The organism is Hephaestia sp. MAHUQ-44 (genome assembly GCF_023806085.1).
GTDB lineage: Bacteria > Pseudomonadota > Alphaproteobacteria > Sphingomonadales > Sphingomonadaceae > Sphingomonas.
Genome location: NZ_JAMSLX010000005.1, coordinates 57,672 through 169,249, shown reverse-complemented (window position 1 = coordinate 169,249; position 111,578 = coordinate 57,672). Strand labels below are relative to the sequence as shown.

Annotated in this window: 115 protein-coding genes, 3 tRNA genes and 1 pseudogene (2 of these 119 cut by a window edge); 64 read left to right on the top strand and 55 right to left on the bottom strand. The window is 66.9% G+C overall.

Annotation, left to right across the window (positions count from 1 at the left end; all coding sequences use genetic code 11):
* Positions 1-8, bottom strand: the start of a protein-coding gene (locus NFE57_RS07505) for a hypothetical protein (protein ID WP_252134954.1). The gene continues 322 nt to the left of window position 1, outside the view; 8 of the gene's 330 nt are visible here — the first part of the coding sequence; it begins with the start codon at positions 6-8; the stop codon falls past the left edge of the window.
* Positions 9-114: 106 nt separating this feature from the next.
* Here NFE57_RS07505 and NFE57_RS07500 point away from each other — a divergent pair, with 106 nt between their 5' ends.
* Entirely contained in the window at positions 115-1,893 is a 1,779-nt protein-coding gene (locus NFE57_RS07500; RefSeq protein ID WP_252134953.1) for an ABC-F family ATP-binding cassette domain-containing protein, read from the top strand.
* Between the two features lie 9 nt (positions 1,894-1,902).
* On the opposite strand, the gene NFE57_RS07495 is transcribed toward NFE57_RS07500, so the two are convergent.
* From NFE57_RS07495 to NFE57_RS07475, 5 genes are all read right to left on the bottom strand, one after another.
* Positions 1,903-2,712, bottom strand: coding sequence for an ATP-binding protein (locus tag NFE57_RS07495; RefSeq protein ID WP_252134952.1), 810 nt, complete (start codon positions 2,710-2,712; stop codon positions 1,903-1,905).
* Positions 2,713-2,866: 154 nt separating this feature from the next.
* Positions 2,867-4,912 (bottom strand): tetratricopeptide repeat protein, encoded by a 2,046-nt coding sequence (locus NFE57_RS07490; RefSeq protein ID WP_252134951.1) that lies wholly within the window; start codon positions 4,910-4,912, stop codon positions 2,867-2,869.
* Positions 4,905-6,260 (bottom strand): PEP-CTERM-box response regulator transcription factor, encoded by a 1,356-nt coding sequence (gene prsR, locus NFE57_RS07485; RefSeq protein ID WP_252134950.1) that lies wholly within the window; start codon positions 6,258-6,260, stop codon positions 4,905-4,907. Before prsR ends, NFE57_RS07490 begins: the two co-directional genes overlap by 8 nt.
* Positions 6,257-8,314 carry an XrtA/PEP-CTERM system histidine kinase PrsK gene (prsK, locus tag NFE57_RS07480; RefSeq protein WP_252134949.1) on the bottom strand — a complete coding sequence of 686 codons (2,058 nt, stop codon included), beginning with the start codon at positions 8,312-8,314 and terminating at the stop codon, positions 6,257-6,259. The genes prsR and prsK overlap by 4 nt, the downstream gene beginning before the upstream one ends.
* 11 nt (positions 8,315-8,325) lie before the next feature.
* On the bottom strand, positions 8,326-9,714 hold the full coding sequence (locus NFE57_RS07475; RefSeq protein ID WP_252134948.1) for a TIGR03013 family XrtA/PEP-CTERM system glycosyltransferase: 1,389 nt from the start codon (positions 9,712-9,714) through the stop codon (positions 8,326-8,328).
* A gap of 158 nt (positions 9,715-9,872) precedes the next feature.
* Between NFE57_RS07475 and NFE57_RS07470 the strand changes: the two genes are divergently transcribed.
* The 7 genes from NFE57_RS07470 (at position 9,873) to guaA (ending at position 17,570) form a co-directional block, all read left to right on the top strand.
* Positions 9,873-10,928 carry a mannose-1-phosphate guanylyltransferase/mannose-6-phosphate isomerase gene (locus NFE57_RS07470; RefSeq protein ID WP_286207709.1) on the top strand — a complete coding sequence of 352 codons (1,056 nt, stop codon included), beginning with the start codon at positions 9,873-9,875 and terminating at the stop codon, positions 10,926-10,928.
* Between the two features lie 237 nt (positions 10,929-11,165).
* The gene (gene rpsM, locus NFE57_RS07465; protein ID WP_252134947.1) at positions 11,166-11,534 is read left to right on the top strand and encodes a 30S ribosomal protein S13; all 369 of its coding nucleotides are present in this window, start codon (positions 11,166-11,168) and stop codon (positions 11,532-11,534) included.
* 57 nt (positions 11,535-11,591) lie between these two features.
* On the top strand, positions 11,592-11,981 hold the full coding sequence (gene rpsK / locus NFE57_RS07460) for a 30S ribosomal protein S11 (RefSeq protein WP_007405180.1): 390 nt from the start codon (positions 11,592-11,594) through the stop codon (positions 11,979-11,981).
* Positions 11,982-12,079: 98 nt separating this feature from the next.
* Positions 12,080-13,138 (top strand): DNA-directed RNA polymerase subunit alpha, encoded by a 1,059-nt coding sequence (locus NFE57_RS07455; protein ID WP_252134946.1) that lies wholly within the window; start codon positions 12,080-12,082, stop codon positions 13,136-13,138.
* A 220-nt stretch (positions 13,139-13,358) separates the two neighbouring features.
* Entirely contained in the window at positions 13,359-13,781 is a 423-nt protein-coding gene (rplQ, locus tag NFE57_RS07450; RefSeq protein WP_252134945.1) for a 50S ribosomal protein L17, read from the top strand.
* 121 nt (positions 13,782-13,902) lie between these two features.
* Complete coding sequence (locus NFE57_RS07445; RefSeq protein ID WP_252134944.1) at positions 13,903-15,966, top strand: prolyl oligopeptidase family serine peptidase; 2,064 nt, start codon at positions 13,903-13,905, stop codon at positions 15,964-15,966.
* A gap of 44 nt (positions 15,967-16,010) precedes the next feature.
* On the top strand, positions 16,011-17,570 hold the full coding sequence (gene guaA / locus NFE57_RS07440; protein WP_252134943.1) for a glutamine-hydrolyzing GMP synthase: 1,560 nt from the start codon (positions 16,011-16,013) through the stop codon (positions 17,568-17,570).
* A 135-nt stretch (positions 17,571-17,705) separates the two neighbouring features.
* Here the strand turns inward: guaA and NFE57_RS07435 are convergent, their stop codons facing one another.
* Positions 17,706-18,272, bottom strand: a complete 567-nt coding sequence (locus NFE57_RS07435) for a redoxin domain-containing protein (protein WP_252134942.1) — start codon at positions 18,270-18,272, stop codon at positions 17,706-17,708.
* A gap of 28 nt (positions 18,273-18,300) precedes the next feature.
* Here NFE57_RS07435 and NFE57_RS07430 point away from each other — a divergent pair, with 28 nt between their 5' ends.
* Positions 18,301-18,669 carry an ArsC family reductase gene (locus tag NFE57_RS07430; protein WP_252134941.1) on the top strand — a complete coding sequence of 123 codons (369 nt, stop codon included), beginning with the start codon at positions 18,301-18,303 and terminating at the stop codon, positions 18,667-18,669.
* 63 nt (positions 18,670-18,732) lie between these two features.
* A complete protein-coding gene (locus NFE57_RS07425) occupies positions 18,733-19,170 on the top strand; it encodes a hypothetical protein (RefSeq protein WP_252134940.1) in 438 nt (145 codons plus the stop codon).
* A 29-nt stretch (positions 19,171-19,199) separates the two neighbouring features.
* Here the strand turns inward: NFE57_RS07425 and NFE57_RS07420 are convergent, their stop codons facing one another.
* The 3 genes from NFE57_RS07420 to NFE57_RS07410 are packed head-to-tail and all read right to left on the bottom strand — an operon-like array spanning position 19,200 to position 20,301.
* Positions 19,200-19,415: a helix-turn-helix transcriptional regulator gene (locus NFE57_RS07420; RefSeq protein ID WP_252134939.1), complete on the bottom strand. Its 216-nt coding sequence runs from the start codon at positions 19,413-19,415 to the stop codon at positions 19,200-19,202.
* The gene (locus NFE57_RS07415) at positions 19,408-19,869 is read right to left on the bottom strand and encodes a hypothetical protein (protein ID WP_252134938.1); all 462 of its coding nucleotides are present in this window, start codon (positions 19,867-19,869) and stop codon (positions 19,408-19,410) included. Before NFE57_RS07415 ends, NFE57_RS07420 begins: the two co-directional genes overlap by 8 nt.
* Positions 19,870-19,872: 3 nt before the next feature.
* On the bottom strand, positions 19,873-20,301 hold the full coding sequence (locus tag NFE57_RS07410; RefSeq protein WP_252134937.1) for a DUF2178 domain-containing protein: 429 nt from the start codon (positions 20,299-20,301) through the stop codon (positions 19,873-19,875).
* Between the two features lie 125 nt (positions 20,302-20,426).
* Here NFE57_RS07410 and panB point away from each other — a divergent pair, with 125 nt between their 5' ends.
* The 5 genes from panB to NFE57_RS07385 all read left to right on the top strand — a co-directional run bounded on the left by panB (position 20,427) and on the right by NFE57_RS07385 (position 25,679).
* A complete protein-coding gene (gene panB, locus NFE57_RS07405) occupies positions 20,427-21,290 on the top strand; it encodes a 3-methyl-2-oxobutanoate hydroxymethyltransferase (protein ID WP_252134936.1) in 864 nt (287 codons plus the stop codon).
* Between the two features lie 66 nt (positions 21,291-21,356).
* Entirely contained in the window at positions 21,357-22,058 is a 702-nt protein-coding gene (locus tag NFE57_RS07400) for a tetratricopeptide repeat protein (protein ID WP_252134935.1), read from the top strand.
* Positions 22,055-23,377: an outer membrane protein assembly factor BamB family protein gene (locus NFE57_RS07395; protein WP_252134934.1), complete on the top strand. Its 1,323-nt coding sequence runs from the start codon at positions 22,055-22,057 to the stop codon at positions 23,375-23,377. Before NFE57_RS07400 ends, NFE57_RS07395 begins: the two co-directional genes overlap by 4 nt.
* A gap of 132 nt (positions 23,378-23,509) precedes the next feature.
* The gene (gene der, locus NFE57_RS07390) at positions 23,510-24,889 is read left to right on the top strand and encodes a ribosome biogenesis GTPase Der (protein WP_252134933.1); all 1,380 of its coding nucleotides are present in this window, start codon (positions 23,510-23,512) and stop codon (positions 24,887-24,889) included.
* Between the two features lie 364 nt (positions 24,890-25,253).
* Positions 25,254-25,679: an Hpt domain-containing protein gene (locus NFE57_RS07385; RefSeq protein WP_252134932.1), complete on the top strand. Its 426-nt coding sequence runs from the start codon at positions 25,254-25,256 to the stop codon at positions 25,677-25,679.
* 42 nt (positions 25,680-25,721) lie between these two features.
* Here NFE57_RS07385 and bfr read toward each other — a convergent pair whose 3' ends face one another.
* The 13 genes from bfr to aroQ form a co-directional block, all read right to left on the bottom strand.
* Positions 25,722-26,204 carry a bacterioferritin gene (gene bfr / locus NFE57_RS07380; RefSeq protein ID WP_252135063.1) on the bottom strand — a complete coding sequence of 161 codons (483 nt, stop codon included), beginning with the start codon at positions 26,202-26,204 and terminating at the stop codon, positions 25,722-25,724.
* Between the two features lie 97 nt (positions 26,205-26,301).
* Positions 26,302-26,496, bottom strand: coding sequence for a (2Fe-2S)-binding protein (locus tag NFE57_RS07375; RefSeq protein WP_252134931.1), 195 nt, complete (start codon positions 26,494-26,496; stop codon positions 26,302-26,304).
* A gap of 66 nt (positions 26,497-26,562) precedes the next feature.
* Positions 26,563-27,807, bottom strand: a complete 1,245-nt coding sequence (locus NFE57_RS07370; protein ID WP_252134930.1) for a DUF418 domain-containing protein — start codon at positions 27,805-27,807, stop codon at positions 26,563-26,565.
* 16 nt (positions 27,808-27,823) lie between these two features.
* On the bottom strand, positions 27,824-30,070 hold the full coding sequence (gene purL, locus NFE57_RS07365) for a phosphoribosylformylglycinamidine synthase subunit PurL (protein WP_252134929.1): 2,247 nt from the start codon (positions 30,068-30,070) through the stop codon (positions 27,824-27,826).
* 50 nt (positions 30,071-30,120) lie between these two features.
* Positions 30,121-31,677, bottom strand: a complete 1,557-nt coding sequence (locus tag NFE57_RS07360) for a phospholipase D-like domain-containing protein (RefSeq protein ID WP_252134928.1) — start codon at positions 31,675-31,677, stop codon at positions 30,121-30,123.
* 4 nt (positions 31,678-31,681) lie between these two features.
* Complete coding sequence (gene arsC / locus NFE57_RS07355; protein WP_252134927.1) at positions 31,682-32,017, bottom strand: arsenate reductase (glutaredoxin); 336 nt, start codon at positions 32,015-32,017, stop codon at positions 31,682-31,684.
* On the bottom strand, positions 32,014-32,508 hold the full coding sequence (locus tag NFE57_RS07350; RefSeq protein ID WP_252134926.1) for a hypothetical protein: 495 nt from the start codon (positions 32,506-32,508) through the stop codon (positions 32,014-32,016). The genes arsC and NFE57_RS07350 overlap by 4 nt, the downstream gene beginning before the upstream one ends.
* Before the next feature lie 26 nt (positions 32,509-32,534).
* The gene (locus NFE57_RS07345) at positions 32,535-32,963 is read right to left on the bottom strand and encodes a DUF2231 domain-containing protein (RefSeq protein ID WP_252134925.1); all 429 of its coding nucleotides are present in this window, start codon (positions 32,961-32,963) and stop codon (positions 32,535-32,537) included.
* A 7-nt stretch (positions 32,964-32,970) separates the two neighbouring features.
* Positions 32,971-33,315, bottom strand: coding sequence for a hypothetical protein (locus NFE57_RS07340; RefSeq protein WP_252134924.1), 345 nt, complete (start codon positions 33,313-33,315; stop codon positions 32,971-32,973).
* A 307-nt stretch (positions 33,316-33,622) separates the two neighbouring features.
* Positions 33,623-34,327, bottom strand: coding sequence for an RNA polymerase sigma factor (locus NFE57_RS07335; protein ID WP_252134923.1), 705 nt, complete (start codon positions 34,325-34,327; stop codon positions 33,623-33,625).
* Between the two features lie 54 nt (positions 34,328-34,381).
* Complete coding sequence (gene accC / locus NFE57_RS07330) at positions 34,382-35,740, bottom strand: acetyl-CoA carboxylase biotin carboxylase subunit (RefSeq protein ID WP_252134922.1); 1,359 nt, start codon at positions 35,738-35,740, stop codon at positions 34,382-34,384.
* Positions 35,741-35,849: 109 nt separating this feature from the next.
* The gene (gene accB / locus NFE57_RS07325) at positions 35,850-36,332 is read right to left on the bottom strand and encodes an acetyl-CoA carboxylase biotin carboxyl carrier protein (protein ID WP_252134921.1); all 483 of its coding nucleotides are present in this window, start codon (positions 36,330-36,332) and stop codon (positions 35,850-35,852) included.
* Between the two features lie 33 nt (positions 36,333-36,365).
* Positions 36,366-36,800: a type II 3-dehydroquinate dehydratase gene (aroQ, locus tag NFE57_RS07320; protein WP_252134920.1), complete on the bottom strand. Its 435-nt coding sequence runs from the start codon at positions 36,798-36,800 to the stop codon at positions 36,366-36,368.
* Between the two features lie 157 nt (positions 36,801-36,957).
* Here aroQ and thiS point away from each other — a divergent pair, with 157 nt between their 5' ends.
* From thiS to NFE57_RS07300, 3 genes are all read left to right on the top strand, one after another.
* Complete coding sequence (gene thiS, locus NFE57_RS07310; RefSeq protein ID WP_286207707.1) at positions 36,958-37,965, top strand: sulfur carrier protein ThiS; 1,008 nt, start codon at positions 36,958-36,960, stop codon at positions 37,963-37,965.
* 241 nt (positions 37,966-38,206) lie between these two features.
* Positions 38,207-38,989 carry an alpha/beta hydrolase gene (locus NFE57_RS07305; protein WP_252134919.1) on the top strand — a complete coding sequence of 261 codons (783 nt, stop codon included), beginning with the start codon at positions 38,207-38,209 and terminating at the stop codon, positions 38,987-38,989.
* A gap of 100 nt (positions 38,990-39,089) precedes the next feature.
* On the top strand, positions 39,090-39,260 hold the full coding sequence (locus NFE57_RS07300; protein ID WP_252134918.1) for a CsbD family protein: 171 nt from the start codon (positions 39,090-39,092) through the stop codon (positions 39,258-39,260).
* Positions 39,261-39,432: 172 nt separating this feature from the next.
* On the opposite strand, the gene NFE57_RS07295 is transcribed toward NFE57_RS07300, so the two are convergent.
* Positions 39,433-41,097 carry a thiamine pyrophosphate-binding protein gene (locus NFE57_RS07295; protein ID WP_252134917.1) on the bottom strand — a complete coding sequence of 555 codons (1,665 nt, stop codon included), beginning with the start codon at positions 41,095-41,097 and terminating at the stop codon, positions 39,433-39,435.
* A 99-nt stretch (positions 41,098-41,196) separates the two neighbouring features.
* Here NFE57_RS07295 and NFE57_RS07290 point away from each other — a divergent pair, with 99 nt between their 5' ends.
* Entirely contained in the window at positions 41,197-42,111 is a 915-nt protein-coding gene (locus NFE57_RS07290; protein ID WP_252134916.1) for an SMP-30/gluconolactonase/LRE family protein, read from the top strand.
* A 5-nt stretch (positions 42,112-42,116) separates the two neighbouring features.
* Here NFE57_RS07290 and NFE57_RS07285 read toward each other — a convergent pair whose 3' ends face one another.
* Positions 42,117-42,320 carry a hypothetical protein gene (locus NFE57_RS07285; RefSeq protein WP_252134915.1) on the bottom strand — a complete coding sequence of 68 codons (204 nt, stop codon included), beginning with the start codon at positions 42,318-42,320 and terminating at the stop codon, positions 42,117-42,119.
* A 121-nt stretch (positions 42,321-42,441) separates the two neighbouring features.
* Here NFE57_RS07285 and NFE57_RS07280 point away from each other — a divergent pair, with 121 nt between their 5' ends.
* From NFE57_RS07280 to NFE57_RS07270, 3 genes are read left to right on the top strand one after another with little or no spacing between them, the layout of a single operon-like run.
* The gene (locus tag NFE57_RS07280) at positions 42,442-43,149 is read left to right on the top strand and encodes a CoA transferase subunit A (protein WP_252134914.1); all 708 of its coding nucleotides are present in this window, start codon (positions 42,442-42,444) and stop codon (positions 43,147-43,149) included.
* Positions 43,146-44,189: an HAD family acid phosphatase gene (locus NFE57_RS07275; protein ID WP_252134913.1), complete on the top strand. Its 1,044-nt coding sequence runs from the start codon at positions 43,146-43,148 to the stop codon at positions 44,187-44,189. The genes NFE57_RS07280 and NFE57_RS07275 overlap by 4 nt, the downstream gene beginning before the upstream one ends.
* Entirely contained in the window at positions 44,189-44,839 is a 651-nt protein-coding gene (locus NFE57_RS07270; protein ID WP_252134912.1) for a 3-oxoacid CoA-transferase subunit B, read from the top strand. Before NFE57_RS07275 ends, NFE57_RS07270 begins: the two co-directional genes overlap by 1 nt.
* A 170-nt stretch (positions 44,840-45,009) precedes the next feature.
* Here the strand turns inward: NFE57_RS07270 and NFE57_RS07265 are convergent, their stop codons facing one another.
* The 7 genes from NFE57_RS07265 to NFE57_RS07235 form a co-directional block, all read right to left on the bottom strand.
* Positions 45,010-46,875, bottom strand: coding sequence for an ABC-F family ATP-binding cassette domain-containing protein (locus tag NFE57_RS07265; RefSeq protein ID WP_252134911.1), 1,866 nt, complete (start codon positions 46,873-46,875; stop codon positions 45,010-45,012).
* A 94-nt stretch (positions 46,876-46,969) separates the two neighbouring features.
* Entirely contained in the window at positions 46,970-48,154 is a 1,185-nt protein-coding gene (locus NFE57_RS07260) for a BaiN/RdsA family NAD(P)/FAD-dependent oxidoreductase (RefSeq protein ID WP_286207706.1), read from the bottom strand.
* Entirely contained in the window at positions 48,151-48,831 is a 681-nt protein-coding gene (gene trmB / locus NFE57_RS07255) for a tRNA (guanine(46)-N(7))-methyltransferase TrmB (RefSeq protein ID WP_252134910.1), read from the bottom strand. Before trmB ends, NFE57_RS07260 begins: the two co-directional genes overlap by 4 nt.
* A gap of 45 nt (positions 48,832-48,876) precedes the next feature.
* Entirely contained in the window at positions 48,877-49,350 is a 474-nt protein-coding gene (locus tag NFE57_RS07250) for a hypothetical protein (protein ID WP_252134909.1), read from the bottom strand.
* Between the two features lie 119 nt (positions 49,351-49,469).
* Positions 49,470-50,678: a methionine adenosyltransferase gene (metK, locus tag NFE57_RS07245; protein WP_252134908.1), complete on the bottom strand. Its 1,209-nt coding sequence runs from the start codon at positions 50,676-50,678 to the stop codon at positions 49,470-49,472.
* Between the two features lie 69 nt (positions 50,679-50,747).
* Positions 50,748-52,304 carry an apolipoprotein N-acyltransferase gene (lnt, locus tag NFE57_RS07240; protein ID WP_252134907.1) on the bottom strand — a complete coding sequence of 519 codons (1,557 nt, stop codon included), beginning with the start codon at positions 52,302-52,304 and terminating at the stop codon, positions 50,748-50,750.
* Between the two features lie 42 nt (positions 52,305-52,346).
* Positions 52,347-53,861, bottom strand: a complete 1,515-nt coding sequence (locus NFE57_RS07235) for an ABC1 kinase family protein (protein ID WP_252134906.1) — start codon at positions 53,859-53,861, stop codon at positions 52,347-52,349.
* 116 nt (positions 53,862-53,977) lie between these two features.
* Between NFE57_RS07235 and NFE57_RS07230 the strand changes: the two genes are divergently transcribed.
* From NFE57_RS07230 to NFE57_RS07215, 4 genes are all read left to right on the top strand, one after another.
* Positions 53,978-54,403 (top strand): VOC family protein, encoded by a 426-nt coding sequence (locus NFE57_RS07230; RefSeq protein WP_252134905.1) that lies wholly within the window; start codon positions 53,978-53,980, stop codon positions 54,401-54,403.
* A 7-nt stretch (positions 54,404-54,410) separates the two neighbouring features.
* On the top strand, positions 54,411-54,713 hold the full coding sequence (locus tag NFE57_RS07225) for a polyhydroxyalkanoic acid system family protein (RefSeq protein WP_252134904.1): 303 nt from the start codon (positions 54,411-54,413) through the stop codon (positions 54,711-54,713).
* A gap of 146 nt (positions 54,714-54,859) precedes the next feature.
* Positions 54,860-55,705, top strand: a complete 846-nt coding sequence (nadC, locus tag NFE57_RS07220; RefSeq protein ID WP_252134903.1) for a carboxylating nicotinate-nucleotide diphosphorylase — start codon at positions 54,860-54,862, stop codon at positions 55,703-55,705.
* Positions 55,706-55,736: 31 nt separating this feature from the next.
* Positions 55,737-56,450: a ribonuclease T2 family protein gene (locus tag NFE57_RS07215; RefSeq protein ID WP_252134902.1), complete on the top strand. Its 714-nt coding sequence runs from the start codon at positions 55,737-55,739 to the stop codon at positions 56,448-56,450.
* A 134-nt stretch (positions 56,451-56,584) separates the two neighbouring features.
* Here the strand turns inward: NFE57_RS07215 and NFE57_RS07210 are convergent, their stop codons facing one another.
* From NFE57_RS07210 to aroA, 7 genes are all read right to left on the bottom strand, one after another.
* Positions 56,585-56,986, bottom strand: coding sequence for a DUF4112 domain-containing protein (locus NFE57_RS07210; protein ID WP_252135060.1), 402 nt, complete (start codon positions 56,984-56,986; stop codon positions 56,585-56,587).
* Between the two features lie 39 nt (positions 56,987-57,025).
* Positions 57,026-58,516: an ABC transporter substrate-binding protein gene (locus tag NFE57_RS07205; protein ID WP_252134901.1), complete on the bottom strand. Its 1,491-nt coding sequence runs from the start codon at positions 58,514-58,516 to the stop codon at positions 57,026-57,028.
* A 93-nt stretch (positions 58,517-58,609) separates the two neighbouring features.
* Positions 58,610-58,696, bottom strand: a tRNA-Leu gene (locus tag NFE57_RS07200).
* 84 nt (positions 58,697-58,780) lie between these two features.
* Positions 58,781-59,059: an integration host factor subunit beta gene (locus NFE57_RS07195; protein ID WP_252134900.1), complete on the bottom strand. Its 279-nt coding sequence runs from the start codon at positions 59,057-59,059 to the stop codon at positions 58,781-58,783.
* Positions 59,060-59,295: 236 nt separating this feature from the next.
* Positions 59,296-61,008 carry a 30S ribosomal protein S1 gene (rpsA, locus tag NFE57_RS07190; RefSeq protein WP_252134899.1) on the bottom strand — a complete coding sequence of 571 codons (1,713 nt, stop codon included), beginning with the start codon at positions 61,006-61,008 and terminating at the stop codon, positions 59,296-59,298.
* Between the two features lie 800 nt (positions 61,009-61,808).
* Positions 61,809-62,438 carry a (d)CMP kinase gene (gene cmk, locus NFE57_RS07185; protein WP_252134898.1) on the bottom strand — a complete coding sequence of 210 codons (630 nt, stop codon included), beginning with the start codon at positions 62,436-62,438 and terminating at the stop codon, positions 61,809-61,811.
* Positions 62,435-63,766 carry a 3-phosphoshikimate 1-carboxyvinyltransferase gene (aroA, locus tag NFE57_RS07180; RefSeq protein ID WP_252134897.1) on the bottom strand — a complete coding sequence of 444 codons (1,332 nt, stop codon included), beginning with the start codon at positions 63,764-63,766 and terminating at the stop codon, positions 62,435-62,437. The genes cmk and aroA overlap by 4 nt, the downstream gene beginning before the upstream one ends.
* 104 nt (positions 63,767-63,870) lie before the next feature.
* Here aroA and NFE57_RS07175 point away from each other — a divergent pair, with 104 nt between their 5' ends.
* Positions 63,871-64,203: a TIGR02300 family protein gene (locus tag NFE57_RS07175; protein ID WP_252134896.1), complete on the top strand. Its 333-nt coding sequence runs from the start codon at positions 63,871-63,873 to the stop codon at positions 64,201-64,203.
* Between the two features lie 54 nt (positions 64,204-64,257).
* Positions 64,258-64,333: transfer RNA gene (locus tag NFE57_RS07170), tRNA-Ala, on the top strand.
* Between the two features lie 21 nt (positions 64,334-64,354).
* Here NFE57_RS07170 and NFE57_RS07165 read toward each other — a convergent pair.
* The 3 genes from NFE57_RS07165 to pgsA are packed head-to-tail and all read right to left on the bottom strand — an operon-like array spanning position 64,355 to position 65,618.
* Positions 64,355-64,810, bottom strand: a complete 456-nt coding sequence (locus NFE57_RS07165; RefSeq protein WP_252134895.1) for a molybdenum cofactor biosynthesis protein MoaE — start codon at positions 64,808-64,810, stop codon at positions 64,355-64,357.
* Positions 64,807-65,058 carry a molybdopterin converting factor subunit 1 gene (moaD, locus tag NFE57_RS07160; protein WP_252134894.1) on the bottom strand — a complete coding sequence of 84 codons (252 nt, stop codon included), beginning with the start codon at positions 65,056-65,058 and terminating at the stop codon, positions 64,807-64,809. Before moaD ends, NFE57_RS07165 begins: the two co-directional genes overlap by 4 nt.
* Before the next feature lie 8 nt (positions 65,059-65,066).
* Positions 65,067-65,618 (bottom strand): CDP-diacylglycerol--glycerol-3-phosphate 3-phosphatidyltransferase, encoded by a 552-nt coding sequence (gene pgsA / locus NFE57_RS07155; RefSeq protein WP_252134893.1) that lies wholly within the window; start codon positions 65,616-65,618, stop codon positions 65,067-65,069.
* Between the two features lie 148 nt (positions 65,619-65,766).
* On the opposite strand from pgsA, the gene NFE57_RS07150 reads away from it, so the two are divergent.
* Complete coding sequence (locus tag NFE57_RS07150; protein WP_252135059.1) at positions 65,767-67,056, top strand: MFS transporter; 1,290 nt, start codon at positions 65,767-65,769, stop codon at positions 67,054-67,056.
* A 150-nt stretch (positions 67,057-67,206) separates the two neighbouring features.
* Here NFE57_RS07150 and NFE57_RS07145 read toward each other — a convergent pair whose 3' ends face one another.
* The gene (locus NFE57_RS07145; RefSeq protein WP_252134892.1) at positions 67,207-67,374 is read right to left on the bottom strand and encodes a hypothetical protein; all 168 of its coding nucleotides are present in this window, start codon (positions 67,372-67,374) and stop codon (positions 67,207-67,209) included.
* A gap of 97 nt (positions 67,375-67,471) precedes the next feature.
* Here NFE57_RS07145 and NFE57_RS07140 point away from each other — a divergent pair, with 97 nt between their 5' ends.
* Both NFE57_RS07140 and NFE57_RS07135 read left to right on the top strand, forming a co-directional pair.
* On the top strand, positions 67,472-67,939 hold the full coding sequence (locus NFE57_RS07140; protein ID WP_252134891.1) for a low molecular weight protein-tyrosine-phosphatase: 468 nt from the start codon (positions 67,472-67,474) through the stop codon (positions 67,937-67,939).
* Positions 67,936-68,742: a fructosamine kinase family protein gene (locus NFE57_RS07135; RefSeq protein WP_252134890.1), complete on the top strand. Its 807-nt coding sequence runs from the start codon at positions 67,936-67,938 to the stop codon at positions 68,740-68,742. Before NFE57_RS07140 ends, NFE57_RS07135 begins: the two co-directional genes overlap by 4 nt.
* 89 nt (positions 68,743-68,831) lie before the next feature.
* On the opposite strand, the gene NFE57_RS07130 is transcribed toward NFE57_RS07135, so the two are convergent.
* Positions 68,832-69,116, bottom strand: a complete 285-nt coding sequence (locus NFE57_RS07130) for a hypothetical protein (RefSeq protein WP_252134889.1) — start codon at positions 69,114-69,116, stop codon at positions 68,832-68,834.
* Positions 69,117-69,309: 193 nt separating this feature from the next.
* On the opposite strand from NFE57_RS07130, the gene NFE57_RS07125 reads away from it, so the two are divergent.
* Together NFE57_RS07125 and NFE57_RS07120 are read left to right on the top strand one after the other, a co-directional pair.
* The gene (locus tag NFE57_RS07125; RefSeq protein ID WP_252134888.1) at positions 69,310-70,335 is read left to right on the top strand and encodes a M48 family metalloprotease; all 1,026 of its coding nucleotides are present in this window, start codon (positions 69,310-69,312) and stop codon (positions 70,333-70,335) included.
* Between the two features lie 167 nt (positions 70,336-70,502).
* A complete protein-coding gene (locus NFE57_RS07120) occupies positions 70,503-71,999 on the top strand; it encodes a DUF5597 domain-containing protein (protein WP_252134887.1) in 1,497 nt (498 codons plus the stop codon).
* Between the two features lie 83 nt (positions 72,000-72,082).
* Here NFE57_RS07120 and rplA read toward each other — a convergent pair whose 3' ends face one another.
* Both rplA and rplK read right to left on the bottom strand, forming a co-directional pair.
* Entirely contained in the window at positions 72,083-72,775 is a 693-nt protein-coding gene (gene rplA / locus NFE57_RS07115; protein WP_252134886.1) for a 50S ribosomal protein L1, read from the bottom strand.
* Positions 72,776-72,779: 4 nt separating this feature from the next.
* The gene (rplK, locus tag NFE57_RS07110) at positions 72,780-73,211 is read right to left on the bottom strand and encodes a 50S ribosomal protein L11 (protein ID WP_252134885.1); all 432 of its coding nucleotides are present in this window, start codon (positions 73,209-73,211) and stop codon (positions 72,780-72,782) included.
* A gap of 248 nt (positions 73,212-73,459) precedes the next feature.
* On the opposite strand from rplK, the gene NFE57_RS07105 reads away from it, so the two are divergent.
* Positions 73,460-74,431 (top strand): hypothetical protein, encoded by a 972-nt coding sequence (locus NFE57_RS07105; protein ID WP_252134884.1) that lies wholly within the window; start codon positions 73,460-73,462, stop codon positions 74,429-74,431.
* Between the two features lie 54 nt (positions 74,432-74,485).
* Here the strand turns inward: NFE57_RS07105 and NFE57_RS07100 are convergent, their stop codons facing one another.
* Positions 74,486-75,970, bottom strand: coding sequence for a GGDEF domain-containing protein (locus NFE57_RS07100; RefSeq protein WP_252134883.1), 1,485 nt, complete (start codon positions 75,968-75,970; stop codon positions 74,486-74,488).
* Between the two features lie 591 nt (positions 75,971-76,561).
* Between NFE57_RS07100 and NFE57_RS07095 the strand changes: the two genes are divergently transcribed.
* Positions 76,562-77,164: an outer membrane protein gene (locus tag NFE57_RS07095; RefSeq protein ID WP_252134882.1), complete on the top strand. Its 603-nt coding sequence runs from the start codon at positions 76,562-76,564 to the stop codon at positions 77,162-77,164.
* Between the two features lie 252 nt (positions 77,165-77,416).
* Here NFE57_RS07095 and nusG read toward each other — a convergent pair whose 3' ends face one another.
* From nusG to NFE57_RS07075, 4 genes are all read right to left on the bottom strand, one after another.
* The gene (nusG, locus tag NFE57_RS07090) at positions 77,417-77,953 is read right to left on the bottom strand and encodes a transcription termination/antitermination protein NusG (protein ID WP_252134881.1); all 537 of its coding nucleotides are present in this window, start codon (positions 77,951-77,953) and stop codon (positions 77,417-77,419) included.
* A gap of 31 nt (positions 77,954-77,984) precedes the next feature.
* On the bottom strand, positions 77,985-78,182 hold the full coding sequence (gene secE, locus NFE57_RS07085; RefSeq protein ID WP_252134880.1) for a preprotein translocase subunit SecE: 198 nt from the start codon (positions 78,180-78,182) through the stop codon (positions 77,985-77,987).
* Positions 78,183-78,344: 162 nt separating this feature from the next.
* A tRNA-Trp gene (locus NFE57_RS07080) sits at positions 78,345-78,421 on the bottom strand.
* 388 nt (positions 78,422-78,809) lie between these two features.
* Positions 78,810-78,953, bottom strand: a complete 144-nt coding sequence (locus tag NFE57_RS07075) for a hypothetical protein (protein WP_252134879.1) — start codon at positions 78,951-78,953, stop codon at positions 78,810-78,812.
* Positions 78,954-78,964: 11 nt separating this feature from the next.
* Here NFE57_RS07075 and NFE57_RS07070 point away from each other — a divergent pair, with 11 nt between their 5' ends.
* Positions 78,965-79,144 (top strand): hypothetical protein, encoded by a 180-nt coding sequence (locus NFE57_RS07070; RefSeq protein WP_252134878.1) that lies wholly within the window; start codon positions 78,965-78,967, stop codon positions 79,142-79,144.
* Between the two features lie 113 nt (positions 79,145-79,257).
* Here NFE57_RS07070 and NFE57_RS07065 read toward each other — a convergent pair whose 3' ends face one another.
* A complete protein-coding gene (locus NFE57_RS07065; protein ID WP_382279867.1) occupies positions 79,258-81,033 on the bottom strand; it encodes a fatty acyl-AMP ligase in 1,776 nt (591 codons plus the stop codon).
* A gap of 115 nt (positions 81,034-81,148) precedes the next feature.
* Between NFE57_RS07065 and NFE57_RS07060 the strand changes: the two genes are divergently transcribed.
* The 5 genes and pseudogenes from NFE57_RS07060 to NFE57_RS16745 form a co-directional block, all read left to right on the top strand.
* The gene (locus tag NFE57_RS07060) at positions 81,149-81,685 is read left to right on the top strand and encodes a regulatory protein RecX (protein WP_252134877.1); all 537 of its coding nucleotides are present in this window, start codon (positions 81,149-81,151) and stop codon (positions 81,683-81,685) included.
* An 84-nt stretch (positions 81,686-81,769) separates the two neighbouring features.
* Positions 81,770-82,351, top strand: coding sequence for a cold-shock protein (locus NFE57_RS07055; RefSeq protein ID WP_286207723.1), 582 nt, complete (start codon positions 81,770-81,772; stop codon positions 82,349-82,351).
* Between the two features lie 17 nt (positions 82,352-82,368).
* Positions 82,369-82,872 (top strand): DUF192 domain-containing protein, encoded by a 504-nt coding sequence (locus tag NFE57_RS07050; RefSeq protein WP_252134875.1) that lies wholly within the window; start codon positions 82,369-82,371, stop codon positions 82,870-82,872.
* 78 nt (positions 82,873-82,950) lie between these two features.
* A complete protein-coding gene (locus tag NFE57_RS07045; protein WP_252134874.1) occupies positions 82,951-83,340 on the top strand; it encodes an NADH:ubiquinone oxidoreductase subunit NDUFA12 in 390 nt (129 codons plus the stop codon).
* Positions 83,340-83,786, top strand: a pseudogene (locus NFE57_RS16745) (DUF2155 domain-containing protein); the annotation flags it as partial. The gene NFE57_RS07045 and the pseudogene NFE57_RS16745, both read left to right, overlap by 1 nt.
* A 35-nt stretch (positions 83,787-83,821) precedes the next feature.
* On the opposite strand, the gene aat reads toward NFE57_RS16745, so the two are convergent.
* The 3 genes from aat to NFE57_RS07025 form a co-directional block, all read right to left on the bottom strand.
* Positions 83,822-84,601 carry a leucyl/phenylalanyl-tRNA--protein transferase gene (gene aat, locus NFE57_RS07035; RefSeq protein ID WP_252134873.1) on the bottom strand — a complete coding sequence of 260 codons (780 nt, stop codon included), beginning with the start codon at positions 84,599-84,601 and terminating at the stop codon, positions 83,822-83,824.
* A 129-nt stretch (positions 84,602-84,730) separates the two neighbouring features.
* The gene (locus NFE57_RS07030; protein WP_252134872.1) at positions 84,731-85,108 is read right to left on the bottom strand and encodes a hypothetical protein; all 378 of its coding nucleotides are present in this window, start codon (positions 85,106-85,108) and stop codon (positions 84,731-84,733) included.
* Positions 85,109-85,209: 101 nt separating this feature from the next.
* On the bottom strand, positions 85,210-85,374 hold the full coding sequence (locus NFE57_RS07025; RefSeq protein WP_252134871.1) for a hypothetical protein: 165 nt from the start codon (positions 85,372-85,374) through the stop codon (positions 85,210-85,212).
* 129 nt (positions 85,375-85,503) lie between these two features.
* Here NFE57_RS07025 and NFE57_RS07020 point away from each other — a divergent pair, with 129 nt between their 5' ends.
* The 23 genes from NFE57_RS07020 to nagZ all read left to right on the top strand — a co-directional run.
* A complete protein-coding gene (locus NFE57_RS07020; protein ID WP_252134870.1) occupies positions 85,504-86,496 on the top strand; it encodes a cysteine synthase A in 993 nt (330 codons plus the stop codon).
* 96 nt (positions 86,497-86,592) lie between these two features.
* On the top strand, positions 86,593-86,892 hold the full coding sequence (locus NFE57_RS07015) for a superantigen-like protein SSL4 (protein ID WP_252134869.1): 300 nt from the start codon (positions 86,593-86,595) through the stop codon (positions 86,890-86,892).
* 298 nt (positions 86,893-87,190) lie between these two features.
* Entirely contained in the window at positions 87,191-87,697 is a 507-nt protein-coding gene (locus tag NFE57_RS07010) for a division/cell wall cluster transcriptional repressor MraZ (protein ID WP_252134868.1), read from the top strand.
* Entirely contained in the window at positions 87,694-88,641 is a 948-nt protein-coding gene (rsmH, locus tag NFE57_RS07005; RefSeq protein WP_252134867.1) for a 16S rRNA (cytosine(1402)-N(4))-methyltransferase RsmH, read from the top strand. The genes NFE57_RS07010 and rsmH overlap by 4 nt, the downstream gene beginning before the upstream one ends.
* Positions 88,638-89,276 (top strand): hypothetical protein, encoded by a 639-nt coding sequence (locus tag NFE57_RS07000; RefSeq protein WP_252134866.1) that lies wholly within the window; start codon positions 88,638-88,640, stop codon positions 89,274-89,276. The genes rsmH and NFE57_RS07000 overlap by 4 nt, the downstream gene beginning before the upstream one ends.
* Complete coding sequence (locus tag NFE57_RS06995; RefSeq protein WP_252134865.1) at positions 89,273-90,994, top strand: peptidoglycan D,D-transpeptidase FtsI family protein; 1,722 nt, start codon at positions 89,273-89,275, stop codon at positions 90,992-90,994. The genes NFE57_RS07000 and NFE57_RS06995 overlap by 4 nt, the downstream gene beginning before the upstream one ends.
* Positions 90,991-92,406 carry a UDP-N-acetylmuramoyl-L-alanyl-D-glutamate--2,6-diaminopimelate ligase gene (locus NFE57_RS06990; RefSeq protein ID WP_252134864.1) on the top strand — a complete coding sequence of 472 codons (1,416 nt, stop codon included), beginning with the start codon at positions 90,991-90,993 and terminating at the stop codon, positions 92,404-92,406. The genes NFE57_RS06995 and NFE57_RS06990 overlap by 4 nt, the downstream gene beginning before the upstream one ends.
* On the top strand, positions 92,403-93,794 hold the full coding sequence (locus tag NFE57_RS06985) for a UDP-N-acetylmuramoyl-tripeptide--D-alanyl-D-alanine ligase (RefSeq protein WP_252134863.1): 1,392 nt from the start codon (positions 92,403-92,405) through the stop codon (positions 93,792-93,794). Before NFE57_RS06990 ends, NFE57_RS06985 begins: the two co-directional genes overlap by 4 nt.
* Positions 93,782-94,852 carry a phospho-N-acetylmuramoyl-pentapeptide-transferase gene (gene mraY / locus NFE57_RS06980; protein WP_252134862.1) on the top strand — a complete coding sequence of 357 codons (1,071 nt, stop codon included), beginning with the start codon at positions 93,782-93,784 and terminating at the stop codon, positions 94,850-94,852. The genes NFE57_RS06985 and mraY overlap by 13 nt, the downstream gene beginning before the upstream one ends.
* Complete coding sequence (gene murD / locus NFE57_RS06975) at positions 94,849-96,138, top strand: UDP-N-acetylmuramoyl-L-alanine--D-glutamate ligase (protein WP_252134861.1); 1,290 nt, start codon at positions 94,849-94,851, stop codon at positions 96,136-96,138. The genes mraY and murD overlap by 4 nt, the downstream gene beginning before the upstream one ends.
* Positions 96,135-97,358, top strand: coding sequence for a putative lipid II flippase FtsW (gene ftsW, locus NFE57_RS06970; RefSeq protein WP_252134860.1), 1,224 nt, complete (start codon positions 96,135-96,137; stop codon positions 97,356-97,358). The genes murD and ftsW overlap by 4 nt, the downstream gene beginning before the upstream one ends.
* Positions 97,355-98,515, top strand: a complete 1,161-nt coding sequence (murG, locus tag NFE57_RS06965) for an undecaprenyldiphospho-muramoylpentapeptide beta-N-acetylglucosaminyltransferase (protein ID WP_252134859.1) — start codon at positions 97,355-97,357, stop codon at positions 98,513-98,515. The genes ftsW and murG overlap by 4 nt, the downstream gene beginning before the upstream one ends.
* Positions 98,512-99,942 carry a UDP-N-acetylmuramate--L-alanine ligase gene (murC, locus tag NFE57_RS06960; RefSeq protein ID WP_252134858.1) on the top strand — a complete coding sequence of 477 codons (1,431 nt, stop codon included), beginning with the start codon at positions 98,512-98,514 and terminating at the stop codon, positions 99,940-99,942. Before murG ends, murC begins: the two co-directional genes overlap by 4 nt.
* On the top strand, positions 99,939-100,838 hold the full coding sequence (gene murB, locus NFE57_RS06955) for a UDP-N-acetylmuramate dehydrogenase (RefSeq protein ID WP_252134857.1): 900 nt from the start codon (positions 99,939-99,941) through the stop codon (positions 100,836-100,838). Before murC ends, murB begins: the two co-directional genes overlap by 4 nt.
* Positions 100,839-100,887: 49 nt before the next feature.
* Positions 100,888-101,820: a D-alanine--D-alanine ligase gene (locus tag NFE57_RS06950; protein ID WP_353653874.1), complete on the top strand. Its 933-nt coding sequence runs from the start codon at positions 100,888-100,890 to the stop codon at positions 101,818-101,820.
* Between the two features lie 53 nt (positions 101,821-101,873).
* Positions 101,874-102,743, top strand: a complete 870-nt coding sequence (locus NFE57_RS06945; RefSeq protein WP_252134856.1) for a cell division protein FtsQ/DivIB — start codon at positions 101,874-101,876, stop codon at positions 102,741-102,743.
* 25 nt (positions 102,744-102,768) lie between these two features.
* A complete protein-coding gene (ftsA, locus tag NFE57_RS06940; protein WP_252134855.1) occupies positions 102,769-104,028 on the top strand; it encodes a cell division protein FtsA in 1,260 nt (419 codons plus the stop codon).
* 111 nt (positions 104,029-104,139) lie between these two features.
* Complete coding sequence (ftsZ, locus tag NFE57_RS06935; RefSeq protein WP_252134854.1) at positions 104,140-105,678, top strand: cell division protein FtsZ; 1,539 nt, start codon at positions 104,140-104,142, stop codon at positions 105,676-105,678.
* A 100-nt stretch (positions 105,679-105,778) separates the two neighbouring features.
* A complete protein-coding gene (locus tag NFE57_RS06930; RefSeq protein ID WP_252134853.1) occupies positions 105,779-107,641 on the top strand; it encodes an SPOR domain-containing protein in 1,863 nt (620 codons plus the stop codon).
* Between the two features lie 13 nt (positions 107,642-107,654).
* Positions 107,655-108,821: a deoxyguanosinetriphosphate triphosphohydrolase gene (locus NFE57_RS06925; RefSeq protein ID WP_252134852.1), complete on the top strand. Its 1,167-nt coding sequence runs from the start codon at positions 107,655-107,657 to the stop codon at positions 108,819-108,821.
* A 102-nt stretch (positions 108,822-108,923) separates the two neighbouring features.
* Positions 108,924-110,651: an arginine--tRNA ligase gene (gene argS / locus NFE57_RS06920; protein ID WP_252134851.1), complete on the top strand. Its 1,728-nt coding sequence runs from the start codon at positions 108,924-108,926 to the stop codon at positions 110,649-110,651.
* Complete coding sequence (locus NFE57_RS06915; RefSeq protein WP_252134850.1) at positions 110,651-111,379, top strand: SPOR domain-containing protein; 729 nt, start codon at positions 110,651-110,653, stop codon at positions 111,377-111,379. The genes argS and NFE57_RS06915 overlap by 1 nt, the downstream gene beginning before the upstream one ends.
* A 13-nt stretch (positions 111,380-111,392) precedes the next feature.
* A protein-coding gene (gene nagZ, locus NFE57_RS06910) for a beta-N-acetylhexosaminidase (protein ID WP_252134849.1) crosses the window boundary here: on the top strand, positions 111,393-111,578 show its beginning. 828 nt of this gene lie beyond the right edge of the window; 186 of the gene's 1,014 nt are visible here — the first part of the coding sequence; it begins with the start codon at positions 111,393-111,395; its stop codon lies off the right edge, out of view.

Below are 111,578 nucleotides of genomic sequence, written 5' to 3'. Positions count from 1 at the left end.
TGTGGCATAGCGGCGATGCGTTGAATAGCCTATGAATGCCCCGCTCACGTCGCGCTCATCGCCGGCATGCGGCATTTGCCGTTCCGGCCCCGGCGTCCTAGGGGACGCGGCACCATGGCTGCTCCCGTCCTCGCATATGAAAACCTCGGTCTGAACCAGGGCACCGGCTGGCTGTTCCGCGGGCTCGACGTGCATGTCGGCCCGCGCGATCGGCTCGCGCTGATCGGCCGTAACGGCGCGGGCAAGACGACCTTCTTCAAGGCGCTCGCCGGGATCATCGATTCCGACGAAGGCCGCCGCATGATCAAGCCCGGCACGCGCGTCGTGCTGCTCGAACAGGAACCCGATCTCACCGGCTCTGAAACCTTGCTCGATTATGTGCTGGGCGGCGACGACGCGCCCGAGCGCCACGAGGCCGAGGCGATCGCCGACCAGATCGGGATCGATCTGTCGCGGCTGGCGTCGACGGCCTCGGGGGGCGAACGTCGCCGCGCCGCGATCGCCCGCGCGCTGGCGCAGGACCCCGACGTGCTGCTGCTCGACGAGCCGACCAACCATCTCGATCTCGGCGCGATCGAATGGCTTGAGGATTGGCTGGCACGCTTTTCGGGCGCGTTCATCGTCATCAGCCACGATCGCGCCTTCCTCACCCGGCTGACGCGCCAGACCTTGTGGCTCGATCGCGGCAAGGTGCGCCGCAGCGAGGTCGGCTATGGCGGCTTCGAGGCCTGGACCGAGGCGGTCTATGCCGAGGAAGCGCGCGCTGCCGACAAGCTCGACGCGCGGCTGAAGCTCGAGGCGCATTGGCTCGAACGCGGGGTCACGGCCCGCCGCCGGCGCAACCAGGGCCGTCTCACCAAACTCTACGAGATGCGTGCCGAGCGCGCGGCGATGCTCGGGCCGCAGGGCGTGGCCAAGCTCGTCACCGGCGCCGACGATGTGCGCACCAAGACGGTGATCGACGCCAAGAATGTCACCAAACGCTACGGCGATCGCACGATCATCAAGGGTTTCACGCTGCGGGTGCAGCGCGGCGACCGGATCGGCGTGGTCGGCGCCAACGGCACCGGCAAGACGACCTTGCTCCGGCTGCTGACCGGCGAGATCCAGCCCGACGAGGGCAGCGTCCGGCTCGCCAAGACGCTCGACGGGGTCATCATCGATCAGCAGCGCAAGATGATGGCGCCCGAAAAACGCGTCCGCGACATCCTCGCCGATGGCGGCGACTGGATCGACGTGCTCGGCGTGCGCAAGCACATCAAGGGCTATCTCAAGGAATTCCTGTTCGACCCCGAATTGACCGACGCGCTGGTCGGCACGCTCTCGGGCGGCGAACGCTCGCGGCTGCTGCTCGCGCGCGAATTCGCCCGGCATTCGAACCTGCTCGTGCTCGACGAGCCGACCAACGATCTCGACATGGAGACGCTCGATCTGCTCCAGGAAGTGATCGCTGAATATGACGGCACCGTGCTGATCGTCAGCCACGATCGCGATTTTCTCGATCGTACCGTCACGGTGACGCTCGGGCTCGACGGTTCGGGCACGATCGATGCCGTTGCGGGCGGTTATGAGGATTGGGTACGCCAGCGCAGCCAGCGCGCCGAACCCAAAAAGGCAGCGCCGAAGCCCGCGCCTGCCGCGCCCCCGCCGCCCAGATCGGTCAAGCTCAGCTACAAGGACCAGCGCGACTACGATCTGCTCCCGGGCCGGATCGAGGCGCTCGATGCCACCATCGCCCGCGACGAGGCCGCGCTGGCCGATCCCGATCTCTATGCGAAAGACCCGAAGCGCTTCGATGCGCTGATGAAGGCGATCGAGAAGGCGCGCGCGGAGAAGGATGCCGCCGAACTGCGCTGGCTCGACCTCGCCGAACAGGTCGACGCGCTCGGTTGAGGCCGAGGGCTACAGCGCCTTCCCGTTCCGCCCCGCCAGATCGACGACATATTGCCACGCGACGCGGCCCGATCGGCTGCCGCGGCGGGTCGCCCAATTGACCGCTTCCTGCGGGTCGAACGGCAGGCCATAGGCCACAGCATAGCCGCGCACGATATCCAGATAGCCGTCCTGATCGACGACGTGGAAGCCGAGGCTGAGCCCGAACCGGTCGGCGAGCGCGAGGTGATCGTCGATCGAATCGCGCGGGTTGATCGCGCTGTCCTGCTCGGCGATGTCGCGCGGCACCAGATGGCGCCGGTTGGAGGTGACGACCAGCCGCGCATTGGCGGGGCGCGCCTCGGCACCGCCTTCGAGCATCGATCGCAGCGCGCGCGCATCGCTCGCCGCATCGAAGCCGAGATCGTCGATGAACAGGGCAAAGGCGCGCTCAACCGGCGCGATCGCGTCGAACAGCGTCGCCAGATCATCGAGTTGATGCGTCACCACCTCGATCAGCGCCAGCGCGCCGCCCGCGGCCTGAACGTGCCCGACCGCGCTCTTGACCAGCGCCGATTTGCCCGTGCCGCGCGCGCCCCACAGCAGCACGTCCTGCGCGGCATGGCCCGCGGCGAGCCGTTCGAGATTGGCCACCAGCGCGGCCTTCTGGTTCTCCACCCCGTGGAGCATATCGAGCGCTAGCGGCGCGAACTGGCGCGCGGCGGCAAGCCCGTCGCCGCGCCAGACATAGGCCTGGTGCGCCAGCGGATCGGCCGTCGGCGGCGGGGGCGGGGCCAGCCGCTCGAGCGCGGCGGCGATACGGTCGATCGGATCGGTCATGCGGATACCCCGGTTGTCCAGTGTTTTCCGGTCGCGCCGTGCATGTCGAAGCACGGTTCTTCTTTGCCGGCGCGAACCAGGAACGGCCCTTCGACAAGCTCAGGGCGAACGACGATGAAGCGGCTCTAACGAAACGATATGCCCGCGTCAGCCCTCAACGCACGGCCGTCGCCTGCGCCAGATGCGCGCGCAGGCCGGGGTGGTCGGGCGCGGTCGCCACCGCCTGGCGGAGCAGCTGGCGCGCCGCGGCCCGGCGGCCGGTCTTGAACAATGCCCAGCCATAAGCATCGGTAATCGCCGGATCGAGCGGCGCAAGGCGGTGCGCGGCCGCGGTCAGCCGGGTCGCCTCGGCCATGTCGCCACGCCCGAGATGCGCGCTGCCGAGTTCGGCGAGCAGCATCGCATCGGTGTCACCGGTCCGCGCCCGCAGTCGTTCGAGCGTGGCGATCGCGTCGTCCCAATCGCCCGCCGCCAATTGCCAGCGCGCCATCAGCCGCTGCGCGTCGCGGCTCTCCGGGTTCTGCGCAAGGTAGAGCCCCAATGTGTGCGCCGCCGCGTCGCGCCGTCCGGCTCGGTCGAGCGCGGTCACCAGCCGAAGTGCGGTCGGGGCGTCGAACCGCAGGTCGGCGGCACGCGCATAAGCAGCCGCCGCGTCCTGTTGGTGGTTGGCCGCGGCGAGCACGTCGCCCACCAGCAAATGCGCCGCCGGCGCGCCGGACGCGGCCTGCGCAAGCTGACGCGCGCGCACCAGCGCCGCGGCGGGCTGGACGGTTTCGATCAGCCCGCGCACATAATCGACCGCCGCCTGCGGATCGCCGGGTGCGTCCTCGGCGGCCGCGGCGAGCATGGCGAGGCTGTCCTCGGTCCCGAACGGTGTCGCCGCGCCGCGCTCGGGGGCGGCCGCGCGATCGAGATAAAGCCCCGCCCAGTCGCGCTCGCCGATCGCCTCGAACGCACGCGCGACCAGCGTCAGCGTGTAACGGTCGGCATCGGCGCGCAGCGCCACCGGCCGCAGCACGTCGAGCGCGCCCTTGGCATCGCCCGCGCGCAGCAGCGCGGCGCCAAGCAGCCGTCGCGCGGTCAGGTTATAGGATTGGGTGCCGGCCAGCGCGCGCCACTGGCCGATTGCCTGTTCATAGGCGCCGTCATGATAATCGAGCATCCCGCCGAGCAGCATCACGGCGGGCATCCCGCGCAGCGTGCCCCCGGTTTTCTGGAGCAGCACGCGCGCGAGATCGAACCGCCCCGCGCGCGCGGCGAGCACGGCCTGCAGATAATAAGCGCGCGGATCGGCGGGGTCGGTCGCGATCGCGCGGCGCGTCACCGCCAGCATGTCCTGCGCCCGCCCCAGATCGCCCAGCGTCGCGGCCTCCTCGACCAGCGCGTCGAGATCGGCGGGATCATGCCGGTCCGCCGCCTCGAACCATGGCAGCGCGGCGACGAGGCCGTATTGGCTGCGCACCAGCGTGCCCTTGAGCACGAGCAGGCCGGGAATCGCGGGGTTGATCGCGCCCGCGCGGGCGGTGGCGTCGATCGCGCCGCCGATATCCCCGGTATCGCGCCGGATCGTCCCGAGATCGGCCCAGGCCGCGGCATCGTCATGATCGAGCAACGGCGCGAGCAGCGCCTGCGCCGCGCCTGCCTCGCCCTGTGCGGCGGCGGCGCGCGCGCGGACCCGCGTCGCATAAGCGGCGTAACGCGGCGGCGCCTGGCGGGCTTTGGCGATCGCGCGCGCGGGATCGCCCTGGAGCAGCCACGCGTCGGCAAGCAGATGCTGCGTACGCTCGGGCGCAAAGCCGGTGCGCCGCGCACGCACGATCGCGGCTTCAGCGGCATCGCCATCGCCCTGCGCCAAATGCAGCCGCGCGGCAAAGGCGTGCGCCAGCCCCCAATTCCTGTCGGCGTTGGTCGCCTCCTGCGCTGCTGTCAGCGCCCCGCTCACATTGCCGCGCCCGAACAGCACCAGCGCGCGCGTGAGCGCCTCGGTCGCGGCGGCACGGTCGGGGGCGGGCTCGGGGCGCGGGGCGAAGGCATAAAGCGCGGCGAACAGCAGGATCGCCACCGCCAGCGTCAACACGCGTGCCATCGTTGGAGACAAGCGCACCCGCCGCCGCCGCCGCTCGCCGTTGCGCTGCGTCCATTTGCGGCGGAAGCGCGGTTCCCCGACCAGTACGATCGCGGCACCCGGCTGGTCAGGCATGCAGGCCGTAATTCTTGAGCAGATCGTACAGCGTCGGCCGGCTGATCCCGAGCAGCTTGGCGGTGTTCGAGATATTGCCCTCGGCGCGGGCCAGCGCGTGGCGGATCGCCTTGCGGTCGGCGCTCTCGCGCGCGGCCTTGAGATTGATCGGTGCGTCGTCGGCGGCGGTGTCGAGATCGAGGTCGGCGGCGGTCACGCTCTTGCCGTCGGCCATGATGACCGCGCGCTTGACGCGGTTCTCCAGTTCACGGACGTTGCCCGGCCAGCCCCAGGCGTCGATCGCGGCGCGCGCGTCGGCCGACAGCGTGGTGGCCTGGCTGCGCATCGCGTGCGCGTGCTTCTTGATGAAATGCCGCGCCAGCAGCCCGGCATCGCCCGGCCGCTCGGCGAGCGCGGGGATACGCACGACGATCTCGGCGAGCCGGTAATACAGGTCGTCGCGAAAGCGCCCCTCGGCCACCATCGTGTCGACATCCTGATGCGTCGCGCACACGATCCGCGTGTCGACCGCGATGTGCCGGCGCCCGCCGATCCGCTCGATCACGCGCTCTTGCAGGAACCGCAGCAGCTTGACCTGAAGCGCGAGCGGAATGTCGCCGACCTCGTCGAGGAACAGCGTCCCGCCCGCGGCCTGTTCGATCTTGCCGATCACGGTTTTTACCGCGCCCGTGAACGCGCCCTTTTCATGCCCGAACAATTCGCTTTCGAGCAGCGTCTCGGGGATCGCGGCGCAATTGATCGCGACGAACGCGCCCCGGCTGCGCGGGCTCGCGTCGTGCAGCCCGCGCGCGAGCAATTCCTTACCGGTCCCGCTCGCGCCGAGCAGCATCACCGAGACATCGGCGGCGGCGACGCGTTCGATCGTGCGCATCACCTTGAGCATTTCGGGCGCGGCGGTGATGATTCCGCCCAGCCCGGCGGTGGCGCCGTCGCCGCGCTCGGCCAGCCGCCGGTTCTCGACCTCGAGATCGTGGACGTGGAAGGCGCGCGCGACGATCAGCCCCAGCGTGTCGATGTCGATCGGCTTCTGGTAGAAATCCCACGCCCCCTCGGCGATCGCGCGGCGTGCACTGTCGCGCGCGCCATGGCCCGAGGCGACGATCACCTTGGTGTCGGGCTTGAGCGCGAGCATCTCGGCCAGCGTGGCAAAGCCTTCGCTCACCCCGTCGGGGTCGGGCGGCAGCCCCAGATCGAGCGTGACGACATCGGGTTCCTCGGCGCGCAGCAGGTCGATCGCGGTCGCGCGGTCGCCTGCGACGAGCACGACATAATCGTCATACGCCCAGCGCAATTGCCGCTGGAGCCCGAGATCGTCCTCGACGATCAGCAATTTGCGGGGGCCGCTCATGCGACGGCGTCCAGCGCGGCACGGCGGCGCGCGGCGGGCAGGGTGACGCGGAAGCGCGTGCCCTCGCCCTCGCGGCTGGTCACGCTCACCTCGCCGCCCATCGCGGCGGTCAACTGGCGCGCCTCGAACGCACCGATCCCGAACCCGCCGGGCTTGGAGGAGACGAACGGCCGGAACAATTGATCGCGCACGAACCCTGGCGCCATGCCGCACCCGCGGTCGATCACGTCGATCGCCACGCGCTCGCCATCGGTCGAGATGGCGAGCGTCACCGGCTCGGTCGGCGGGCTCGCCTCGATCGCATTCTGGACGAGATGGCCGAGCACCTGTTCGAGCCGCGCGGGATCGCCCTCGATGATGGCGTCGTCAGTCCCGCTGGTGACGATCGGGTGCTGCGCGCGCCGGCCGGCGGCCACGCGTTCGATCAGCGGCAGGATGTGGATCGTGGTCGGCGGCTCGGTGCGCGTGCCCCCGGCGTGATGGAGCGACAGCCGCGCGAGCAGGTCGTTCATCCGCCCGGCCGATTCCTTGAGCGTCGCGATCATGTCGGCGCGGAAATCGGGATTGTCGGCGTGGCGCTCGGCGTTGCGCGCGACGAGGCTCAACTGACTCACCAGATTCTTGATGTCGTGCAGGATGAAGGCGAAGCGCCGGTTGAACTCGTCGAAACGCTGCGCATCGGCGAGCGCCCCTTGCGCGCGGGCTTCGGCAAGGTAGCTCGCCACCTGCCGCCCGGCGATGTGCAACAGGTCGAAATCCTCCCAGTCGAGCGCGCGGTCGAGCGGGGGGCGCGCGAGCAGGATGACGCCGGTAAGCTGGCCGAAATGGACCAGCGGCACCAGCACCCAGGCCTGCGTGCAATCGAGCATCCAGATCGGTACGCTCGCCAGTTCGGCGGGGTCGCCATGCCCGGTGCGGAGACGGTCGAGTTCGACGATCCGGCTGCTCGCACCCAGAAAGGCGGCCAGCGCGGCGTCGCCGGTCTGGCTCGGCAGCGCGTCGGCGGGCCAGTTCCACGCCGCGCCGAAGCCCAGTTCGGCCTCCTCGGGCACCAGCAGCACCCCGCCGGGCGATTCGGTCAGGTCGGCGATCGCCTTGACGATACGCTCATCGAGCGGCGCGGCGTCGGCGCCCGGCTGGCCCAGCGTGTCGGTGAAGCGCACCCATTCGGCGCGATAATCATAGCGATGGCGGAACAGATGCTTGGCGAGCTTGACCCGGATCCACGCGCGCAACCACGGGCTGGAAAGAAGGGTCAGCGCGGCGGCGGTCGATCCGAACACGAACGCGGTCTGCGCGATCCGGGCATGGCCGCCGCCCCAGGCGGTGATCGCGCTCGTCGCGAGCACCATCGACAGCACATAGACCGCGATGCCGATCAGCGAGAGCGACTGGTAGGTCACCGTCCGCGACAAGCGGAGCGACCAGTCGCCGTTGCGATGGACGGCGAGCGCGAACAGCGGCGCCAGCGCGGCGACCGCGAAGCCGCGGATCGCGATCATCGGGCTCTTGTCCTCGATGCCCGCATAAGCGGCGGCGGTGAGCAGCAGATCGATCAGCCACAGCGCCGCCAGCGCCATCACTGCCAGCCGGATGCCGTCGCGTGCGCGTGGCGACACCGCGACGTGCAGGTGATGCACCAGCACCAGCGCCGACACCGCGACCATCATGGCCAGTACCATCCGCACCCCGGCGAACGCGGGGGCGCTGCCCTCGGCCGTCAGCCCCAGCGCCAGCCCGATCAATACGATCAGGCCGACGATCGTGTAGATACCGGTGATCGCGGCGCTTTCCGTTGCCCGCCGCCCGCGCCGCACCAGTGCGTACATGAAGGCGAGCCAGGCGAGGTTGCGCAGCGATTCGGTCAGGCGCGGCGCCACCTCGCGATCGTCGATCCCGGCGACGGCAAGCGCCCACAAGGCGGTCATGCCCAGCGCGATCAGGAAGGTCAGCCGCGGCAAGGCGCTGCCCGCCCCGCGCACCTGCGACACAGCAAGCACCCCGAACAGGAGTGCTGCCAGTGCATGGCCCCACAGGATAAGCGGCTGGACCATCGTTGCGCCGCCTACCGCGCGCCCTCGGGCCACAGCACGACCCGGATCGTCTGCAACAGGATCAGCAGATCGAGAAAGGGCGAATAATTCTTGGCGTAATAAAGGTCGTATTCGAGCTTCTGCCGCGAATCCTCGATCGACGCGCCATAGGGATAGTTGATCTGCGCCCAGCCGGTGATCCCCGGCTTCACCATATGGCGTTCGGCATAATAAGGCAGCCGCGTCTCGAGATCCTCGACGAACTGGGGGCGTTCGGGACGCGGGCCGACGAAGCTCATCTCGCCCTTGAGCACACTCCACACTTGCGGCAGCTCGTCGATCCGCAGCTTGCGGATGATGCGGCCGACGCGGGTGATGCGCGGATCGTCCTTCTCCGCCCATACCGCCTGGCCGCCGACCTCGGCGTCCTGCCGCATCGAGCGCAGCTTCACGATGTCGAAGCCCTGATTGTACAGCCCCACGCGGCGCTGGCGGTAGAATGCCGGCCCGCGGCTCTCGAGCTTGATGATGATCCCGACCAGCACGATCAACGGCAGCGCGATGATGAGCAGCACCAGGCTCGCGGCGATGTCGAACAGCCGCTTGAACAGGCTTGAGAGTACGCGGCTCGACGAAAAGCCGTCGGAAAAGATCAGCCACGACGGATTGACGCTGTCGAGATCGACGCGTCCCGTCTCGCGTTCGAGAAAGGTCGAGATCTCGTTGACGTGAACCCCGGTGGTCTTGATCCGCAGCAGGTCCTTGAGCGGCAGCGCGTTGCGCCGTTCCTCGAGCGCCAGCACCACCTCGCTCGCGTTCAACAACACCACATGGTCGGCAAGGTTGTAGATCGCGTCGCGCGCGATCGCCTCGGGGATGATGCGGTTGGCCTCGTTCATCGCGACATAGCCGACGACGACGAACGCCGCGCCCGGCGTCGCCGCCAGCGCCTTCAGCCGCACCGCGCGCGCGCCCGCACCCAGCACCACGATCCGCCGCTTGAACACCTGGCTGCCCAGCGTCTTGCCGAGCAGGATGCGCAAGGCGATCATCGCCACCGCCGCGATCGCCATCGCGTAGAGCAGGTTCGATCGCCAGAAGGTCAGCGTCGGCACGAGGAAGAAGATCAGGCTCAGGAAGATCGTGCCGAGCGATACCGCGACCAGCAGCCGCGCGGTCGCGAAACGCAGCGATTGGAGCGCGTCGGCACCGTAAACACCCACCGCCACCATCGCGAGTTCGAGGCTGAGCGCGAAGCTGGCGAGCTGTGGCAGCCGCGTCAGTACCGGTTCGACCGCCATGTCGATCTGGTGTGCGCGGATCACCCAGCCCAGTTCGGCCGCCGCCAGCAACAGGATGATATCGAGCAACCCGAGCAGCAGCACGGCGTTGGGGACGTAATGTTTGAACAGCCTGATCATCGCGAACGCGGTCCTAGCCGGCAAAGTGTAAACAAATCCGACACGGCCTCTGTCGCAGAAATTGACAAAGAAAGGTTGAACACGCTGCACCCCGGTCGGTGGCTCGGGTGTTTGCCTCGCGGCGTCCACACCCTACATTGAACCGTCAGGAGTATTGCATGTCAGAATCGCCACGCGTCGTCCCCGTCATCCTGTCCGGCGGTTCGGGGACGCGCTTGTGGCCGATGTCGCGGCCCGAATGCCCCAAGCAATTGCTCGCGCTCACCGGCGACGAGACGATGCTCCAATTGACCGCGCGCCGGACGCAGGATGCGGCGCGCTTCGATGCGCCGATCGTCGTCGCCAACGCGCACCATGCCGATCAGGTCGAGGCGCAACTGGGCGCGGTCGGGGCCTCGGCGCAGGCGCTGGTGCTCGAACCCGCCGGGCGCAACACCGCGCCCGCGATCGCGCTCGCCGCGCTGGCGGCGGGTGGGGGGGCAGCGCCGCTGCTCGTCATGCCCTCGGATCATGTCATCACCGATGTGGCGGCGTTCCACCGCGCGATCGCGGCCGCGCTGCCGCTGGTCAACGATGGCTGGCTCGTCACCTTCGGCATCGCCCCCGACGCGCCGGAAACCGGATATGGCTGGATCGCGCAAGGGCAGCCCATCGTCCCCGGCGTCTATCGCGTCGACCGGTTCGTCGAAAAGCCGCCGCGCGACCGCGCCGAGGCGATGCTGGCGGCGGGCGGCCATGTTTGGAACGGCGGCATCTTCCTGTTCCGCGCGGACAGCTTTCTTGGCGCACTGGCGACCCATGCTCCCGAGATGCTTGCCGCCTGCCGCGCCGCGATGGACGCCGCGACGCGGATCGGCAGCCGCATCCTGCCCGATCCCGAGGCTTTTGCCGCGTCACCCGCCGATTCGATCGATTATGCGGTGATGGAAAAGGCCGATCGGGTCGCGGTGGTGCCGGTCAGCATGGGGTGGAGCGATGTCGGCAGTTGGGATGCGCTCCATCTGCTCAGCGATTGCGACGGTCACGGCAACACGCATCGCGGCACCGTGCTCTCGATCGACAGCAGCAATTGCCTCGTGCGCTCCGATGGCCCCCGGATCGCGCTCGTCGGGGTCGAGGATCTGATCGTCGTCGCCAGCGGCAACGATGTCCTGGTCGTGCCGCGCGGCCGCAGCCAGGAGGTCAGGAAGCTGATCGCGGCGATGAAGGAATAAGCGGCGGACAGCCGGCACGATCTCGCCCCTGCGCGCAGGTGTTTCACGTCTCGCAATGTGGGAGCCCCCGCTTGACTCAGGCCGCCCCCGCGCCTATCTCCCACACACTTTCCGAATACACCGGTTCTCCGGCGGCGCTTGTCTGCGCACGCCGGTGTCTTGCGTTTCGGGAGTAAACGCGATGAGATGGGGCGTGTGCGGCCATGCCAGCCCTGTGGAGCTAGGAGAAAAACATCCATGGCACGTATTGCGGGCGTCAACATCCCGACCAACAAGCGCGTGGTGATCGCGCTCACCTATATCCACGGCATTGGGTCGACCAAGGCCCAGGAAATCACCCGGAAGCTGGGCATTGCGCCCGAGCGTCGCGTGCAGGACCTGACCGATCAGGAAGTGCTCCAGATCCGTGAGGCGATCGACGCCGATCACACCGTCGAAGGCGATCTTCGTCGCGAAACCGCGATGAACATCAAGCGGCTGATGGACCTCGCGTCCTATCGCGGCCTGCGCCATCGCAAGGGTCTGCCGGTTCGCGGTCAGCGGACGCACACCAATGCGCGCACCCGCAAGGGCAAGGCCAAGCCCATCGCGGGCAAGAAGAAGTAAGCGGCGCGCCTAACGGCACCGTTTCTTCCAGCTTCAGATCAGGTCAGGAATTCAACTATGGCACGCGAACCTCAGCGCATTCGTCGGCGCGAGCGCAAGAACATCACCGCGGGCGTCGCACACGTGAACGCCAGCTTCAACAACACCATGATCACGATCACCGATGCCCAGGGCAACGCGATTTCGTGGTCGTCGGCCGGCATGATGGGCTTCAAGGGCTCACGCAAGTCGACCCCCTATGCGGCGCAGGTCGCCGCCGAGGATGCCGGCAAGAAGGCCGCCGAGCACGGCGTCCGCACGCTTGAAGTCGAAGTCAAAGGCCCCGGCTCGGGTCGCGAATCGGCGCTCCGTGCGCTCCAGGCGGTGGGCTTCCAGATCACGTCGATCCGTGACGTGACGTCGATCCCGCACAACGGCGTGCGCCCGTCCAAGCGTCGTCGCGTCTGAATTCGCCCGGTCCGCGCGCGGTTGATCGCGCAGCGCGGACCATCTTTCTCCCACGGCCGGAGTAGCCCTCGCTCCCGCCCAAAACCAAGGGGAAGCCCGTGTCCGTCAACGCAAAGAACTGGCAGGAACTCAAGAAGCCCGTCGGTCTCGACAAGAAGACCGCCGGCGACGGCAAGCGCAAGGCGACCTTCGTCGCCGAGCCGCTCGAGCGGGGCTTCGGCCTGACGCTCGGCAACGCGCTGCGCCGTGTGCTGCTCTCGTCGCTTCAGGGTGCGGCCGTCACCTCGATCAAGGTCGAGAACGTGCTGCACGAATTCTCGTCGCTCGCCGGCGTGCGCGAGGACGTCACCGATATCGTCCTCAACGTGAAGCAGATCGCGCTCAAGATGGAAGGCGAGGGCCCCAAGCGGCTCCAGCTTTCCGCCACCGGCCCCGGCCCGGTCAAGGCCGGCGACATCGCGGTGTCGGGCGATATCGCGGTGCTCAACCCCGATCTCATCATCTGCCATCTCGATGAAGGCGCGACGCTCAACATGGAGCTGACCGCCGATACCGGGAAGGGTTATGTGCCCGCGACCGCCAACCGCCCGGCCGATGCGCCGATCGGGCTGATCCCGGTCGACGCGCTCTACTCGCCGGTGCGTCAGGTCAGCTACAAGGTCGATCCGACCCGCGTCGGGCAGGATCTCGATTACGACAAGCTCGCGCTGACGATCGAGACCGACGGCACCGTGGCCCCCGAAGACGCGCTCGCTTATGCCGCGCGCATCCTTCAGGATCAGCTCGCCTTGTTCGTCCATTTCGACGATTCGGCGATCGCGCGCAGCCAGGCGATCGGCCAGGCCGCGCCTGCCGCCGAGGCCGAGGGCGATACCCAGCAGATCAATCGTTACCTGCTCAAGAAGGTCGACGAGCTCGAACTGTCGGTACGGTCGGCCAATTGCCTCAAGAACGACAACATCATCTACATCGGCGATCTGGTCCAGAAGACCGAAGCCGAGATGCTGCGTACCCCCAATTTCGGTCGCAAATCCTTGAACGAGATCAAGGAAGTGCTGTCGTCGATGGGGCTGCGTCTGGGGATGGAAATCCCCGGCTGGCCGCCGGAGAATATCGAGGAAATGGCCAAGAAGCTCGAACAGGAAATCCTGGGCTGAGCCCGGCGTCCGGGATCAAGGCACTTGATCCCGGGCTGATCGCCGGACACGGCCGGCGGGCGTAGCCCGTCCGACGACGCGGGATTTATTCCCGCGTCGGGCCGCGAAGCAGAATGAAGGGGCCCCGGCGCAAGGCCGGGGTGACATGAACAGGGTGGCCCGTTGTCCCACCTGGTCTGGGGTACCTCGCACGGCCCCTTAACGAACGAAGGAAAATACCATGCGTCATCGCGTAGGCGGTCGGAAGCTCCAGCGGACCTCGGCCCATCGGATCGCCATGTTCCGCAACATGGCGGCCGCGCTCATCAAGCACGAGCAGATTACGACCACGCTTCCCAAGGCCAAGGAGCTTCGGCCCTATGTCGAGAAGCTGATCACGCTCGCGAAGAAGGGCGGCCTCTCGAACCGCCGCCTGGCGCACGCCCGTCTGCTCGACGATGCGCAACTCGCCAAGCTGTTCGACGTGCTCGGCGCGCGCTACGCCGATCGCAAGGGCGGCTATACCCGCATCATCAAGGCCGGCATCCGCGCGTCGGATGCGGCGTCGATGGCGGTGATCGAGTTCGTCGATCGCGATACCTCGGCCAAGGGCCAGGATTCGGGCCCGGTGCTGGGCGACGATGATCTGGATGCCGCCGCCTGAGGCGCGCCAGTAAAGCGAACCGCTTTGAAAGGGGGGCGCGCCGGTCAATCGGCGCGCCCCTTTTCGTTCGCGGTCGCCGACCCCAAATTCACGCTGATTGCAGCACTGCCAAAGGATTGAGATGAGCGACCCGATCGCCTATCCGCACACCGATCGCGAGGATGTTTCGGACGAGTTGTTCGGCATCGCGATCGCCGATCCCTATCGCTGGCTCGAAACCGATGTTCGCGAAAGCGATCGCGTTCGCGCCTGGGTGGAGGCGGAAAATGCGGTTACCGACGCGTATCTCGATACGCTCCCCGGCCGCGCCGCCTTCACCGCGCGGATGCGCAGCCTGTTCGATTACGAGCGCTTCGGCGTGCCCGTGAAGAAGGGCGGGCGTTATTTCTACCTGCACAATTCGGGGCTGCAGAATCAGCCGGTGCTCTATGTCCGCGATTCTGCCGAGGGCGAGGGTCGCGTGCTGATCGATCCCAACGCCTGGGCCGAGGACGGCGCGACCGCGCTCGCCGAATGGCTTCCCAGCGAAGACGGCACCCAGCTTCTTTACGCGGTGCAGGACGGCGGCACCGATTGGCGCACGGTCCGCGTGATGGACGTGGCGACCGGTGCGATCGCGGCCGATGAGGTGCGCTGGGTCAAATTCTCGGCCTTCGCCTGGGCGCGCAACGGCGCGGGCTTCTTCTATTCGCGTTTTCCTGAACCCGCCGCCAGGGCCGAATATCAGGCGGTTAACCTCAACCACGCGATCTATTTCCATACCCTCGGCAGCGATCAGGCGCAGGACCGGCTGGTCTTTGCGACCCCCGATCGCCCCCGGCTCAACAGCGTCGCCGAGATCACCGACGATGGCAATTGGCTGCTCGTCACCTCGTCCGAGGGCACCGACGATCGCTATGAACTGACCGTGATCGATCTCACCAGCGCGCGGATGACCAGGCGCATCGTCGTGCGGGGTCTCGAAAATCACTGGAGTCTGGCGGGCAATGTCGGCTCGATCTTCTATTTCGTCACCGATACGCAGGCGCCGCGCCGCCGCATCGTGACGATGGACGTCGCCTCGATGTCGCGCCAGCTCCGCGAGATCGTGCCGCAATCGGATGCCGTGCTCGAAGGCGCGGGCATTGTCGGTGGGGTGCTGTTCGCGCAATATCTGGTCGATGTGAAAACCGAGGTTCGCCGCTTCGATCTCAGCGGCGCGCCGCTCGGCAGCGTCGCGTTGCCGGGCATCGGCTCGGTCGCCGGTTTCGGCGGCGAGGCCGGCGATAACGAAACTTTCTATGCCTTCACCAGCTTCGCGACCCCGACCACGATCTACCGCTACGATGTCGCTGCCGATCAAAGCAGCGTCTGGGCAGCCCCGCAGGTCGCGTTCGATCCCGACGATTATGCCGTCGAACAGACCTTCTTCACCTCGAAGGACGGCACGCGCGTGCCGATGTTCGTGGTCGGCCGCAAGGATCTGCCCGCCGAACCCCAGCCGACGATCCTTTACGGCTATGGCGGGTTCAACATCCCCGTCGCGCCCGCTTTCTCGACCGCGCGGCTGGCGTGGATCGAGCAGGGTGGGGTGTTCGCGGTCGCCAACATTCGCGGCGGCGGCGAATATGGCAAGGAATGGCACGACGGCGGCCGGCTCGCCAACAAGCAGAACAGCTTCGACGATTTCATCGCCGCGGCCGAGCATCTGATCGCGCAAGGCATCACCTCGCGCGAAAAGCTTGCGGTCCAGGGCGGGTCGAATGGCGGGCTGCTGGTCGGCGCGGTGGTCAACCAGCGCCCCGATCTGTTCGCCGCCGCGCTGCCCGCGGTGGGTGTCATGGATATGCTGCGTTTCGATAAATGGACGGCGGGGCGCTATTGGGTCGACGATTACGGCTCGCCGGCCGAGGAAGCCGCGTTCCGCGTGCTCCACGGCTATTCGCCCTATCACAATATCCAGCCCGGCCGCGCCTATCCGGCGATCCTCGTGACGACGGCGGATACCGACGATCGCGTCGTGCCGGCGCACAGCTTCAAATATGTCGCGGCGCTCCAGCACGCCGATATCGGCGGCAAACCCCATCTCGTCCGCATCGAAACCCGCGCCGGCCACGGCTCGGGCAAGCCGACCGACAAGATCATCGAGGAAGCCGCCGACACCTGGGCCTTCGCGGCGAAATGGACCGGGCTTGATGTTGGCTAGGTGAGGGGTTTCGCCTGCTCGCGCATCTGCTATGCGGCTCGGCCATGACCGCACCCTCCCATGATAGCATCCTGATCGTCGATTTCGGCAGCCAGGTGACCCAACTCATCGCCCGCCGCGTCCGCGAGGCTGGTGTCTATAGCGAGATCGCGCCGTTCAACGCGGCGGCGGAGGCGTTCGAGCGGATGCGCCCCGGCGGCGTCATCCTGTCGGGCGGCCCCGCCTCGGTGGCCGACGAAGGCAGCCCGCGCATCCCGCAGGTGATCCTCGATTCGGGCGTGCCGCTGCTCGGCATCTGCTACGGCCAGCAGGCAATGCAGGCGCAACTTGGCGGCGCGGCGGAGCGCGGCGACAGCGGCGAATTCGGCCATGCCTTTATCGAGATCCGCGATTCGTGCGTGCTGTTTGACGGTCTCTGGGCGGAGGGCGAATCGCATCAGGTGTGGATGAGCCACGGCGACAAGGTGACCGCGCTGGCACCGGGCTTCCGCATCGTCGCGGCGAGCCCCGGCGCGCCTTACGCGGTGATCGCCGATGACGACCGCCGCTATTATGCGATGCAATTCCACCCCGAGGTCGTCCACACCCCCGATGGCGGCCGGCTGATCGCCAATTTCGCGCGCCACGTCTGCGGGCTGTCGGGCGACTGGACGATGGCCGAGTTCCGCGCGACCAAGATCGCCGAAATCCGGGCGCAGGTCGGCAAGGGGCGGGTGATCTGCGGGCTGTCGGGCGGGGTCGATTCGGCGGTCGCCGCGGTGCTGATCCATGAGGCGATCGGCGACCAGCTCACCTGCGTGTTCGTCGATCACGGGCTGATGCGCGCCGGCGAGGCCGATCAGGTCGTCAGCCTGTTTCGCGGCCATTACAACATCCCGCTCGTCCATGTGAACGCCGAGACATTGTTCCTGAACGGGCTGGCGGGGGTGTCGGACCCCGAGGCCAAGCGCAAGTTCATCGGCAAGACCTTCATCGACATCTTTGAAGACGAAGCCAAAAAGATCGGCGGCGCCGAATTTCTCGCGCAGGGCACGCTCTATCCCGACGTGATCGAAAGCGTCAGCTTCACCGGCGGGCCGTCGGTGACGATCAAGAGCCACCACAATGTCGGCGGCCTGCCCGAGCGGATGAACATGAAACTCGTCGAGCCGCTGCGCGAATTGTTCAAGGACGAGGTGCGCGAACTCGGCCGCGAACTCGGCCTGCCCGACGTTTTCGTCGGCCGTCACCCGTTCCCCGGCCCCGGTCTCGCGATCCGCATTCCGGGCGAGGTGACCAAGGAACGCTGCGACATCCTGCGCAAGGCCGACGCGATCTATCTCGAGGAAATCCGCAACGCGGGCCTTTACGACGCGATCTGGCAGGCGTTCGCGGTGCTGCTACCGGTGCGCACCGTGGGGGTGATGGGCGACAGCCGCACTTACGATTATGTCCTCGCGCTGCGTGCCGTGACCTCGACCGACGGCATGACCGCGGCGGTGTTCCACTTCTCGAGCGAATTCCTCGCGCGTGTCGCGACGCGGATCGTCAACGAAGTCCGCGGCGTGAACCGCGTGGTCTACGATTACACCTCGAAGCCGCCCGGCACGATCGAGTGGGAATGACCCGGAAACAGCGGCCGCGCGGAACTGGAGTCGACCCGGTTCTCATGGAACCGGACCGCCCCTGGATTATCTTTTGATTGCCGTGATTTCCGAGTCGCCAGATGAGTCCATCTGGCTCGAAATCACTCTAGCCGCTCACACCCGACACACCGGCCCCGTCGAATCCGATGTGGGCAGCGGTTGCGCGGCGCCTTCCGCGATCAGCGTCGCGATCGCCGCGCCCAGCCGCATGTCGTCGAGATGCCCGAAATGGTTGAGCCGCAGCCGCCCCTCCCGGTCGATCAGCAGCAGCGTCGGCGTGCCGCGCATCGCATAGGTGCGCATCGTCGCGGGCAGGGGGTCGTCATCGCGATGGGCGTCGATCGCGACCGGAAAACCGATCCGATATTCGTGGAGGAAGGCGGCCAGCGCCTCGGGCGTGCCCTGCGCCGCGTGATGCTCGAACACGGTGTGCAGCCCGATCACCGCCACATCGGCGGCAGCGAAGCTGGCGGCGGCGCGCTGCGCCTGCGGCAGCGCCTCGACGACGCAGCCGGGGCAAAGCATCTGGAACGCGACCGCGACCACGATGCGCCCCCGCAATGCCGCGAGGCTCAGCGGCCCGCCGCTGTTGAGCCAGCGATCGACCTGCCATTCCGGCGCGACCGGAAACCGCGCCGCGTCGCCGAACTTGCCCTGATCCATGCCGTCGATATAGCCCATGATGACGATTGCGCGAAGGGGCGACGCCTTGACGATTATCTACGGTATCAAGAATTGCGACACGATGAAGAAGGCGCGCACGTGGCTCGATGCGCACGGCGTCGCCTATGATTTTCACGATTACAAAACCGCCGGCATCGACGCGGCAACGCTGCGCGGCTGGGCGGAAGTGGTCGGGTGGGAAACGCTGCTCAATCGCGCCGGCACCACCTTTCGCAAGCTGCCCGATGCCGACAAGGCGGGGCTCGACGAGGAAAAGGCGATCGCGCTGATGGTCGCGCAGCCGTCGATGATCAAACGCCCCGTGCTCGCGCATGACGGCGCCTTGCTGGTCGCCTTCAAGCCCGAGCGCTACGCCGCGCTGTTCGGCGAGTCGGAGATGGTTACGCCTGCGTAAATGCGGATTGCAATCGGCGCCGAACGAGCGCAGCTTTCGATCCCGATATTCGGGAGAGCGACGATGGCGTATCTGCGACAGCGGCCCACCGGTACTTTTCGCGTGGTCGTGATTTTGCTGACCCTGTGGAACGCCTTCGGCTGTTACACCTGGTATCTCCACAAAACGCTCGGCGCGGAGGCGATGGGCCCTGCAACCGACTATGATCGCCAGCTTTTCGCCGCGCTGCCCGATTGGTACGTCTGGGTCTATGCGATCGCGGTCGGTGCCGGGCTGCTCGGCGCGATCGCGCTGCTCGCGCGGTCGGCGAGCGCGCTGTGGCTGTTCATCGTATCGCTGGTCGCGATCGTCGCGATGTTCGGTTATTTCTTCCTCGCCACCGATGTGATCGCGGTGAAGGGGGCCGGGGCGACGCTGCCGTTCCCGATCGTCATCGCGCTGGTGGCCGCCTTCGGGGTCTGGTTCACAGGCTATGCGACGCGCCGCGGCTGGGTGAGTTGAATGTGAGGCGCCGCCGCCCCGTTATCCCTTCATTCCCCTTCCCAGCGGAACACTTCCTCCAGCGGCTTGCCGAACACGCGCGCGATCCGGAACGCGGCTTCGAGCGTGGGCGAATATTTGCCTGCCTCGATCGCGGCGATCGTCTGGCGCGTCACGCCGATCCGGTCGCCCAGTTCGGCCTGCGTCATTTCGCCGGCAAGGAAGCGCAGTGTACGAATGTCGTTGGCGATCGGGGGCTTAGCCATGCCAGCCGCGCCGATAGCTCGATACGATCGTCGTCAGCCGGACGGCCTCGGCGATCACGATCCACAATAAGGCATAGTTGAGCAGGGTGGTGCGCGGCAGGTCGTCGAACGGCGCGACCACGCCGACCAGGATCATCCCGACCAGCAAAGTGTAATAGCCGCTCGTGGCGCCCCGGCGGGCGATCGCCCGGTCGCGTTCGTCGGCGACGCGCGCACGCTTGTCGGTCCGGGCCGCCAGCACGATGTTGCCGATGATGACGACCACCGCTTGCGTGATCGTCACCTGCGCGAACAACCAGAGCGTCTGAAGCAGTGACAATGCCGTCCCGCGGGGCAGCACGATCGAGAAATAGACGGTATAAGCGATCACCATCGCGATCAGCGTCAGCCAGTTGGTCTTTTCGCGATAGGCCATGTCGAGCATGTCGCCGCGCGCGCGAAGGGGAACTGCCATGGCTCAATAGCCCTTCCGGTAATGCCAGGCCTCGCCGCCATAGCGAAGGATCTCGGCGAGAACGAGGAGGCCCAGCAGCAGGTTGACGATCTTGAACAGGCTCATGCCGATCAGCACGAGCACGATCGTCACGCCGATGCCGGTGGAGAGCAGGCCATAAGCGCGCGCCGCGGCATGGCGGGCGACCGCGCGGTCGCGCTCGTCGGCGGGGGCGTAGGATTCCTTCGGCGCCGATAGCGCCGCCGCCGACGCGCCGACGATCGCAAGGATCGTCTCCCACACGATCATCCCGATCAGTGCCGGGATGATCGCGCGTACCGGCGCGTCCCAGCCGAGCGCGGTGGTGATGCCCGCGACGATGTACAGATAGACTGCATAGCCCACCGCATTGGTGGTGAGCAGCGTCCAGGCGAGCTTTTCACGAAATGCCATGATCGGACTTTCATGTCGAATAAACACGACTCTATGTAAAATAAATCTAACATCATGTCAATTGTTATGAACGCATCCGGCGGTTCGCCTTGGCGCGGCGCCATGCAGCGTCTACAGCCGGGCCGATGTCCACCACCTACACGATCGACACCTCGACCAGCCGGGCGACGCCGGTCTCCGCGCCGATGAAGCGGATGACGGTGCCGGCGATCCGCAAGCGCAAGGCGGCGGGCGCGCCGCTGGTGATGCTTACCGCCTACACCGCGCCGATGGCGCAATTGCTCGATCCGCATTGCGATATGCTGCTGGTCGGCGACAGCCTCGGCCAGGTCATCTACGGGCTGCCCTCGACGGTGCCGGTGACGCTGGAGATGATGGCGGCGCACGGGAGCGCGGTGGTGCGCGGCAGCTATCATAGCCTGATCGTCGTCGACATGCCGTTCGGCAGCTACGAGGCGTCGCCCACGCAGGCGTTCGAGCATGCGTCGTGGCTGATGAAGCAGACCGGCGCGGCGGCGGTGAAGATGGAAGGCGGCACGGCGATGGCTGATACCGTCCGCTTCCTCACCGAACGCGGCATTCCGGTGATGGGGCATGTCGGCCTCACTCCGCAGGCGGTGAACGTGCTGGGCGGCTATGGCGCGCGCGGCCGTACCCAGGAAGAAGCCTCGAAGATCATCGACGACGGCAAGGCGATCGCCGCGGCGGGGGCGTTCAGCATCGTCGTCGAAGGCGTGGTCGAACCGATCGCGGTCGCGCTGACGCGCGGCGTGGATTGTCCCACCATCGGCATCGGCGCCTCGGCGCAATGCGACGGGCAGGTGCTCGTCGCCGAGGATATGCTCGGCCTGTTCGAGCGCACCCCGCGCTTCGTGAAGCGCTTCGACGACATGGCGGGCCGCATTTCGGCGGCGGTCGAGGCCTATGCGAGCGATGTCCGGTCGCGTGCCTTTCCCGGCGCCGAACAGACCTATGCGGCGAAGGATTGAGTCGCTTCCGTTTCGCCTGTTGCGCGGTTAATGTCCGCGCCTTTCCGATGATCTAGGAGTCCCCCTTTGGCGTCCCAGCCCCCGACCAACGAGGTTTTCTTCCGCGAGGTGGATGAGGAGCTTCGCCGCGACGAAATGGCCGAATTCGCACGCCGTTTCGGCGTATGGATCATCGTCGGCATCGTCGCCGTGCTGCTGGCGCTCGGCGGGTATCTCTACTGGCGGCACCATCAGGAACAGGCCGCCGGGGTCGAAGGCGAGCAGTTCCAGCAGGCGATCGAGTCGCTCGGTGCGAACAAGGTCGGCGACGCGGCGAAACAGCTCGGCCCGCTCGCGGAGTCGAATACCCCCGGCTACCGCGCGATGGCGCGCTTCACCGAGGCCGATATCCTGCTTCAGAAGAACGATCTCAAGGGCGCGGCCGCCAAGTTCGCGAGCATCGCGCAGGACCAGAAGCTGGCCGCGGCGTTTCGCGATCTCGCGCTGATTCGCCAGACGGCGGCCGAATATGATTCGCTCAAGCCCGAAGTGGTCATCAACCGTCTGCGCGGGCTGGCGGTGAAGGGCAGCCCGTGGATCGGCAGCGCGGGCGAAATGGTCGCGCTCGCCCATCTTCGTCAGGGCCGGGCCGATCTTGCGGGTAAATTGTTCGGCGAGATCGCCGCGACCGAGCACGTCCCCGAATCGATCCGTCAACGTGCGGTTCAGATGTCGGGGACTCTAGGGGTGGATGCGGTCGATCAGAACGAGGACAAGGCAGCGCAATGATCAAGCGGATGAAGGCGCCCGCCGTGGCGATGGCGCTGCTCGCGCTCAGTGGCTGCGGGATTTTCAAGGGCGGCGGTAAAAAGACGCCGACCGTCGGCGATCGCGTGCCGATCCTCGTTACCGAAGACAATGTCTCGCCCGATGCCGCCTTGCAGGGGGTCGAGGTGCTGCTGCCGGCGCCCGCCGCCAATGCGGCGTGGAGCCAGCCGGGCGGCAACGCGGCCAAATCGATGGGGCATCTCGCGCTCGGCGGCTCGCTGGCGCGCGCCTGGACCGCGCAGATCGAGGGCGGATCGAACCGCCAGCGTCTCGCCGCGTCGCCCGCGGTGGCCGATGGCCGCGTCTACGCGATCGACGTCAACGCGGTCGTCCATGCGTTCTCGGCCGATAATGGCGCCCTGCTTTGGAAACGCCAGATCGCGACCGGCGACCAGAACGCCAGCGCGCGCTTCGGCGGCGGCGTCAGCGTCGATAACGGCACGCTCTATGCCACGGACGGGCTCGGCGATGTCGTCGCGCTCAAGGCGACCGACGGCACCGAGGTCTGGCGGGCACGTCCGGGCGGGCCGCTGCGCGGGGCGCCGTCGATCGGCAACGGCAATGTCTATGTGCTCAGCCAGGACAATCAGCTCTACGCGCTGTCGCAGGCGACCGGCAAAATCGCCTGGACCGAAAGCGCCTCGCTCGAATCGCAGGGCGTGTTCGGCGTCGCCGCGCCGGCGGTGGCGCAGGGCAGCATCGTCGCGGGCTTCTCGTCGGGCGAACTCAATGCCTATCGCTACGAGAACGGCCGCACCTTGTGGCAGGATGCGTTGTCGCGCACGACGATCTCGACCTCGGTGTCGTCGCTTGCCGATATCGATGCCGATCCGGTGATCGATCGGGGCCGTGTCTACGCGGTCGGGCAGGGTGGGCGCATGGTCGCGATCCAGCTCGATACCGGTCAGCGGCTGTGGGAACAGGATTTCGCGGGCATTGCCACGCCGTGGGTGGTGGGCGAATGGGTGTTCGTCGTCACCGACGATGCCCGGCTGATCGCGCTGTCGAGCGGCAGCGGCAAGATTCGCTGGCTCCACCAGCTCCGCCACTTCAAGAACGAGAAGAAGAGCAAGGGGCTGATCACCTGGACCGGCCCGGTGCTCGCGGGCAATCGTCTCATCCTTGGCAACAGCGAGGGTGATGTGGTGTTCGCCTCGCCGCAGACGGGCGAGGAAATCGGCCGGATGGCGGTCGGCGACGCGATCACGCTTTCCCCCGTGGTGGCGAGCAACACGCTCTACATCCTCGATCATTCGGGCCGCATCTCGGCTTTCCGCTAGGGCTGGCTGTCAGATCAGTGCTCCGGTCTAGGCAGGCGTACGGGGCACATTCGCTCACGTTCGCGATTCCGTGCTGCTGCTGTCGCAGGAGCACGGTTTCGCCTTACGCCCCACACACGCTAGAAGGCACGCATGTCCAGGCTCCCCACCGTTGCCATCATCGGCCGCCCCAATGTCGGCAAGTCGACGCTGTTCAACCGGCTCGTCGGCAAGAAGCTTGCGCTGGTCGACGACCAGCCCGGCGTCACGCGCGATCGGCGTGAGGGCGATGCGAGCCTGATCGGGCTCGATTTCCGCATCATCGACACCGCCGGTTACGAGGATGAGGATGCGGCAACGCTGCCGGGGCGGATGCGCGTGCAGACCGAGGCGGCGGTGCGCCAGGCCGATGTCGCGCTGTTCCTGGTCGATGCGCGGGCGGGAATCGTCCCGCTCGACGAGGAAATCGCCCGCTGGCTGCGCGGTGCGAAAACCCCGATCGTGCTCGTCGCCAACAAGGCCGAAGGGCGCGCCGGCGAAGCGGGGGTCTACGAAGCGATGGCGCTCGGCTTCGGCGATCCGGTGCAGCTCTCGGCCGAACACGGCGAGGGGATGGCCGATCTGTTCGAGGCGCTGCTGCCGCATCTCGACGGCAAGACGCCGATCGATGACGACGATGCCGACCCGGAAAGTCTCGACAGCCCGCTCAAGCTCGCGATCGTCGGGCGCCCCAATGCGGGAAAGTCGACCCTCATCAACCGGATGCTGGGCGAGGATCGGCTGATCACCGGCCCCGAGGCGGGAATCACCCGCGATTCGATCGCGATCGACTGGCAGTGGCACGATCCGGAGAGCGGGCCCGAGGGCGGGATGCGCGAGGTGCGGCTGATCGACACCGCGGGGATGCGCAAGCGCGCACGCGTGCAGGACAAGCTCGAAAAGCTCTCGGTGTCGGATGCGCTCCACGCGATCGATTTCGCCGAGGTCGTGGTGCTGCTGCTCGATGCGACCCGCGGGCTCGAGGTGCAGGATCTCAAGATCGCCGCGAACGTGCTCGAGGAAGGCCGCGCGCTCGTGATCGCGCTCAACAAATGGGATATCGCCGAGAATGCGTCGTCGCTGTTCAACGGCGTGCGCGGCGCGCTTGAGGAGGGGCTGGCACAGGTCAAGGGCATTCCGCTGCTCACCGTCTCGGGGGCGACCGGCAAGGGCATCGATACGCTGGTCAAGGTCGCGTTCGAGACCCGCGAATCATGGTCGCGGCGGATCGGTACCGGCGAACTCAACCGCTGGTTCGAGCGCGCGATCGAGGCCAATCCGCCGCCCGCGCCCGGCGGCAAGCGGATCAAGCTGCGCTATCTGACGCAGGCCAAGACGCGCCCGCCCGGCTTCGTGCTGTTCGGTACCCGCGTCGATCAACTCCCCGACAGCTACCAGCGCTATCTGATCAACGGCATTCGCCGCGATCTCGGCTTCGGCGCGGTCCCGATCCGGCTGACGCTGCGTGCGCCCAAGAATCCGTTCGGCGGCTAGAGTGGCGTCGAGCCCGATGGAATCATCTGGCAACCCGGAAGCCACGGCAAACAAACGATAACCCAGAGTCGCGCCGCAACGCGACATCACCGCCCACGGCCCGTTCGTGCTGAGCTTGTCGAAGCACCGTTCTTCTTGCGGCGGCGCCCAGAGCTAGCATGGTCTCTCGAAGGGCTCAGGACGAACCCGCCATCTTTGGCGCTCGCGCTTGCATGATCTGATCGCCTGGCATCGCGCCCGGATTCGGCAACGCTGAATCCCGCTCTGGCGATCTCTCACGTCAACCGCGTGTTTACCCACTTTGGCTAGATTCGGGTGCGGCGTTGCCAGGGGGCTGCGGCGCCACGCGGGGAATGATGCGAGCATGATCGAACAGGATTCGCTGGTGGATTGGGCGGTCTTTCAAGAGGCCCGCAGCGAGCTGGGCGCCAGTTTTGTGCGTATTCTCGGCTATTTCCGCGAAGATGGCGTCAAATCGGTCGCGGCGATCGAAGACGCGATGCGGCGCGGCGATTCGGCGGCGCTCATCATTCCGGCGCACACGCTGAAGGGCGAATCATATCAGTTCGGGGCTGAGCCGCTCGCCACATTGTCCGAGCGAATCGAGATGATCGCGCGCGATTGCGTCGAAACCCGCGACAATCCCAGCGAAGCGCTCGAACTCGTGGTCAAGCTTCGCCCGCTGTTCGAGCGCACGCTCGATATGCTCGAACGCGAGGCGAATCCGCTGATGCAGCGCCACGAAAGCAACGGCTTCGGCCGCCGTGCGGGCGGCTTCGGCCATTCCTGAGCGTCTCTGCGCCCTCTCGCGCTGAGAGGGCAGGGCCGCCAGTCAATCCTCGATCGCGGGGCGCGACTGAAGCTGGATGTAATTCTCGATCCCCATCCGCTCGATCATCTCGAACTGGGTCTCGAGCGTATCGACATGCTCTTCCTCGCTGGAGAGGATACGCCGGAACAGGTCGCGGCTGACGTAATCGCGCACCTGCTCGCAATATTCGATCGCGTTCTTGAGCTGGGGCACCGCATCCATTTCGAGCGCGAGATCGGCCTTGAGGATTTCCTCCACCGTCTCGCCGATCCGCAGCCGCCCGAGCAGCTGGAAATTGGGCAGCCCGTCGAGAAACAGGATGCGCTCGGCGAGCATGTCGGCATGCTTCATCTCGTCGATCGATTCTTCATATTCGAACTTGGCGAGCCGCTTGACGCCCCAATGATCGAGCATGCGGTAATGCAGGAAATACTGGTTGATCGCGGTCAGCTCGTTCTTGAGCGCCTCGTTCAGAAAATCGATGACCTTGGGGTCGCCCTTCATCATGGCCTCCTGTGCACTGGCCATGAGTCTACGCCATTGCGCCCGCGAAGGACACCTTAAAAATGGCGGAAATCAGCGGTTTTCCTTGATGCGAATGCTACGCAGCCGCGCGCATTTCGCTTTCCATCGCGGCGTGTTCGGCATCGATGATCTCGCGCGCGAAACAGGCGCACTGGCCGCATTTGGGCTGGCGATCGAACGTGCGATACGCCTGGCAGACGCTGGTCGCACCGCCGCGTGCCGCGGCGCGCACGTCATCTTCCCGCAGGGCATTACAGATACAGACGACCACGCGAATCTCCTTTCGGTCGTCGATCGTCTAGGGCTAATGCGAGTGATTCGCAAGCCTTATTGCGAGTCAGTCGCGTTTGCGGGGCGCCTTATGGCCAATGCGCATCGGTTGCAACGCGCGACGCGCCAGGCTGCGCCACAGCCATTCGATCGGGCCGTAGCGATAATGCGCGAGCCAGGGCGCCGACCACAGCAGAATCAGCCCCCACATCGCGAGCACGATCGGCACCAGCGCCGCGCGCGAAAGTGTGCCGAACAGCCCGCCGCCATAGCCGTAGAAGATCGTGGTGAGGACGATGCTGCACGCGAGATAATTGGTCAGCGCCATCCGCCCCGCCGCCGCCAGCCGCGCGCCCAGTTCGCGGCGCCGCCCGTTCGCCACCAGCAGGATCAGCGCGCTCGCATAGCCCAGCATGATCGCGGGCCGCAGCACGAGGCTCGCGACCTTCGCTCGCGCCATCGCGACCGGATCGAGATCGGCCGTGCCGATCGCCACCCACGCGGTGAGCCCCAGCGCAATTCCACCCGCGACGATCAGCGCACGATGCACCTGCACCGGCCAGCGCGTGAAATAGCCGGTGCGGTAAAGGCCGATCCCCAGCGCCGCCATGCCCAGCGATTCGATCAGCAATTGCGGTAACATCCGCTGAATCGCGAGCGCGTTGGCCATCCGCGCCGCTGCAACGCTCGCAAGATCGCCGCGATAGGCGGCCAGCTCGCGCGCGACCGCCGCCGTATCGGGGGCCGACAGCCGCACCCAGTGCGCGATCGTCTCGGGCGCGGCATCGGGCCGGGCGGCGACGGTCCGTAATGTGTCGAGCGCCCACCAGCCGTCGACGTGCATCGCGATGTCGATGCCCCAGAACACCAGCGCCATGTAGAACAGCGCCGCCGGGCGCCACCGAATCGCGAAAAACAGGATCGCGCCGGTCACCGCATATTCGACCAGAATGTCGCCGTGCCAGATCGCATAAGCGTGGATCAGCCCGATCACGAGCAACCACGCCATCCGCTGATAATGGACCGCCGCCGGGCTCGCCCCGCGCGCGACGGCGCGGTCGGCGACGATCGCCATCGACGCGCCGAACAGCATCGTGAACAGCCCGCGCATCTTGCCGTCGGCAACCACGAACCCCGCCGTCCAGGCGATCAGATCGACGCCTGCCGCGCCGCCATAAGCGCGGGGGTCGTCATAGGCCGCGCCCGGCATCGCCATCCCGACCACGTTCATGATCAGGATGCCGAGTATTGCGAACCCGCGCACGGCATCGATCGCGGCGATCCGCGCCATGGGCGGGGCGAGCGCCGTCATCGCCCCGCCTGCCGGCTCAGCCGCGCGCGGCGCCGGTCCCCATCAAATCGGGGAAAAAGCCTTCGTGCACCGCGCGCAGCTCGTCGAGCGGCACGCAGAAATCGTGGTCGGCCAGTTCGAAGATCAGCCGCTTGCCCGCGGTCCGCCCGATCCGCTCGACCTCGACCCCAGCGGCATCGGCGCCGGTCAGGAAATCGAGCAGATGCGCGTCATCGACCGTGGCGACGTACAGTCCCTGATCCTCGGCGAAGAATTGCTTGGCGATATGCCCCGGCCCGGCGGGCTGGATCAGCGCGCCGATATCGCCCGCCAGCGCCATTTCGGCGATCGTGACGGCAAGCCCGCCGTCGGACACGTCGTGCACCGCGGTCAGCGCGCCGACATTGATCTGGCCGCGCACGAAATCGCCGGTCCGGCGCTCGGCGGCGAGATCGACCGGCGGCGGCGGCCCGGCCTCGGTGCCCTCACGGCCATGGACTTCGCGCAGCCACAGCGACTGGCCCAGATGCCCGCCGCGCGTGCCGATCACCACCAGCACGTCGCCGCTGCCCTTGAAACCGATCGTCGCCGATTTGGACCAGTCCTCGAGCAACCCGACGCCGCCGATCGCGGGGGTGGGCAGGATGGCGGAGCCGCTGCCGTCCTCGTTCTTGGTCTCGTTATAGAGGCTGACGTTGCCGCTCACGATCGGGAAATCGAGCGCGGCGCACGCCTCGGCCATGCCCTCGATGCAGCCGACGAACTGCCCCATGATCTCGGGCCGCTGCGGGTTGCCGAAATTCATGCAGTCGGTGGTCGCGAGCGGCGTGGCGCCCACCGCGGTCAGGTTGCGCCAGGCCTCCGCGATCGCCTGCCGCCCGCCCTCGACGGGGTCGGCAAAGCAGTAACGCGGGGTGCAATCGGTGGTGATCGCCAGCGCCTTGTCGGTGCCGTGGACGCGCACCACTGCCGCGTCGCCGCCGGGGCGCTGCACGGTGTCGCCGCCGACCATGTGGTCATATTGCTCCCAGATCCAGCGGCGGCTGGCGATATCGGGCGATCCCATCAGCGTCTTGAGGTCGGCGGCAAGGTCGGTCACGTCGGGAATATCGTGCAGCGGGGCAGGAGGAATGGTCGCCACCCACGGCCGGTCATAGGCGGGCGCATCGTCGGCGAGTGGCGCCAGCGGGATGTCGCACACCGTCTCGCCTTCGAACTTGAGCACCATCCGCCCGGTATCGGTGACATGCCCGATCACCGCGAAATCCAATTCCCATTTGCGGAAGATCGCCTCGGCCTCGGGCTCGCGGCCGGGCTTGAGGACCATCAGCATCCGCTCCTGCGATTCGCTGAGCATCATCTCATACGGGGTCATGCCGGTTTCGCGCTGCGGCACGTCGTCCATCACCAGTTCGATCCCGACGCCGCCCTTCGACGCCATTTCGACCGATGATGAGGTGAGCCCCGCCGCGCCCATATCCTGGATCGCGACGATCGCGTCCGATGCCATCAGTTCGAGGCACGCCTCGATCAGCAATTTCTCGGTGAACGGGTCGCCGACCTGCACGGTGGGGCGCTTGTCGTCCGAATCCTCGTCGAAATCGGCCGAGGCCATCGTCGCGCCGTGGATGCCGTCGCGCCCGGTCTTCGATCCGACATAGACGATCGGATTGCCCACGCCCGAGGCGGCCGAATAGAAGATCTTGTCGGCCTGTGCGATGCCGACGGTCATCGCGTTGACCAGGATGTTGCCGTCATAGGCGCTGTGGAAATTGACCTCGCCGCCCACCGTCGGCACGCCGACGCAATTGCCGTAACCGCCGATGCCCTGGACGACGCCCGCGATCAGGTGGCGCATCTTGGGGTGGTCGGGCGAACCGAACCGCAGCGCGTTCATATTGGCCACCGGCCGCGCGCCCATCGTGAAGACGTCGCGCAGGATGCCGCCGACGCCCGTCGCCGCGCCCTGATAGGGTTCGATATACGACGGGTGGTTGTGGCTCTCCATCTTGAAGATCGCCGCCAGCTTGGTTCCGTCGGGGCCGTCGCCGATGTCGATCACGCCGGCATTCTCGCCGGGGCCGCAAATCACCTGTGGGCCGGTGGTGGGCAGCTTTTTCAAATGGATGCGCGAGCTTTTGTAGCTGCAATGCTCGGACCACATCACCGAAAAAATGCCGAGTTCGACAAGGTTCGGGGCGCGGCCGAGTGCGCGCAGCACGCGCGCATATTCTTCTTCGCTGAGCCCGTGCTGGGCGACGATTTCAGGGGTGATGTCGGTCATGACGCGGGCTTTAGCCGGGCCGCGCGCGACTCGCTAGAGCAAAGCCCGGCTTACCGCTTTCGGGTCGACCGCCAGATGGCGAGTCCGGCCAGCCCCGCGGCCCCCACCGCCGCCAGTGCGATCGGCGCTGTGCGGCGTGGCTTCCCGCTCGATCCGCCTCTCAGATGCCGGAACAGCCCGCGCGCGGTCGGCGCCTCGAACATCGCGTCGGGGCCTTCGGGGTCGAGCACCTCGTGATCGGCGAGCCAGGCCTCGACCTCGCCCAGATCGGGGATTTCATACGGCTGCACCGTCTTGCCCGCACCGCGCAGCGATTCGATCGTCGCGATCAGCGACCCCGTCTCGGCGAACCGCGCCGCGATCGTCTCGGGCGCCACCCCCAGATGCTCGGCAAGCAGTTCATGAGCGATTCGCGCGATCGCGGGCGCGGCATGGGCGTTGCCCTTGCGCGTCGCGTCGATCGTCACGTCGCATTCGGTGTCGAGCCGCATCGACCGGTTGTTGAAATTGGACGAGCCGACCCGCAAAATTTCGCCATCGACGATCATGATCTTGGCGTGGACATAGATCGGCGTGCCGCCCGCGGTCATCGGATGATACAATCGCAGCCGGCCATGCGCGTCACGCCGCCGCAGCGCCTCCATCAACCGCGCGCGCGCCGAATCCATCGCGATCGGCTCCAGCCAGCCTTCGGCGGTGACGGGGTTGAGGATCACGATCTCGGGGCCGTCGGGCTCATCGAGCCGCCTGGCGATCGCCTCGGCCACGCGGCGCGACGCGAAATACTGGCTTTCGGCATAGATCCAGCGCTCGGCGCGCGCGATCAGATCGCAATAAAGCTGCTCGATCTCGTGCGCGGGCGTCACCCCGTCCATCTCGGGCACCGTACGCGAGATCGCGAGATCGACATCGTCGAAATCGACCTCCAGCCCCTCGGGCCAGCACGCGTCGGTGGCGGGCGGCACGGGCAGCGGGGTTCCGCCCGCCCGCGCCCAGCGCGCGCGAGAGAGATCGCCCAGGGCCGCCGCCGCCGGCCCCGCGATCGCGGTGGTCGCATCGTGCCACGGATCATAAGGCTTGCCGTCGGGCTGGATGCGCTCGGGCGCGTCGTCATCATGCGCGCGCGTGTCCCAACGATCGTCGGTCATGTCGATCCCGCCGCAAAAGGCGAGGCAATCGTCGATCACCACGATCTTCTGGTGGTGTGAGGCGCCGGTCGGGTGCGCGCCGTCGAGCTTGAGCGTGATCCGGTCGTGCGCCATCCAGCGCGCGATCGTGAAGATCGTCTTGCCGCGAAAGACCGATTTGATCGCGCCCACATCCCAGCGCAGGATATTGAAATGCAGCGTTGGCGTGTGCGCCACCAGCCAGTCGATGAAATGCCCTACCGATACGGGCACCTCGTCGGCGGTGGCGTCGTCATGGACCAGCTTGATCCGCGCGTCGAAATCCCAGCCGATCAGCAGGATCTGGTGCGTCGCATCGGTCATCGCCGTGCGCGCGACGCGGAAATAATCGGCGGCATCGACGATCACGCTCGCGCGGTCGGCGCGCGCGATGCGCCAGCAATTGCGGCCGGGCTCGAGGGCGGGGGTGGGGCGTGCCATCGGCTCAGAGGATCTCGCGCACCTTCTCGGGCGGGCGGCCGAGCACCACGCCCTTGTCGGTGGCGACCAGCGGACGCTCGATCAGGATCGGATCGGCCGCCATCGCGGCGAGAATCGCGGCATCGTCGGCGTCCTTCAGCGGCTTGGCGCCGGCTTCGGCGGTGCGCAGCCCCTCGCGCGGCGTCATCCCGGCGCGTGCGTACAGCGCCTTGAGGTCGCCCGCGCCCGGCGGGTTCTTGAGGTAATCGATCACCGTCACCTCGGCGCCCGCGTCTTCGAGGATCGCCAGCGCCTGCCGTGATTTGGAACAGCGCGGGTTGTGCCAGATGGTCGCCTTCATTGTGTCTCCGTTCCGCAGGTCAGCCGGCCACGGCTGGCCTGATTGTAATCGAACCCGCTCGCATCGAGCGCTTCATTGTCGATAACGCGCACGCTCGTCGTAGGATGCGTGACGCGGTGGGTATCAAGCACGAAACAGATATAACGGGCAAACGCGGTCGCATCGGCACTGGCCATGGCGGGGGTCACGTCCCATTGGTCGGCGCGCGGCGAATAGACCAGATCGGCGACATTGGGATCGGCGCGCAACGCCGCCGATGCCGCCGCGACGCGCTGCTGACGGTCGGAGAGTAGCACGGCCGGGTCGGGGCGCGCGCGCTGCTGCTGCCACACCAGCCCCGCCGCCACCACGATCGCTGCCAGCGCGAGCGTTGCCAGCCAGAACCGGCGCGACCGCCGACGTCGGAGATGCCGCCGCGCCACGCGCATCGTCAGCCCGTCGCCGGAGCGGTAGCGTGCCCATGCGGTGCAGCGATCAGCGTCATGCGTCACCGGTTACGCCGATCGCGCCGGATACGCTACCGTTGGGGAATGGCCCCTGCGCCGTGACGATAGACCAGCTCGCCGCCTTGCCACGCACCGCCCAGCAACGCAATCATCCCGGCAAACCCACACAAGGCCGGCAACAATACCGGCCCGTCGCCGGGGGCGAACCCATGGCTGCGCCACACGAAGGCGATCGTGTAGAGCAGCCACGCGGTCGCCATCAGCGCGATGTGGCGCATCGCGGCGGGCACCAGCCGTTCGTCGAGCGCGGTGAAATCGACCAGTCCCGCCGCCATCGTCGCCAGCGCGACCGCGTCGCCCACGCCGATCGCGAGCCACGCGATCGGGCGTGCCCCGGCCAGTCCGGCCAGCGTCAGCACGTCGCCCACGCTTCCCGCCACCCAGAAGGCGATCGGGAAATGGACCAGCATCGGATGCAGCGGGTGGCCGATCAGCCGCATCGCGGCCTCACGCGATCCCGAACGCGGTGCAGGCGAGCAGCACGACACCGGTCACCGCAACGGCGGCGTGGACGATCACCACCGGCTTGGGGGCCGGGGCCTTACGCAGATGGAACGAGGCGAGGAAAAACCCGCCGAGCGCCGCGACCAGCAGGATGATGAGCGCGAGCGGCGCATGGCCGCCGGCCCCGCCGAGCACCGCCACCAAGACGAGCACCAGCCCGGTGGCGCCCAGTGCGGCATGGACGAGCGACAGCGCCCAGGGCGCGAGCTGGCCGCGCAAGACCGACGCGGCCAGTATCAGGCCGCCGACCGCCGCGACGGCAAAAGCGATGACTGCATAAACGAGCATGATGTCTTCTCCCCTGAAAGCCCGCCGATTGGATGGTGGGGGCAACCGAAAGGTTCCCGCTGGTTTCAGGGCCTGTTTGAGAATGCGCCTTCCGGCGCATTGCGGTGCCGGCCCATTCCCCCACCCGGTCACCCATAGGATAATCGCATTGGGTGGCCGGGTGGGAGAGTGGGCCGGTGCCGCTCCAGAAATCGCTGTTTCGCAATTTCTCAAACAGACTCTTAGGCGGTGAAGCGCCGACAACCGGAGGCGGCACCGGCCGTGGGGGGAGGGGGCCGGTGTCGCCTCCTCGGGCGTGGAGGCGACCCTAACGCTCCACGCCAACCTCTTGCTCGTCGAGCCGTGCCAGCACCGTGGCCGTAATCCGTGCGCAGGCCGGGCCGAGGAACGAGAAGGCCTCGGCGATCGTCGCGCGCAGGCGATCGTCGATCGCGGCGCGCATCTGCCGTCGTGCGCGATGGAGCCGCGTCTTGACGGTCGCCGCCGGGATACCGAGCGCGTCGGCGGTCTCCTCGATCGAGCGGCCGTTGACGTCGCGCAGGATGAACACCAGCCGGAACGGTTCGGACAGTTCATCGATCGCGGCCTCGATCATCCGCCGCAAATGTGCCGATTCGGCCGCCGCCTCGGGGGAGGCGAAGCCCGGCGGGGTGGGGAAGGCGATGATCGCCGCGCCCGCTTCCTGCGCGCGTTCGATCTGTTCGAGCCCCACCGTGGGGCGGCGCTTGCGCAGCCGTCCGCGCGCTTCGTTGACGACGATCCGGGTCAGCCAGGTCATGACGTCGGCGTCGCCGCGAAACCCCCCGATCGCCCGGAACGCCCGCAGATAGCTTTCCTGGAGGACGTCCTCGGCCTCGCTGTCGTTGCCCACCACGCTGCGCGCGATGCGGAACAGCCGCTGGTTGCCCCGCGTCATGATCGTGGAGAAGGCATCGCGATCGCCTGCGCGCGCGCGGCGCAGCAGGTCGTCGTCAGGGCGGGGGGTAGCCGGGGCGTGGTGTGCGATCGTCATGATCGCATTAGATGCGGGGTGCCCGCGAAAGTTCCCGGCGGCGGTTGCGTCGTGCTACCCCTTGGCCTGTTCGCGCGCGAGCCATTCCTCGAGCCATTTGATCGTATAGTCGCCGCGCTGGAAGTCGGGATCGTCGAGCAATGCCTGGTGCAAGGGGATCGTGGTCTTCATCCCCTCGATCACGAATTCCTCCAGCGCGCGCTTGAGCCGCATCAGGCAGCGCTCGCGCGTGGTGCCGTAGACGATCAGCTTGGCGATCATGCTGTCGTAATAAGGCGGCACCTTATACCCGGTATACAGCCCGCTATCGACGCGAACGTGCATCCCGCCGGGGGCGTGGAACTGCGTGACGGTGCCCGGCGACGGCGCGAAGGTGCGCGGGTCCTCGGCGTTGATCCGGCATTCGATCGCATGGCCCTCGAAACGGACCTCGTCCTGCGTGCAGGTCAGCCCTCTGCCCTCGGCGACGCGGATCTGTTCGCGCACCAGATCGAGCCCGGTGATCATCTCGGTGATCGGATGCTCGACCTGAAGCCGGGTGTTCATCTCGATGAAGTAGAATTCGCCGTCTTCCCACAGGAACTCGATCGTCCCCGCGCCGCGATAGCCCATGTTGGCCATCGCCTTGGCGACGATGCCGCCCATCCGGTCGCGCTCGGCGCGGCTCAGGATCGGCGAGGGCGCTTCCTCGAGCACCTTCTGGTGGCGGCGCTGGAGCGAGCAGTCGCGCTCGCCGAGGTGGATTGCCTTGCCCTCGCCATCGCCGAAAATCTGGAATTCGATGTGGCGCGGGTTGCCAAGATATTTCTCCATATAGACGGTGGCATCGCCGAACGCGGCCTTCGCCTCGCTCCCCGCCTGGCTCATCAGCGTTTCGAGATGGTCCTCGTCGGGCACCACCTTCATGCCGCGCCCGCCGCCGCCCGAGGCGGCCTTGATCAGCACCGGATAACCGATCTCGCGCGCGATCTGCTTGGCCTCGTCGATATCGCTGATCGCGCCGTCCGAACCCGGCACCAGCGGCAGGCCGAGCGCGCCCGCGCTGTGCTTGGCCTCCACCTTGTCGCCCATGATGCGGATATGTTCGGGCTTGGGGCCGACGAAGATCAGGTCGTGCGCCTCGACGATCTCGGCGAATTTGGCGTTTTCGCTCAGGAAACCGTAGCCGGGATGGATCGCGTCCGCGCCCGAGATTTCGGCCGCGGAAATGATGTTGGGGATGTTGAGGTACGAATCGGTCGCGCTCGGCGGGCCGATGCACACCGCTTCGTCGGCGAGCCGGACGTGCATCGCGTCGGCATCGGCGGTCGAATGCACCGCGACCGTCTTGATCCCCATTTCGTGGCACGCGCGATGGATACGCAGCGCGATCTCACCACGATTGGCGATCAGCAGTTTCTTGATTTCACGCATGGACGCATTTCCCGTGAGCACGCGCTTTCCCCCGTTCGCCCTGAGCCTGTCGAAGGGCAGGCTCCGACAGGCTCAGCCCGAACAATTGGGAAAACGCTGCCAAAATCTTTTATTCAACCACGACCAGCGGCTGATCGAACTCGACCGGCTGGCCGTTCTCGACCAGCACCGCCTTCACCACCCCGGCGGACGGCGCGACGATCGGGTTCATCACCTTCATCGCCTCGACGATCACCAGCGTGTCGCCGGCGGCGACGGTCTGGCCGACGCTCGAAAACGGCTTCGCGCCCGGCTCGCTCGCCAGATAGACGGTGCCCACCATCGGCGATCGCACGGCATTGGCGCCGACCGCCGCAGCGGCGGGCGCCTCGGCCGCGGGCGCGGCGGCGGCAGGCGCGGCAGCGGGTGCCGGCATCGCGGGCGCGGCGGCGTATTGCACCGGTGCGGCGGCAGCGGCGGTGCGCGCGATGCGTACCTTGCGGTCGCCATCCTCGACCTCGATCTCGGTCAGCCCGGTGGAGTCGAGCATCTCGGCAAGCTGGCGCACCAGATCGACGTCGATGCGCATATGATGATCTTTGTTATCGGTCATTTGGACCCTTTTCCCTGTCACGCGCGCCTCCTGTCAGAGTCGCGCCGCCGCTTCAAGCGCGAGCATGTACGACATCGCGCCGAATCCGGCCACCGTTCCTCTGGCGGCGCGGCCGACATAGCTGATGTGGCGAAACGCCTCGCGGGCGTGCGGGTTGGACAGATGCACCTCGATCACCGGCGTCGCAACCGCTTTGATCGCGTCGTGCAGCGCGACCGAGGTATGCGTATAGCCGCCGGGATTGAGGATCACCGCCCTGGCACCGATCGCCTGCGCTTCGTGGAGCCAGTCGATCAGATGCCCCTCGTGGTTCGACTGGCGCAGATCGATCGTGAGGTCGAGGGCGCGCGCGCGATCTTCCATCCGTGCCGCGATATCGTCGAGCGTCTCGTGGCCATAGATGTCGGGTTCGCGCAGCCCCAGCAGATTGAGGTTGGGGCCGTTCAGAACGAAGATCGTATCGGGCATGGGTGCCTATCGGTTGCGGCGGACAATGCGCGGTCCTTATATGAAAACCGAATCCTGGGCCACCTGTCCTCGCTCCGTTCGCCCTGCGCTTGTCGTCAGGGCGGTTCCCCGGCGGCGGGGGTGGGGCGCCGACAGGCTCGGCTCGAACGGAGTTACCATGGCGCACACCGATCAAAGCATCACGATTCACGTCAATGGCGCGCAGCAGCGCGTTGCCGCCGGGCTCACGCTCGCCGGGCTGGCGGCGCAATTGGGGCTGGCGCCGGAAAAGGTCGCGGTGGAGCGTAACCTCGAAGTGGTGCCGCGCTCGACGCTCGCCGACGTGCGTGTGGAGGAAGGCGATGCGATCGAGATCGTCCATTTCGTCGGCGGCGGCGATCATGTGCGCCCGATCGCGGACGATAGCTGGACGGTCGCGGGCAAGACCTTCCGCTCGCGGCTGATCGTCGGCACCGGCAAATATAAGGATTTCGAGCAGAACGCCGCCGCGCTCGCGGCATCGGGCGCGGAAATCGTCACCGTCGCCGTGCGCCGCGTCAACGTCAGCGATCGCAATGCGCCGATGCTGACCGACTTTATCGATCCCAAAAAGATCACCTACCTCCCCAACACCGCGGGTTGCTACACCGGCGAGGAAGCGATCCGCACGCTCCGGCTGGCGCGTGAGGTGGGGGGCTGGGATCTGGTCAAGCTCGAGGTGCTGGGCGAAGCGAAAACGCTCTACCCCGATATGGTCGAAACGCTGCGCGCGACCGAAATCCTCGCCAACGAAGGCTTCAAGCCGATGGTCTATTGCGTCGACGATCCGATCGCGGCCAAGCGGCTGGAAAATGCGGGCGCGGTCGCGATCATGCCGCTGGGCGCGCCGATCGGCTCGGGGCTCGGCATCCAGAACCGGATCACGATCCGGCTGATCGTCGAGGGCGCGGGCGTCCCCGTGCTGGTCGATGCCGGGGTCGGCACCGCGTCGGATGCGGCGGTGGCGATGGAATTGGGGTGTGACGGCGTGCTGATGAACACTGCGATCGCCGAGGCGAAAGACCCGATCATGATGGCGGCCGCGATGAAGGCGGCGATCGAGGGCGGCCGCCTCGCCTATCGCGCCGGCCGCATGGGCGTGCGCCGCTACGCCGATCCGTCGAGCCCGCTCGCGGGGCTGATCTAGGGCAAAGAGCCTTAAACCTGATCCGTTCGTGCTGAGCTTGTCGAAGCACCGTTCTTTTGCGGCGTCGAAAAGAAAGAACGGCCCTTCGACAAGCTCAGGGCGAACGGGTTGTGGGCGGTGTGCTGATACGGCGGCCGGTGGGGAGCCTTGTTTCGCCATCAAGGGTGCGGCAGGTTAGGTATCCGATAACAAACCGGACGTTCGCTGGAAAAACGCGCGCGTAAAACGGGAGAGCCGCCTTATGATCCGCCCCCTGCTCGCCGCCGGGCTGCTCGCGCTCGCCGCCGGTTGCCAGAACCAACCCACCGCCAATGATGCCGCCGCCAACGCCGCTGCCGCCGCCCCCGCGATCAAGCCCGCCGTGGTCTGGCTCCAGGCGTCGGATCAGAAATCGATCCGTGGCGATTTTTACGAAGCCCGGAACCCCAAGGCGCTGATCCTGCTGTTCCACCAGGCGGGGTCGAGCAAGGAGGAATATGCCACGATCGCGCCGAAGCTCGCCGCCGCGGGCTATTCGGCGCTCGCGATCGATCAGCGTGCGGGCGGCGATCTGTACGGGCATAACGAGACGGTCGAGCGGATGGGCGGCTCGAAACCCTATGAAGAGGCGATGGCCGATCTCGACGGCGCGGTGCGCTGGGCGCGGCCGATCGGGCTGCCGGTGGTGCTCTGGGGCAGCAGCTATTCGGCCTCGCTCGTGATCCCCGTCGCCAGCAGCTACCCCGAGGTCGTCAAGGCGGTGCTGGCGTTCTCGCCGGGCGAATATATGCAGGACAAGCATTCGGTCGGCCGCTCGGCGGAATATCTGCCGCAGCCGATCTTCATCACCGCGGCCAACGATCCCAAGGAAATCGCGGCGGCCAGGGCGATCGCCGCGCGCGTGCCGGGCGGCAAGGCGACCTTCTTCACGCCCCCCGAAGGCGCGATCCACGGCGCGTCGACGCTGATCGAGGCCAAAGACCCGCAGGGTGCCGCGCCCACCTGGCAGGCGGTGATGGATTTTCTCAAGAAAACAGTCGGTTGAGATAAAGCGCGGAACCGCCGCCGCGCTTCGATGGTTCTTTGCTGCGAGTGCATCCCCGGTCGATCGTCGCCCGGGAGCGCTGTGTAGGAGGTACCGGATCATGGGTGAGCTTACCGACAAGATCAAAGGCACGGTCAACGAAGCGATCGGCAAGGCCAAGCAGCATAGCGGCGATCCCAAGACCCGCGCAGAAGGCGCCGCGCAGGAAGGCAAGGGCAAGGCGCAAAAGGTCGTGGGCAAGGTAAAAGGCGCGCTAGGCGACGATATCTGACGCGGCCTCAGTGGCTGAACGAAAGGCCGCGCCGGGCAACCGGGGCGGCCTTTATTACCGGCTGTACATGGCCCGGAGCGTCGGGATCGAACCCGGGATTTCGAGCGCCATTCGCCGGTGGTGTTGGACCCCCGCTTGCGCAGGAGCACAGTGCAGTTGCGCTCGGGCTTGGCTATTGTCCGCGTATCTTGCTGATCGTCGTGCTGGCCGTGATCACCTCGATATCGGTCTTGAGGTGCAGCAGCCGCACGCCTGTCTCGCCCAGCGCGCGGTCGAGCGCGGGCGCGAAGTCCTCGGTGCGCGCCACGGTTTCCGCCCAACAGCCATAAGCGCGCGCCAGCGCCGCGAAATCTGGATTCTTCAGCGCGGTGCCCGATAGCCGCCCGGGATATTCGCGCTCCTGATGCATCCGGATCGTGCCATAGGCGCCATTGTCGATCACGAGCACGATCATCTCGGCGTCGTGCGCCACCGCAGTCGCCAGTTCCTGCCCGTTCATCAGGAAATCGCCGTCGCCGGCAAGCGCGACAACCTGCCGGTCGCGGTGTCTGAGCGCCGCCGCGGTCGCCGCGGGCACGCCGTACCCCATCGCCCCCGCGGTCGGCGCCAACTGGCACACCGGCCCGGCATAATGCCAGTACCGGTGCCACCAGCCCGAAAAATTGCCCGCGCCGTTGCAGATGATCGTGTCGGCGGGCAGCGCCGCGCGCATCGCCGCCACGCACGGGCCAAGATCCATCGTCACGTCGCGCGGCTGGGGCGTCGCCCAGACGCGCCATTCGGCATGCGCCTCGGCGCCCGCCGCCAGCGGCTCGCGCTCGATTGCATGCACGTCCTCGGCGAATTCGGCCATGCTCGCGCAGATCGCGAGATCGGTGCGATAGGTCATCCCCAGTTCGGCCGGATCGGGGTGGACGTGGACGAGCGCCTGCCCCGGATGCTCGGGCGTCACCAGCGTATAGCCGTCGGTGGTCGCCTCGCCGAGCCGCGCGCCGACGATGAGCAGCAGATCGGCATCGCGGATGCGCGCGGCGAGCTTGGGGTTGGGGCCATAACCCAGATTGCCGGCGTAGACCGGGCAATCGTTGGCCACCGCATCCTGTCGCCGGAATGCCGCCGCCACCGGAATCCCGGTCCTGGCGGCCCAGCCCGCGAAATCGTGTGCCGCATCGCCATTCCAGTCGGCGCCGCCGATGATCGCCACCGGCCGCTCGGCGCGGTCGAGCATGGCGGAGAGTTCGCCCATCGCGATCGGGTCGCACGCCTGCACCGGCGCCGCGACGCGCGCGCGGTCGATCGCTTCGACCTCGTCGCGCAACATGTCCTCGGGCAGCGCGAGCACCACCGGCCCCGGCCGCCCCGCCATCGCGACCATATAGGCGCGCGCGATATATTCGGGGATGCGCCGCGCGTCGTCGATCCGCGCCGCCCATTTGGCGATGGGGGTGAACAGCGCCTCGAAATCGATCTCCTGAAACGCCTCGCGGTCGCGCGTCGTGCGGTCGACATCGCCGACGAACAGAATCATCGGCCGCGAATCCTGCCGCGCGACATGCACCCCGATCGCGGCATTGGTCGCGCCCGGCCCGCGCGTGGCAAAGGCGATCCCCGGCCGGTTGGTCATCGTCGCGTCGGCGCACGCCATGAAGCCTACGCCGCCTTCCTGCCGGCACACGACCAGATCGATGGCGGGGGTGTCGTGAAGCGCATCGAGCACCGCAAGGAAGCTTTCGCCGGGGACGGTAAAGATGCGGTCGCACCCTTGCCTGACGAGGTTGTCGACCAGGATGCGTCCGCCGGTCCGTGTGCTCACTCGATATCTCCCTGCGCCATTCATAGCGCCATTCGCGCGTCGGCGGGAACCCACCTCCCGCGCTTGCCTCGCCGCGACGGTCATGATTGGGTGCGCCCAAAATGGACATAAGGGGATGATGCCATGAGCCAGCTCTCGACGATCGCCACCGGTCTGCGCTTCCCCGAGGGCCCGGTCGCGCTGCCCGACGGCAGCGTGATCGTGGTCGAGATCGCCGCCGGCCGCATCACCCGCGTCCGCCCCGATGGCCGCAAAGAGACCGTGGCCGAGCCCGGCGGCGGCCCCAACGGGCTCGCGATCGGGCCCGATGGCGCGCTCTATTGCTGCAACAACGGCGGCTTCGGCTGGATCGAGGCCGATGGCCTGCTGATCCCGCATGGCACCGCCGCCGATTATGGTGGCGGGTCGATCCAGCGGATCGACATCGCCACCGGCGCGGTGGAGACGCTCTATACCGAGGCGGCGGGCAGGCCGCTGTGCGGCCCCAACGACATCGTGTTCGATACGCATGGCGGCTTCTGGTTCACCGATCACGGCAAGACGCACCCGCGCTCGCGCGACATCACCGGGGTGTTCTACGCGCGTGCCGACGGCAGCGCCTGCCGCGAGGTGATCTTCCCGCTCGAAAACCCCAACGGCATCGGCCTCTCGCCCGATGGCACGCTGCTCTATGTGGCCGAAACCTACACCACCAAACTCTGGGCGTTCGACGTCACCGGCCCCGGTGAGGTTGCCGTGGGGCAGGGGCTGTCGGGGGCTGGTGGGACGTTCCTCTATGGCGCGGGGGGCTACACCTATTTCGATTCGTTGGGGGTGGAGGAAAGCGGCAATATCTGCGTCGCGACCATTGGTGCGAGCGGAATCAGCGTGATTGCCCCAGACGGTGCACTGGTCGATTTCGTGCCGACCGACGATCCGCTCACCACCAATATCGCGTGGGGCGGCGCCGATCGGCACACGGCGTTCATCACGCTGTCGGCAACGGGTCGGCTGGCGGCGATGCGCTGGCAGCGGCCGGGGCTGAAACTCGCCTTCTGATCCGGTCAGTTCAGCGCGTTGGCGAGAATGGCCAGATCCTGATTGCGCACCGGCTGCCCCAGCGCGTCGGCCGCGTCGGCAGCGGCGGTTGCGTTGCTCGCGGGCGGCGCCGCCTTGTTTGCCCCGGCGACATCGATCGCGGTCCAGACGATCCCCGCCGCCCACAGCAGCGCGACCCAGCGGCTTCGAAAGATCCGTCCCGAAAACATGGTGTTGGTCGTAGCCGAGTCGATCTTGCGGGCACATTTCGTGATTCGGTTAACAGCGCCGTCATTGACCCCGCGCCGTCGTGCCGCTTATGCCCCGCCCGATAATCCCGGAGGACTCGCGATGAAGAAGCTCTATCCCGACGCCAAGGCCGCGCTCGATGGCGTGCTGTTCGACGGGATGACCCTGTGTGCCGGCGGCTTCGGGCTGTGCGGCATTCCCGAACGGCTGATCGACGCGATCCAGGCCTCGGGAGTCAAGAATCTGACGATCGCCTCGAACAATGCCGGGATCGACAACGAAGGCCTCGGCAAGCTGCTGCGCAGCCGCCAGGTCAAGAAGATGATCTCGTCCTATGTCGGCGAGAACAAGGAGTTCGAGCGCCAGTATCTCGCTGGCGAGCTGGAAGTCGAATTCTGCCCCCAGGGCACGCTGGCCGAGCGCTGCCGCGCCGGCGGGGCGGGCATTCCCGGCTTCTATACCAGGACCGGCGTCGGCACGCAGGTGGCCGAGGGCAAGGAGACCAAGGTGTTCGACGGCCAGGAATATGTCCTCGAACGCGGCATCCGCGCGGACCTCGCGATCATCAAGGGCTGGAAGGCCGACGAGGCGGGCAACCTCCTGTTCCGCAAGACCGCGCGCAACTTCAACCAGCCGATGGCGACCGCGGGCAAGGTCTGCATCGCCGAGGTCGAGGAAATCGTGCCCGTGGGCAGCCTCGATCCCGATCAGATCCATCTCCCCGGCATCTACGTCAACCGGCTGATCCTCGGCGCGCCCTACGACAAACGCATCGAATTCATGACGACGCGCGAGCGGGCGACGGCGTGAACCGCGCGGCGCCCTTGCTGGCGCTGGCGGCGGGGGCGCTGCTGATCGAAGGCTGCGTCGCGGCGCTGCCGGTCGCGGCGGGGGCGGCGATCGCGCGCCAGCGCTTCATGCAGGGCGATCACGATGGCGATGCGCCGCTGCCCAAGCCGCCGCCGGGCACGCTCACCTATCTCGGCCCGGGCGATGGCACCGCCGCCGCGCGGATGGTCACGGTGCCGCCGGCGATGCAATATCTCTACGGTTCGGGCGAAGCCGCGGCCGCCAGCCTGCAAGCCTATCGCGCGCTCGATACCTATATGATCGCGCGCGCCTCCGATCGCAGCATCGGGCATGAGGTCAAATCGGTGGTGCTCGCGCCGGGCGCGACCTTCGAGGAACCCAAATTCGCCGACTGCGGTGAGAAACCGCTCGCGGTGGTGTTCGATGTCGACGAAACCGCGGTGCTCAACCTCGGCTTCGAGGCCGATCAGGCGAAGCGCGGCGGCGAGTACGATCAGCAGCGCTGGCTGCGCTGGGAACAGACCGGGCAGGCGCAGGTCGCCCCCGTCCCCGGCGTGCTCGATGCGGTCGCGATCGCGCGGCAGGCGGGCGTCACGGTGATCTTCAACTCGAACCGCTCGGTCGACAATGCCGCCGCCACCGCCGCCATGCTCAAGCAGGCGGGGTTCGGCGATGTCGCTTATGGCGATACCTTGTGGCTCGCGAGCGCGGGCGAACACGGCAAGGATCGCCGCCGCTGGGCGATCTCGCAGCAATATTGCGTGATCGCGCAGGTCGGCGATCAGCTCGGCGACTTCACCGATCTGTTCAACGCGACCACGCCCGATGTCGCCGATCGCCGCGCCTCGGTATCGGCCAAGAATGTCGAATGGCTGTGGGGGCTGGGCTGGTTCCTGCTGCCCAACCCGGTCTACGGCAGCGCCTTGAAGGGCTCGTTCAACGAAGTCTTTCCCAATCACAAGCAATGGACCGACCCGGCCGATACGGCGCCCAAGCCCGTGCCCACGCCGGCATCCACCACCAACGGGAGTGTACACTGATGGCCTGGACCCGCGACGAGATGGCCGCGCGCGCCGCGAAGGAATTGCGCGACGGATATTACGTCAACCTCGGGATCGGCATCCCGACGCTGGTTGCCAACCACATCCCCGATGGCGTCGATGTCACGCTGCAATCGGAAAACGGGATGCTCGGGATCGGCCCGTTCCCTTATGCCGACGAGGTCGATCCCGATCTGATCAACGCCGGCAAGCAGACCGTTAGCGAACTCGACCGGACGGTCTATTTCGGTTCGGAACAGAGCTTCGCGATGATCCGCGGCGGGCATATTGATCTCGCGGTGCTCGGCGCGATGGAGATTGCCGAAAACGGCGACATCGCCAATTGGATGATTCCGGGGAAGATGATCAAGGGCATGGGCGGCGCGATGGATCTGGTCGCCGGGGTCAAGAAGATCATCGTCGTGATGGAACACACGTCGAAGCACGGCGATCCCAAGTTCATCCCCGCCTGCACGCTGCCGCTGACCGGCAAGAACGTGGTCGACATGATCGTCACCGATCTCTGCGTGTTCCAGCGCCCCGATCACGCCAGCCCCTTCCGCCTAATCGAGCTCGCGCCGGGCGTGACCACCGACGAGATCGCCGCCAAGACCACGGCGAGCTACGAGGTCGCGCTGCAACCGGCGTAGACCCTACACCCGTCATTCCCGCGAGAGCGGGGACCCATCTTCCTCGCCTGCTTGCTGATCCTCCGTCACCCCGGACGTGTTCCGGGGTCCAACCCTCCACCTGCACCGCCGTCGCTTGTTGCACGATGGATGCCGGAACATGTCCGGCATGACGGTCTATAAGATCGGCCCTACGCCACCGCCTCCAGCGCGCCGCTCACCTCCAGCCAATCGGCCTCGGCGGCGTCGATCCGGTCCTGGATCGTCGCGCGCCGCTTCATCAATTCGCCCATCGATCGGGCCGCAAGATGCGCGGGTGCGCGCGCGGGGTCGGTCATCGCCTGATCGATCGTATCGCGCTCGCCGGTCAGCCGCGCGGCCTCGGTCTCCAGCGCGTGCAGCCGCTTGCGCAGCGCCTTGGCGGCCTCGCGCGCTTCGGCGGCGGCACGGCGGCTTTCCTTGCCGTTGGCTTTCTTGCCCTCGCCCTTGGCGCCGTCGCCGGCGAGGATCATCGCGATATAATCGTCGAGGCTGCCGTCGAATTCGCGCGCGGTGCCGTGATCGACCAGCACCAGCCGGTCGGCGGTCATCTCGAGCATGTGGCGATCGTGGCTGACGATCAGCACCGCGCCGGCATAATCGTTGAGCGCCTGCACCAGCGCCTCGCGCGCATCGACGTCGAGATGGTTGGTCGGTTCGTCGAGGATGAGGAGGTGCGGCGCGTCGCGCGTGATCAGCGCCAGCGCCAGCCGCGCGCGTTCGCCGCCCGATAATTTGCCGACCCTGGTGGTCGCCTTGTCGCCCGAAAAGCCGAACCGGCCGAGTTGCGCGCGCACCGCCGCCGGGCTCGCGCCCTTCATCACCCGCGTCATATGTTCGAGCGGGGTATCGCCGGTATCGAGTTCCTCGACCTGATATTGGGTGAAATAGCCGACCTTCATCTTGGCCGATGCGGTCATCCCGCCGTCCATCGGCGCCAGTTGCGCCGCCAGCAGCCGCGCGAGCGTGGTCTTGCCGTTGCCGTTGCGGCCCAAGAGCGCGATCCGGTCGTCGGGGTCGAGCCGCAGATTGAGCCGCTTGAGGATCGGCGTGTCGCCATAGCCCACGCTCGCCATGTCGAGCGTGATCAGCGGCGGGCGCAGCTCGCTCGGGCTGGGGAAGCCGAACGACAGCGAGGGATCGTCGGCCAGTTCGGCGATCGGCTGGAGCTTGGCAAGCGCCTTGGCGCGCGATTGCGCCTGCTTGGCGGTCGAGGCACGCGCCGAATTGCGCGCGATATAATCCTGCAATTTGGCGCGCTGGACCTCCTGATTGGCCTTCGCCGCCGCCAGTTGCGCCATCCGCTCGGCGCGCTGGCGCTCGAACGAATCGTACCCGCCGGGATAGAGCGTCAGCTTGCCGCCCTGCAGATGCAGGATGTGATCGACGACATGGTTCAGGAAATCGCGCTCGTGGCTGACGACCAGGATCGTCGCGCGATAGCTTTTGAGGAAATCCTCCAGCCACATCACCGCTTCGAGATCGAGATGGTTCGATGGCTCGTCGAGCAGCAGCACATCGGGCTGCGAGAACAGCAGCGCCGCCAGCGCGACGCGCATCCGCCAGCCACCCGAAAAACTGTCGAGCGGTTGCTGCTGCATCGCCTCGTCGAAGCCGAGCCCGACCAGAATCCGCGCCGCGCGGGCGGGGGCGGCATAAGCGTCGATCGCGAGCAAGCGCTCGTGGACCTCGGCGAGCCGGTGGTGGTCGTCGTGGCAGGTCTCGCTCTCGATCATCAGCCGCGCGCGCTCGGTATCGGCGGCGAGCACGGTGTCGAACGGCGTCGCGCTGCCCGCGGGGGCCTCCTGCGCGATATAGCCCAGCCGCGTGTCGCGCGGCATCTCGGTCGCGCCGTCATCGGGCTCGAGCAGCCCCGCGATCACGCGCACCAGCGTCGATTTGCCCGCGCCGTTGCGCCCGATCAGCCCGACACGGCTCCCCGGCGGCAGCGCCGCGCTGGCCTTGTCGAGAATGGTGCGCCCGCCCAGCCGGACGGTGATGGAATTGATAGTGAGCATTGCCTCACCCGCTGGCGTCGAACGCATCGGTCGTCAAGCGCGGGCGTGTCCGAACGCTGCGTTAGAGCCGGATTCCACGTCAGTGGATCAATCTTTAGTCGAGCGCCTGTCCCGCGGCCTGTGCGCTCGCCCACGCCCATTGGAAGTTGTAACCGCCCAGCCAGCCCGTCACGTCGACCGCCTCGCCGATAACATGAAGCCCCGGCACGCCTCGCGCGGCCAGCGATTGCGACGAGAGATCGGCGGTGCTCACACCGCCCGCGGTCACCTCAGCCTTGGCGAACCCTTCGGTGCCGTTGGGCATGAAGCGCCACGCGGCAAGCGCCTGTTCGGCCGCGGCCAGCTTGGCATCGGGCAGGTTGGCCAGCTCGCCGGCAAGGCCGATCCGCTCGGCGAGCACCACCGCCAGCCGCTCGGGGAGCGCGCCGGCCAGGCTTTTGGTGAGCGTCGTGCGCGGCTGCGTGCGCTTGGTCTCGCGCAGCCATCCCGCCGCGCGGTCGGGCAGAAAGTCGAGAGTCACCGACTCACCGTGGCGCCAGTAAGACGACACCTGGAGGATCGCCGGGCCCGAAAGCCCGCGATGCGTGATCAGCGCCGCTTCGCGAAACACGCCTTTGCCCGCGCGCGCGATCACCGGCGTCGCCACGCCCGACAGCGTGCGGAACAACAGGTCGTCCTGCCCCAGCGTCAGCGGCACCAGCGCCGGGCGCGGCTCGACGACCTTCAGGCGAAAGCGGCGCGCCAGTTCATAAGCGAACCCGGTGGCGCCCATCTTGGGAATCGAGGGCCCCCCCGTCGCCACGATCAGCGCGCGGGCCTGTGCGGTCCGGCCGCCCCAGCTTACCCGGAAGCGCGCATCGGCATGGTCGACCGCGGCGATCGGCTGGCCCAGCGCGATCTCGACCTGCCCGCGCGCGCATTCGTCGAGCAGCATCGCGACGATCTGCCGCGCCGATCCGTCGCAGAACAATTGCCCCAGCGTCTTTTCGTGCCACGCGATCCCGTGGCGCGCGATCAGCTCCAGAAAGTCCGCCGGCCGATACCGCGCCAGCGCCGAGCGCGCGAAATGCGGGTTGGCGGACAGGAAATGCTCAGGGCCCGCGCCGATGTTGGTGAAGTTGCAGCGCCCGCCGCCCGAAATCAGGATCTTCTTGCCCGGCTGGTCGGCATGGTCGATCAGCAGCACGCGCTTGCCGCGCTGCCCGGCCACGGCCGCGCACATCAACCCCGCCGCGCCCGCGCCGAGCACGATCGCGTCGACATCGTCGGTCTGGGTCAAAGCCGCCGGTATCGGAAATACCAGACCTCATGCCCCTTGCGCCGGGCCTTGCGCTCGTAGCGCGTCTCGGGCCAGTCGTCGGGGCGGGTCAGGAAGTCTTGGGGCTCCGTCGCCAGCCAGTCGAAATCGCGACGGCGGTTCATCACCATCATCGACCAGCGGCAATAGGTCGGGTCGTCGGTGCCGAGCCGGAATTCGGCGCCGGGCTTGAGCTTGGCTGCGATCATGTCGAGCGGGCCGTCGTTGACCATCCGCCGCTTGGCGTGGCGCGCCTTGGGCCAGGGATCGGGGTGGAGCAGATACAGCCGGTCGAGCGAGCCATCGGGCAGCCGGTCGAGCACGGTCAGCGCATCGCCCATATGCAGCCGGACATTGTCCAGCCCGCCGTCGCGGATATGCCCCAGCGCGCCGACCACGCCGTTGAGGAACGGTTCGCACCCGATAAACCCGCTCCCCGGCCGCATCGCGGCTTGCCCGGCCAGATGCTCGCCCGATCCGAACCCGATCTCGAACTCCAGCGGCCGCGCGTCGCCGAACAGCAGGGCCGCATCGAGCGCCCCGGTCTCGGGCACGGCAACCTGCGGCAACAATTCCTCGACCAGCGCCGCCTGCCCTGCGCGCAGCGCATGGCCCGAGCGGCGGCCGTAGAGGCGGCGGATGGTGGTGGGATCGTTCATTGCGCGCGCCCTATGGCAGCAGGCGCGCGCGGGTGCAAAGATGATTCAGGGCGGGGTGCAGGCTTTGCCGTCATAGGCATAGCCGACGATCGCGTAGTGCGTGCCGTTCCACCGTTCGACCGGGAAGCAGAATCCGGGGCCGCCCACCTCGATGTCGGGGAAATTTCCGGCGCCCTTGCCGGGCAGGAAGGTGGGAATGCCGCTATTCTCGTCCATCAGCGTCCAGCCGCCCGGCGTGGCGGCGAAAATCCTGAAGCCCGTGCCGGTCATGCCGTAACAGCCGGTGCCCTGATCGATCACGATCACCTCGGCGCGACCGTCGCCGTTCAGATCCTGTACCATGCTGTCGGCAAACGACACATCGGACATGCCGTCACAGCCTTTCCATGCCGTGCCCGCACCGTGAAAGCCCGCCTGCCGCAACAGCGCGTCGCGCGTGCCGGCGGGGATGTCGGCGAACGCCATCGGCAGCGTCCAGCCGTCGTTGGGATAAGGGGGGCAGCCGCGGTCTGCGCCCATGCGGCGCCGGACGAGGCCATCAACGATGCGACACAGAGTGATCGGAACATAAAATGTCCCCCAGCGCGCTTTCCACGCCGGGGGATATAGCAGAAATCAGCTCAATGCGCCACGCCGGTTCAGGCGACGGCAGCCTTCAGTCTGTCGACCAGATCGGTGCGCTCCCAGGTGAACAGGTCGCCATCGGGGGTGCGGCCGAAATGGCCGTAAGCGGCGGTTTCGGTATAAATCGGCTTGTTGAGGCCAAGGTGCTGGCGGATGCCCTTGGGGGTCAGCCGCACCAGCGTCGGCAGTACTTCCTCAAGCTTCGCTTCGGCAACCGTGCCGGTACCGTGCGTGTCGACATAGACCGACAGCGGCTCGGCGATGCCGATCGCGTAGGAAAGCTGGATCGTGCAGCGCCGCGCAAGCCCGGCGGCCACCACGTTCTTCGCCAGATAGCGCGCGACATAGGCGGCCGAGCGATCGACCTTGGTCGGGTCCTTGCCCGAAAACGCGCCGCCGCCGTGCGGGGCCGCCCCGCCGTACGTGTCGACGATGATCTTGCGCCCGGTCACGCCCGCGTCGCCATCGGGGCCGCCGATCTCGAACAGCCCGGTCGGGTTGACGTAGATCGCCTTGTCCTCGGGCAGCCAGCCGTCGGGCAGCACGTCGGCGAACACGCCCTTGACGTATTCACGCAGCTTCTTCTGGCCCTCGTCGTTGCTCAGGCTCGCGCTGTGCTGGGTCGAGACGACCAGCGCGGTCGCGCGGACCGGCTTCTCATGGGCATATTCGAGCGTCACCTGGCTCTTGGCGTCGGGCTCGAGGAACGGCGCCTTGCCCGAATGGCGGTCGGCGGCCATCCGCTCGAGGATGCGGTGCGAATAATAGAGCGTCGCGGGCAGCAGATCGGGGGTCTCGTCCGAGGCATAGCCGAACATGATGCCCTGGTCGCCCGCGCCTTCGTCCTTGTTGCCGCTCTCGTCGACGCCCTGCGCGATATGCGCCGATTGCGCGTGCAGATTGTTCTGGAATTCGGCGGTTTTCCAGTGGAATCCGGTCTGCTCATAGCCGATTCGCTTCACCGTCTCACGCGCGACCTGCTCGATCTTGTCGCGGCCGAGCGGCGTCAGCACGCCGTGCTCGTCGATCAGCGACCGATCCGACGACCGGATTTCGCCCGACAGGATGATCTTCTGCGTCGTCACCATCGTCTCGCAGGCGACGCGCGCTTCGGGATCGGTGGTCAGCAGCAGGTCGACCACCGCGTCGGAAATCTGGTCGGCAACCTTGTCGGGATGGCCCTCGGAAACTGATTCGGACGTAAAGATGTACGATGCGCGCATGAAACCCTCGGATTTTTGCGGGGAAATTGGCGGCCGAAGCCGCATATAAAGCTTTCGTTATATGCGCATCTAATGGCTGCGCCGGGCGATGGCAACGGCCAACGCGACGAGCAGCCCCGCGATCAGGCCGGCCATCCAATTGCCTGCCCGCGCGAACAATGTCGGCGGCAGCGGCTGCGGCATCGCAACCTCGATCGCGCCCGCCTGATGCGGCGGCAGCGTGCCGATCAGCCGCCCGTCGGCGCCGATCACCGCTGAGATTCCGGTCGGGGTCGAGCGCAGGATCGGCAGCCCTTCCTCGATCGCGCGCATCCGCGCCTGCGCCAGATGCTGCGGCGGCCCCCACGATCCGAACCAGGCGTCGTTCGAGGGGTTGAACAGAATCGCGGGGCGCTGCTGGCGATTGACCACCTGCCCCGAAAACACGATCTCGTAACACACCTGCCCGCCGATCGCGCCGAAGCCCGGCAGTGTCAGGTTGCGGGGGCCGGGGCCGGGGCGGAAATCGACATCGCCCGGCACCAGCCGCGCCAGCCCCAGCGGCCCCAGGATCGATCGCAGCGGCAGATATTCGCCGTACGGCACCAGATGCGCCTTGTCGTAGCGCCCGCGCAGCCGCCCGTCGCCATCGACCGCGAAGATCGAATTGGTCGCCATCGTCAATTGCCCGGCGGGATCGAAGATCAGCCCGTCGCCGCCGGTCAGCAGCACGTCGTCGGGGCCCAGCCGCGCCGCGATCCGCATCCGCGCGAAGGCGGCGGTGCTGCCCCAATAATATTGCGCCGGATAGCCGTCCTCGAGCAGGTAGCGCAGCGCGCCTTCGGGCCACAGCACCAGCCGCGGCACCGCGCCCGGCGTGCCGCTCAGCCCGAGCAGCGTGCGGAAGCTCGATTCGTCGTAATCGCTGCCCTCGCGCGCCTCGAGCCCCAGATTGGGCTGCACCACGCGCACCCGTGGCGCGTCGGCGGCGGGGGCAGGGGGGGCCGGCGCGACCAGCCCCAGCCCGGCGACGATCGCGGTCGCGCCCGCCACGACCGCGGGCATCGCCCAGCGCCGCGCCGCCAGCAGCATCAGCGCGCCCGCGAGTACGATCGTCAGCCCCGACAGCGCATAGGTGCCCACCCAGGTCGCGGCGTGCGCGATCGGCGGCACCGCCACCCAGATCACGCCGAGCGAGTCCCAGGCATAACCGGTGAACATGGTGCTGCGCAGATATTCGGTCGCGATCCATGCCGCGCCCGCGACCAGCGCAAAGCGCGCATCGGGCCGCGCGGTCGGATTGCCGACGCCGCGCGCGCTCGCGAATTTCCACGCCAGCCCCGCCGCGATCGCCGGGTACACCGCCAGATAGAGCGCCAGCGCGATCGGCGCCGCATAGCCCAGCCAGTGCGGCATCTTGTCCTGATAGGTGAAGGCGTGCTGGATCCAGTTGTTGTTGATGCTGAAATGCCCGACCCCGAACACCCAGCCGCGCCACAGCGCCTGTTTGAGGCACGTCGCGTCGTGGACCAGCCACAGCCACGCCGCGACCGCGATCAGCGTCACCGGCCACCAGTCGAGCGGCGCGAAACCGGTCGCCGCCGCCGCACCGAGCAGCAGCGCAACAAGGGAAGCGAACCGGCTCATCGAGTTGCTATCGCGTGAAACGGGCGGGCGGGCAACCGCGCTTCACCCGTGGCCAAGCAGGATCGCCCCCGCGACGAGCATGAACCCGGCCAGTAGCGCCCCCGCGATCCACCGTCCCGCCGCCCGGATCGCCGCATCACTGGTCGCGGCCTCTGCCACCGGCGGCGCCTCGAGCCGCCGCACCGCCGCGCGGATCAGCCGCGGGGCATCGTCGCCCAGCCGCAACAGTTCCCACACCAGCGCCTGCGCGGTCGCCTGCCAGCGTTCGGGCGCCAGCCGCGCGCGCGCCACGCGCAGCCCCGCGCGCGCCATCGGCCCCGACAGGTCGAAATCGGGCTCGATGCCGGTAAGCACGCCGTCGATCGTCAGCAGCGCGCGAAAGATCAGCAGCAGATCGGGCGGCAGGATCAGCCGCTCGTCGCGCAGGATCGGCAGAAAATCGCCGATCAGCGCGCTCAGCACGATCCGCCCGCCGCCGTGGCGCGCCACCAGCCGCTCGGCCGCGCGCACCACATTCTCGCGCGGCACGTCATGGCCGTCGGACCACAAGGCGAGCGTGTCGGCGAGCCCGCCCGGATCGCCCGATTGCAGCGCGGTGACGAAGCTCAGAAACTCCTCGCGCCGCTTGGGCGAGACATGGCCGATCGACCCCAGATCGAGCAGCGCGATCCGGTTGCCGGGCAGGCACAGCAGATTGCCGGGGTGCGGATCGGCGTGGAAACGCCCGTTCACCAGCACCATGTCGAGCACCATGTCGGCGCCGGTCGCCGCGATTTGCGCGGAGTCGATGCCGTGCGCGCGCAGCGTCGCGCCGCCCACCGGCGGCAGCCCCTCGATGAAATCCATCACCAGCAAGGTCTCGGACGACCATGCCCAGTGGATCTCGGGCACCAGCACACGGCCGTCGCCCGCAAAATCCGCGCGCAGCCGATCGGCGTTGCGCCCCTCGATCGTGAAATCGAGTTCGTCGCGCAGCGACTCGGCGAGTTGCCGCGCCAGCGCGCGCGGCGAAAAGCGGCGCGCCTCGGCGCTGGCGTGCTCGGCCAGCGCGGCAAGGTGCGCGACGATCCTGAGGTCGGCCTCGATCAGCGGCCGCACGCCGGGGCGGCGGATCTTGAGCACCACCGCCCGTCCGTCGTCCAGCCAGGCGCGGTGGACCTGTGCCATCGACGCGGCGGCAAGCGGTGCGGGGTCGAACCGCGCGAATGCCTGTTCGGGCGGCTGGCCCAGCGCCTCCTCCACCGCCGGGCGCAATGCTTCGAAGGGCAATTTGGGCGCCTGGCTGTGCAGCTTTTCGAGTTCGGCGATCCATTCGGGCGCCAGCAAATCGCCGCGCGTGCCCAGAATCTGCCCCAGTTTGACGAAGGTCGGCCCCAACGCCTCGATCGCCAGCCGCGTCCGGTGCGGCAGGTCGCTCGCCGACTCCTCGCCCGCGTCGCCGCCGCGCGCGATTCCGATCCGCGCCAGCAGCGTCTCGAGCCCGAAGCGCGAGGCGACCGCCAATATCTCGCCCAGCCGGGCGCGATCGCGCGCGGCGACCGCCAGCGTCTTGATCATCGCCGCCGCCGGTATGGTTTCGGATGCGTCATCATCCCGGCGATACGCCCCGCACGGCGATCGGGTTCCGCGTTCCTCTCGCCAAGCGGCGGCGGATGCGATAGCGCTGGCGGGCGATGGCCGATGCGATCCGCCCTTTCCATCTTGCCTTTCCGGTCGATGATCTCGCCGCCGCGCGCGCCTTTTACGGCGGCGTGCTTGGCTGCCGCGAGGGCCGCAGCGCGCCTGAATGGATCGATTTCGATCTCTACGGTCATCAGATCGTCGCGCATCTCGATGCGCGTCCGCGTCCGCGCGGCCATGCCAATCCGGTCGACGGCCACGACGTTCCCGTGCCGCATTTCGGCGTGGTGCTGACGATGGCCGATTGGCAGGCGCTCGCCGATCGGTTGCGGCGCGCGGGCACCGCGTTCGTCATCGAGCCGCACCTGCGCTTTGCCGGGCAGGTGGGCGAGCAGGCGACGATGTTCTTTCACGATCCCGCGGGCAACGCGCTCGAATTCAAAGCGTTTGCCGATGACGCCATGATCTTTGCAGCGTGAGGACGCCATGACCGAACCCGTCGCCGTCGATCTCCCCCACCGGCTCGGCAAGGCCGTCGCGCGCGGCCGGATCGAACGCGGTGTGGGCAAGATCGCCAGGTTCGTCCCCGGCGGCGCGATCACCGACCATCGTTGGGAAGGCGATGTGATGCACTTCACCGTCGAGGCGATGGGCCAGCGCATCGCCAGCCGCCTCGATGTGCAGGATGCCAATGTCCATGCCGAATTCGATCTGCCCGGCATCCTCGGCATGTTCGGCAACCAGCTTCGCGGCGTCCTCCAGAAAGAAGGCCCCAAGCTGCTCGAATAGGGCCTTCCCGTTCGCCGGGGAAGGCTGGCCGCGAACACCCCCGTTCGCCCTGAGCTTGTCGAAGGGCCGCATTTCCTGCTTCAACCTGAAGCGAAGCGGTGCTTCGACAAGCTCAGCACGAACGGTCACGACAGGAGCACGCAATTTTGACCTTTTCGCTCGATCGGTTCGATCTTCAGGCCTTCGTCGCGGCCACGCTCGCCGAGGATCTGGGCGATGGCGGCGACATCACGTCGGCCGCCGTCATCCCGGCCGACGCGCGTTTCTCGGGTGTGATGGATAGCCGCGACGCGATCACCGTCGCCGGGCTTCCGATCGCCGAGGCGTTCTTCCGCGCGCTCGATCCCGAGGTCAGGATCGAGCGGCTGGTCGGGGAGGGCGATCGCGTGTCCCCCGGCACCGATCTGATGCGACTCGAAGGGCGCGCGCGCGCGCTGCTCACCGCGGAGCGCTCGGCGCTCAATACCGTCCAGCACCTCTCGGGCATCGCGACGATGACGCAGGGTTATGTCGATCGCATCCTCGGCACCGGCGCGATCCTGCTCGATACGCGCAAGACCATCCCCGGCCTGCGCGCGCTCGAAAAATATGCGACGCGGATGGGCGGCGCGACCAACCACCGCATGGGGCTGTGGGATGCCGCGATGATCAAGGACAATCACGTCGCGGTTGCCGGCTCGGTCGGCGAGGCGGTGCGCCGCGCGGTCGCCGCGGGGATCGACCGGATCATCGTCGAGGTCGATTCGGTCGATCAGATCGAGCCCGCGCTCGCCGCCGGGGCCACCCATCTGCTGCTCGATAACATGCCGCCGCCGGTGCTGCGCGGCGCGGTCACGCTCATCGGCGGGCGTGTTCCCACCGAGGCGTCGGGCGGCGTCACGCTGGAAACGATCCGCGCGATCGCCGACACCGGGGTCACCTATGTCAGCGTCGGCCGCCTCACCCAATCGGCGCCGGCGGCGGACATCGGGCTCGATTTTGCCAGCGTGTAACCGGCGACAGCGACAGGGAAGGGGAGGGCCGATGAAAGCGCTTGTCACGATGGCCGCCGCGCTCGCGCTCGCGCTTCCGGTCGCCGCCAACGCGCAGGCCTATTCCTGCGCGCTGCCCCGCACCCTGCCGCAGCCCCGGCCCGATCTGCCCGATAAGGACCAGCCCAAACGCGTGCGCGCGATCGGCGGCTACACGCTCGCGATCAGCTGGAGCCCGCAAGCCTGCCGCAACCGCGCAGGGGAAACCTCGGCGCAATTTCAGTGCGCGCGCGGCAACCGCTTCGGCTTCACGCTCCACGGCCTGTGGCCCGATGGCAAGACGAAGGAATGGCCGCAATATTGCCGCGCGACCGGGCTGCTTCCCGAACGTATCCTCGCGCAGCAACTCTGCACCACCCCCGATCTCCAGCTCATCCAGCATGAATGGGCCAAGCACGGCACCTGCACGCGCGATACGCCCGCGCAATATTTCGCGCGCGCGCGCCGCCTCTATGCCCGGCTGCATTATCCCGACATGGACGCGCTCTCGCGCCGTCCGCTCACCGCAGGCGGCTTCGCTGCGGCGATGGCGCGCGCCAATCCGGGGCTGGGAGCCGATATGCTGCGTATCACCGCCAACCGCAGCGGCTGGCTCGAAGAAATCTGGGTCTGCCTCGATACGGCCTACCGCTATCGCCGCTGCTCCGCCTTCCAGCGCGGCCTCGCGGCGACCGCCCCGCTCAAGATCTGGCGCGGAACGAAGTAAGGGAAAACACCGAGACCCCACCCGTCACCCCGGACTTGTTCCGGGGTCCAACGCGCCTCAAGCGCTACCGCTCGTGAAAGGGCCGATCCCCGTCCGGCATGACGGCGCGCTTATCGCCCGCCTAGCCCGGCAACCTATCCCTCGATCACCACGGTCGACGGGTGATGCTTGTCGAGATGCTTCCTGATGATCCGCAGGTTGCGCGTGTTCGATCGGAAGAAGAAGTCGGGGATCGCGCCGATGATCGGCACCAGCCCGAGCACGAAATCAACCCCGACATTGCCCATCATCCGCGTCATCTGGAATTTGGACATGCCAAGGTTGCGCGCTTCCCACACCATCCAGCTTCCCAGCGATGCGGCCACGACATCGCCCAGGACGGGTACCATCCCGACGATCACGTCGAGCCCGATCGGGCGGTTGAGCCCCGGCACGGTGAACATCCGTTCGAGCAGATTTTCCATCGCCTCGACGCGCTTGCGCACGGCGGCGGGATCGCGCTCGAGATGCGCCATGTCGGCCAGCCGGTCGATCATTGCGGGGTCGATGCGGGTGGTGCGGTTCGCCATCTCAGCTCATTTGGTGTCGGTGCGCAGGTGATTCAACGGATGCCACGCCCGCGCATTGGGTTGCCATAGATCGAGCCGCGCGGTGACCAGCGACCATCTCAGCGGAGCGCCCAAGGGAATGAAGGCGACATCGGCCGCCAGCGCCGCGTCGGCCTCGGCGATCGCCGCGCCGCGCGCCGCCGTGCTCGTCGCGGTGCGTGCCGCGTCGATCAGCGTCGCGGCCTGCTTGCCGCACGGCGCGCACGCGCGCGCGAGATACCAGCGCGCATTGTCCGCGGGCGCGATCGCGTCGATCAGCCGCAGGTCGGCGTCGGCGTTTTCCGCCACGCGCACCGCGTCGATCCCGATCGTGGCGAGCGATTGCGCGATCCCGCCGAACAACAATGTCGCGCCCGGCCCGTCGGGCAGCGCGATCTTCAGGCTCAGCGCGCTGTCGTGCGCCAGTTCCCACTGTGCGACCACCGAGCGCCCCCGCGCGCGGCGCTCGTCGAGCGTCCCGATCGCCCAGCCGGGCAGGTTGGGCGGCGTCACCAGATCGATCGTATCGGGCAGGATACGGTCGGTGGTCGTCCAGCCCGTGCGCACCCCCGCCACGATGGCGTCGCGGTCGAGCGCGCCGGCCACCAGCGCGCGGTGATCGGCTTCTTCCAGAAATCCCGTCCGTTCGACGAAAGCGAGCCCGAACAGCCCTTGTGCGGGGTCGATCCGGATCGCGGTCGGCGCGATCTCGGCCGCCGCGACCAGCGGCCAGTCGCCGACGGTGCCGCCATCGACCAGATCGGATTGCAGCGTCTTGAACCGCATGATCGCCTTCGCCGCGCGCTCGCCGATCAGCCGCACCGTCTGTTCGGGCCGCGGCGGGGGCGGGGTGTCGTCGTCGATGGCGGGGCCGGGGACGGGTTCGAGCAGCACGCCCGGCCCGCCCCGCTGCGCGCTCAGCCGCATCGGGCCGGTGCCGCGCGGCGGACCGAGCCGGAAGATCGCGAGTTCGGGCCGCGCGAGCAGCCGCAGCAGGTCGGGTCGCGGCGTTTTCATCCGCACCTCGATCACCTCGGGTGTCATCTCGACCACTTCGTCGATCGCGGACAGATAGGGGCGCAGCGGGTTGCGCGAATCGGCCGCGAGTTCGCGGCGCAGGCGCTGCACCACGTCGCGCGCGGTCACCGCGCGGCCGTCGGGCCAGGTCACGTCGCCGATCCGGAAGATAGTGCTCATGCCGTCGTCGATCACGATCCAGCGCTCGGCAATGCCGGGCTCGACCTGTCCGCTGGCGTCGAGCCGCACCAGCCCTTGCGCGATGCTTGCCATCAGCATCTGCGACGGGCGGCCGAGGGCGCCGCGCGCGGGGTCGGCGGCCACCGGCGCGGTGCCGATCACGCTCGCCACCACCGGCCCGACATCGCTGCGCCGGTCGCACCCGCCCAGCAGGCCGAGCGGGAGCAGGCCAAGCCCCAGCATCAGCGCGATCGCCCCTGTCGTGCGCGTCGTGCGCGTCAATCCTTGCCTCCGTTCGCCGCGTGCGGCGCCACTGTGCCACCTCAACCGCCCCGGCGCCATCGAGACGCGGGGTTAATTGTGATGATGATACGGTGGTGCGGACGGCGGGACTCGAACCCGCACTGCCTTCAGGCAAGCGGATTTTAAGTCCGCTGCGTCTACCGATTTCGCCACGTCCGCGCGCCCGACGACAAGCGCATCGGTGGTGGGGTCGTCAAGTGAAAGCGAACCATGTCGGCGCGCGCGGCGGCATGGCCGTCGGCCTCAGACGTTGAGGCGCGCGCGCATTTCCTTGCCGGGCTTGAAATAGGGGACGCGCTTGGCGTTGACCTTCACGGTCTCGCCGGTGCGCGGGTTGCGCCCGGTGCGGGCATCGCGCGCGCGGGTTGAAAACGCCCCGAAACCGCGCAATTCGACGCGGCCGTTTTCCGCGAGCCGGTCGGTAATCTCGTCGAAGAAGGTCGACACGATCGCTTCCACGTCGCGCAGTGCCAGATCGGGATTTTCATCCGCAAGCATCTGAACGAGTTCAGATCGAATCATCAACGCTCTCCCAGGTGATCGCGTCGGGCGCTACGGTCTGGCACACGCGGGCGCTCCGAATGTCCCGGCACCGTGCCGGAACGCTCAATCTTGATCAGACCAATCCGTACACGCGATTCGCGCGTACGGATAGGATTGTTGCGACACACGAAACGCGTTTTACGGTAAGCGGAGTGGATTCCCGGCCGGTATCCCGGATAATGGGACGTCCACCCCGCTCGCCGTCATTGTGTGGCTTAGTCCTTGGATTCGCGCGCCTTCAGCGCTTCGCCAAGGATGTCGCCCAGCGACGCGCCCGAATCGGACGAGCCATATTGCTGAACCGCCTGCTTCTCTTCGGCGATCTGCATCGCCTTGATCGAGAAGGTCGGCTTCTTCGAGCGGTCGAAGCCCGATACCAATGCGTCGAACTTCTGGCCGACCTGGAAGCGCTCGGGGCGCTGCTCGTCGCGGTCGCGACCCAGATCGGTGCGCTTGATGAAGCCGGTGACGCCGTCTTCGCCCGCCTGCACTTCGAGGCCCGCATCGCGCACTTCGAGCACGGTGACGGTCACGATCGCGCCCTTGGCGACCTTGCTGCCCGCGGCAGCGACGCCGCCGACCGCGGGGGCGCCGCGCTCGAGCTGCTTCATGCCGAGCGAGATCCGCTCCTTCTCGGCGTCGATGTCGAGCACGACGGCTTCGACGGTCTCGCCCTTGCGGTGCAGATTGAGCGCGTCCTCGCCCGAGATGCCCCAGGCGATGTCGGACATGTGGACCATGCCGTCGACGTCGCCGTCGAGGCCGATGAACAGGCCGAATTCGGTCGCGTTCTTGACTTCGCCCTCGACGGTCGAGCCGATCGGGTGCTTCTCGGCGAAGGCCTCCCACGGATTCGCCTGCGCCTGCTTGAGGCCCAGCGAAATGCGACGCTTCTCTTCGTCGACCTCGAGGATGACGACTTCGACTTCCTGGCTGGTCGACACGATCTTGCCCGGATGGACGTTCTTCTTGGTCCAGCTCATTTCGGAGACGTGGACAAGCCCTTCGATCCCGGCTTCGAGTTCGACGAACGCACCATATTCGGTGATGTTGGTGACGCGGCCCGACAGCTTGGCGCCGACCGGGTACTTGGCCGATGCGCCTTCCCACGGATCGCTCTCGAGCTGCTTCATGCCCAGCGAGATGCGCTGCGTGTCGCGGTTGATGCGGATGATCTGCACCTTCACCGTGTCGCCGATGCCCAGCATCTCCGACGGGTGGCCGACGCGCTTGTAGCTGAGGTCGGTGACGTGGAGCAGGCCGTCGATGCCGCCCAGGTCAACGAACGCCCCGTAATCGGTGATGTTCTTGACGACGCCGTCGATCACCTGGCCCTCGGCCAGCGACAGGATCAGGCCCGAACGCTGCTCGGCGCGGGTCTCTTCGAGCACGGCGCGGCGCGACACGACGATATTGCCGCGCTTGCGGTCCATCTTCAGGATCTGGAACGGCTGCGGCATGTCCATCAGCGGGGTCACGTCGCGCACCGGGCGGATATCGACCTGGCTGCCGGGCAGGAAGGCGACGGCGCCGTTCAGGTCGACGGTGAAGCCGCCCTTGACGCGGCCGAAGATCACGCCCTCGACGCGGCTGCTTTCGGCGAATTCGGTTTCGAGCTTGTCCCAGGCGGCTTCGCGGCGGGCGCGGTCGCGGCTCAGCATCGCTTCGCCGTTCGCATTCTCGACGCGGTCGACATAGACTTCGACTTCGTCGCCAACCTTGAGATCGGCCTTCTGGCCCGGCGCGGCGAATTCGCGCAGCGGCACGCGGCCTTCGCTCTTCAGCCCGACGTCGATGACGGCGAGATCGTTCTCGATTGCGGTGACGGTGCCCTTGACGACGTGGCCTTCGAAACTGTCGGTGCCGCCGAGCGTCTGCTCGAGCATGGCCGCGAAATCATCGCGGGTTGGGGTTGCCATAGTGGCCATAAGGATGACGTTCCTGGTTCAACGGTTTCCGGCCAGCCGGTTGGTTCCGGCGGTCTTGTGGCCGAACTGCCGCGCACGCCGAATACGGGCGCGGCATCCATGAGGCGAGGCTGACGAAGGACCGCCGATAAGCGAAAAGGGCGCGATCGGAACCTCCCGTCGCGCCTTCCTCCGCGAGCACCGCCCGCCGGACGGGCGCGCACATAGCCTTTGTCGCCCCGCGAGGCAAGGTACGGCTGGATTTCGTTCTAAACAGTGTCGTTTGAATTTCGACCTGAGTCTGTCGCATCCGGCCACCACTTCCTACACTTTGCCCAAAGCATGGAGGTGCCAGTGGCTAGGTGGCTTCGGATAACAGCGTATGTCACGGCCGGCGCCCTGGGTATCGGTGGCGCTATGCGCGGTTATAGCAAATCGATGACGATGCTGGTCATGCTTGCGGTTATGTTTGCTATCGAAGGCGTCAATTACCTTATCCAGCGTGGAAAGGGCGAGGATGTCTAAGGCTTCTAATGGAGCGCCGCGCCCTGCCGAAGCGATCGGTCGCGCGGAGAAGGTTGCGCGCATGCAGCGGCTGATCGACGAGGCGCGGGCAAGCGGCATATCGGAGCGGTCGGTGGACGAAATTGCCGTCGATGCGCGCCGGCGATTCGCCGCCGGTGGACGGTCGAGCGAGGCTTAGACCCGACAAAATTGTCAGCTTCTCGTCACCCCGGACTTGTTCCGGGGTCCAACCCTCCACGAGCGCTACCGCTTGTTGCACGTTGGATGCCGGAACATGTCCGGCATGACGGTTTTCTCTAGGCGGCGCCCTGCCGCTTCGCTTCCACCAGATCCACCGCCTTCTGCACCGCCGAATCGATCGACAGGAAGCTGGTGTCGAGCAGCAGCGCGTCGGGAGCCTGCACCAGCGGCGCGGCGGCGCGCTGCGCGTCGCGCAGGTCGCGCGCGCGGATGTCGGCGAGCACGCGATCGAAGCTCTGGGTGCCGCCATGGGCCTGCAATTCGGCGTGGCGGCGGCGCGCGCGGATCGTCGGGGTCGCCTTGACGAACAATTTCACCTCGGCCTCGGGCGCGATCACGGTGCCGATGTCGCGCCCGTCGAGCACCGCGCCGCCCGGCTGGCGCGCGAAGCGGCGCTGGCGCTGGAGCAAGGCCGCGCGCACCAGCGGATGCGCCGACACGATCGAGGCGATCTGGCCGACCGCGTCGGTGCGCAATTCGGGGTCGCCCAGCAGCATGTCGTCGAAGCTGCAACTCGCCACCGCATCGGCTTCGATCGTCGGATCGAGTTCGTTGCGCAGCACCGTCACCGCGACCGCGCGATAGAGCAGCCCGGTGTCGAGGTGCGGCAATTTGTAACGGTGCGCGAGCGCGCGGGCGATCGTGCCCTTGCCCGATGCGGCGGGGCCATCGACGGCGATGATCATGGCTGGCTCGTCAATTGGTCTAGCGTCTCGAAAAAGGCCGGATAGCTTGTCGCCACCGGCGATATGTCGTCGATCGTGATCGGCGCGGTCGCCACCAGCCCGGCGACCGCCATCGCCATCGCGATGCGGTGGTCGAGGTGCGAGGCGGCCTGCGCGCCTCCGGCCAGCGGCATGCCGCCGCTGCCCTCGATCGCAAGCCCGTCGTCGAATTCCTCGATTCCCACGCCGGCGGCCCTGAGCGCGGTCGCCATCGTCGCGATCCGGTCCGATTCCTTGACGCGCAATTCCTCGGCCCCGCGCGCCACGGTGCGGCCCGTGGCGAGCGCGGCGGCGACGAACAGGATCGGATATTCGTCGATCATGCTCGGCGCCAGATCGGGTGGCACGTCGATCGCGCTCAGCGGCGCATGGCGCACGCGCAGGTCGGCCACCGGCTCGCCGCCCACCGTCCGGGGGTCGATTTCCTCGATATCGGCGCCCATGCTGCGCAACGCGGTGAACAGTCCGGCGCGCGTCGGGTTGAGCCCGACATTGGCGATCAGCACGTCGGATCCCGGCACGATCGAGGCCGCGACTGCCCAGAAAGCCGCCGACGAGGGATCGCCCGGCACCGTGATCTGCTGGGCACGAAGCTCGGCCTCGCCGCGAATCGTGATGATCCGCTCGCCGTCGGCTTCCTCGATCGTGAGGTCGGCGCCGAATCCGGCCAGCATCCGCTCGCTATGGTCGCGCGTCGGCACGGGTTCGATCACGCGGGTCAGCCCCGGCGTGTTGAGCGCGGCGAGCAGCACCGCCGATTTGACCTGCGCCGAGGCGACCGGCAGCCGGTAGTCGATCGCCACCGCGGGCGCGATCCCGCGCACCATCAGCGGCATGCGGTCGCCGGGGCTCGCGGTGAAATCGGCGCCCATCTGCGCCAGCGGTTCGATCACGCGGCCCATCGGGCGCTTGGAAAGCGAGGCGTCGCCGGTGAAGCTGGTGGTGATCGCATGCGTCGCGACCAGCCCCATCAGCAGCCGGGCCGAGGTGCCCGAATTGCCCATCTCGAGCGCCGATTCGGGCTGGAGCAGCCCGCCGACGCCGACCCCGTCGACCACCCAGGTGCCGTCGTCCTCGCGGGTGATGGTCGCGCCCATGCTGCGCATCGCGGCGGCGGTGGCAAGCACGTCCTCGCCCTCGAGCAGCCCGGTGATGCGGCTGGTGCCGATCGCGAGCGCGCCCAGCATCAGCGCGCGGTGGCTGATCGATTTGTCGCCGGGGACGGTAAGCCGACCGGTCAGGGGGCCGCGTGCGGCGATCGAAAGCGGGTGGGAAACAGGATGCGACATGGCGCGCGGCTTTTGACAGCGCGGTTCCGCTATGGCAAGGCGCGCACCGATTTGACGGGCACCACCCGTAATTCCACCATCTTTGAAAGGGATCGAGGCTTCACATGGTCAAGCCGGAATGGGGCACGAAACGTACCTGCCCGAAGTGCGCCACGCGCTTCTACGATCTCGGGAAAGACAATCCCGTAACCTGCATCGAATGCGGCACCACCTGGGAGCCGGAACCGATTCTGAAATCGAAGCAGCCGATGCCGTTCGAGCAGCCGAAGAGCGACGACGCGCGCAAGAAGGAAGACAAGGTTCTTTCGGGCGACGACGCCGATGACGATCTGGACCTCGACGATGAGGACGAAGAGCCGTCCCCCGACGACGAGGTCGATCTCGGCGGTGACGATGATCTCGGCGTCAAGGCGGCCGAGAGCGACGACGAGAACTGACGCTTGCCAAGGCGGCGTCGCCTGACTAAAGGCGACGCTCCTTCCCGGGCAGATGGGGCCGTAGCTCAGCTGGGAGAGCGCTGCAATGGCATTGCAGAGGTCAGGGGTTCGATCCCCCTCGGCTCCACCATCTTCCGAAAATCACTGAATTTTACGCGTCGGGCGCGGGGATTGCCCACCGCTCTGCGGCGGCGCGATCGGTGTCGCGCGCGTCGACCCAGCGCTTGTCCTTCCCCCGCGTCTCGCGCTTCCAGAACGGCGCGTCGGTCTTGAGCCGGTCGATCAGATAGGCACAGGCATCGAGCGCGGCCGCGCGGTGCGGCGCGGCGGTCGCCACCAGCACGATTCGCTCGCCCGGCCGCATCGGTCCCACCCGGTGGACGATGATCGCGCCCTGAAGCTGCCAGCGCGCCACCGCGTCGGCGGCCAGCGCCGCTAGCGCGGCTTCGGTCGCCCCCGGATAATGTTCGAGTTCGAGCAGCGTCACGCCGTCGTCGGCGCGCACGCTCCCCGAAAAGCTCGCCACCGCCCCCGCCGTCAGCGCCTCGATCCGCGCCAGTTCGGCCGCGAGGTCGATCGGCCCGGGCGCGACAAGCACATGGATCATCCGCCCGTCACCGGCGGAAAGATCGCCACCTCGCGCGCGCCTGCCAGCGACGCGTCGAGCCCCACGAAACGCTGGTCGATCGCGGCGCGCAGCCGCGTGCGGTCGGCGAAGGCGCTGGCGTAGCGGGCGTCGCGCGCCGCCAGCCAGTCGAGCAGCGCGGTGATCGTGGCGACATCGTCGGGAAGGTCGATCCGCTCGTGTCCGGTTCCCACCGCCTCGCGCACCCAGGCGAAGTAGAGCAGGTCCACGGCGTGCGTCAGTCCATGTGCTTCAGGCCGGCGCGCAGATAGTCCCAGCCGGTGATGAGCGTCAGCACGGCCGCGCCCCACAAGGCGGCGAGCGCGGCGATCCCGATCCACGGCGCGCCCGGAAACGCGCCCGCCAGGATCACCCCGCCCAGCGAGACGAGCTGCAACGTCGTCTTCCATTTGGCGAGCCGCGACACCGGCACCGATACCTGAAGCTGCGCCATGAATTCGCGCAGCCCCGATACCGCGATCTCGCGCAGCAGGATGATCAGCGCGGCGATGACGTGGATGCCCGCAATATCGCGCGTGCCGACCAGCATCAGCACCACGGCGGCGACCATGATCTTGTCGGCGATCGGATCGAGGAAGACGCCGAGCTTCGAGACGGCGCCCTGCGCGCGGGCGAGATAGCCGTCGAAATAATCGGTCACGCCCATCAGGCAATAGAGGATGAACGCGAGGCCGTATCCCAATGCCCATTGCGGCCACCACAGAAAGGCAACCAGCAGTGGTACCGCCAGGATGCGCGACAGCGTGAGCAGGTTGGGCAGCGTCAGCATGGCTCCAAGCTCTAGCCGCGCGCGCGCGGGCGGGGAAGGGGGGCGATTCGCAACGGCCTCCGGGAAAATCGCGCCCATGGATTTGCCGCCGCCGTCTTTCCTCGGCTATGCCCGCGCGATCCGCCAAGTGACGAAGGCCGTCGGTTTCATGCTCAGTGCGCTCGGGTTGCTCAAAGAGCGCCGTTTTCTACCGCTTTTCATCACGCAGTTTCTGGGCGCCTTCAACGACAATTTCTTCAAGACCGCGATGGTGCTGTTCGCGACCTACCAGATTTTCAACGATGCCGCGGTCGAATCGAATTTCAATGCGCTCGCCACCGGCCTGTCGCTGCTGCCCTTCTTCCTGCTCTCGGCATTGTCGGGCCAGCTCGCCGATACGGTCGACAAGGCGAAGATCATCCGGCTGGTCAAAACCGCCGAGATCCTGATCATGATCGGCGGCGCGGCGGGGCTGATGATCGCCGCGGCGGGGCATCATGCGATCGGCATGGGGATGATGCTCGGCGCGGTGCTGTGCCTCGGCATCCACTCGACCTTTTTCGGCCCGATCAAATACGCGATCCTGCCCCAGCATCTCGATCGCGATCACGTTCTCGCGGGCACCGGGCTGATCGAGGCGGGGACCTATCTCGCGATCCTGATGGGTACCGTGCTCGCCGGCTGGCTCTCGGTCGAAGGCTCGGCCATCGGCGTACTGATCGTCGCGGCGATCGGCTGGGTCGCGGGCCGCCAGGTGCCGCCGGCGCCGCGCGAAGGCCCGCCGCTCGCGCTCAATTACAACCCCTTCACCGCGTCGTGGCGGCTGATCGGGGCGACGATGCACATCCCCCGGCTGTTCCTCGCGATCTGCTCGATCAGCTTCTTCTGGACGATCGGCGCGGTGCTCATCATCATCTTTCCGCCGCTGGTGAAGAACATCCTCACCGCCGACGAACGCGTCGCCAGCCTCGTCATCGCCATCTTCTCGGTCGGGATCGCGATCGGCTCGGTGGTCATCAATACGATGCTGCGCGGGCGGATCTCGGCGCGCTTCGCGCCGGCGTCGGTGATCGCGATGGGCGGCTTCGTCGTGCTGTTCTCGCTGCTGGTGCGCACCTGGACGCCGCTCCCCGACGGGCAGTTCTACGGCGTGCTCGCGTTCATCGCCGAACCGCATGCGATCGCGATCACGCTCAGCCTCGTCGGCGTCGCGATCACCGGCGGCATGTTCGTGGTGCCGCTCTATGCCTTCCTCACCACCACGGTGACCAAGGATCAGACGGCGCGCACGGTCGCGGCCAACAATGTCGTCAATTCGGGCGCGATGGTGATCGGATCGTGCGCCGTGCTCGCGCTGACGGCGGCGGGGGTCACGCCGGAGAATATGCTGTTGCTGGTCGCGGCGATGTGCCTGGTCGCGGCATGGCTCGCGCAGAAACTCCACCTCGCCTGCGATTGAGCGGGGCGATTGTACGGAGGCGGCACCGGCCCGCTCCCCCACGGGGTCCCCACAAAGTATACTTTGTGGGGTGCACCCCACCCCGCCTCCCAACGGCAGTATCCTGAATGGGAGCCGGGGTGGGGGAGCGGGCCGGTGCGGCTTACACCCCTATGAAATGAAGCTGTAGATGCAGATGAAGAAGGCGGTGAAGCTCAACACGAACAGCTTGAGGTCGTGCTCCTCGCGCCGCTCGGCGTCGACGGCCTGGACGATGCCCAGGCTGCGGCGGAACGGATGGCGCGACGGCGTGAGCGCGGCGGCGGTCGGAGTCTGCATGGCGGACAGTTAACGGGTTATTTACGATCGGGACCAGCGGATTCGTTGGTTAACGCGGCAGTGTCTTGTCGCGGGACAATCAGGATGGGAGTCAATTTTGTCGAAACCTGTGTCGATCCTCTTCGTGTGTCTGGGCAATATCTGCCGCTCGCCGCTGGCGGAGGGGGCGCTGCGTGCCGCGGCGGCGGCGGCGGGGCGCGATCTGGTGGTCGATTCGGCGGGCACCGGCGACTGGCATGTCGGCCGCCCGCCCGATCCGCGCGCGCAGGCGGTGGCGAAGGCGCACGGGGTCGATATCGCCGGGCTGCGCGCGCGGCAGGTGACGCCGGATGATTTCCGCCGCTTCACCCATGTCTACGCGCTCGATCCGGTCAATTTCGCCGATCTCGCCGCGATTCGCCCGGCCGATGCCACCGCCGAACTCGCCTTGTTGATGGATGTGGTGCCCGGCCGCGAGGGCACGGCTGTCGTCGATCCTTATTATGGCGATGCGACGGGCTTTGAAATCACCTGGGCGGACGTCACGACGGCGGCGGCGCGGTTGATCGACCGTCTGGGCGGATGACGCCGCCGCTCGCCCGGCTGGCGGCGTTGCTCGGCACGCGTATCGCGGCCGCGACCCCGCTGGCCGGGGGCGACCTTTCCACCGTGCTGCGGCTTGAGCTTGCGCGCGGCGGCACGCTGATCGCCAAGCTGGGGCCCTGCGCGGCGACCGAGGCGACGATGCTCCGCGCGATCGCGGCCACCGGCGCGCCCGCGCCGGGCGTGGTCGCGGTCGCCGACGATCTGCTGGTGATGGAGGAATGCGATACGCAAGGCGGGCTCGCTGCGGCCTGGCCCGCGCTGGCGGATGCGCTGGCGCTGCTCCACGCCCCGCGTGACGGCGAGGCATATGGCTGGGAGGGCGACCACGCCTTCGGTCCGGTTGCGATCGTCAACGCGCGCCGGGCGGATTGGCCCGGCTTCTGGGCCGATTATCGGCTGCGCTGCCACCTGCCGTTTCTGCCGCCCGCGCTGGCCCGCCGCATCGATCGGCTCGCCGGGGCGATCGCGACGCTGCTGCCTGAACGGCCGCCGCCCGCGCTGCTCCATGGCGATCTGTGGGGCGGCAATATCCTTGCCGCGAACGGCACGATCACCGGGTTGATCGATCCCGCCTGCGCCTATGGCGATCGCGAGGTCGATGTGGCGATGCTGACGCTGTTCGATTCGCCGCCGGCGCGCTTTATCGATGCGCTCGCGCTCGATCCGGGGTGGCGGGCACGGCAGCCGGTCTACCGCTTGTGGCCGCTGCTGGTCCATTTTCGCCTGTTCGGCCATGGATATGCCGCGCGGGTTGCCGCGACGCTCGACGAGATCGGCTTTTGACGGGCGCCGCGACGGTGCACGGGCTGACACACAAAAAACCCCGCGATCCGAAGATCGCGGGGCTTTCCATATTGTCTCTGATCGAACGATCAGCCGGCGCTGTCGGCCTTGTCGTCATTGTCGGTCGCGACGACGATGCCGGCGACGACAGCGGCTGCACCGAGCAGGCCGACGCCGATCGCGGCGCCCTGGCTGAGCGCATTGCTCTTCTTCTTCAGCGGAGTCGCGGTGCGAACGCCCTGAACCGGCGCGGTCGATGCCTGCGCGGCGGGAAGCGCTGCGCTCGAACGGGTCGCGTCGGCAGCGAAAACCGCCGTCGAGCTGAGCATGCAAGCGATCGCGGCAAGGCCGGCAGCGTACTTTGTCCGGGTCATCTTCGTCTCCGAGTTGAAACAGGTTGCACTGCGGGATACCCCGTGGAGAGGCAAACGCAAGAACTTTTTGAATGTTCTCCGTGATTTTGGGATGAAGTGAGGCTTCCGCGCCACGTTTGGTTGGTTGCGATGGCGTAACTATTCCGCGGCGGCCGGATTATGATTCGCGTGGGCGAAATGGTAGCGGGGCGTGATGACGATGCTTCGGTTTCGCACGCGATCGACTCTCGCCGCCTTGCTCCTCGCCGCGGTGCCGGCCGTGCTCGGCGCCGCGCCGCCCGGTGTCGGCGCTCAGCGGGCCGCGCCCACGGAAAACAGCCAGGAAGCGGCGCTTGCCGGGCTGCGCGCGGCCGATCTGCGTCTCGCGACGATCGCCGATCGCCTGATGATCGCCAATGTGGCGCTCTGCGATCGCCGGGTGGGGGCGACCGGGCTCGTGCTTCACGCGCTCGCGGCATACGATTCGGGCATCCGCGATACCGCGCGGCGCGTTTTCGGGTTCGACGCCCCGGTGGCGATCGAAGCGGTGGTCGCGCAGAGTCCGGCGGCGCGCGCTGGTGTCGTCGCCGACGAATCGGTCACCGCGATCGGCGCGACGGCGATCCTCGGTGAGGCGGCGCTCGATCACGCCCGCGCCGCGCTGGCGGCGATCCCGCCCGGTGGCACGGTGGTGCTGGCGCTGCGCGATGCGGGCCGCGCACGCACGGTGTCGGTGCACACCGAGCCCGCCTGCGCCGGTCGCGTCGAATTGCGCGTCACCGCCGATCTCAATGCCGCCACCGACGGGCTGGTGCTCCAGGTCGATAGCGCGATGCTCAATCTGATCGGCGACGACGATCAGCTCGCCGCGCTGGTCGCGCACGAACTGGCGCATATCATCCTGCGTCACCCCGAACGGTTGACCGCGGCGCGGGTGTCGCGGGGGATGCTGAGCATCTTCGGGCGCAACGCGCGGCTGATTCGCACGACCGAGGCCGAGGCCGACCGGCTCAGCGTCGTGCTGCTCGCCAATGCCGGCTACGATCCGATGGCGGCGGCGCGTCTATGGCGCGATCACGCCAGGGCGCTCGGCGACGGCGGGTTGCTTGCGGGGACGACGCATCTCGGCCGCAAGGATCGCATCGCCTTGGTCGAGCGCGCGGCCGAGGCGATCGCGCCTGACGCCGCCCGCCCGATCGTGCCGGGCTGGATCGAGAGCCGCACCCAGCCGTTGCGGTAGCGCTCCCGCTTGACGGCGACGGCCGGGTTGCGCACTCTCGCCGAATAACAGGGAGAGTGCCGATGATCCGTATGCTGGTGGCCATGGTTGCGGTCACATTTGTTGCCGTCATGGGGGCTCCCCCTACGGCTGCCGCGTCCCCCGCGGCTTCCGTGGATACCGCCGCGGTGCAACGCCCGATGCCGCGGATCGAGGGGCGCCGGCTCATCGTCGATGACAAGCCATGGCTGCTGCTCGGCGGCGAACTCGCCAATTCGAGCGCGTCGAGCCGCGCCTATATGGCGCCGCGCTGGAAGACGCTGGCGCAGCTCAACCTCAATACCGTGCTGATGCCGGTCAGTTGGGAATTGATCGAGCCGAAGGAAGGCCAGTTCGATTTCGCGCTCGTCGATGGCCTGCTCGACGATGCCCGCGCGCAGCATCTCCGCATCGTGATCCTCTGGTTCGGCAGCTGGAAGAATTCGATGTCGAGCTACGTGCCCGCCTGGGTCAAGGATGATTCGCGCCGCTTCCCGCGCGCGCGGATCGCCGACGGCAGCGCGATCGAGATGCTCACCCCCTTCGCGCCCGCCAATGCCGAGGCCGATGCCCGTGCCTTCGCCGCGTTGATGGCGCACCTCGCCAAAACCGATCCGCAGCGCACCGTGCTGATGGTCCAGGTCGAAAACGAGATCGGGATGATCCCCGAGCCGCGCGATCGGTCGCCGCTCGCGCTGGCCGCGTGGGCGAAGCCGGTGCCTGCCGGGCTCAAAGGGGCGGGCAAGAGCTGGCAGCAGGCCTATGGCGACGACGCCGACGAGGCGTTCATGGCCTGGGCCTATGCGCGCTACGCCGATCGCGTCGCCGCCGCGGGCAAGCGCGCCTATCCGCTGCCGATGTTCGTCAACGCCGCGCTGCCGCGTCCCGGCCGGCTGCCTGGCAGCGGCTATCCCGCCGCCGGGCCGCTCCCCAAGCTCGCCGATATCTGGCGCAAGGGCGCGCCGTCGATCGACTTCCTCGCCCCCGACATCTATTTCCCCAATTTCGTCGAATGGACCAAGGCCTATGCCGCGCTCGGCGATCCGTGGTTCATCCCCGAGGCGAATCAGGCCGGCGCGATCGAAGCGCCCGCCAACGCGCTCTATGCGATCGGCGCGCTCGGGGCGTTCGGCTACAGCCCGTTCTCGATCGACGATCTGGTGCCCGGCGACGATGCCGGGCTCGCCGACAATTATGCGATGCTCGCCAGCCTCGCGCCGCTGATCCTCGAGCGGCAGGGCAGCGATCGGATCGCGGCGGTACGCGCGCCGGTCGCGTTCGACGGCACTCCCGATCTCGCCGATCAGGTGCTGACGATGGGCGCCACGCGCCTCACCGCGCGGCTCACCGATCCCTTTCCGCCGCGCGGGGACAAGCCCCAGCATCCCGAAGCGCACGGCGCGATCGTGCTCCAGCTCGGCGCCGACGACTATCTGATCGCGGGCCGCGGGGTCACCTTCACCTTCGCGCCGGCGACGGGGAAGGGGATCACCGGCATCGCCGCGATCGACGAGGGCGCCTACGAGGGCGGCCAATGGACCCCCGGTCGCCGCCTCAACGGCGATCAGAACCATCAGGGCCGCCATCTCCGCCTGCCGTCGGACAAGCTTACCGTCCAGCGCGTGCGCCTCTACCGCTACGAGTGACCCGCGCCCGCGTGCGCCCACGAAAAAGGGGCCGGGAAACCATGTCTCCCGGCCCCTTTTTTCGTGCTTGCGGCGTCAGGCGATCAGGCGCCCGTCACCTCGGCGGTATCGACCTTGATGCCGGGGCCCATCGACGAGCTGATCGCGACCTTCTGGACGTACTTGCCCTTGGCGCCCGCCGGCTTGGCCTTGACCACCGCGTCGACCAGCGCATCGAAATTCGCGCGCAGATCCTCGGCGGCAAAGCTCGCCTTGCCGATCCCCGAATGGATGATCCCGGCCTTTTCGACGCGATATTCGATCTGCCCGCCCTTGGCTGCCTTGACCGCGGTGGCGACGTCCATCGTCACCGTGCCGAGCTTGGGGTTGGGCATCAGCCCCTTGGGGCCGAGCACCTTGCCGAGCCGCCCGACGACGCCCATCATGTCCGGGGTCGCGATGCAGCGGTCGAAATCGATCGTGCCGCCCTGGATGATCTCCATCAGGTCTTCGGCCCCGACGACATCGGCGCCGGCGGCCTTGGCTTCATCGGCCTTGGCCCCCTTGGCGAACACGCCCACGCGCACCGTCTTGCCGGTGCCCTTGGGCAGCGTGACGACGCCGCGGACCATCTGGTCGGCGTGGCGCGGGTCGACGCCGAGGTTGAGCGCGACCTCGATCGTCTCGTCGAACTTCGCGGTGGCATTGTCCTTGGCGAGCTTGATCGCCTCGTCGACACCGTGGAGCTTCGCGCCGTCGATCGTCCAGCTCTTCTGCTTCTTGGTCAGCTTTGCCATGGTCTCAGCCCTCCACCACGTCGACGCCCATCGCGCGGGCGGTGCCTTCGATGATGCGGGTCGCCGCGTCGATATCGGTGGCGTTCAGGTCCTTCATCTTGGTCTCGGCGATCTGCTGGAGCGCGGAGCGCTTGATCTTGCCGGCCACGATCTTGCCCGGCTCCTTCGAGCCCGACTTGAGGCTGGCGGCCTTCTTGATGAGGAAGGTCGCGGGCGGCGACTTGGTGACGAACGAGAAGCTGCGATCGGCATAGACGGTGATGATCGTCGGGATCGGCGCGCTCTTCTCGAGGTCGCCGGTCGCGGCGTTGAACGCCTTGCAGAATTCCATGATGTTCACGCCGCGCTGGCCCAACGCCGGGCCGATCGGGGGTGACGGATTGGCGGCGCCGGCCGGCACCTGTAGCTTGATATAGCCGGTAATCTTCTTTGCCATGTCTCACTCTTTCAAGGGAGCGCCGCGCGCAACCGCGCCATCGCCCCAATTCAAGTTTAGCGGTCCGAACGACGGGCGCCAAAGCCCCCGCCTCCCGCAAGCATTTCCAAAGCTGTCGCGCTGGAAGCTGGCGCGGGTAACGCAATCGCCCTGCAAATGCAATCGCTGCGCTGCGGTCCGGCTGTTGCAATGTAGGAAATTCTGCGCTGAATAACATGTCGCCCGCGCGCCACGCGAAAGGAGCGACGATGCCCAGACCCTTCACCCGCGCCCAGCATCAGGAAAACCGCGCCTTCCTGAACGCGCTTGCCCGCACCGGCAACGCGCATGAGGCCGCCCGCGCGGTCGGCGCCCACCGCGCCAAATTCACCCGCCGCCGCAACGCGCACCCCCATTTCGCCACCCAATGGGACGCCGCTCTGGCACTCGCGCACGCAACTCTCTCCATACCTCCCCGGCACGGGGAGGGGGACCGCCGGCCACAGGCCGGTGGTGGAGGGGGCGACACCACCCTCGGCGCCACCCTCCACCGCACCCCCTCGGGCCGCCTCCAGCTCCGCCGCCCCGGTGGCCGCCGCCGCCTCACGCCGGCGCACCAACAGGCGTTCCTCGCCGCGCTCTCGGCGACCGCCAACGTCCGCCTCAGCGCCGCCGCGGCGGGCTTCACCCATGCGGCCTTCTATGCGCACCGCCGCCATAACCCCGGCTTCGCCCGCGAATGGCGGCTCGCGCTTCAGATCGGCTACGAACGGCTCGAACAGGCGCTGCTCGAAAGCTATCTGCCCGCCGCCTATGAAGACGATGCGTGGCGCCATAACGATCCCCCGCCGATCCCGCGGATGACCGCGGCCGAGGCGCTCCAGCTTCTCTACCTCCACCAGAAGGAGGCGTGGCTGTGGAGCGAGCCCGATTATATCAAGCGCCGCCGCGGCGAGAGCAGCGACGCCTGGTCGTTCCGCCTCGGTGAGATGTACGCGGCCCGCCAGCAGCGCGCCCGCGAGGCGTTCGACGTCGCCGAAGCCGCCCGTCGCGAGGGGCGGCAGCCGTCGCCGTTCGAGCCCGCCCCGCCCCCGCTGCCCGCGCTCGATCAGGTGACGGGCTGGAGCAACGCGCAGCGCCGCCCGGCGGACGGGGCCGGGGAGGCGGAGGCCGATAAGGGCATCGGCAAGCCCGCGCTGTTCGGCGGCTGGCGGTTGAAGGATTGGGAGGCGAAGGGGTGATGTCGGGCCGGTTGCTTATGGGCTTGAATGGCACCGATAACGGGCTGTTCGCTGTTATTGCGGACGATGTTCTACTCGATTGCGACCTTGGTTCTTTGCCCTGTAAAGGGCGGCGTCAGCCTTCGACACCATCAGGTCAGCCGGATCGGCTGAGGGCGTCGCTACCCAGGCGAGCCCGATGCTGACGGTGACGATTCCGCCGGGCGCGGCCGTAGGCAGGGCCCGGGCCAACACCGCCTTGCGCATCTTTTCTGCCATCGCGATGGCGGAGGTTTCGGTCGCGCCGGATAGAATCGCCACAAACTCCTCGCCGCCATAACGCGCCACGAAATCGTCGCCACGCACAAGGCAGGAGGAGAGTTCTTGCGCGACGTCGCGAAGGCGTTCGTCCCCCACCAGATGGCCGAATTTGTCGTTGAGGAGCTTGAAGTGATCGATGTCGATTATGAGTATGGCAAACGCGTTGTTCAGTCGGCGTGCGCGCGCCCATTCCCGCTGCAACGTCGTATCGAATTGCCGACGGTTGGGCAGTCCGGTCAATGCGTCCAGGTGGCTCAGCCGGTTGAGCCTGTCCTGTTCCGCGATCCCGCGCATCTGTGCCAGGACATTTCGTAGGCCATAGCCCAGGGTCCCGACGACGAACCCTGCCGCGGCGACCTGCGGGGCCCGGTATATCAGCGTGCACGCCACGATCAGGAGCGTGGCGGGAAGCATTAGGGGGCTACCCGCGCGAACGGCCAGCGAGAAGCGCGAAGCGGGCCGCCACAACGGCGTGCGTTGCTTGCGCCCGGGGCGCACCGCCCATGCCAGCCAGAGAAAGGGGAGCGCGATTGCCAGATCGGGCAGGTTGCCGAAGTCGATCTCCGAGGCCAGGTGATTGATATATGCGGCAACGATGCCGTAGAGGATCGCGAAGCCGGTCAGGATAGCAAAGAAGGATCGGCGCTGGGGATTCGAAGACGCTTGCCAGCGAACGAGAGCAAACATCGCGATGAAGCAATTTTCGACGTCGAACAGCCAGCGAATAGCGAGGACGCCCTCCGCGCTTGCCTGATCGAAAGCGGCAAAGCTGAAAGTGTGAAGCCAGAAAAGCGCGCCGAGCGTTAAGGCCAGAACGCCGTCGATGATCCGGATATGTCCTTGCTCGTGCGCGGGACTTGCCACCGCAAAGATCAAGGGAACGCCGTACAGCACGTAGAACAACATGCTGATGCCCGGCACGTCGAGCGGCCTCGCCAGCATCAGGTCGACACTCATGTTGATGGCCATGCCGGTCGCCCACAACAGGAGCGCAAGCCCTAATTCGGTCCATCCTTGATAATTTCGCTCCTGCCTGGCGCGCCCGGCACAGGCCGCTGCCGCTACGAGAGGCGCAGCGATTAGAAAAAGATAAGAGCCGGCTTTGGCATTGTCGCCGATGGTGACGATCGTGAGCGCATGCAGGGCCAGGAATGCAAAGATCGCGATCGATGCGAGCTGTGCCCACGCGACCTTTGGAAATGCGTGTGATACCGACCGTTGGCTGTATGGGGTGGGCATGGATTCACGGCTCGCAAAACTTGTCGCCCGATCCTCTTACAAGTCCGTGAATATAGGGTAACTTCGTCGGCAACGAACGTCGCGTCGATAGCGTCCGGCACGCGACGGCAGTTGTCGGAGTAAGGGGACAGGGCCTTGCCGGGCCGAGTCTGGGGGGCTGTAGCTGCCATCGAAGGCTGCCGCTTCGAAGGGCCGCTATCCGCAAGCTACCCTCTAAAACTGCCGTTATGGATCGCCCATCTTCGCTGCCATGCGTCCCCATCGCAACGAGGCTCTGGGATAATCGCTCTCGTTCGGCGCTTTGAACGACGGGAAAAGGGGGAGGCGTCGCCATCACCGATGTCGTGGCTTGTATATCGAAGCCAGCGTAAACCGTCATCCGCGGATACCAGCCTAAGCCACGGTTGACGCTACGGCACACGGGCATTTTGTGGCGTAATTACCACATCGAAACGACTTGTCGGCGATCCGCGGCATTGGCGCTTGTCAGGCCGGGCGCGCGGTTGCTAACGGTCCGCCTGCGCAAGAAAATAACGATACGGGAAATATTGCGCGAGTAATGCTTTAATTATCGTAAGAGAGTCCCATTACATGAAGAATATTGTTCTGGCTGCGGCGGCTGTCGCGGTCGCTTTTGCTGTGCCTGCTTCCGCTCAGACCTTCGCTGGCCCGTATGTCGGCGTAGAAATTGGCCACGACGGCTACGAAGTTAAGGGCGAAGACGTCCTTGGTTCCGGGATTGATTTTGACGGCATCAGCGGCAACGGCGTCGTTGGCGGTGTGTTCGCCGGCTATGACCTGCCGCTCACGTCGAGCATCTTCGTCGGCGTCGAAGCGTTCGGCAACCTCAGCGCCGCCAAGATCAGCGCCACCTATGCCGGTGACACCTATTCGGCCAAGGCTCGCGGCAGCTTCGGTGCGTCGGCCCGCGTCGGCACGATGATCAACGACAGCACGGCGGTCTACGCGCGCGGCGGCGTCATCGACACGCGCTTCAAGCTCTCGGACGGCGTCGATACCTACGCCAATTCGCAGACCGGCTTCCAATATGGCGGCGGCATCGAAACCCGCGTCGGCAGCAAGGCGTCGGTCCGCGTCGAATATATCGCGAACGATTACAACAGCGCCGGGATCGGCAATGGCGTCAAGGTCGGCAACGGCCAGGTGCGCGCGGGCGCCAGCTTCCGCTTCTGATCTTTAGATTTCCCGATCACGCAACCTGGGCCGCGCATCGCACGATGCGCGGCCTTCTTTTTGGCCGCCGCGTAACGGGCGGGCGTGCGGGGGAGGAGGGGGGGAGCGATCGGCCGCAACGCCGTCGCTAGCCCGACGCGGGAGTAAATCCCGCGTCGTCGGACGGGGTCGGCGGTGCCGACCCGCCGGCCGGGCGTTCGCGTCGCGTGCGCGCGAGCGGCGATTAGCGTGCGCTAATCGCCTCGCTCCGCCTTACTTGGACCGCTCGACCTGCTCGAAATCGAGTTCGACTGGGGTGGCGCGGCCGAAGATCGAGACCGATACCTTGACCTTGGCCTTGTCGAAATCGAGTTCCTCGACGGTGCCGTTGAAGCTCGCGAACGGGCCTTCGAGTACCTTGACCGCATCGCCGATCTCGTAATCGACCTTGATCTGCGTCTTGGGGGCGGCGGCGGCCTCTTCCTTCGAATTGAGCATCCGCGCGGCTTCCTTGTCGCTGATCGCCTGCGGCTTGCCGCTCGCGCCCAGGAAGCCCGTCACCTTCGGGGTGTTCTTGACGAGGTGGTACACGTCGTCGGTCATGATCAGCTTGGCGAGCACATAGCCCGGCATGAACTTGCGCTCGACCTGAACCTTCTTGCCGCGACGCGCCTCGGTCACGGTCTCGGTGGGCACCTCGATCTGTTCGACGAGCTGCTCGAGGCCCATGCGTTCGGCCTCGGCCATGATCGCATCGCGGACCTTGCCCTCGAAGCCGGAATAGGCGTGGATGATGTACCAACGCGACATGGATATGTCCCTTGTCCCTTGTCTTTTGAGGTCAGCCGGCGAGCGACAGCAATGCCTTGACGATCGCGTCGAAGATCGAATCGATGCCGACGAAGAACAGCGCGAGCATCGAGGTCATGACGATCACCATCACCGCGGTCATCACCGTCTGGCGCCGGCCGGGCCACACGACTTTGCGGGTCTCGGCCTGAACCTGCCGGATGAACTCGATCGGGGACGTCTTGGCCACGGGGCTGTGCTCTTCCAATAATACCGAAAAAGGGACATGGCCCGGTGCCCGGTGCTGGTCAACCGCTAGCCCTGTCCGCGATGTCGGAAAAGTGACCGCGAGATAGCGTCGGATATTCCGAAACACAAGGGCCCGCCGCGGGCAAGGGCGCGGCACGACGGATGGCAGGGGCGCTCGGATTCGAACCGAGGGCCTTCGGTTTTGGAGACCGACGCTCTAACCAACTGAGCTACGCCCCTACGCCCCCGCCCCTACCCATCCTTTCCCGCTGGGGCAATATGCTTCGGGTCGGGCGATGGCGATGGATGAATTATCGAAGGGGCCGCATGCGATCGGGCGTGCTTCGCCGACCGGCAGCGGACGGCCGAAAAATTGCCCTGGTCCTACGTCGGTCCGGTCGAAATCTGGAGGAACGGCATCCCGTTGAATGCATCTGATCGGGCCCGACGGCGTGGTAGAGCCGTAGGCTGGCACGCACGATGGGGCGTGCGGCGCCGATCTCCCACAACCAGTCGGCGCGCTGATCTGCGAAATCGCGCAGCAATAGCCGCATCGTATCATCATGTTCGACGAGCGCGATTTCGCCCGCGCGAATCACCGCCAGCGTGTGGCCGCGGCGAAGGCAGCTCAGCATGAGCAACAGCCCGCGCCCATCGCGAGCAGCGGTCCGCTGACGAGCGCGAGCGTTACGGTCACCGTACTGCCGAGGAATCCGAGGAACGCGAGCGTCGCCAGAGGCAACCCTGCCAGCGACACCGCCGATGCGGTCATCCAGCAGCGAGATGACGACCCACAGACCCAGCGCTTCGCTCGCGCTCGCCGGCGGACCGATCGCGAATGGGATCACCGACCAGATCGCGGTCAGCGCGATGCTTTCGGGCATCGTATCGCGTGCGTCGCCCACGCTCGCGGTCGTCGAGGTGCGATTACGCGAGGCGAGCCCGCGGTGCTGGTCAAACTGATGAGGCCGGCCCGTCTGGACAGAATCCAGCCCGGCACGAGCGATTCACAGCGCAATGTTATCAGGGCCGCGCTGACGACAAGGTGGATTGGCCACCGTCGCGGTCCCGTGCGCTCAGGCCGCGATCGCGTAAGGCTTGATCTCGCCGGCGAGATAGAGGTTGCGCGCCTTGGTACGGCTCAATTTGCCCGAGCTGGTGCGCGGCAGCGTGCGCGGCGGCACCAGTTCGATCACGCAATTCATGCCCGTGACCGAACGGACGCGTTCGCGGATCTCGTCGCGCAGCCGCTGGCGCTCGGCATCGTCCGAGGTGCGGCATTGGACGAGCACCGCGGGGGTCTCTTCGCCACCGGGGGTGGTGATCGCGAACGCCGCGATGTCGCCGGCTTTGAAACCGGGGAGTTGCTCGACCGCCCATTCGATGTCCTGCGGCCAATGGTTGCGGCCGTTGACGATGATCATGTCCTTGGCCCGGCCGACGATATAGACGTAGCCATTGGAGACATAGCCCATGTCGCCGGTGTCGAGCCATCCATCGGTCATGCACGCGTCGGTCGCGTCGGAATCACGGAAATAGCCGGTCATCAGCGATGGCCCCGAACACCAGATCTTGCCGATCGCGCCGTCGGGCAGCGGCGTACCGTCTTCCTCGCGGACCTCGACCGTCATGTCCTTGACCGGTCGGCCGCAATTGACGATCGCGCGGAAGCGTTGCGGCCGGTCCTGGCCTGCGGGGATACCCGAAAGCTGCGTTTCCTCGACGAGTTCGACGCGAATGCCTTCGCCCGGCGGCATGATCGACACCGCCAGCGTCGCTTCGGCGAGGCCGTAGCTCGGCAGGAAGGCCGAGGCCTGGAAACCCGCGTCGGCAAAAGCATCGACGAAGCTCTGCATCACGTCGGGCCGAATCATGTCGGCACCGTTGCCCGCGAGTCGCCAGCTCGACAGATCGAACCGTTCCGAGGCGCGGGTCTGGCTCGACATACGGCGCGCGCAGATGTCGTAGCCGAAGGTCGGCGAATAGCTGATCGTGGTGCCGCCGGCCTTGGTCGTGCGGGTGATGAGATCGAGCCACGCGAGCGGACGTCGCGCGAAATCCTCGGTCTTGAGATAATCGACCGATACCTGATTGGCGACCGGTGACAGGAAGCAGCCGACCAGCCCCATGTCGTGATACCAGGGAAGCCATGAAATGCAGCGGTCGGTGTCGATCAGCTGCATACCGTTGGCGTGGGCCGCAAGATTGTTGAGCAAGGCGTGATGCGTGATGATGACGCCGTGTGGAAAACGCGTCGAACCGCTCGAATATTGCAGATAGGCAATGTCGTCGCTCTTGGCGGGCGGCAACGGTACTTCGTGCGCCACGGCAGTCGCGAGACTGGCCCAATCCACGCCCTCGACCTGCGCAAGGCGGGCGGCGTCGAGCGCCATGTCGGCAAGCTCGGGCGGGAAGATCAGCAGGCGCGGATCACAGCTCGAAAGCTGGACGCGGAGCTGTTCGACATAGGATTCCTTGCCGCCGAACGAGGTCGGCAGCGGCAGCGGCACCGGCCAGGCACCGGCATAGACCGCGCCAAAGAACAGGGCGCCGAATTCGGGGCCGGTTTCGGCGACGAGCGCGATGCGGTCGCCGGGGACGATGCCACGGGCGATCAGGCGATAGGCGCAATCGAGTGCGTCGTCGCGGAGTTCGGCGAACGAATAGGCACGCACCAGCGCCCCGCGCGGATCGTGGAAATTGAAGCCGCGCGCACCGGTCGCCGCATAGTCGAGCGCTTCGCCAAGCGTGGCGAAATCGGCCCAGCGCCGCTGGAGGCTGTCCTCGGTCGGTGTTGCAAGCGGTGCTGCCGTATCGGCGGCATCGATCCGCTCGAGTTCGTTGGACATCATTCCTTCGCGCCCCTCGCGCAGTGTCTTAAAAAGTCGACCGCACGCCGCGGTCAAGATCGCTCTGCCCCGCGCTAGCGTTCAAATTCCGTTGTGACTGTGGCACAATGATGGCGTCATGCCCGGCCAACGACGTTCCCCAAAACCGCTAGACGCCGCGGCGCTCGATCGACTCGCGCTCCGTTACGTCGAGCGTTTCGCGACGACTCGCGCGCGACTCGCGACGTATCTGGCGCGCAAGATGCGTGAGCGAGGGTGGGAAGGCGCCCCGATTGATCCCGTCGATGTCGCGGAACGGATGGCCGCACTCGGCTATATCGATGATCGCGCTTTCGCGGAGGCGCGGGCGCGATCGATGACCCGCCGCGGGCTGGGCGGGCGCCGCGTTGCGATGGCGCTGCATGCCGCGGGGGTTGCCGAGGAGGATAGCGACACCGCGACGGCGATCGTCGAATCGGCGGTGCTGGATGCGGCGCTTGCTTTTGCCCGGCGGCGGCGAATCGGCCCGTTCGCGCCATCGGTGCCTGATCGCCCGCTGCGTGAGAGGCATCTGGCGGCGATGATTCGTGGCGGTCATGATTTCGCGATCGCGTGCCGAATCGTCGCGATGGCGCCGGGTGAGGAGCCCGCGCGCCCCGAATCGATACAATCGTAAACCGCGCCGCAGCCGTAAACGAAGGCTCAACCTTTTAGACTCGGCGCTTTCTTGTGATAGAGAAGGTGGCTGGGGGTAGTCGTGATGAGTGTGAGTCCGCAACCGGTGCCACGCGCACCGGAACAGACAGACGAAGCAATCGATCTGGGGGGGGGAGAGCGTGCCTATAGCGGCACGCTCAAATGGTTCGATGTCACGCGGGGATTCGGGTTCATCGTCGCCGATGAGCCCGGTGTGGGCGACATCCTGATCCACTTCACCGTGCTTCAGCCGCATGGCCGGCGCAGCTTGCCCGAAGGCGCGCGGGTGCATTGTATCGCGGTCCATCGCGATCGCGGCCTTCAGGCACGCGAGATTCTTTCGATCGACCTCAGCAATGCGATCGAGCCGACGCCGCGCTCGCGCAGCACGCATAATGATGTCGATGCGCTTGCCGACAATGCGGGGGATTTCGAGCCGGTCCGGGTGAAATGGTTCAACCGGCTCAAAGGCTACGGATTTTTGGTGCGTGAAGCCGGGTCTGCGGATATCTTCATCCATATCGAGACACTGCGTCGCGCCGATATTATCGACATAGAGCCGGATCAGTTGCTCCGCGCGCGCGTTGTGGACGCCGGCAAGGGACCGCTTGCGGTCGCGGTCGAAGCGATCGACGACGCGCATTGAAAAGAAGGTAGGGCAGCATGACTTCGCGAATCATCGTGGCGCTCTTTGCTGCCGCCATGGCCGTTCCCGCCGCCTGTACCGGCGGCAATGCGGCCGGTACCGCCACCAATGACGCCGTGGCCGCCAAGATGATCGCGGTCACTATCACCAGCGCCACGACCGGCACCCACCATTTCGAAGTCGAGCCCGCGAAGACCGCCGCCGAGCAGGAGCGGGGGCTGATGTTCCGTACCGACATCCCCAAGGATGGCGGCATGCTCTTCTGGCCATACCCCGCCGGTGGCGGGCCGCCGCGCGAGGCGAGCTTCTGGATGAAGAACACGCCGAGCCCGCTCGACATCATCTATATCCGTCCTGACCACACGATCGCGCGGATTGCCGAAAATACGACGCCTTATTCGACCGATCCGATCGGGTCGGGCGAGCCGGTAGGTGCGGTGCTCGAACTGCGTGGCGGGCGGACGGCAGAACTCGGGATCGGGGAAAACGATAGGGTGACTTGGCCGGGTGCGGACGGTTGATCTCGTACGCGGCGCCAACGCGACCGACTGACTGAACGAGTGTTGCCCGGGCTCGCTCCACGCGGTAAGCGCTCGGGCATGGGACTGCTCAAATCAACCTTCACCTGGTGGGAAGGCGCCACCTTCGGTACCTGGATGGGGCTGCGCGGCAAGCGTCGAGCCGGCGAGGATGCGCTGGGGAACGCTTATTACGAGGGCGGTAAAGACGTAAACGGCGTGCCGCGGCGTTGGGTGATATATAAGGGCGCCAACGATGCCAGCCGGGTACCGCCTGACTGGTTTTCATGGCTGCACCACCAGATCGATGAGGTGCCCGACCGTGCACTGCCGCAGGTCCGGCGCTGGGAAAAGCCCGCCACGCCCAACATGACGGGCACCGCGCTCGCCTATCGGCCGCCCGGTGCGCTCGAAAAGGGCGGACACCGCGCCGCCGCCACCGGTGATTACGAAGCCTGGGTTCCCGAATAATGTCACGCCTGCGGCTCCTTGGCGGAGCGGCACTTGCGGCCGCGCTTGCTGTGGGTGCGTGGCAGGGAATCGACGCGATGCGCTCGTCCGGTGCCGGATCGTCGCCATTGCCATCGACGACGGCTGCGGTCGGGCAGGGCAGTGAGGCCGCTTCGGACATCGTCACGATCGACACGCCACAAACTGCGATCAGCGAGGCGGGTACGACGCCGATGGCGCAGCGAGTCGCGGTGCTGGGGCTGCTCAACAAGCGCAACGGCGAAAGCCGCGACATCACGCTCAAGCCGGGGCAGGCAGTGCGCGTGGGCGACGTGATCGTGCGGCTGCGTGCATGCGAGGAAACGGCACCGTGGGAGCAGACGCACTATACCGGGGCGTTCGTCCAGCTCGATGTGCAGCAACTCGATCAGAAGTGGCGGCGTGTGTTTTCAGGCTGGCTGTTCAAGGAACGGCCGGGGCTGAACGTCGTCCAGCACCCGATCTATGATGTGTGGACCAAGAGCTGCACGATGGCGCGGCCCGATACCGGCCCCGAGACGGTGGCGATCGGATCGCTTGGATCGGGCGCATCGAGTGCGAAGAAATCGGGTGAGGCCAGCGATGAATCCGCAAGTGAGGCGGCTGTCGAGGCCGAGGCGCCTGCGCCAACTCCGACGCCTGCCGCGCCAGCGCCCGCCCCAGCCAATTCGTCCAGCGCTGAGCCCAACAGCTCGAGATAATCGGCGCGCGATATCTCCACGGCCCCCAGTGACGCGAGGTGATCGGTCTGGAACTGGCAATCGAGTAACGTGAAGCGTCCGTATTTGAGCCGCGCGATCAGCCAAGCGAGCGCGACTTTTGAGGCGTCGGTTTCGCGACTTACCATGCTCTCGCCGAAAAAAGCGCGGCCGAGCGCCATGCCGTAGAGCCCGCCGACGAGTCGGTCGCCTCGCCAGCATTCGATCGAATGCGCATAGCCCATCCGATGCAACTCGATGAAAACGCGCTCGATTGCGTGGTTGATCCAGGTATCGGCCCGGTTCTCCGCCCGCTCGGCGCATAACCGGAGCACTTGCGCAAAGGCGGCATCGGCGGTCACGCGGAACCGGTCCGCTGCGATCGTCTTGCGCAGCGAATGCGAGACTCGGAAACGGTTGAGCGGCAGGATCGCGCGCTGGCGTGGTTCGACCCAGAAAATGCTGTCGGCGTCACGACTGTCCGCCATCGGGAACACCCCGGACGCATAGGCGCCGAGCACCAGATGCGGATCGAGCATCGTCATGATCGGAGAGTCGCGGGCGCGGTCATGGATGGCGCGAATGTGCCACGACTGGCCGCCGCAGGGTAGCCGCAGATACAAAAAGGGGCCGGCAATACCGACCCCTTTTGCGCTCGATCACGTTGGAGCGTTTCAGTGTTTGCAGGTTTGCGTGCCGCTGGGCGTGGTGAGCGTGATGCTCTTCTGGTCGCCGGTCAGCTTGTAGCCACCCTCGTTCGTGAGCGGATCGCCCGCATTCGCGGCGGTGAGATGGATGATCTCGCCATCCTTTTTCGTCCGCAGATTGGCGAGCTTGTCACCCGAGAAGAAGTCGACAAACGCAAGGCTGTTGTCCTTGCAGCGGAACGCGACCGACGCCTTCATCGACGGTGGCAGCTCGACCGCGGGTGCGTTGGCGAGTTCGGCAGCCATCGGATCCGGCGCGGTGGTGTCGACGGTTTCGGCTTTCTGCTGGCAACCGGCGAGCAGAAGGATCGCGGCCGCCGCGGCGGTAAAGGATAGGGTGTTCATAGCGGCGCGGTGCTTCGCTTACGAGGCTCCGTTCGTCAAGAAGTTTGTACGGCGTTTTATATAAGAATATTGCCGGCCGGCATGGTTTCCTCATCTTTATGTCACCGCTGCCGCGAGCGCCTGATGACGTAGCGGGCGAGGAAATAGCCGAGGCCGAGCAGTACGGCGCCGAGCAGCGCTAGCCCGGCGAGCGAAAGACTCGCGCGCACCAACGCCCAGAGCAGGGTTTCGATAAACCGCGCGATGGCGACCGATAGATGGATCAAGCGCGGCTCTCCTTGCTTGAGGCCTTCTATCGGTGGGCGATGCCCGCGGCGAGTACCGCGTGTCCAGCTTGCATGGGGTCAAGCGATCTTTGGTTGTCGACGGGCGGATGACAAGCGTATCTGAACGCCATGCAAACAACTTCCGACACGCTCGCGCTCATCGGCAACACCCCACTCGTTCGCCTCAAGGGGCCCAGTGAAGCGAGCGGGGGCGAAATTTACGGCAAGTGTGAATTCGCCAACCCAGGGGCATCGGTGAAAGATCGGGCGGCGCTGTTCATCGTCCAGGACGCGGAGGCCAGGGGGCAACTCGCGCCAGGTGGGACGATCGTCGAGGGCACCGCGGGCAATACCGGAATCGGGCTCGCGCTGGTGGCCAATGCCAAGGGTTACAAGACGATCATCGTCATGCCCGAGACGCAGAGCCGCGAGAAAATGGACACGCTGCGTGCGCTCGGCGCAGAACTCGTGCTCGTGCCGGCCGCCCCTTATTCGAACCCTGGCCATTTTGTGCATACCTCGCGCCGGATCGCCGAAGAAACCGATAACGCGATCTGGGCTAACCAGTTCGACAATATCGCCAACCGCCGTGCGCATATCCAGGGCACCGCCGAGGAAATCTGGGCGCAGATGGACGGGCGCGTCGATGGCTTTACCTGCGCCGTGGGTACCGGTGGTACGCTGGCCGGTATTGGTCTCGGGCTCAAGGCGAAGGACGAGAAGGTCACGATCGCGCTCAGCGATCCGTACGGCGCCGCGCTCTATGAATATTATGCGCACGGCGAACTGAAATCGGAGGGCAATTCGGTTGCCGAAGGCATCGGGCAGGGGCGGATCACCGCCAATCTCGAAGGCGCGCCGATCGACACGCAATTCCGCATCTCGGATGAGGAAGGGTTGACCTGGGTTCGGCGTCTACTGGCTGAGGAAGGGCTATGCCTGGGCCTGTCGTCCGGCATCAACGTTGCTGGCGCGATCCGGCTTGCCAAGCAACTTGGCCCGGGCAAGCGGATCGCGACGATCCTGTGTGATACCGGATTCCGCTATCTTTCGACGCTCTACAATCGGGACTGGCTGGAGGCGAAGGGGCTGTCCGTTCCCGAATGGCTCGCCGCGCGCTGAGGTGATGGGCACGCGCCGGCGCCGCTTCTCTCCGAGGCCGGGTGCCCCTGCTGTGCATCGACAAGCGTGCCGGGCGCGGCTACACCTCGCTCCGGCATGAAGACCACCGACGATTCAGGCCAGACGATGCAGCGCGTGAAGGTGGCAATGACCGGGCTTGCGCTCGTGCTGCTGCTCATCGGCGTGGCGAGCATCATCTTCAGTTCGGCCAGCAGCGACACGCCGGGAGACCTCGCTGGCGCCGCCCAATCGGACGTGCTTGCCAATCTGGTGCTGGGTAATAGCGTGCAAGGCGCCGCGAGTACCCCCAGCGAACCGCTGGCCGAGCTCGGCGTTGCGCCCAGCACGACCCCGACCAATACGGTCGTTGCCACGCCCGCCGCACCGCCGCGCTGACAAGGCCTTAATGGAATCGCACTGACCTGCGCTTGGACGGGCGCGGGTGTTGGGTGCTGGCTTTCCGGAACAATTCATGAATCAATGCCTGCCACGATTGTGCGTGGGCGAAGGATGCTGCATTTGACCGCGTTTGAACCGCGAAATCCCCAATAATCCCCTTGGCACCCCGTTTGGCCCCTGATATGCATTTTCCAACAGAGGAGCGGGCCGTCTTGCAACCCGAACCGAAGCCGACGCGCGGCGACGGCTGATTTTCGGAAAAAGGGCGGGTTGCGCACCGCTTGTTGAGGTGGGCGTGTTGGATCGGGGAAATTATCAGGGCTACGGATTGGCGCAGGTGGACGACAAGGGGCGCGTCGCCATCCCGGCTGCCCTGCGCGCGACGATCGAGGCCAACACCCCGGCGGACGCCAACGGCAAGGATTTACGCCGCGTCATCATCTCCACACATCCCAAGGAAACCTGCCTGATCGGTTACGATCTGGCCTATGTCGCCGAGTTGAAGGAGCGGCTTACCGCGCGTGAGCTGGCCCATACCGACGCCGACGGTGAGGTCGATTACAACATCAAGCGGCGTGGTTCGGGTGCGGCGGAAGCGGTGCCCTTCGATGGCAGCGGTCGCTTCATCCTGCCGCCTTTCCCGCGTTTCGAGGCCGGTATCGGTGGCTTTGCCTTCTTTTGGGGGGTGATGGATTTCTTCGAGATCTGGAACCCCAAGACGCTGATCGAATGCCCGACCGCGACCGATGTGCAGAAACGCGCCGCGCGCTTCTTCATGGCCGAGAAGGGGATCGAGCTGTGACCGCGCTTGCCCCGCACACTCCCGTCTTGCTCGCCGAAGTCATCGATGCGCTCGCGATCGCCCCTGGCGAGCGGCATGTCGATGCGACCTTCGGCGCGGGCGGTTACACCCGCGCGATGCTGGCGGCGGGCGGGGCAGTGATCGCGTTCGATCGCGATCCCGATGCGATTGCCGACGGGCAGACGCTGGTGGCCCAAAGCGGCGATGGGCTGATCCTGATCGAAGCCCCTTTCTCCGCGCTCGATCGCGAGATCGAGGCGCGGGGCCTCGCGCCCGTCGACGGCGTGACGATGGATATCGGGGTCTCCTCGATGCAACTCGATCGCGCCGAGCGGGGCTTCTCGTTCCAGTCGGACGGCCCGCTCGACATGCGGATGAGTCAGGATGGCCCGACGGCGGCCGATTTCGTCAACACCGCCGACGAAGCCGAGATCGCCGACGTGCTCTATCTCTACGCCGAGGAGCGCCAGTCGCGCCGGGTGGCGCGCGCGATCGTCGCGGCGCGGCCGATCACGCGCACTGCGGCGCTCGCGGCGGTGGTGCGCAAGGCGTTGGGTCACAAACCGCACGACAAGAAAGACCCGGCGACACGCACCTTTCAGGCGATTCGTATCCATCTCAACCGCGAGCTTGACGAACTGGCCGAGGGGCTGGCGGCGGCGGAGCGCGTGCTCAAGCCCGGCGGGCGGCTCGCGGTGGTCACGTTTCACAGCCTCGAGGACCGGCTGGTCAAGCGCTTCCTGCGCATCCGCAGCGGCGCGGCGCCGGGTGGCTCGCGCCACCTGCCGCAAGTGCAGGAAACGGTGGCGCCGAGTTTCGAACACGTAGCGCGTCCGGTGCGGCCGGGCGCTGAGGAAATCGAGCGTAACCCACGCGCACGCTCTGCGACATTGCGCGTGGCGCGGCGGACCGCGAACGCCGCCTGGACGGGAGAAGCAGCATGACCGCAACCCATCGACTGAAGGGTATGGGCTGGTTCCTGGCGTGCGTGATCGGCGCACTCGGTTTCTATCTGATCTCGCTTCAGGTTGCGACCGAACGCAACAAGCTCGAGATCATGAACCGCGAGATCGCTCAGGCGCGACACGATATCCGCTCGCTACAGACCGAATTCTCGGCGCGGTCGAACCTTGCCCAGCTCGAACGCTGGAATGGCGAGGTGCTGGCGCTGTCAGCCCCGACCTCGGCGCAGTTCGTGTCGAGCGAGGCGCAGCTTGCCGCGCTCGATTTCAACGGGCCGGGCGGCACCGAAATCCAGACCGCGCAGCTTGTGATTCCCAACGCCGCGCCGCTGCGCAACGCCGTCGTGTCGCCGGTTGAGGCGATGCCGGGCCCGGTCGTGATGGCGGCGAACGCGCCGGTCGCGGTCGCGCCGCAAGCGGTGGCCCGTACCAAGGTAGCCGAGCCTGCGCCACATATTGTCAAGGCGGTGGCCGTCCATGCCGACACTTCGGGAATCAAAGCGGCGCCCGCGCGGGCCAAGGCCGAGGCGGTGGCAATGCTCGACCGCAAGCTGTTGAGCGATTCGACGCTGGGTGACATCGTGGCGGGTGCACGCGCGGAACGCAGGGCTCGTTGAGCGTCCTGGTTGCCCGGCCGTTGCCGCAACGGCGGCTGACCGGCCAGCGTCACGCGCTGGTCGTGACGTCGCATCAGCGGCTGGTGATGTTGTTGATGCTGTTTGCGGCGGCCGCGGTGCTGATCGTCGGGCGGTTATTCTATCTCGCGGCGTTCACGGAGCCCGCGACCAGTCGTGATGCGGCCGCGGCGCTGGTGCCGCTGCGCGCCGACATCGTCGATCGCAACGGTGAGCCGCTGGCGCGTACGATCGATGCCTGGTCGATCGGGGTGCATCCGAACCGCATCATCGGCGATCGCGACGAACTGGCGCGCGAACTGGCCGACCTGATTCCCGAACGCGATGCGGCCTATTTCTCGCGATTGCTCCATCGCGACGTCAATTTCACCTATATCAAGCGCCGCGCGATGCCCGATCTGGTCGAGCAGGTGAATGCGCTTGGTGAGCCGGGGATCGTGTTCGATCGCGAGCCCGAGCGGCTTTACCCGCAATCGACCATGGCGGCGCACGCGTTGGGCTTCATCGAATTTTCGGGCCACGGCGCGCGCGGCATGGAGCGCGCGCTCGACCAGCGGCTCCTCGATCCGGCACTGCGCGGCGATCCGGTGGCGCTCTCGCTCGACACGCGCGTGCAGGCGGCGATGCAAAGCGAGCTTGGCGCGGCGGTGAGCAAATTCAAGGCGCTTGCCGGCGGCGGAGTCGTGCTCGACGTCGATACCGGCGAAGTGCTGGCGATGGTGTCGTTGCCCGATTACAATCCCAACAATATCGCCGACGCGACCGAAGACGAGTTGCGCAACAATGTGACGCAGAGCGTGTACGAATTGGGATCGACCTTCAAACCGATCGCGGTTGCCGCGGCGATCGACATGGGCGTCGAAACCTCGATGTCGAAGCGTTTCGATGCGACCGCGCCGATCAAGGTGGGGCGCTTCACGATCCACGACGATCCCGGTGACGAGCAGTGGCGCTGGCTCAACATCCCGGAAACGCTGATCTATTCTTCCAATATCGCGACCGCGCGGATCGCCGACGAACTGGGCGCCGAGCGGATGCAGGAGATCTTCCGCGAGCTCGGTTTCGATACCAAGCCCGCGATCGAACTGCGTGAGAAGGGCACGCCGATCTGGCCCAAATACTGGGCGCGCACGACGGTGATGACGACCGCCTACGGGCATGGCATCGCGGTGACGCCGCTGCATCTGGCCAATGCCTATGCGACGCTCGTCAACGGCGGTATCTGGCGCCCGACGACGCTGCTCAAGGTGCCCCCCGGCCAGGCGGTGGAGGGGCGGCGCGTGCTCAAGGAATCGACCTCGTATCGGATGCGCCAGCTTCTCCGGCTGATCGTGATGAAGGGGACGGGGCGCAAGGGTGACGCTCCCGGCTTTCGGATCGGTGCGAAAACCGGTACCGCCGAGATCGCGCATGCCGGCGGTTATTCGCGCCATCACAACGTCTCGACGTTCGCGGCGGCTTTCCCGATGGACGCACCGCGCTATGTGGTGATTGCCATGCTCGACTCGCCGATCGGTTTGCCCGAGACTTACGGTCGCACCACCGCTGCGTGGAACGCCGCGCCCGTGGTGTCGCGCGTGATCCAGCGGATCGGGCCGCAACTTGGGGTGATCCCCGACATGAACAAGGATATCGACGTATCGGAACTGTTGCCGCTGCTGTGGAAGTCGCCCGCCGAAAAAGCGGCGGCAGGCCAGTGAAACTCGGCGCGCTCACCGGTGGAGGCGAGGCAGCCACCGTCACCGGCTTTGCGATCGATCACCGCAAGGTGGCGCCGGGGACGGTGTTCGGCGCATTCCAGGGCACACGCGTCAACGGCGAGGATTTCATCCCGGCCGCGATCGCGGCGGGCGCGATCGCGGTTGTCGCGCGGCCCGAGGTCGCTGTCACGGGGGCGGCGCACCTTGCCGACGCCAATCCGCGTGCGCTGTTCGCCCGGCTCGCCGCCAAGTTTTTCGCGCCGTTCCCCGAGACGACGGTCGCCGTCACCGGCACCAACGGCAAGACCTCGACGGTTGAGATGACGCGGCAATTGTGGCGGATGGCGGGGCACCACGCCGCGTCGATCGGCACGCTCGGCGTCACCACGGCCGACGACAGCGTCTCGACCGGGTTGACCACGCCCGATATCGTCACTTTCCTGTCGAATGTCGCCGGGCTGGCGCGTGAGGGGGTGACGCATCTCGCGTTCGAAGCATCGAGCCACGGGCTGTCGCAATATCGCACCGAAGGTCTGCTCGTGGGCGCGGCGGCGTTCACCAACCTCAGTCGCGATCATCTCGATTATCACAAGGACATGGCGGAATATTTCACCGCCAAGTTGCGGTTGTTCGCCGAGGTGCTCGAACCCGACGGCACCGCGGTGGTGTGGGTCGACGATCCCCATGCCGCGCGTGTTGTCGATTTGGCGCGCGAGCGCCGCAACCGCATCATCAGCATCGGCGTTCACGGCGAGACGCTGCGGCTCGTCTCGCGTGCGCCGACTCTGCTCGGCCAGGGGCTGGTGATCGAGGCCGAAGGGCGCGAGTATAAGGTGAATTTGCCGCTGATCGGTGCCTATCAGGCCGCCAACGCGCTGACCGCGGCCGGGCTGGTGATTGCCACCGGCGGCGATGTCGGGGAAACGCTGGCGCGGCTGTCACGGCTCCAGCCAGTGCGCGGGCGGCTCGAACGCGCGGTGATTACGCGCAGCGGCGCCCCCGTCTATGTCGATTACGCGCACACTGCCGATGCGATCGAGGCCGCGATCGCCGCGCTCAAACCGCACGCGAGCGGGCGCCTGATCGTCGTGTTCGGCGCGGGCGGCGATCGCGACGTCGGCAAGCGCGAGGACATGGGACGCGTGGCGGCCGCGCATGCCGATGTGGTGATCGTGACCGACGATAATCCGCGCACCGAAGCACCGGCGGCGATCCGCGCCGATATCCTGAAGGGCGCGCCCGGCGCGATCGAGATCGGTGGCCGGCGCGCGGCGATCACCGAGGCGATCCGGCTGGCCGGAGCCGACGACATCGTGCTGCTTGCGGGCAAGGGGCACGAACAGGGGCAGATCGTCGGCGATCTGGTCCTGCCGTTCGACGACGTGACGGTTGCGCGCGAGGCGGCGAGGTGACCGCGCCGCTGTGGACCGCGTCCGAGATCGCGGCCGCGACGGGCGGCACGGCGTCGGGGGATTTTGCGGCGGCCGGGGTTACCTTCGATTCGCGTGAGGTGGGCAGCGGCGATCTGTTCATCGCGCTCAAGGGCGAGACCACCGACGGGCATCGCTTTCTCGATTCGGCTTACGAGCGGGGCGCGGCGGGCGCTGTGGTCAACACCGCGGCGCGGCACCCGCATGTACTGGTCGCCGATACGACCGCCGCGCTCGACGACCTCGGCCGTGCGGCGCGCGCGCGGACCGCGGCGACGATCATCGGCGTCACCGGCTCGGTCGGCAAGACGGGCACCAAGGAAGCGCTGTTCGCCGCGCTCGATCGGCCCGCGCCGGGCGGCGCGCATCGCTCGCTCAAGAGCTACAACAATCATACCGGAGTCCCGCTCAGCCTTGCGCGGATGCCGCGCGAGACGCGGTTCGGCATCTTCGAAATGGGGATGAACCACGCCGGCGAGCTTGCCGCGCTGACCCGTCTCGTGCGGCCGCATATCGCCATCGTCACGGCGATCGCGCCGGCACATGCCGCGTTTTTTCCCGACGAATCGGCCATTGCGGATGCCAAAGGCGAGATTTTCGAGGGGCTCGAACCCGGCGGCACGGCGATCATTCCTTATGACAGCCCGCATCGCGACCGCCTGATCGGGGCGGCAACGCCTCACGCCGCGCGGATCGTGACCTTCGGGCTCGATCAGGGCGCCGATGTGGTGGCGATCGAGACGATGCGGACGCCCACCGGCGGCACCTTCGTCACCGCGCTGCTCGGTGATGAGGAACTGAGTTACACGCTGGCGCAGCCCGGCGCGCATTGGGTGTCGAATAGCCTCGCGGTGCTGGCGGCGGTGCAGGCAGCAGGTGGCGACCTTGCGATGGCGGGGCTCGCGCTGGCCGAACTCGGCGGATTGCCGGGGCGCGGCGCGCGCTTCATCGCCCGTGTCGCCGGCGGCGACGTGCTGGTGATCGATGAGAGCTACAACGCCAACCCCGCGTCGATGCGCGCGACGCTCGCCGTCCTCGCGGCCGAACCGGCGGCGCGCAAGCTCGCGGTGCTGGGCGAGATGCGCGAACTGGGCGAGGCGAGCGACGCCTATCACGCCGATCTTGCCGAGCCGCTGCTGGCCTCGGGCGCCGAGGCGGTCGTTCTTGTCGGTGAGGCGATGGCGAGTCTCGCCACGGCGCTTGAGGGGCGTATCGAATTGGTCCATGTCCCCGATGCCGCAACCGCGCGCGATCGGCTGGCGACAATGCTGGCGCCCGGTGATGTGGTGCTCGTCAAGGGATCGAACGGAGTGGGGCTCGCCAGCGTGATCGACGCGCTCGCGCGTGGGAAATTGTCATGCTGTATTTGATCGCGGAACATCTCGGCTTTCCGGGTGTCCTCAACCTCATTCGCTATCTGAGCTTCCGTTCGGGCGGGGCGGTCGCGACCGCGTTGTTCATCGGCCTTGTCATCGGCCCGAAGTTTATCGGCTGGTTGCGCGTGCGCCAGGGCAAGGGGCAACCGATCCGCAGCGACGGCCCGCAAACGCATCTCGCCAAGCGCGGTACCCCGACGATGGGCGGGCTGATGATCCTCACCAGCCTGACCTGTTCGATCCTGCTGTGGATGGATCTGAAGAATCCCTACGTCTGGGCGTGCCTATGCGTGACGCTGGGGTTCGGTGCGATCGGATTCCTCGACGATTACGACAAGGTCAGGAAGGCGAGCAGTGCGGGCGTTTCGGGCCGGATGCGGTTGCTCGGCGAATTCGCGATCGCGGGCATCGCCAGCTATCTGATCGTGCTCCAGAATGGCACGCATCTCTATCTGCCGTTTTTCACCGGCGTGTCGATCGATCTCGGCTGGTTCTACGTCGCCTTCGCGGCGTTCGTGATCGTGTCGTTCGGCAATGCGGTGAACCTGACCGACGGGCTCGACGGGCTGGCGACGATGCCGGTGATCATCGCCGCGGTGGCATTCATGATCATCGTCTACCTCGTCGGCAACGTAAAATTCGCGACCTATCTCGGCATTCCGCATGTCGCGGGGGCGGGCGAACTGGCGATCTTCTGCGGCGCGATCGTGGGGGGCGGGCTCGCCTTCCTGTGGTTCAACGCGCCCCCGGCAGCGGTGTTCATGGGCGATACCGGCAGCCTTGCGCTGGGCGGCGCGCTGGGCGCGATCGCGGTGACAGCGCATCATGAGATCGTGCTCGCGATCATCGGCGGGCTGTTCGTGGTCGAGGCGCTGAGCGTCATCATCCAGGTCTTCTTCTACAAGCGCACCGGCAAGCGCGTGTTCAAGATGGCACCGATCCACCACCATTTCGAACAGCTCGGCTGGAGCGAGCCGACCGTCGTGATCCGCTTCTGGATCATTGCGCTGGTCCTCGCGCTGGCGGGGCTCTCGACGCTCAAATTGAGATGATCGCCAGCTCCGCCTGGCGCGGCAGACGCTATGCGGTGCTCGGGCTGGCGCGGTCGGGGCAGGCGAGCGTGCGCGCGCTACTGGCGGCGGGTGCCGAGGTGGTGGCGTGGGATTCGGACGAAGCGCGGCGCGCGGCGCTTGCCGGCGAAGGGCTGGAGATCGCCGATCTCGAGGCGATCGATCTGGCGGGCTTCGATGCCCTGATCGTCTCGCCCGGCGTGCCGATCGACCGCCACCCGCTGGCCGCGACAGCGCGCGCGGCGGGGGTGCCGATTATCGGCGACATCGAATTGTTCGCCGAGGCGCGCGCCGAACTACCGCCGCACAAGGTGATCGGCATCACCGGCACCAACGGCAAGTCGACGACGACCGCGCTGATCCACCACATCTTCGAGACGGCGGGCATCCCCAGCCTGATGGGCGGCAATATCGGGCTGCCGATCCTGGGGCATGAGCCATTGCCTAAGGGCGGGGTCTATGTGCTCGAACTGTCGAGCTATCAGATCGATCTGACGCAGAACCTCGATTGCGACGTCGCGATCCTGCTCAACATCACGCCGGACCATCTCGATCGGTATGACGGGTTCGCGGGCTATGCGGCCTCGAAGGCACGGTTGTTCGCGATGCAGTCGCCCGATCACGCGGCGATCGTCGGGATCGGCGACGCGCCTTCGGCGGCGATCGCGCGGTCGCTTTCGGCGCGCGGCGAGCACCTCACCAAGATCGCGCCGGGCACGTGTCTCGATCAATCGCGTTGGCCCAGCCTGCAAGGGCCGCACAATGCGCAGAACGCGCTGGCCGCAATCGACACGTGCGCGGCACTGGGCGTGCCGGCGGCGGCGATTGATCGCGGGCTGGAAAGTTTCACCGGGCTTGCGCACCGGATGCAACGCGTTGGCGTGGTGGCGGGTGTCGCTTATGTCGACGACAGCAAGGCGACCAACCCCGAGAGCGTCGCGCCCGCGCTGGGGGCGTTCGAGCGCATCCACTGGATTTTGGGCGGTCGTGCCAAGTCCGACGATCTCGACGCCTGCGCGCCCTATTTCGATCGCATCGCGCGCGCCTATACGATCGGCGAGGCGGGGCCGCGTTTCGCCGAGATTCTGCGGCCGCATATGGCGGTGGACGAAAGCGGCACGCTCGATGTCGCGGTCGCGCGGGCGCATGAGGCGGCGAAACCGGGTGAGACGGTATTGCTGTCGCCCGCCTGTGCGTCGTTCGATCAATTCCGCGATTATGAAGCGCGCGGCGACGCGTTTCGCATTGCCGTGGAGGGGCTGGCATGACCGACGCACGCGCACCGCGTATCGGCTTTTGGACGCGGATGAAGCCGCGCGCGGGGCGGGGCGATGCCACCCCGCTGGCGATGTGGTTCTGGGACATCGATCGTGTGCTGTTGCTGATCGCCTTGTGCCTGATCGCGATCGGGTTGATCGCGGTGGCTGCCGCGTCGCCGGCCAGCGCGGCGCGCTATTCGGGCGACCACCATCATATCGCGCCGCTTTATTATTTCTGGCGCCAACTCGCGTGGGTCGCGATCTCGCTGCCGGTGATGTTCGTCGTCTCGATGCTGCCGGTGCAGACCGCCAAGCGGCTCGCGCTGGTCGGCTGTGCGGTGTGCGTCGCCTTGCTCGCGGCGGTGCCGTTCGTCGGGGCCGAGGTCAATGGCGCGCGGCGCTGGTTCTCGGTCGGATTTGGCCAGTTCCAGCCCTCCGAGTTCCTCAAGCCCTTCTTCATCGTCACGATCGCCTGGCTGCTATCGATCCGCGCGCGCGAGAAGGATCTGCCGGTGCTGCCGCTGACGCTGCTGCTGACCGCGGGGATCGGTTTCCTGCTGATGCTCGAGCCCGATTTCGGCCAGACGATCATTTTCGGCGCGGTGTGGCTGGCGCTGCTGATGGTGGCGGGGATGCCGATGCGGCTGCTGGGCGCATTGATCGGATGCGTGCCGGTAGGGCTGGTCGCGGCCTATGTGTTTTACGATACCGCGCGCACGCGGATCGACGCCTTTCTGTTCCGTGGCGCCGATCCCAACCAGATGATGGACCATTACCAGACCGACATGGCACACGCGACGCTGACCGGCGGCGGCCTGTTCGGCACCGGGCCCGGCGGGGGAATCATGAAATTCCGCCTGCCCGAGGCGCATACCGATTATATCTTCTCGGTGATCGGCGAGGAATTCGGGCTGATCAGTTGCGTGATCGTCGCCTTGCTGTTCGTCGCTTTGATCGCGCGGGTGTTCGTCAAGCTGCTCGACGAGCAAGACGAGTTCCGGTTGCTCGCGGGCGCGGGGCTTGCGATCCAGTTCGGGACGCAGGCGACGATCAACATGCTGGTCAACACCGGCATGGCGCCATCGAAGGGCATGACACTGCCGTTTGTCAGCTATGGCGGCTCGTCGATGATCGCGCTGTCGATCGGGATGGGGCTGCTGCTGGCGTTCACGCGGCGCAATCCGTTCTTGACGCGGTCGCCCTATAGCGTGCGATGGAGCGGGGCATGACACGCGAACGCCATTTCGTACTCGCCGCCGGAGGCACCGGCGGCCATATGGTTCCTGCCGCAGCGCTTGCGGCCGAGCTGGCCCGACGCGGTCACCGTGTCGCGCTGGTGAGCGACGCGCGCGGGGTGCGCTTTCCGGGGCTGTTCGAGGGGGTGCAGACGCACGTCCTGCCTGCCGGACGGTTGGCGGGCGGGCCGCTCGGCTGGTTCAGGGCAGGGCGCAACATCCTTGCCGGGCGCGCGATGGCGGTCGAACTCTATCGTACCTTCAAGCCCGAGGCGGTGATCGGCTTCGGAGGCTATCCGGCGCTTCCGGCGCTGCTCGCCGCGTTCAAGGCCGGCATTCCGACCGCGGTCCACGAACAGAATGCGGTATTGGGCCGCGTCAACCGTTTGGTCGCGCGCAGGGTCGATGCGATCGCGACCTCTTATGCCGAGGTCGCGAGACTCGACGCCAAATATGCCGCCAAGGCCCGCCTCGTCGGCAATCCGGTGCGCGAGGCGGTGCTGGCGCTGCGCGACCGCCCCTATCCGGTGCTGGAGGAGGACGGCATTTTCCGCGTGCTGGTGACCGGGGGCAGTCAGGGTGCGAGCGTGTTGAGCAAGGTCGTCCCCGATGGGCTGTCGATGCTGCCGGTCGCGTTCCGTCGCCGGTTGCAGGTCACGCATCAGGCGCGGATCGAGGATATTGACGAGGCGCGCGCCAAATATGCCGAACTGTCGATCCCTGCCGAACTGGCGACCTATCTGCCCGACATGCCCGAACAGCTTGCCTGGGCGCATCTCGTGATCGCGCGCGCGGGCGCCTCGACGATCGCGGAGTTGACCGCCGCGGGGCGGCCCGCGATCCTCGTGCCATTGCCGTCGGCAACCGATGACCACCAGACCGCGAATGCCGAGGAGATCACGCAGGCAGGCGGCGCGCGGACGATCCGGCAGGATCGGTTCACGCCGGTCGAACTCGCCAAGCAGATGCAGAAGCTGGGGCTCGATCCGGTCGCGCTGACCAATGCAGCAACCCGCGCGCGCGGTTGCGGGCGGCCCGATGCGGCGCGTGATCTCGCAGATCTGGTCGAAGGGCTGGGCCCGCCGCCGCGAGCGAGCGAAATTGGTGTGCCGCTGCCCACCGACGCCGATGGCCGGCCGGCTTACGCATGAGGGGCGTCGCAATCGATATCGGGACGATCCATTTCGTCGGCATCGGCGGGATCGGCATGTCCGGCATCGCCGAGGTGATGCACAACCTCGGCTACCATGTGCAGGGATCGGACGTTGCCGAAGGCTATGTCGTCAAGGCGCTGCGCGATCACGGCATCGCGGTCGAAATCGGCCACAGACCTGAGAATGTCGACGGCGCGGCGGTGGTCGTCGTCTCGACCGCGATCCGGCGCGGTAATCCTGAGGTCGAAGCCGCGCTCGAACGGCGCATTCCGGTGGTACGGCGCGCCGAGATGCTCGCCGAGTTGATGCGGTTGAAATCGACCGTCGCGGTGGCGGGCACGCACGGCAAGACCACGACGACGTCGATGATCGCGGCGCTGCTCGATGCGGGCGGGATCGACCCGACCGTGATCAACGGCGGGATCATCAATTCCTATGGCTCGAACGCGCGGCTTGGTGCGTCGGACTGGATGGTGGTCGAGGCCGACGAGAGCGACGGCAGCTTCCTGAAGCTCGACGGGACGATCGCGGTCGTCACCAATATCGATCCCGAGCATCTCGATCATTATGGAGACTTCGATCACGTCAAAGCGGCGTATGTCGAATTTGTCGAGAATGTGCCCTTTTATGGTGCGGCGCTGCTGTGTCTCGATCATCCCGAGGTGCAGGGGATCGTCCCACGTATCCGCGATCGGCGGATCGTGACCTATGGCTTTGCCGCGCAGGCCGATGTCCGCGGGATCAACGTGACGCCCGAAGGCGGCGCCAACCGGTTCGATGTCGCGGTGCGCGATCGCGACGGCGATGTCCGCACGATCGAGGGTGTCGAACTGCCGATGCCGGGACGCCACAACGTCCAGAACGCGCTCGCCGCGATCGGCGTCGCGCTCGAACTCGGCATCGATGATGCGAAAATCCTGCAAGGCTTTGCCAGCTTCGCCGGGGTCAAACGGCGCTTCACCAAGGTCGGTGAGATCGCGCTCGATGGCGGCAGCGTTACCGTGATCGACGATTACGGGCACCATCCGGTGGAAATCCGCGCGGTGCTGTCGGCCGCGCGTGAAGGCGCGAAGAACCGCGTCATCGCCATCGTCCAGCCGCATCGCTATTCGCGGCTCCACGATCTGATGAGCGAATTCCAGACCGCGTTCAACGATGCGGATATGGTACTGGTGGCCCCGGTCTATCCGGCGGGTGAAGCGCCGATCGAGGGGATCGACGCGCAGGCGCTGGTCGATGGGCTCAAGCGGCGCGGCCATCGCTCGGCGGCGAGCGTTGCCGATGCCGAGGCGCTTGCGGTGCGGCTCGCCGGGACGATCCAGCCGGGCGATATGGTGATCTGCCTTGGTGCGGGCGACATCACCAAATGGGCGGCCGAGCTTGCGCCGGCGATCGTCGCGGCGCGGGGCGGGGGGGCGGCATGAGCGTGTGCTATGCCTTGCCGCCGCTGCGGGGCACCGCCGAGCATCAAGGCAGCCTTGCCGATTTCATCTGGTTTCGCACCGGTGGCCCCGCCGAATGGCTGGTGCGCCCCGAAAACACCCATGATCTGGCGGTCTTCATGGCCGGGCTCGCGGCCGATACGCCGGTGCTGCCGGTGGGGGTTGGCTCGAACCTGATCGTGCGCGACGGCGGGGTGCCGGGGGTGGTGGTGCGGCTTCCCAAGGCAATGGCGAAGGTTTCGGTCGAGCCCGACAATCGCGTGCGCGCGGGCGCCGGGGCGATGGGGATCACCGTCGCCAGCGCCGCGCGCGATGCCGGCATCGCGGGGCTCGAATTCCTGCGCGGCATCCCCGGCACGGTCGGCGGCGCGGTGCGGATGAATGCGGGCGCTTATGGCCGTGACACCAGCGACATCTTGATCGAAGCAACCCTGGTGACGCGCGACGGCGCGGTCGAAACCTGGCCCGCCGAACGGCTGGGCTATACCTATCGCTATTCGGCGCTGCCCGCCGGCGCGGTCGTGGTCGAGGCGCTGTTCGCGGGCGTGCCCGGCGACAAAGCGGTGATCGCGGCCGAGATGGATCGGATCGCGGCCGAGCGCGAAGCCTCACAGCCGCTGCGCTCGCGCACCGGGGGCTCGACCTTCAAGAACCCCGAGGGCCACAAGGCCTGGGCGCTGATCGACGCCGCCGGATGCCGGGGGCTGCGGCGCGGCGATGCGCAGGTATCTGAAAAGCATTGCAATTTCCTGCTCAACCTCGGCAACGCGACCAGCGCCGATATCGAGGCGTTGGGCGAGGAGGTGCGCGCAACGGTAAAGGCGCATTCGGGTGTGATTCTCGAATGGGAAATTCAGCGCGTGGGCGTGTCGGTATGAGACTTTCCCTTGCAACCCCCGCGCGTACCTCTCCGGAAGGAACAGTGTCGTGACGTCCCTCCACATCGCCGTCCTGATGGGTGGCTGGTCCGCCGAGCGCGAGGTGTCGCTGATGTCGGGCGCGGGCATCGCCGATGCGCTCGAAAGCCTGGGCCACCGCGTCACCCGGATCGACATGGGGCGCGACGTGGCGCTGCGGCTGGCCGAGGCGACGCCCGATCTGGTGTTCAACGCGCTTCACGGCACGCCGGGCGAGGACGGATCGGTGCAGGGAATGCTCGATCTGATGGGGCTTCGCTACACCCATTCGGGGCTCGCCACCTCGGTGGTCGCGATCGACAAGCAACTCACCAAGCAGACGCTGGTGCCGCACGGCATCCCCATGCCCGGTGGGCATATCGTCAAGACCGCCGAACTGTACGACGCCGATCCGCTGGCGCGGCCCTATGTGCTCAAACCGGTCAACGAAGGCTCGTCGGTGGGTGTCGCGATCGTGACCGATGACGGCAATATGGGCAATCCGATCGCGCGTGGGGCGCACGGCCCGTGGCAGGAATTCGACGAGTTGCTCGCCGAACCGTTCATCCGGGGCCGCGAACTGACGACCGCGGTGTTGGGCGAGCGGGCGCTGGGGGTCACCGAATTACGGCCCAAGAGCGGCTTTTACGATTACGACGCCAAATATACCGATGGCCTCACCGATCATATCTTCCCCGCCGACATTCCCGACGCCATCGCCGAGGCGTGCAAGCGGATCGCGCTCGACGCCCACCGGTTGCTGGGGTGCAAGGGCTGTTCGCGCGCCGATTTCCGCTGGGATGACGAACGCGGCGAGGACGGGTTGTTCCTGCTCGAGGTCAATACCCAGCCGGGGATGACACCGCTCAGCCTCGTTCCCGAACAGGCGCGGCATCTGGGCATTTCCTATGCCGATCTGGTCCAGCGCATCGTCGACGAGGCGATGGTGCAGGTGGTGCCGTGAGCCCGGCGATCAGGCGTGGATCGTCACCGCGGCGGGGCGGTGCCAAGCGGCGCGTGCAGAAACCGGTGCGCCGCTCGATCGGCGACCGTATCCTTGAATGGCTCCAGATCAGCGAGGACACGCTACGCCGCGCGGTGACCTGGGCGATCGTGCTCGCCGCGAGCGTGGTGGTGATCGTCGCGGCGTCGTGGATCGGCGTGCCCGGCATGGTCGGCGCCGCGGTCGCCGAGGGCGTCGGCCGCGCGGGTTTCCGGGTCGAGCAGGTCGAGGTCACCGGGCTCAAGCGGATGGACAAGATGACGGTCTATGCGGTCGCGCTCGATCAGCAATCGCGCGCGATGCCGCTCGTCGATCTCGAGGACGTGCGTCAGAAGCTGCTGCGCTATGGCTGGATCGAGGATGCGCATGTCTCGCGGCGGCTGCCCGATACGCTGCTGATCCATATCGACGAGCGCACCCCCGCGGCGATCTGGCAGGATAACCGCCAGTTGACGTTGATCGATGCGCAGGGCGTGCTGCTCGAGCCGGTGTCGCCCGACGCGATGCCGCCGTTGCCGCTGCTGGTCGGTGAGGGCGCCGCAGGGCAGGCGCCTGCCTATCAGGCACTGATCGATGCCGCGCCCGCGCTGCGCCCGCGCATCCGCGCGGCGACCTGGATCGGCAACCGGCGCTGGAACCTGTTGTTCGACAGCGGCGAGACGCTGGCGCTGCCCGAGGAGGATGCGGCGCGCGCGCTCGTCAAATTCGCCGAGCTCGACGGGGCCGATCGGCTACTCGGCAAGGGATTCCTGCGGTTTGACATGCGTGATCCGACAAAATTGGTCGCGCGCAAGCCGGGAGAGGTGGTACGGCAGGATGTCATGCCGGCAGCGTCGCCGAGGCCGATCGCCTCGGGCACGCCGGTGGCCGGCGAAACCGGCTGAGCATGTTGCGTTAGGGGGACATCGAATGGCGAAGGCAGCGCCCGAAGATCTGATCACAGCACTCGACATCGGGTCGTCGAAAGTGTCCGCGATGATCGCGCAAAAGGCCGATGGCGGCGAGCTGATCGTGCTCGGCACCGGCCAGCGCGAAAGCCGTGGCGTCAAGCGTGGCTATATCGCCGACATGACCGCGACCGAGATCGCGGTGCGCGAGGCGGTCGAGCAGGCCGAGCGGATCGCGGGCATCAATATCGAGAATGTGTGGGTCAGCTTTTCGGCCGGGGGGCTGGTGTCCGACGTCGCCTCGGTCGAGGTCGAACTGGGCGGGCACCGGATCGAGCAGGCGGACATCGACGAACTGCTTCAGGCCGGGCGAGAATCGATCGATCCCGGCGGCCGCATGGTGCTCCACGCGCAGCCGACGCTCTACACGCTCGACGGCCTCACCGGCGTCAAGAAGCCGCTCGGGCTTCATGCCGATCGCCTGGGTGTCCACATTCATGTCGTTGCCGCCGATGGATCGCCGGTCCGCAACCTCGACCTGTGCGTCCGTTCGGCGCATCTCGAGGTGAAATCGATCATCGCCGCGCCGCTCGCCACCGGGCTTGCGTGTCTTTCGGACGAAGAACGCGAACTGGGCGTCGCGCTGGTCGAAATGGGGGCGGGGATCACCAATGTCTCGCTGTTCGCGGGCGGGATGCTCGTCGGGCTACAGTCGATCCCGATCGGCGCCGCCGACATTACCGACGACATCGCCTCGGCGTTCGGAACGCGGCGCACGCAGGCCGAGCGGATGAAATGCTTCTACGGCTCGGCGAATATGAGCCCGCGCGACAATCACGACATGATCGATGTCGCGCCGATCTCCGCCGAGGATGAAGGCGAGGGATCGCGGATCACCCGCGCGCAGCTGATCGCGGTCATCCGCCAGCGGCTCGAAGTGTTGACCGGCGAAATCCAGAAGGCGCTCAAGGCACTGGGCTTCGACGGGCCGGTCGGGCGGCAGGTCGTGCTGACCGGTGGCGGTGCCGAGTTGAAGGGGATCGCCGATTACGTCCAGCAGGCGCTGGGCCGCGCGGTACGCGTCGGCCGTCCCCGCGGGCTGACCGCGCTGCCTGACGCGCATTCGGGGCCGGCGTTTTCGACGCTGGCGGGGCTCGCCTTTTTTGCCGCAAGCGACCCGATCGACTTGCGGTCGGCGGTTCCGGCCGATCAGATGATCCACAAACCGCGCGGCCTGGGCGCGGTAAGGCGTTTGATGGCTGCGGTTAAAGCGAATTATTAAGCAATTGTGCCGGGGCACCGGTGTTTTCACTAGAGTAGCTCCAACGCATAGTGCAAAAGGCAACAGGTATATTGAATCCCCAGAGTATCGGGGGAAGGGCGGAGAACACCGATGAGCATCGAATTCCTCACTCCTGAGGCTGACGAGTTGTCCCCCCGCATCGCCGTGATCGGCGTGGGCGGGGCGGGCGGCAACGCGATCGCGAACATGATGCGCGCCGAGGTCCAGGGGGTGGATTTCCTGGTCGCGAATACCGACGCGCAGGCACTCAAACAGTCGAGCGCGTCGAGCAAGATCCAGTTGGGCGCCAAGATCACGCAGGGGCTCGGCGCGGGCTCGCGGCCCGAAATCGGGCGCGCGGCGGCCGAAGAGACGATCGAAGACGTCGTCAAGATGCTCGAAGGCTCGCACATGTGCTTCATCGCGGCGGGCATGGGCGGCGGCACCGGCACCGGTGCGGCGCCGGTGATCGCCAAGGCGGCGCGGGACATGGGCATCCTGACCGTCGGCGTCGTCACCAAGCCGTTTGCGTTCGAGGGCAATCGTCGCGCGAAATCGGCGGACGCGGGCATCGAGGAACTCCAGAAGTTCGTCGATACGCTGATCGTCATCCCTAACCAGAATCTGTTCCTGATCGCCAACGCGAACACGACCTTCAAGGAAGCGTTCCAGATGGCGGACGAGGTCCTCCAGCAGGGCGTTCGCGGGATCACCGATCTGATGGTCATGCCGGGGCTCATCAACCTCGATTTCGCCGACGTCCGCTCGGTGATGCAGGAGATGGGCAAGGCGATGATGGGCACCGGCGAAGCCGAAGGTGACGGTCGCGCGCTCGAAGCCGCGCAGAAGGCGATCGCCAACCCGCTGCTCGACGGCGTCAGCATGCAGGGCGCCAAGGGCGTGATCATCTCGATCACCGGTGGCGAGGACATGCGCCTGCTCGAGGTCGACGAAGCCGCGAACCATATCCGCGAACTGGTCGATCCCGATGCCAACATCATCTGGGGCTCGGCGTTCAATCCCGATCTCGACGGCAAGATCCGCGTCTCGGTCGTTGCGACCGGGATCGATGCCGACGCCGCGATCCAGCCACCCGCACAGGATAGCGCGCGCGTCTTTTCGTTCGCGACGTCCAAGAAGCCGGCGCCCGTGCCCGCGCCGGTGGCCGATACGGTCGTGGAAATGCCCGCGGCAGAAGCGATCGAGACGTCCGTCGTCGATGCGCAGCCGGCCGAAGAAGCGGCTGTCGCCGAAGCGGCGGTGCCTGTGTCGGACGTCGCGGTTGAGGCGCCGGTCGCCGACGCCGCTCCGGCGCAGGCGGACGATGACGAACTCGTGCTGGGCAGCGATACGATCGTGCCCGAACCGGCTGAAAGCATTCCCGATTCTGCGGTGCCGGCCGAACGCCCCAACCGCCGGCGCTGGCTGTCGGCCGGCTCGGCAGCAGGTGAGAGCGTGACGACGAGCGAGCATAGCCCGATCGTCGAGAAGGGCGGCGCGCCGACGCAGCCTACGCCCAAGGTCAAGCTCGGCGGCACGCTGTTCGAGCGGATGTCGAGCGTCAGCCGAGGCGCCCGCGACGACGAAGCTGCCGACGACAAGGATGCGCTCGATATTCCGCGCTTCCTTCACCGTCAGAACAACCAGTAACCGCGTCCGCGCCGGCCCATCGCCGGCGCGGCTCGCTTCGTCGCGGCGGCGGGCGGGGGTCAGTGCGTGTTCAGCATCGCCGCCGCCTAGCTGGGACCTCATGAAACTTTCGTCTTTCGTTTCCGGGATCGCCCTGCTGGCGGGAATGTCGGCAGCGATGGCCGCGCCCGCCGTCGCGCAGACGACACAGCCCGCGGACCGGACGGCGAGCGGGTTGGCGATGGTCGCGCCCCCGACTCCCGATGCCGACGAGCTTGCCGATCAGATGCGCACGCTCGCCAAGAATCCGAAAGATCTGGATGCGCTGATCCGCGCCGGAGAACTGACTCTGCTGCTAGGCGATCCGACGGCAGCGGCGGTGCTGTTTTCGCGCGCCGAGAAGATCGCACCTGGCAACCCCCGGATGAAGGCAGGCATGGCCGCGACATTGGTGCGGATGGAACGCCCCGGCGAGGCGCTGCGGTTGTTCGCCGAGGCCGAACGCGGCGGCTATGGTGTCGAGAAATTCGCGGCCGAACGCGGGCTCGCCTACGATCTGATCGGGGCACAGGCCTATGCGCAGCGCGACTATCGGGTTGCGCTGAACCAGGCCAGGGATGACGAGACCGTGCGGCGTTACGCGTTGTCGCTCGGTATTTCGGGAGACAAGGACACTGCGATCGCAGCGCTCGATCCGTTGCTGCGGCGGCAGGATCGCGCGGCGTGGCGCGACCGGGCGTTCATTCTGGCGATGAACGGCGATACCGATGAGGCGGAGAAGATCGCCAAGGTGATGATGCCGGGGCCGGCGTCCGAGGGGATGCGGCCTTTCTTCGCGCAGCTTGCCGGATTGTCGGCGGTGGATCGCGCCTTCGCGGTCCATTTCGGCGAAGTACGGTCGAGCCCGACTCGCCTGGCCGATGCGAAACTGGCGCCACCTTTGCCGCCGCTTGGAGGCGAGACGGCGCCAACACGATTGGCCGCCGCTGCACCGCCGCCCGTCCCGGTGCCACAACCGGTCCAACGTTCGGTGGCTGAAAAGCCTGAAAAATCGCAGTCCAAGCCGCTCCGGCCGGGCCGCACCGCGATGGCGGCGACCGCAACGCAGGCGCCGCCGGTTTCAACGCCCGCGGCGGCGCCCTTGAAGGCACCAGGCCCGAACGCGCTGTCGCCCGTGGCACCGCCCGTGGCTGCGTCTGTCCGCATGGCGGCGAACAGCCCGATCTCGGCCCTAACCCCGACGTCAGTCCCCGGGCCAACGTTGCCACCGTCACCGACGCCGACGCCTGTGACGCGCGCGAGCACGGCGCCCGTGACGCCGGTGATCGGCGGCGAGGATTCGATCCTGGCCCGGATCATCGCCAATATCAGCGTGCCGGCGAGCGAACTCGGTGTCGCGCCGATGCCGGGCCGGGCGCCGGCCGTATCGGCCGCCCCGGCAACGGGAGCGCCCGCCAACGACGCCGATGACGTCGCCAAGGCACAAATCGCGCTCGATGCCGCCGCCGCCAAAGCCGAGGCCGATCGTCTTGCCGCGATCAAGGTCGCTGCCGACCGCAAGGCCGAGCGCGCCGCAAAGGCGGAAGCCGACCGCAAGGCCGCAGCGAAGAAGGCGGCTGAAGACAAGATCGCGGCGGACAAGAAGGCGGCGGCGGATAAAGCCGCAGCGGCGGCGAAGCAGGCGGCCGAGGCGAAAAAGGCCAAGGCGGAGCCCGCGCGCTTCTGGGTTCAGGTCGCCGGTGGGGCCAATGTGTCGACGCTGGCACGCGCGTATGCCGGCGTGGTCGACAAGGCACCGGCTTTGCTCAAGGGCAAGCAGGGCTGGTGGACGCCGCTCAACGCCACCAACCGCGTGCTGACGGGGCCGTTCAAAACGCAGGCCGAGGCGCAGGCGTTCGTCAACAAGCTCGCGGGTGCGGGCGTCTCGGCCTTCTCGTTCACGAGCAAGGACGGGCAGAAAGTGACCAGATTGTCGGCTAAATGAACGTGCGACGCGCATGACCGGCACGCTCGCGCCCTGGGCCTCGCATCCCGATGCTAGTCGTGGTCGTCTCCATGAAGAACAAAAAGAGACCCGTGGCCCGCGCGACGCTTTCCAGCGCGATCGTGACCGGATCATCCATTCGATCAGTTTCCGTCGGTTGCGGCACAAGACGCAGGTGTTCCTTTCACCCGATGGCGATCATTTCCGCGTCCGGCTGACGCACAGCCTCGAAGTCGCGCAGATCGGGCGGACGATCTCGCGGGCGCTGGGACTCAACGAGGATCTGACCGAGGCACTGTGTCTGGCGCACGATATCGGCCATCCACCGTTCGGCCATGCCGGCGAGGATGCGTTGCAAGCGGCGATGGCGGGCGAGGGCGGGTTCGATCACAACGGGCATACGCTGCGCACGCTGATGGTGATCGAGCAGCCTTATCCGTTGTGGAACGGGCTCAATCTGACATGGGAGACGCTCGAAGGGCTCGCCAAGCACAACGGGCCGATTCGCACATCCGGCTGGGCGCTGGCCGAGGCCGATGCGTTGTTTCCGCTCGAGCTTTCGACTCATGCCTCGCTTGAGGCGCAGGTCGCTGCGATCGCCGACGACATCGCCTATGACAATCACGATATCGACGACGGGCTGCGCGCGGGGCTGCTGACGCTCGACCAATTGCTCGAGGTGCCGTTCGTCGCGCGCGGCTGGGCAAAGGTGCGTGCGCGGTATCCGCACGTCGCGGAAACGCGGTTGCTGCACGAACTGGTGCGTTCGCAGATCGGCGCGATGGTCAACGATCTGATCGAGGAGACCCGGCGACGGATCGCGGCATCGGGAGTCGAAACGGTGGCGGATGTCCGCGCGGCAGGCGCAACGCTCGCGTGCTTTTCGGATGCGATGCGCGATGAGGAGCGCGCGCTCAAGCGATTCATGTACGCCAACCTCTATCACCACCCGCGCCAACTCGCGGCTGCTGATGCCGCGCGGGTGATCGTCACCGGCCTGTTCGCGGCCTATCGCGATGATCCGTGCCGGATGGCGCCGGGCTGGCACGAGGAGATCGCGACCGACGAACCGTGGCGCAGCCGCCAGATCGCCGATTATATCGCGGGCATGACCGATCGTTATGCGATCGCGCGATATCGCGAAACATTGGGGGCGATCGCCTTACCCGACGGGTTCTGACCGCCGCCCGACGGGGTGACGGTAGCCCGCGACGATGCGGTGGGCTTTGCGCGTGGCGCGCGCATGGGGTAAGGCGCGCGCTTTCCTGACGCTGGATGGATCATGACCCTTTATACGCGCTTCGCCGCGCATCTCGATGCGGCGCTGGATTCGCTCGTCTCGCAGGGCATTTTGCCGGCGGGGCTGGAGCGCTGCGCGGTGACGGTGGAGCCGCCGCGCGATCCCGCCCACGGCGATCTCGCCACCAATGCGGCGATGGTGCTCGCCAAGCCGGCGGGCGCCAAACCGCGCGCGCTGGCCGAGCAACTTGCCGTCGAACTGGGCAAGCTCGACGAGGTCGCGGCGGTCGAGGTCGCGGGGCCGGGGTTCATCAATCTGAGGCTCACCGACGATACCTGGCGCGCCGAATTGTCGGCGATCCTCGATGCCGGCCCCGATTACGGCCGGATCACGAGCGCGGCGCCGATCACCGTCAACGTCGAATATGTCTCGGCCAACCCGACGGGGCCGATGCACATGGGGCATTGCCGCGGCGCGGTGGTGGGCGATGCGCTCGCCAATCTGCTCGCATTCGCCGGGCACAAGGTGATCCGCGAATATTATGTCAACGATGCCGGTGGGCAGGTCGATGTGCTCGCGCGCTCGGTGCACCTGCGCTATCGCGAGGCGCTGGGCGAGGATGTCGGCGCGATCCCCGAGGGCCTGTATCCGGGGGCTTATCTGATCCCTGTTGCGCAGGAACTGGCGCGCGAATTCGGCGACGCGTTCGTTGGCAAGCCCGAGGCCGAGTGGCTGCCGCTGTTCCGCACCCGCGCGGTCGCGGCGATGATGGCGATGATCCGTGCGGACCTCGCGTTGCTCGGCATCCACCATGACGTCTTCGCGTCCGAGGCCGAATTGCAGGCGGCGGGCAAGCCCGAGGCGGCCGAAGCCGATCTGCGCGCGCGCGATCTGGTCTATGACGGCAGGCTCGAAGCACCCAAGGGCGAGACGCCCGAGGATTGGGAACCCGTCGAATTGCCCCTGTTCCGGTCGACCCGTTTTGGCGACGATCAGGATCGGCCGATCAAGAAGTCGAACGGGCAATGGACCTATTTCGGCGCCGACCTCGCTTACCATTATCAGAAGGCCGAAAGCGCCGACGCGCTGATCGACATCTGGGGCGCCGACCATGCCGGCACCGTCAAGCGTATCCAGGCGGCTGTGCAGGCACTGACCGAAGGGCGGACGCGGTTCGACGTCAAACTGGTCCAGATGGTGCGGTTGCTGCGCGGCGGCGAGCCGGTGAAAATGTCCAAGCGGGCCGGTAATTTCGTGACGCTTGCTGATGTCGTGCGCGAGGTCGGCAAGGATGTCGTCCGCTTTACGATGCTGACACGCAAGGCCGATGCGCAGATGGATTTCGACTTCGCCAAGGTGGTCGAAGCGTCGAAGGACAACCCGGTTTTCTACGTCAATTATGCGCACGCCCGGATCGCATCGCTGCATCGGCGCGCGGATGAGGCCGGAATCGCGTGCCCGAGCGCCGATCTGTCCCATCTCGATACGCAGGAACTCGCGCTAGTGAAGTTTGCGGCGCAGTTTCCACGCGTTGTGGAGACCGCCGCGGTGGCGCGCGAGCCGCACAGAATAGCGTTTTATCTCTATGACTTGTCGGCGATGTTCCATGCTATGTGGAATGTCGGCAACGATGCCCCCGAACGGCGCTTTTTGATTGCCGACGATGCCGCGCTGACGTGCGCGCGTCTTTTCTTGGCCGATGCGGTTGGACAGATTATCAGGAATGGCCTCGCCATCATGGGGGTCGAGGCGGTTCGGGAGATGAGTTGATGGCCAGTAATGGCGACCTGACCGACGACGATCGGCTGCCCTGGCTGGAAACGGTCGACGAGGAATATGAAGAGGGGCCGTCGGTGCTGCGTATCGCGGCGCTGGTCATCCTCGGGCTCGCGCTGATCGCGGGCGTGGTTTACGCGGTCTATTGGGTTCAGAACCGGCCGTCGGGGGCTTCGGGCAACGGCAGCCTGATCCGCGCGCAGGAAGGCGATTACAAGGTCAAGCCCGAACAGCCCGGCGGGATGAAGATCGATGGCGAAAATTCGCAGGCGCTGGCGACCAGCGAGGGCGCCAATCCCGGCGGCGGCGCGATCGATCTCAGCGCGGTGCCCGAGGCGCCTGTGACCGCGACGGCCGGCACGCCAAGCAAGACGGTGCCCGTGGCGCGCGACGGCAAGGCGCTGGCGGTGCCCAAATCGGGCGGAACGTTGCAGGCCAAGGCACCGGTAACGGCGCCTAAGGCGGCGGCGGGCGGCGGCGGCGGAAGCGCGCTCGTCCAACTCGGCTCGTTCCCCACCGAGGGGCAGGCCAAGACCGCGTGGACGCGCGTCTCGAAGCGTTTTGCCTATGTCGCGTCGCTCGGCCAGTCGATCGAGAAGGCCAGCGTCAACGGCAACACCGTCTATCGCCTGCGCGTCAATGCCGGGAGCGCCGATCAGGCCAAATCGGTCTGCGGCAAGCTCAAGGTCGCGGGCGAGGCTTGTTTCGTTCCCAGCGAATAGTTAGCCAACGGGGATGAAACCCGTCATTTTCGGCCTTTCGGGGCCGAGCCTTACCGCCGACGAACGCGCCTTCTTTCGCGAGGCGGCGCCCGCCGGGTATATATTGTTCAAGCGCAACGTCGAGAATCGTGCCCAGTTGCGCGCGCTGACCGACGCGCTGCGCGCGCTGGCGGGACGCGACGATCTCGCGATCCTGATC

Excerpts from the sequence above, each read along its gene's own strand:
- rplQ (WP_252134945.1), top strand. The coding sequence starts at position 13,359 with ATGCGTCATCGCGTAGGCGGTCGGAAGCTCCAGCGGACCTCGGCCCAT.
- NFE57_RS07060 (WP_252134877.1), top strand. The coding sequence starts at position 81,149 with ATGCCCGGCCAACGACGTTCCCCAAAACCGCTAGACGCCGCGGCGCTC.
- metK (WP_252134908.1), bottom strand. The coding sequence starts at position 50,678 with ATGCGCGCATCGTACATCTTTACGTCCGAATCAGTTTCCGAGGGCCAT.
- NFE57_RS07435 (WP_252134942.1), bottom strand. The coding sequence starts at position 18,272 with ATGGGCTATATCGACGGCATGGATCAGGGCAAGTTCGGCGACGCGGCG.
- NFE57_RS07270 (WP_252134912.1), top strand. The coding sequence starts at position 44,189 with ATGGCCTGGACCCGCGACGAGATGGCCGCGCGCGCCGCGAAGGAATTG.
- NFE57_RS07500 (WP_252134953.1), top strand. The coding sequence starts at position 115 with ATGGCTGCTCCCGTCCTCGCATATGAAAACCTCGGTCTGAACCAGGGC.
- NFE57_RS07195 (WP_252134900.1), bottom strand. The coding sequence starts at position 59,059 with ATGATTCGATCTGAACTCGTTCAGATGCTTGCGGATGAAAATCCCGAT.
- aroQ (WP_252134920.1), bottom strand. The coding sequence starts at position 36,800 with ATGCCCGATACGATCTTCGTTCTGAACGGCCCCAACCTCAATCTGCTG.
- argS (WP_252134851.1), top strand. The coding sequence starts at position 108,924 with ATGACCCTTTATACGCGCTTCGCCGCGCATCTCGATGCGGCGCTGGAT.
- bfr (WP_252135063.1), bottom strand. The coding sequence starts at position 26,204 with ATGAAGGGCGACCCCAAGGTCATCGATTTTCTGAACGAGGCGCTCAAG.
- NFE57_RS07175 (WP_252134896.1), top strand. The coding sequence starts at position 63,871 with ATGGTCAAGCCGGAATGGGGCACGAAACGTACCTGCCCGAAGTGCGCC.
- murB (WP_252134857.1), top strand. The coding sequence starts at position 99,939 with ATGAGCGTGTGCTATGCCTTGCCGCCGCTGCGGGGCACCGCCGAGCAT.
- NFE57_RS07415 (WP_252134938.1), bottom strand. The coding sequence starts at position 19,869 with ATGGCAGTTCCCCTTCGCGCGCGCGGCGACATGCTCGACATGGCCTAT.
- NFE57_RS07340 (WP_252134924.1), bottom strand. The coding sequence starts at position 33,315 with ATGCTCGTTTATGCAGTCATCGCTTTTGCCGTCGCGGCGGTCGGCGGC.
- rpsA (WP_252134899.1), bottom strand. The coding sequence starts at position 61,008 with ATGGCCACTATGGCAACCCCAACCCGCGATGATTTCGCGGCCATGCTC.
- ftsA (WP_252134855.1), top strand. The coding sequence starts at position 102,769 with ATGGCGAAGGCAGCGCCCGAAGATCTGATCACAGCACTCGACATCGGG.
- NFE57_RS07210 (WP_252135060.1), bottom strand. The coding sequence starts at position 56,986 with ATGATCGACCGGCTGGCCGACATGGCGCATCTCGAGCGCGATCCCGCC.
- trmB (WP_252134910.1), bottom strand. The coding sequence starts at position 48,831 with ATGAACGATCCCACCACCATCCGCCGCCTCTACGGCCGCCGCTCGGGC.
- NFE57_RS07475 (WP_252134948.1), bottom strand. The coding sequence starts at position 9,714 with ATGATCAGGCTGTTCAAACATTACGTCCCCAACGCCGTGCTGCTGCTC.
- NFE57_RS07045 (WP_252134874.1), top strand. The coding sequence starts at position 82,951 with ATGGGACTGCTCAAATCAACCTTCACCTGGTGGGAAGGCGCCACCTTC.
- NFE57_RS07305 (WP_252134919.1), top strand. The coding sequence starts at position 38,207 with ATGATCCGCCCCCTGCTCGCCGCCGGGCTGCTCGCGCTCGCCGCCGGT.
- NFE57_RS06915 (WP_252134850.1), top strand. The coding sequence starts at position 110,651 with ATGGCCAGTAATGGCGACCTGACCGACGACGATCGGCTGCCCTGGCTG.
- murC (WP_252134858.1), top strand. The coding sequence starts at position 98,512 with ATGAGGGGCGTCGCAATCGATATCGGGACGATCCATTTCGTCGGCATC.
- mraY (WP_252134862.1), top strand. The coding sequence starts at position 93,782 with ATGCTGTATTTGATCGCGGAACATCTCGGCTTTCCGGGTGTCCTCAAC.
- NFE57_RS06925 (WP_252134852.1), top strand. The coding sequence starts at position 107,655 with ATGACCGGCACGCTCGCGCCCTGGGCCTCGCATCCCGATGCTAGTCGT.
- NFE57_RS07225 (WP_252134904.1), top strand. The coding sequence starts at position 54,411 with ATGACCGAACCCGTCGCCGTCGATCTCCCCCACCGGCTCGGCAAGGCC.
- NFE57_RS07360 (WP_252134928.1), bottom strand. The coding sequence starts at position 31,677 with ATGGCACGCCCCACCCCCGCCCTCGAGCCCGGCCGCAATTGCTGGCGC.
- NFE57_RS07385 (WP_252134932.1), top strand. The coding sequence starts at position 25,254 with ATGATCGAACAGGATTCGCTGGTGGATTGGGCGGTCTTTCAAGAGGCC.
- NFE57_RS07015 (WP_252134869.1), top strand. The coding sequence starts at position 86,593 with ATGAAGACCACCGACGATTCAGGCCAGACGATGCAGCGCGTGAAGGTG.
- NFE57_RS07280 (WP_252134914.1), top strand. The coding sequence starts at position 42,442 with ATGAAGAAGCTCTATCCCGACGCCAAGGCCGCGCTCGATGGCGTGCTG.
- aroA (WP_252134897.1), bottom strand. The coding sequence starts at position 63,766 with ATGTCGCATCCTGTTTCCCACCCGCTTTCGATCGCCGCACGCGGCCCC.
- NFE57_RS07445 (WP_252134944.1), top strand. The coding sequence starts at position 13,903 with ATGAGCGACCCGATCGCCTATCCGCACACCGATCGCGAGGATGTTTCG.
- aat (WP_252134873.1), bottom strand. The coding sequence starts at position 84,601 with ATGACGATGCTCGATCCGCATCTGGTGCTCGGCGCCTATGCGTCCGGG.
- accB (WP_252134921.1), bottom strand. The coding sequence starts at position 36,332 with ATGACCGATAACAAAGATCATCATATGCGCATCGACGTCGATCTGGTG.
- guaA (WP_252134943.1), top strand. The coding sequence starts at position 16,011 with ATGACCGCACCCTCCCATGATAGCATCCTGATCGTCGATTTCGGCAGC.
- NFE57_RS07100 (WP_252134883.1), bottom strand. The coding sequence starts at position 75,970 with ATGCCCACCCCATACAGCCAACGGTCGGTATCACACGCATTTCCAAAG.
- NFE57_RS07395 (WP_252134934.1), top strand. The coding sequence starts at position 22,055 with ATGATCAAGCGGATGAAGGCGCCCGCCGTGGCGATGGCGCTGCTCGCG.
- NFE57_RS07125 (WP_252134888.1), top strand. The coding sequence starts at position 69,310 with ATGACGATGCTTCGGTTTCGCACGCGATCGACTCTCGCCGCCTTGCTC.
- ftsW (WP_252134860.1), top strand. The coding sequence starts at position 96,135 with ATGACCGACGCACGCGCACCGCGTATCGGCTTTTGGACGCGGATGAAG.
- NFE57_RS07075 (WP_252134879.1), bottom strand. The coding sequence starts at position 78,953 with ATGACCGCATCGGCGGTGTCGCTGGCAGGGTTGCCTCTGGCGACGCTC.
- NFE57_RS07470 (WP_286207709.1), top strand. The coding sequence starts at position 9,873 with ATGTCAGAATCGCCACGCGTCGTCCCCGTCATCCTGTCCGGCGGTTCG.
- NFE57_RS07265 (WP_252134911.1), bottom strand. The coding sequence starts at position 46,875 with ATGCTCACTATCAATTCCATCACCGTCCGGCTGGGCGGGCGCACCATT.
- prsK (WP_252134949.1), bottom strand. The coding sequence starts at position 8,314 with ATGGTCCAGCCGCTTATCCTGTGGGGCCATGCACTGGCAGCACTCCTG.
- NFE57_RS07290 (WP_252134916.1), top strand. The coding sequence starts at position 41,197 with ATGAGCCAGCTCTCGACGATCGCCACCGGTCTGCGCTTCCCCGAGGGC.
- lnt (WP_252134907.1), bottom strand. The coding sequence starts at position 52,304 with ATGAGCCGGTTCGCTTCCCTTGTTGCGCTGCTGCTCGGTGCGGCGGCG.
- NFE57_RS07285 (WP_252134915.1), bottom strand. The coding sequence starts at position 42,320 with ATGTTTTCGGGACGGATCTTTCGAAGCCGCTGGGTCGCGCTGCTGTGG.
- NFE57_RS07130 (WP_252134889.1), bottom strand. The coding sequence starts at position 69,116 with ATGACCCGGACAAAGTACGCTGCCGGCCTTGCCGCGATCGCTTGCATG.
- NFE57_RS07230 (WP_252134905.1), top strand. The coding sequence starts at position 53,978 with ATGGCCGATGCGATCCGCCCTTTCCATCTTGCCTTTCCGGTCGATGAT.
- NFE57_RS07420 (WP_252134939.1), bottom strand. The coding sequence starts at position 19,415 with ATGGCTAAGCCCCCGATCGCCAACGACATTCGTACACTGCGCTTCCTT.
- accC (WP_252134922.1), bottom strand. The coding sequence starts at position 35,740 with ATGCGTGAAATCAAGAAACTGCTGATCGCCAATCGTGGTGAGATCGCG.
- NFE57_RS07345 (WP_252134925.1), bottom strand. The coding sequence starts at position 32,963 with ATGCGGCTGATCGGCCACCCGCTGCATCCGATGCTGGTCCATTTCCCG.
- NFE57_RS07065 (WP_382279867.1), bottom strand. The coding sequence starts at position 81,033 with ATGATGTCCAACGAACTCGAGCGGATCGATGCCGCCGATACGGCAGCA.
- pgsA (WP_252134893.1), bottom strand. The coding sequence starts at position 65,618 with ATGCTGACGCTGCCCAACCTGCTCACGCTGTCGCGCATCCTGGCGGTA.
- NFE57_RS07410 (WP_252134937.1), bottom strand. The coding sequence starts at position 20,301 with ATGGCATTTCGTGAAAAGCTCGCCTGGACGCTGCTCACCACCAATGCG.
- NFE57_RS07050 (WP_252134875.1), top strand. The coding sequence starts at position 82,369 with ATGACTTCGCGAATCATCGTGGCGCTCTTTGCTGCCGCCATGGCCGTT.
- NFE57_RS07370 (WP_252134930.1), bottom strand. The coding sequence starts at position 27,807 with ATGACGGCGCTCGCCCCGCCCATGGCGCGGATCGCCGCGATCGATGCC.
- panB (WP_252134936.1), top strand. The coding sequence starts at position 20,427 with ATGTCCACCACCTACACGATCGACACCTCGACCAGCCGGGCGACGCCG.
- NFE57_RS07490 (WP_252134951.1), bottom strand. The coding sequence starts at position 4,912 with ATGCCTGACCAGCCGGGTGCCGCGATCGTACTGGTCGGGGAACCGCGC.
- NFE57_RS07250 (WP_252134909.1), bottom strand. The coding sequence starts at position 49,350 with ATGGGCGCAGACCGCGGCTGCCCCCCTTATCCCAACGACGGCTGGACG.
- NFE57_RS07215 (WP_252134902.1), top strand. The coding sequence starts at position 55,737 with ATGAAAGCGCTTGTCACGATGGCCGCCGCGCTCGCGCTCGCGCTTCCG.
- NFE57_RS07425 (WP_252134940.1), top strand. The coding sequence starts at position 18,733 with ATGGCGTATCTGCGACAGCGGCCCACCGGTACTTTTCGCGTGGTCGTG.
- NFE57_RS07095 (WP_252134882.1), top strand. The coding sequence starts at position 76,562 with ATGAAGAATATTGTTCTGGCTGCGGCGGCTGTCGCGGTCGCTTTTGCT.
- rplA (WP_252134886.1), bottom strand. The coding sequence starts at position 72,775 with ATGGCAAAGCTGACCAAGAAGCAGAAGAGCTGGACGATCGACGGCGCG.
- NFE57_RS07105 (WP_252134884.1), top strand. The coding sequence starts at position 73,460 with ATGCCCAGACCCTTCACCCGCGCCCAGCATCAGGAAAACCGCGCCTTC.
- murD (WP_252134861.1), top strand. The coding sequence starts at position 94,849 with ATGATCGCCAGCTCCGCCTGGCGCGGCAGACGCTATGCGGTGCTCGGG.
- NFE57_RS06930 (WP_252134853.1), top strand. The coding sequence starts at position 105,779 with ATGAAACTTTCGTCTTTCGTTTCCGGGATCGCCCTGCTGGCGGGAATG.
- NFE57_RS07295 (WP_252134917.1), bottom strand. The coding sequence starts at position 41,097 with ATGAATGGCGCAGGGAGATATCGAGTGAGCACACGGACCGGCGGACGC.
- der (WP_252134933.1), top strand. The coding sequence starts at position 23,510 with ATGTCCAGGCTCCCCACCGTTGCCATCATCGGCCGCCCCAATGTCGGC.
- NFE57_RS07495 (WP_252134952.1), bottom strand. The coding sequence starts at position 2,712 with ATGACCGATCCGATCGACCGTATCGCCGCCGCGCTCGAGCGGCTGGCC.
- NFE57_RS07235 (WP_252134906.1), bottom strand. The coding sequence starts at position 53,861 with ATGATCAAGACGCTGGCGGTCGCCGCGCGCGATCGCGCCCGGCTGGGC.
- NFE57_RS07335 (WP_252134923.1), bottom strand. The coding sequence starts at position 34,327 with ATGACGATCGCACACCACGCCCCGGCTACCCCCCGCCCTGACGACGAC.
- purL (WP_252134929.1), bottom strand. The coding sequence starts at position 30,070 with ATGACCGACATCACCCCTGAAATCGTCGCCCAGCACGGGCTCAGCGAA.
- cmk (WP_252134898.1), bottom strand. The coding sequence starts at position 62,438 with ATGATCATCGCCGTCGATGGCCCCGCCGCATCGGGCAAGGGCACGATC.
- rpsM (WP_252134947.1), top strand. The coding sequence starts at position 11,166 with ATGGCACGTATTGCGGGCGTCAACATCCCGACCAACAAGCGCGTGGTG.
- NFE57_RS07135 (WP_252134890.1), top strand. The coding sequence starts at position 67,936 with ATGACGCCGCCGCTCGCCCGGCTGGCGGCGTTGCTCGGCACGCGTATC.
- NFE57_RS07030 (WP_252134872.1), bottom strand. The coding sequence starts at position 85,108 with ATGAACACCCTATCCTTTACCGCCGCGGCGGCCGCGATCCTTCTGCTC.
- NFE57_RS07300 (WP_252134918.1), top strand. The coding sequence starts at position 39,090 with ATGGGTGAGCTTACCGACAAGATCAAAGGCACGGTCAACGAAGCGATC.
- arsC (WP_252134927.1), bottom strand. The coding sequence starts at position 32,017 with ATGAAGGCGACCATCTGGCACAACCCGCGCTGTTCCAAATCACGGCAG.
- rpsK (WP_007405180.1), top strand. The coding sequence starts at position 11,592 with ATGGCACGCGAACCTCAGCGCATTCGTCGGCGCGAGCGCAAGAACATC.
- murG (WP_252134859.1), top strand. The coding sequence starts at position 97,355 with ATGACACGCGAACGCCATTTCGTACTCGCCGCCGGAGGCACCGGCGGC.
- NFE57_RS07070 (WP_252134878.1), top strand. The coding sequence starts at position 78,965 with ATGACGACCCACAGACCCAGCGCTTCGCTCGCGCTCGCCGGCGGACCG.
- NFE57_RS07020 (WP_252134870.1), top strand. The coding sequence starts at position 85,504 with ATGCAAACAACTTCCGACACGCTCGCGCTCATCGGCAACACCCCACTC.
- prsR (WP_252134950.1), bottom strand. The coding sequence starts at position 6,260 with ATGAGCGGCCCCCGCAAATTGCTGATCGTCGAGGACGATCTCGGGCTC.
- NFE57_RS07055 (WP_286207723.1), top strand. The coding sequence starts at position 81,770 with ATGAGTGTGAGTCCGCAACCGGTGCCACGCGCACCGGAACAGACAGAC.
- ftsZ (WP_252134854.1), top strand. The coding sequence starts at position 104,140 with ATGAGCATCGAATTCCTCACTCCTGAGGCTGACGAGTTGTCCCCCCGC.
- thiS (WP_286207707.1), top strand. The coding sequence starts at position 36,958 with ATGGCGCACACCGATCAAAGCATCACGATTCACGTCAATGGCGCGCAG.
- NFE57_RS07145 (WP_252134892.1), bottom strand. The coding sequence starts at position 67,374 with ATGCAGACTCCGACCGCCGCCGCGCTCACGCCGTCGCGCCATCCGTTC.
- NFE57_RS07150 (WP_252135059.1), top strand. The coding sequence starts at position 65,767 with ATGCTCAGTGCGCTCGGGTTGCTCAAAGAGCGCCGTTTTCTACCGCTT.
- rplK (WP_252134885.1), bottom strand. The coding sequence starts at position 73,211 with ATGGCAAAGAAGATTACCGGCTATATCAAGCTACAGGTGCCGGCCGGC.
- NFE57_RS07000 (WP_252134866.1), top strand. The coding sequence starts at position 88,638 with ATGACCGCAACCCATCGACTGAAGGGTATGGGCTGGTTCCTGGCGTGC.
- nusG (WP_252134881.1), bottom strand. The coding sequence starts at position 77,953 with ATGTCGCGTTGGTACATCATCCACGCCTATTCCGGCTTCGAGGGCAAG.
- NFE57_RS07165 (WP_252134895.1), bottom strand. The coding sequence starts at position 64,810 with ATGATCCATGTGCTTGTCGCGCCCGGGCCGATCGACCTCGCGGCCGAA.